An 82,776-nucleotide genomic window follows, 5' to 3' on the forward strand; every position below is an offset into this window, starting at 1 on the left:
GCGTCCAGCCCGTGATCATGTACCACACCGCAATCGTCGGTCAGGCAACCGGAGATACCGATCACCGGTTTGCCGAACTGCTTGGCGCAACGTGCGACACCGATTGGCGTCTTGCCATGGATGGTCTGGCTGTCGATACGACCTTCGCCGGTGATAACCAGATCCGCATCGGCCACTTCCTCGGCCAGTTTCAGCGCTTCGATGACGATCTGAATGCCGGGCTTGAGCTCGGCACCGAGCAGACCGACCAGTGCGGCCCCCATGCCACCGGCAGCGCCCGCCCCCGGAATATCCTTCACCTGCTTGCCAAGGGCCTGCTCAATGCAGTCGGCATAACGGGAGAGGTTGGCATCGAGCTGCGCCACCACCTCGGGGGTCGCCCCCTTTTGCGGGCCAAACACCGCAGAGGCGCCTTTCGGGCCGCAGAGCGGGTTGTTCACATCGCACGCCACCTCGATAATCAGATCGCTCAGGCGCGGATCCAGACCGTTCAGATCGATGGTCGCGAGTTCGGCAAGACCGGCGCCACCCAGCTCGATGGCAGAGCCATCGGCTTTGAGCAGCTTGCCGCCGAGCGCCTGGATCATGCCGGCACCGCCGTCATTGGTGGCGCTGCCGCCGATACCGAGGATCAGATGTTTCACCCCCATCTCCAGCGCAGCCAGGATCAGCTCGCCAGTGCCGAAGCTGGAGGTGAGCAGCGGATTGCGCTGCTCGGGCGCCACCAGATGAATGCCGGAGGCGGCGGCCATCTCGATGACGGCACGCTCGCCATCACCCAGCAGGCCGACGAAGCCCTGCACCTTGTTACCTAGGGGCGCGGTCACTTCGACTGGGAGGATGCGGCCACCGGTGGCATCCACCAGCGATTGCACCGTGCCTTCACCGCCATCGGCCATCGGCAATTTGACGTAGGTGGCGTTCGGCAGCACCTGCTTGAAACCGGCCTCGATGGCATCAGCCACCGCCATGGCGCTCAGACTCTCCTTGAATGAATCGGGGGCAATAACAATTTTCATATCAATTCCTTAGGCGAGGCCAAACACGCCAAACATCAGGGTGGAGACAGTGGCAATGGTCAGACCGACTGCTGTTTCGTAAGGGATAAGTTTCAGGCGCTCACCTACCCCCATGTGGACGCTGCCACCGGTGGCATGGAAAAAAGAGCCGTGGGGCATGTGGTCAAACACGGTGGCACCGGCATGGATCATCGCCGCCCCGGCCAGACTGCTGATCCCCAGTTCAATCAGGGTGGAGCTGAATACGTTGGAGGCCACCACGGTACCGGCGGTAGTCGAGGCGGTTGCCAGCGACATCAGGGCACCGGAGATAGGCGCCAGCAGGTAGGAGGGCAGACCGGAGGCGGTCAGACCACTGATCAGCACATCTTTCAGGCCGGAGTTGGCGATGATGCCCGCCAGGGTACCGGTACCCAGCAGCATGATGGCGACCGGCGCCATGCGGGCGAGACCGGAGACCGCAAACTGGTTCACCTTGCTGAATTTACCCATCATCAGGGCGCCGACCAGACCACCGAGGGGCAGTGCAATCAGCGGATCCACCACGATACCGGCGACCGGCCGCAGGGCCAGCAGCAGGATGGCGACCAGCGGCGCGCTGATGGCGGCGGCAAAGCCCGGCAGTTTGGTGCCCTCGAAGCTCACTACCTCGTCGGCGGCAACCTTGCTGCCCTTGTTGTTCAGCCGCTTGGCCAGCCAGTAGGCCATCACCAGACCGAACAGACCCGGAATGATGCCTGCCGCCATCACAGAGGTGAGGGGCAGATGGAAGGCATCAGCCGCGGCAATGGCGTTGGGGTTGGGGGACATTACGTTACCCGCCTTGCCGCCGCCGATCATCGCCAGCAGGATGGCCGCCTTGGAGAGGTCGGCACGGCGGGCAATGGCCAGCGCGATGGGGGCGACCGTGATAACGGCCACATCCACGAATACGCCGACCGCAGTCAGGATCAAGGTTGCCAGCGCCAGTGCCAGCAGGGCGCGGGTTTCACCCAGCTTCTTGACGATGGTCTCGGCGATAGTGGTGGCCGCACCCGATTCGATCAGCACGCCCGCCAGCACACCGGCCGCCAGGATCCGCATCACCGCCGTGGTGATCCCCTGGGCGCCGCCGATCATCAGGGCGACGGTCTGGGTCAGATCGGCACCGCCAATCAGGCCACCGGCCAGGGCACCCACGATCATGCCGTAAGCGGGCGGCACCTTTTTCAAAATGAGGATGATGGCGATGGAGAGCGCCGCGATGGCGCCAAGGGCTGTAACCGGGATCATGACGGACACCTTCAATGGGAGTGAATGGCCGCCATTATGGAGATCTGCAATCAGAATGCTTTGGCTTAAAAACCAAAAATTGCGTCATGTAAAAGTGGTTTTTTGTCTAACTTCACAATCACAAGTCGAGATTAAGGCCGAGATAGAGCAAAAATTTGTCGTCTAACTTGTTGAAATTCAACCCGGTTATCTGCTCTATCCGCCCCAGACGATAGCGCAGGGTATTGGGGTGAATGAACAGGGATTCGGCACAGCGATGCAGATCACAATCCTGCAAGAAATAGTGGCGCAGGGTCTTCTGCAGCGCCCCCTTGCCATCTTCCCGGGCCAGTTTCTGCAGCGGTGTGCGCAGCTGATCCGCCTGCCAGGAGTCCGCCAGACTGCCGAGCAGCACTGGCAAACGGTAGTCCTCAAAGAAGTAGACCTGTTTGCGCGGCGCCTGCCGCATGCCACGGCGCAGGGTATCTCGCGCCGTCTGGTAGGAGCGCGCCAGCCCGTCGATCCCGGCGAAGTAATCGCCCACCGCGATATGCACCTTGAAGTGGGGAATGCGGGCCAGCAACTGCTTGATCCGGCTGCGCTCCTGCGCCGATTGCCAGACGCCATCACTCAATTGTGCCGGTTTGAGCACCACTATCTCGTCGAGCCCGTTGATGGCGACCAGATTGTCCCGCTCCGGATTTTCCAGCTGATGAACCAGCTCCCGCAGACGCGCCGGATCCGCCTCCTCCAGCGCCAGCACGGCTACCACCCGAGGCTGGGCCAACTCCAGCCCGAGAAAGCGGGCCGCCTGCTGCAATTGATCGACTCGCCCCTCGCCACGAATGAGCTGCAACACCAGCTCCTCCTTGTGGCGCTTGTCCCACTGCAACTGCTCGGTAAGCGCCGCCTGCTCCAGGATCAGCTCGGCGGTCATTCGCACCAGCTCGGCGTAAGCACGCACTTCCTCCGGATCGCCGGAGATGCCGATCACCCCGATCAGCTCCCCCTGATAGGAGATGGGTAAATTGATGCCGGGTCGCACCCCTTTGAGCTGCAAGGCTGTCGCTTCGCTGATCTCCACCACCCTGTTTTCGGTCAGCGCCAGCACGGCCCCTTCGTGGCGCTGATGGATCCGTTCCGGATTGCCGGACGCAATGATGAGACCATGTTCGTCCATCACGTTGACCGAGAACGACAGGATCTTCATCGCCCGCGCGACGATCTGGCGGGCAAGGTTATCGTTTAGCTGCATAACATCTCCGGACAAGGGGCTGATCTGGCGGCGCCACCATGGGTCGATTCAGAGCACATGGGCGCAAAGATGCCACATCATCAAGACAAGCGAGAGGGGGATCGCTAGAATAGGCCACTTTACCCGATGTGTGCCCCGCCATGGAGCAGGAATTGCGTGCTTGCACCCGCCTGCCCGTGATGGCCCATCCCTCCGATCTGGACTGTGCTATGGATTATGAATTTCGCCGCGACCCGTTTGGTGGCTATCGCGCCCGGTTCTCCATGGGCCATGAAGCCATCGGTCAGTGGCTGATCGACGAGGTTGGCAAGGATGAAGAGAAGCTCGACGAGCTCTTCTCCATCATTGATCAGCTCTCCAACCGCACCCGAGTCGAATACCGGCTCAACGGCGGTGACTACTCCCTGCTGCTGACCCATGAAGAGGCGGAGGTGAAAGCCAACGCCCTCAATATCGAGCTGGGTGAGGATCTTGACGATCTCGCCTACTACGATGATGAACAGCTGGCCATGTGTGGGCTGGAAGATTTTGCCCAGGTGCTCGGCTCCTGGCGCGCCTTTATCCGTAACGAGGATATGGGCTGATTGACCCAATGTCGGGCAAACGTGCCCTTTTGCCTAACTCAACAGGATTGACTATGTCTATTTACGATTTTGATGACGAACTGCCGGAAGACGAAGAACAGGAATCAACCAAGAAAGCGGCTGCACCTGCCAAGAAGAAAGGCAAGCAGGTGATGAACACCCAGGTCAACCTGAGCCCGCGCGATGCCAGCCGTCTGAACGGCATGCACGTTGAAGCGATCGCCACGCTGGACGATGTCAGCCTGCCGAAGAACGTCATCTTCAAGGCTGGCCTGATCGCCCTGGGCGAACTGGAAGCCAGCAAGCGCGCCGATATCATCGCCCGCGTGATCGCAGAATCAGGCCGCTAATCGCCCCTGAAGGCATAAAAGAAAGCCGGAGCCACTGCTCCGGCTTTTTGTTTTCCGGCCGTGCACTCTCAACGGCAATCGATCCCCTTTCCGGCTCGGGAGATCAGTTGGTCATAGCGGCCATCGGCACGGGCGGCAGCCAGGGCATGATTGAAGCGCTCAAGCAGGCTGGCGGCCTCCGGGTACTGCCGTGAAATGATCAGATAAAAAGTATCGCTCTGGCGAAAGTGGGGCAATGCCTGCAGATGGCAGGGGTCGCCAAACAGCTGACGGCTGGCATCCCGGGTCACCGTCTCGTTCATCGGCAGCAGATCGATCCGTTTGCGAGCCAGCAGTTGCAGACATTGTGCCAGTGTCTTGGGGCGCTGCAGATCCAGCCCGAAACGCTTGATCACCCCGTCGGCATGGCTGGTGCTCCACCCCAGCGGAATACAGACACGCAACCCTTGCCAGCGGCCAGCCTGAATGGTCTCGCTCCCCCGATAGGTGAACCAGGAGAGGCGATCAATATGAATGGGAGCGCTGTAGTGGAAGAGCTTGGCCCGCTCGGCAGTCCAGGCGTAGGGGAAGGTGGCCGCAACCAACCCATTGCGGGTCAACTGATAGCCGCGGGGCCAGGGCAGGTAGTCGACCTGGAGCTCTCGATACCCGGCCTCTTGCAGCAGGGTCGTCACCAGCCGGGTGCTCTCGCCGCCTTCAGGCAGTGCCTTGCCGGTATAAGGGGTGAACTCACCGGTCACCAGCAGCAAGGGTGCCGCCTGCAGCCAGACACACCAACAACACAACAACCACAGACAGTGCTTCATCAGCTGCTCTCCCTTTACCCTGTTGATGAGTATAGAGAAGGGATCCGACCACCTCCTGCGCGGTTGTCCTGCTGACGCCCTCTTGTTAAGGTTGCCGCCTGCCTCGATCAAGGAGATCCAATGTTACCCCTTCCCGACTCATTTATCTGGGGCGTGCTGGCGCTGGCCGTGCTGCTTGCCCTCTTCCGCCAGCGTCTTCCCGCCTTTGCTCTGCTGGGACTCTCCCTGCTGCTGGCACTGTGGCTTGACCGAATGACGCTACCCGCCCTGCTGGTCTCGGTCGCAGGATTACTGCTGGCGTGGCGTACGCCAACCCTCCCCGCCCGCTGGGCGATGGCGGCCAGAGTGGTGCTGATCCTCTGGGCGATTGCGCTGACCCTGCACCTGATCCCCGGCTTCAACAATCTCAAGGTGCTGGATCAGGCGCTGGCAGGCCCCGCCAGCGTGCCGTTCAACATGTATCTGAACCTCGACAAACCGCTGCTGCTCTTTGGCTTGCTGCTGGCCTGCCCGATGCTGCTGGGCAAGGGGGGCGCCATCCGCTGGCGCCCGCTGGCCCTGTTACTGCTGCCGCTGGGTGCCCTGCTGGTCATCGCCTGGCAGTTGGGGGCACTGAAACCGGAAGTGGGTCTGCCCCACTGGTGGTGGCTGTTTGCACTCAACAATCTGCTGTTCACCTGTGTGGCGGAAGAGGCGCTGTTTCGCGGCGCGATCCAGCAGGGGCTGACCGAGCGTTACCGCCCCTGGATTGGCATCGTCGTGGCTGCGCTACTGTTCGGAGCCATCCACTTGCCCGGTGGCCCACTGCTGGCGCTGTTTGCGACCCTGGCAGGCTGCTGCTACGGCCTGGCATTCCAGCTCAGCGGGCGACTCTCCGTGGCCATCCTGATCCACTTCGCCTTCAACTTCGCCCATCTGGCGCTCTTCACCTACCCGCTGGCCCACCGCTAATTCCTGAAGGCGCCTGACACGGGCGCCTTCCCTCGCTCCTCCCCCTCTCTCTTTAAGCGTGCTGCCTCGCTCGCTTTACACCTCCACAAAGCTCCAAACAAAACCAATTCATTTACTTGTAACCAAAATGTAAACAAACTGACCTCTGCATTCGCCATAACAGTCACTTTCCATTGCCCTGCAACCAAAAGGATCCTGTGATGCAGAAAACCCTCAGTTATGCCGCCCTGCTGCTGGTCAGCCAGTTCCCGCAACTGGCACTGGCCGATACCGATGTCTACCTCACCAACAACAGTCCTGAACCGCTTCAGATCGACATCCGCCAAAGCGGCAGCGGCCAGCTGCAACCCGGCAGTCAGTGGAGCCAGCACCGCACCGAGCTGGGCCCGTGGGAGAGCGCCATGGTACTCAACTTCAATCGCTATGAGGGGGTAAAGGCGGGCAAGAGCTATCTGTTCGAAACCAGCGTGACCACAGCGGGTGGCGACGTCTATCGGCTCAACCAGCTGATGGAGGGAACCTGGTGGAACACCACCTTGCAGCACGGTGGCGAAACGCCAACCGGCGCATCCGGCTGGCAAAACGATCGGGCGATCCACCGCGTTGCGGGGCCACAAGAGCTGGCCTTTGCCGCCAAGTTCACCGGCCGCTACGACGATCTGCACTATATGATCACGCCTCCCCAAAAACGGGAGCAACCGGAACCGGCAGAAAACAGGCTCAAGGTGGCCAGCTACAACGTCTGGGCGCTGCCGGTGATCGCCTCCAGCATCGGTGAGCGGCTGGCTCTGCTGCCAGAGCATCTCAAGGGCTATGACGCACTGCTGCTGCAAGAGGTATTCGATGGCCGCCGCGAGGGCTTTTTGCAGGCGCTGGCGAAAGAGTATCCCTACCAGACCAAGGTGCTCGACAAACCCGGGGTCAACGTCCACGACGGCGGTGTAGTGATTGTCAGCCGCTATCCCATAGTGCGGGAGGCCCAGCTGGTCTATCCCCAATGCACCGGCACCGACTGCTTCGCCGACAAGGGGGTGATGTACGCCGAGGTGATCAAGGGGGGCAAGGCGTGGCACCTGTTCGCCACCCACACCGCCAGCTTCGACACCGACGAGGCGCGCAAACTGCGGCAGATCCAGTTCGGTCAGATCCGCTCTCTGGCTGCCAGCCTCAAGATCCCGACCACGGACACCGTCATCTACGGCGGCGACTTCAACGTCAACAAACGCAAGTTTGCCGATGACTACGCCAATATGCTGGCCAATCTGAACGCCAATGAACCCGCCTATGGCGGCTATACCGAAGCCACCTTCGATCCCAGGATCAACCCCTATGCCGGTGGCCCGCTCTCCGGTGGCGCCAACGTCGAGTATCTGGACTATCTGGTGGTGAGCCGGGAGTACGGCAGCGCCAGCCACAACCTCAACACGGTCTGGATCCCGCGCAGCAGCGATGGCAGCCTCTGGCCCGCCAGCAACCTCTCAGACCACTTCCCGGTCAAGGGAGAGATCAGCCGATGACTCGCCGTTACGGGATACTGACGCTGGCTATCCTGACCCTTTTACTGGTGAATCTGGGCTGGCAGGAAGAGCAGCCCCCGATATCGCCAGAACGGTCGGCGACGCCCTCTCTGGCCGATGTGCAGTTGCCACCAGAACCGGGGAGCCCGCCTCTCCACATGCCAAACGCTGAGGGGATGGATGGCAAAAGCAAAGAAGTGCCCAGCAGCTGGCAGGCGATGCCGGATGAACTGATCAACCAGCTTGCCAGCGAGATCAGCGACAGCGAGTTGCCGCTGGTGCAGCGTGTGAGCAATCTGGAGGCAGCAGAGGCCGGGTGGCTGAGCGAGGGGGAGAGCCTGATCCGGCTACAGGGGCGCTATGCACTGGCGCTGGATCAGTTGGCGCAAGAGAACGAGCAGTTGCCGCTGGCCGAGCGGCTGGACGCCCTCAGCCACTTGCAGGATCAGTGGGCGGCGGATCATCCGGATCTGGCGGTGGATCTGTTCAACCCGGATGCCCGCCTGCAGCAAGCTCGTCAGCTTTGGGGAGATGAGGAGCTGGCCACCCTGGCCCGTCACTTCCTGCCCGCAGAGCAGGCTGAAGCCACGCTGGCGTTTGCCGGGGCGCGCCAGCAGCAGCTGGATCAACGCAACCGCTACCAGCGAGAGCTGGCCGAGCTGGAGCAGCAACTGGCGGCCAGCCAACAACAGATGGATCCTGCCCTGTGGCAACAACACAAGGAGGAGGTGTTGAGCCAGTGGCGTCGTGACTTCTTCGCGCGGGAGCAAGGCAAACCCTGAGGTCAGCGCTTGCCCTTGAACTGCTTGACGCTGCGTTTGGCCTGAGTGCGGCGATTGGCCTGCTTGTCACGAGGGGGGCGCTTGCCCTCCCCGCTGGCAGGCTGGTCGGTGACCGGGAATCCCGCCAGATCGCCCAACGGCAGCTCGCGGCCGGTCAGGGTGCGAATGGCTTGCAGCATGTCACTCTCGCCATGACAAACCAGCGAGATGGCCAGCCCCTCGCGGCCAGCCCGGGCGGTACGACCAATGCGGTGTACATAGACAGGGGCGCTGGCGGGCAGATCCAGATTGATCACCACCGGCAGCGCCTCCACATGGATGCCGCGCGCCATCAGGTCGGTGGCCACCAGCACCCGAATTTTGCCCTCTTTGAAATCGCCGAGTGCCTGCTCGCGCACCGCCTGCTCCTTCTCGCCATGAAGGGCGGCCACCGCAATGCCCGCCTTGGCCAGCTTTCTGGCAACCCCGTCGGCATCATCCCGCGCACTGATAAAGACCAGCACCTGCGGCCACGCCTGCTCCTTGAGCAAGCTGATGAGCGCCGGCACCTTGCTGCTCTTGTTGACCAGATAGAGCCGCTCTTCGATCTCGTTCACCACGCTGTTGAGGGGGGTGGCTTCGATGCGGGTGGGCGCGCGCAGCAGGCCGTTGGCAAGCGCCTCCAGCTCGGCAGGCAAGGTGGCGGAGAAGAGCAGGGTCTGGCGATCCGCAGGAATAAAGCCGAGCAGCGCCTTGATGTCGGGAGCAAAGCCCATCTCCAGCAGGCGATCCGCCTCATCCAGCACCAAGAGTTGCAAACCCTCCAGCCCCAGCACCTGTTGGGTCAGCAGATCCCGCAACCGCCCCGGCGTGGCGACCAGCAGCTGTGGCCCCTGCGCCAGTTCGGCCTGTTGCCGCTCCTGCGCAACGCCCCCACACAACGTCACGATGCGCAGCCCCAGCGCCTCGGCACCCTCTTTTAGCGCGGCAGTGACCTGAATCGCCAGCTCGCGAGTTGGCGCCAGCACCAGACCCTGCACCTGGCTGGAGGCAGGATCCAGCCGTTGCAGCAGCGGCAAGCCAAACGCCAGCGTCTTGCCGCTGCCGGTCTGGGCCAGCGCCAGCAGATCCTGCCCCGCCAGCGCCGCCGGAATGGCCAGCAGCTGGATGCGGGTCGGCGTCTGCAAGGTGACGGGCAAAGAGGCAAGCAAGTCGGGATGAAGGGCAAGTTCGCTAAAGGTCATGGCGCTAAGTCAACAAAGAAGTGGGAGGCGAAGTCTAGTGAGCGGGGGCCGAGAAGTAAAACCCTATCCATGATGGCATGGCCAAGGGGGCTGACGACGGGCTGACTACACTTTAGCTGACCCATCACCAAGAGAGACTCGCCATGACCAGACACATCCCCCTTCTGCTGCTCGTGGTCACCCTGCTCGGCAGCGCCACCCTCGGCCTGTCGCAGACTCCGGAGAACGACGCCGCCCCCGAGCCGCCGAAACCGGTGCGCATCCTCAATGCCCACCTTGGCGAGCTGCCGGGGCTGATCAATGCCGACAAGACAGGCCCCTTTGTCGACCTGGTGCACGCCATCGATGACCTCTACCCCGATGTGACCATCAAGATCACCATCTACCCCATCGCCCGCGCCATGGCAGGGGTGATCTCCGGCAAGGCTGACCTGGGGCTGCCCGCCATCCGCAACCTCAAGGATATCGATATGCTGGCTTATCGCTTCAGTACCCGCAGTTTTGGCAAGGTTGCCCATGTGATTTACAGCAATACCGCCTATCCGGTCACCACGGATATGGCCTATGGCATAGTGCCCACCAAACGGGATCTGCTGATCGAGGCCGTACCCGACTATATGCCCTTCCCGGTGCAGCGCTCGATGAGTATCGAGCAGTCACTGCGCAAGCTCTCACGCGGCCGTATCGACGCCTTTGTCTGGGCGCAAGAGGAGGCCGACCTGATGCTCAAGCAGCTGGGGCTGACCAATATCAGGCGAGAATTTTTCGGTGATTTCGAGGATGTCTTCATTATCCAGAAAGGGGCTGCTGGTGATGAGATGGACGAATTTATCCGCCAAGCCATCGATCAGCTGGCCGCCACCGGCAAACTGGCTGAAATTTACGAGAAGATCCACCGCCCCTATGTAGAGTGGCAACCCTCCCCACCCGCCAAGGCTGAACCGGCGACCACCCCGCCAGCTACGCCCTGAACGGACAATTCCCGCATAAAAAATCCCGCCGAAGCGGGATTTTTTATGGCTTGCAGCCTTACAGCACGGCCAGCGCCGCAGCGTAGTTCGGCTCGTCGGCCACTTCGGCGACCAGCTCGCTGTGCAGCACTTTGTTGTCACCATCCAGCACCACGATGGCGCGAGCGGTCAGACCGACCAGCGGACCGGAAGAGAAGGCAACGCCGTAATCTTCCATGAAGGCCGCACCGCGCAGGGTGGAGAGGGTCACTACCTTGTCCAGCCCTTCGGCGCCGCAGAAGCGGGACTGGGCGAACGGCAGATCGGCGGAGATACACAGCACGACAGTGTTCTCCAGCGCGCTGGCCTGCTCGTTGAACTTGCGCACAGAGGTCGCGCAGGTCGGGGTATCGACGCTCGGGAAGATGTTCAGGATTTTGCGCTGACCGGCAAAGCTTGCCAGGGTCACGTCGGAGAGATCCTTGGCCACCAGGGAGAAGGGCTTGGCTTGCTCACCGGCGACCGGGAAGTGACCAGCGACGGAAACCGGGTTGCCTTGCAGAGTGACTGAGTTGCTCATGTGTTATGTCCTTTATTGGTGTAGTAAAAATCCGGGTGATCAGTATAGGGGCGGCGGGACCAGACAAACACCCGCGAAGACAAGGGATATAAAGGGGTTGACCTTGGACTTAACACCAAGGTTTAGACTCCTTCTCGGTAATCAGGGATCTCGCAGGGGCGGGATCCATCAAGAGGGACTCATCATGAGCAAATCCTGCTGCAATCATCAGCACGCTGCCCCCATCAAGGCCGTCAGCAAGGCGGCCCCCGGCCAGAGTGAACATCACCACGATAGCCACTGCTGCGACAACACCACGCCCGTCAGTTGCGGTTCAACCCCGACGCCTCATGAGCACGCATCCCGTGACGGCAATGAATCCCCCGGGGATGAAGAGCCTCCCCGAGAAAGCTGTCACGATCAAGCGTGCTGCAGCGCCCCCTTATCGCCGGCTCACGATCATGAACATGATCACGAGCACGATATGCCACCTGCAGACCCGTTGGTTGCGCCTGCGCAAGGCAACAGCCGTCACAGCTGGCAGGTGTTGGGGATGGATTGCCCCAGCTGCGCCCGCAAGATCGAGACAGCCGTCAGCCGGGTGAGCGGCGTGCAGCAGGCGCGCGTGCTGTTTGCCACCGAGAAGCTGGTGGTGGATCTGGCCCCCGGCCTCTCCCCCGATCCCGTCACCGCCGCCGTGCTGGCCGCCGGTTTCCAGCTCAAGGGTGCTCAGGCCAATACAGCCCACACAATCACAAAGGAAGCAACACGCCAAAGCCCGCTGCTGACCACCCTGGGCAAATATTGGCAGCCCCTGTCACTGGCCGGCCTGATGCTGGTCGCCGCCCTGCTGCCGAAAGAGCTCGGTCAGCCACTCTTTACCCTGGCGACCCTCTGGGGGCTGTGGCCCATCTCCCGCAAGGCGTGGGCGCTGACCAAAAGCGGCTCCCCCTTCGCCATCGAGACCCTGATGACGGTCGCCGCCGTGGGGGCCCTGTTCCTCGGCGAAACCGCCGAAGCGGCCATGGTGCTGCTGCTCTTTATGCTGGGTGAACATCTGGAGGCCTACGCCGCCGGACGCGCCCGTGCCGGGGTCACAGCCCTGATGGCGCTGGTGCCCGACAAGGCGCTGCGGATCCGTACCACTGCCGAGGGCGAGGTGCGGGAAGATGTAGCTGCCGATGAGCTGCGTCCCGGCGACATTATCGAAATCGCTCCGGGTGCCCGCTTGCCTGCCGATGCTCGTCTGCTCGACGCCCTCGGCGCGTTTGACGAGAGCGCCCTGACCGGTGAATCCATTCCGGTGGAACGTCGCCAGGGGGACAAGGTGCCGGCCGGTAGTCTGGCTGCCGATCGGGTGCTGCGCCTTGAGGTGGTCTCCGAACCCGGCAACAACGCCATCGACCGCATCCTGCACCTCATCGAGGAGGCCGAAAGCCAGCGCGCGCCCATCGAGCGCTTTATCGACCGGTTCAGCCGCTGGTATACCCCGGCCATGATGCTGGTCGCCCTGCTGGTGGTGCTGGTGCCGCCCCTTGCCTTCGGCCAGAGCTGGGACGAGTGGATCTATCGCGGGCTGGCGCTGCTGCTCATCGGATGCCCCTGCGCGCTGGTCATCTCCACCCCGGCAGCGGTTACTTCGGCGCTGGCCGCCGCCACCCGTCAGGGGGCGCTGATCAAGGGGGGGGCCGCACTGGAGCGACTGGCCCATATCGATACAGTCGCCTTTGACAAGACCGGCACCCTGACGCTGGGCAAGCCGCAGCTGACCGAGCTAGTGAGCCTCAATGGCCAGCCGGAGGACGAGTTGCTGGCACTGGCGGCTGCCATCGAGCAGGGCTCCCACCACCCGCTGGCCCGCGCCGTGGTCGCCAACGCGACCGAACAGGGGCTGACGCTGGCTGAGGCCCGCGACCTGCGAGCCCTACCGGGCATGGGAGTTGAGGGACGTATCAACGGCGAACTGTGGCAACTGCTGGCACCGAGCCGGGTGGCGACCCTGAATGTGGAACAGCAGACCCGGATTGCTTCGCTGGAGCGGCAGGGCAAGACTGTCGTGGTGCTCTGCCAAAGCAGCGGCGACCAAGCGCTGCCAGTCGCCTTGCTGGCGCTGCGGGATCAGATCCGGCCGGAAGCGGCAGGGGCGCTGCAAGAGCTCAACCGGCTCGGCCTGCAGAGCATCATGCTGACCGGCGACAACCCCCGCGCCGCCGAGGCCATCGCCGGTGAACTTGGGATGGGCTGGCGTGCCGGTCTGCTGCCGGAGAACAAGGTAGAAGAGATCGCCAAGCTGGCCAGCACCCGGAAGGTTGCCATGATCGGCGATGGCATCAACGATGCCCCCGCCATGAAGCGGGCCAGTATCGGCATCGCCATGGGCGGCGGCACCGATGTGGCGCTGGAGACCGCCGATGCGGCGCTGACCCACAACCAGCTCGGCGGTATTGCCGCGATGATCCGGCTGTCGCGGGCGGCACTGGCCAATATTCACCAGAATATCGCGCTGGCACTGGGACTGAAGGCCATCTTCCTGGTCACCAGCCTGCTCGGCATCACCGGACTGTGGATTGCGGTGCTGGCCGATACCGGCGCCACCGCGCTGGTAACCGCCAACGCCTTGCGGCTGCTGCGCAAGCGTTAAGCCAGCCAATGGTATCCCAGCCAAAAGCCGTCCCCCAACCGGGACGGCTTTTCTTTTTCCTCTCACGGCACCCCGTAAAAGAAAAAGCGCGCCTGCCGGTCGGCAGTCGCGCTTTGCTTACTCTCTCGGAGTTATCCCACCCTTGGCAAGGTGGAATTCAACCCGGGGGCGCCGAGCCATCCCCCGGACTCAATGGCTTGCTTACTTGACGCTGCACTCCTGAATGACGGCAGTACCCGCCTTAACGCCAGCCGGGTCAACCTTCACCAGCACACTCCACAGCCCCTGCGGCAGGGTGATGCTGTTATTGGCACTGCCCCCCTTGGAGAAGGCGAACGAATAGCCGGTTTCAGCGTTCACCGCGCCACCACCGTTGAGCAGGTACTCCTTGCTCCAGTCCTCGTTGGCCACCTTGAACTCGGTGCTGCCAGCGTAGTTGAACGCCGCCTGATAGATGGCGAGATCGCCGTCCATCCCCTTGTAGCTCAGCTGGTACTGGGGCTGGGCATTCCAGCCGGAGAGCTCACCCTTGACGAACAAGTTGTAGCCGAGCGGATTGCCCGCCACCGTCTCCAGCACCTTGCAGCTCTGCACCGGCTCGGTGAAGCTGACGCTCAGGGTCGGTTTGTCCTTGTTCATGGCGGTAAAGACAAACTTGTAGCTGCCTGCCTTGGCCAGATCGACACCGATATTGCCGGTTTCACCCCCCTTGCAAAGGGTCAGCGGAGTGCCGACCACCAGCTTGTCACCGGCGTTGCAGCTGCCGTAGTTGACCGGCCCCCAGCTGGCGTCAGCGATCTTGACGTTGGTGGTACCCAGCTTGTCGGTGCTTACCTCGGTAGTGAACTCGTACATGAAGTTGCCACTGAAGGTCATCTGGTTGGTGTTGCCCCACTCATCGAGGAACCCCTTCAGATAAACATCGGTGTTGCCAAACGGTGGCAGGGTGCTCAAGTCGGTCTTCTTGCTGACCGGCAGGCCCGCGCCCTGGGCGCCAGACTGCGGCTTGACGAACACGGCGGCAGACCAGGCCCCCAGCGTCAGCTGGCCATTATCATAGGCGGCGCCGCTGGCGATGCTGTCGACTGCACGATGCTTGCTGCCAAGCACCATACCGCTCAGATCGATGGGCTGATCGTTGCCGTCACGGAAGTCGCCGATGCTCTGGCTCTGGTTGGTGGCGTTGATCATCACCACCAGACCGTCGATGGCCGGATCCAGATCCGCTCCCGCATTGACGCCATCATCCACCGTCATGACGATAAGGCCGGGCACCTGATCCGGGCCGGTATTGCGGAAGTCGACCCGCTTGATCACCTCGGCGCCGCTGCCCAGACGCAGCAGGCGGGAGGAGTTGCGCAGCTCCGCCAGCTCCTGATAGAAGCTCACCATCTGCGCCATCTCGGCCGAGCCCGGCTTGGCATGCTTGCCGAGCACCTGCTCGATCAGCGGATAGTTGTCGCCATCCTTGTCCTTGCGCGGCAACCCCTTGTCGAAGTTGTTGTCGCCCAGGGTGTAGTCGACCTTGTTGTACCAGTCGCCCGAGTCATAGCTATCCCGCTCCATGGATTTGGATCGCAGCAGCTCGACACCGGCGTGGGTGAAGGGAATGCCCTGCCCCAGCATGGCAGTTGCCAGCGAGACCCCCTGCATCCGCACCAGATGGGCTCCGGCAGGCGCCTTGTAGATCAGGTTGTCGAACAGGGTCTGGTTGTCGTGCTTGTCGACATAGTTCTGCACTTCCACCGGATCCTGGGCATAACCGGCAGGCTGACCGTTGTAGTCGATCTCGGCGCCTTTCTTCGGCATGCCATCCTTGTCGGTCAGCACGAACTCCTTGAGGTTGCCCGCCATGCCGAGCCGCACCAGGTCAGCTTGGTGCAAGGCCGTTGCCAGCTCCACCTTGCTCATTTCGTTAGGATCGACAATGGCGCCGTTGCCAAAACCCTGGGTTTCACGAATGGCATCTTTACTATCAAACGGACTGCCGCCACGCACCGCATCCCGCAAGCGGTCGGAGAAAGATCCGATGCCGGTACCGGCCAGATGTTTCTGGGTCGCCTGCACAAAGCGCTTGTCATCCTGCACCTCGCCGAAGTTCCACCCCTCGCCGTAGAAGTACATCTCGGGATTGACCTTCTTCACTGCGGCCAGCGCCTGCACCATCTGATCTTTCGGGTGGTGGCCCATCAGGTCGAAGCGGAAGGCGTCGATCTTGTAGTCGCGCGCCCAGGTGACCAGAGAGTCATCCATCAGCTTGGCGAACATGGCGTGCTCCGGCGCCGTGTTGGAGCAACAGGTGGAGTTCTCCACCGAGCCGGTCTCCGGATTGAGGCGCTGATAGTACCAGGGCACTATCTTGTCGAGCACCGACTTGGGGCCGAGCCCGGATTCGTTGGTGTGGTTGTAGACCACATCCATCACCACGTTCATGCCGATGTTCTGCTTGATGGCCTTGACCATCTCGCGGAACTCCAGAATACGTTTGGTGCCCTCGGCGTTGGTGGCGTAGGAGCCTTCCGGCGTGGTGTAGTGGTAGGGATCATAACCCCAGTTGAAGGAGTCGACGCCGCGCAGGTAACCGGAAAGCTCCTGCACCTGCGGATTATCCTTGCTGTCGCCCCCTTGCAGGTCGGCCAGCACATCCCCCACGGTCTGACCGCCACCGCAATAGCCACCAAATCTGGATGTTTTCACATCCGAATTGACCTGACAGAGCTTGCTGAAGTCATCGCCAAGATTGGCTACCTTGGCCGGATCCTCGTTGACGGTAGCGATATCGAACACCGGCAGCAGGTGCAGGTGGCTGACGCCGCTTTTTGCCAGCGCTTTCAGATGGTTGACCGGTACAGAGTCGGGCTGGGTCAGACCGACAAACTTGCCGCGCTTCTCTTCATCGGTGGAGGCATCGTTACCGGTCAGGTCACGAACATGGGCCTCATAGATGGTGATATCGGCGGGGTTCTGCTGGCTGTGAGGCGCCTTGAGGTTGTCCCATCCTTCCGGTTTCAAGGCCGGATCGTCGAGATCCACTACCTGACTGAACTCGGAGTTCATCGCCAGACTCAAGGAGTAGGGATCGGTCACCTCGTAGTGCTCGACCTTGCGGCTCAGCGGGTGGTAGACCTCCATGTCGTAGCGGTAGAACTGGCCGATCAGCTCGCTGCCCCCTTCGTAACTCCAGCTGCCGCTGGCGCTGTCGAAGGTCATGGCCACTTCACCACTCTTCTGGTGGCTGGCGTTGTAGAGGGCCAGCTTGACCGACTTGGCGGTCGGCGCCCAGAGGCGGAAGGTCACCCGGTTTCCCTCCACCACGGCCCCATAGCCGAGCTTGGTCGCTTCGGGAGCATAGAGCGCATCGAGGGCGCCGGCGTTCTGCACCAGGGTTGCTCCTTGCAGGATACCGTCGGCATCGGTACCGATAGCCACCAGCTCACCCTTGAGCAGGGGCTTGAGATCTTTACCGGCTGGCAGGGCAAAAGCGGCTGCATCCTTGAGATGCGGATATTTGGCCTGCTGCTCGGCAGTCAGGCTGGTCGCGGTCAGGCTGATATAGGGGAAATCGAACACCCCATCGGCATTGGCCTTGATGGTGCCCGAGTCGGTGTAATAGAGGCGAACGTGGGGCTTGTCCTTGCCCCCTTGCCAGATCAGGGTATTGCCATCGATAAGATGAGCGCTGGCCCCCGCCACACCAAAGGCCGCGGTAAAGGCTTCGGCACGGCTGCCAAACAGCTCCTTCTTGCCCGCGACGATGGCCACGGTGCGATCCGGGTGCTCACTGAAGATCACCTTCATATCGCTGCCGGTCAGGTTGGCCAGATCGCCGTTGCGGGCGATAAAGTTGATGCACCCTTCCACATTTTTGAGCGGAACAACCCAGGCCGGACCAAAGCTGTCGGCAGTGGCAGGTGTCTTGCTCTTGTCATCCCACCCGGTATTCAGGCCACTATCAGCCGTTGCCTGGCAGGCGTCGTTGTTCCAAAGGTGCAGGCTGTGGCTGTCAAATGGTGCCTTGGCCCCTTTGGCTGCCGACTGGGTATCCACCAGCGCAATGACCACCTGATTATCGCCGGCAACCAGCAACTCTTTCGGGGGATCCATCTTGGGCAGACGAGCGATAGGCCCATCGGTGACTTCAGGTGTAGGCGGTGTAGGGGGGACGGGGTTCACACCGGAGGCATCAGAGCTGTTGTCATTACAGCCAGACAAAAGCGCGAGCAGTGAGGCTGTTACCAGCGCCACTTTGGTCTTTTTCATATCCATATTTTTATAATTCCCGCTGTAGTTAGTCTCGATAGTCGAGCACCCGGTCATTGCCAGGCGGTGCCATATTAATCAGCGGCAATCGATTCAAATGTGAGCGGAAAGGCAAAAAAACCATCCAGTTTCAACAAGATAACGTTTTCAGACTGAAACTTCGATCCGGCTCACAGACCTCGTGGCCATTTGGCCTCATATCTGGAAAACGGCAGTCACGGGGTCAGAAAAGCAATGTCTGATCAAGTGGATAGACAAGGAGTAAACAATGAAACGGATTGAAGAACAGGCAAGACGACTCGATCAGGAGTATCAGGCGATCGGGCAGCTGTTCGACCAGTTTTGCCAGCAGGCTGGCACCCTGGCCGAGCAGTATCACTTCTTCAACTGGCCCGACTATGAAGACTCTCCCCCGCTGAGCCGCGCCTTCACCCTGCTGGGGGAACCCCGCGAGCTGCGGCTGCGCTGTCAGCCCGGCGAGCGATCCGCCCTCAATGGCCTGATCCAGGTGGTCTCGGAGGATGGCACCATAGATGCCAGCCTCGGGTTTCGCGCCGATGGTCAGCTGCTGCTGGAGTCCGGCAAGCTACTGGACAACCCGCCCGGACTGCTGCTCAAGCTGCTGCTCGGCGCTGTGTGGCAACACAAGCCCCAGGATGAGATCACCGGGCAGCCGCACTGACATCAGGGAACCAACGGCACTGAAACCAAGGGGGCCAAGGGCCCCCGTTATTTATCCTGTTCGCTGGCGATCTCGATGGTCACATGCACCAGCTCTTCATGGATCGCCAGCCGCTCGCGGATCTGCTGCGCCGGTAGCGGATTGACCATCAGCAAAGAGAGCACGCAGGCATACTGCTGCTGGCCCACCCGCCAGACGTGCAGATCGCGGATCTCGGCATCCGGCAGGTCGGCAATCACCTCACGGATCTCACCCACCAACGGGGTATCCATCTCGGCATCCAGCAGCACCCGACCGGAGTCGCGCAGCAGACCCCAGGCCCACACCGCCACCAGTACGGCCCCCACTATGCCCATCAGGGGATCCAGCCAGTCGGCCCCCCACAGCATGCCCCCCACCAGTGCCAGGATCGCCAGCACGGAAGTGGCCGCATCCGCCAGCACGTGGATATAGGCGGCACGCAGGTTGAGATCCTGATGGCCGTGGTGATCGTCATGGTCATGATGATCGTGGTCGTGATGCCCATGATGGTGGTCATGCCCATGATGGTGGTCATGCCCATGGCCGTGGTGATGATGGCCGTGATCATCCTTGAGCAGCCAGGCACAGGCCAGATTCACCAGCAGCCCCACCAGCGCGATGGCGATCGCCTGTTGATAGTGGATCGGGCTGGGATCGAGCAGCCTGAACACCGACTCGAACAGCATCAGCCCGGCCACCCCCACCAGCAGGAGAGCGCTGGTGAAGCCACCCAGCACCTCGATCTTCCAGGTGCCGAAGCTGAATCTGTGGTCGCGGGCAAAGTGGCGGGCGGCGCGGTAGGCCAGCACCGAGAGGCCGAGCGCCAGCGCGTGGGAACTCATGTGCCAGCCATCGGCCAGCAGCGCCATGGAGTTGTAGAACCAGCCGCCGCCGATCTCCGCCACCATCATGATGACGGTCAGCAGCACGGCCCAGCGAGTCTTCTGTTCGGCCAGCGGATTCCCTTCGTGGACGACGGGTTGGTGGCAGTGGGATGAGGCAAGGGATGACATGGATTTCTCCTGAGGACGACAATGCAATATACTATACCCCAGTATAGTTTTATTGATCGAGAGGATCCTGCATGTCACACACCATTCACGGTAAAAAGAAGCTGCTGGCACGGGTACGTCGCATCAAGGGACAGGCCGGTGCGCTGGAGCACGCGCTGGAGCTGGAGAGCGACTGCGCCGCCATTTTGCAGCAGATCGCGGCCATTCGCGGTGCCGTCAACGGCCTGATGCTGGAGGTGCTGGAAGGGCACATGCGTGAGCATCTCGGCGCCCCCGATGCCACCCCGGCCGAGCGGCTGGAAGATCTGGATCAAGTAGTGCGGGTATTGCGATCCTATCTGAAGTAGGACCGGTGAATGAGGCTGCGGGCGACCCCGCATCATTCCGTTTACGGCTGTGTGGCGTCTGCCCGCCAGCCCCCGTCCCTTTCGGGCTTGAGCCACCGCCAGCTTTGCGCCATGATGTCCAGCCCGGCTGACCGCCGGTTTTACTGGACAGTCAATTTCAAGGATCCCCCATGTTTGAACACGTCGATGCCTATGCTGGCGACCCTATCCTGACCCTGGTCGAGACCTTCCACAAAGACACCCGCGAGCAGAAGGTGAACCTGGGGATCGGCCTCTATTACGACGAGCAGGGCCGCATTCCGCTGCTGGCCTCGGTACAGCAGGCCGAAGCCCAGCGCGCCGCCGCCCCTGCCCCGCGCCCCTACCAGCCGATGGAAGGCGCCGCCAACTACCGCACCGCAGTGCAACACCTGCTGTTTGGTGCCGACCATGAAGCGGTCAAGGCGGGACGTATCGCCACCATCCAGACCATCGGCGGCTCCGGCGCGCTGAAGATCGGCGCCGATCTGCTCAAGCGCTACTTCCCGACCTCCGAGGTGTGGGTCAGCAATCCCACTTGGGACAACCACAAGGCGATGTTCGAGGGAGCTGGCATCAAGGTGCACGACTACCCCTACTACGATGCGGCCACCGGCGGCGTGCAGTTCGATGCGATGGTCGACTGCCTGAGCACTCTGCCGGCCAAGAGCATCGTGCTGCTGCACCCCTGCTGCCACAACCCGACCGGGGTGGATCTCTCCCGCGCCCAGTGGGATCGGGTGATCGCGCTGGTGGTCGAGAAGAACCTGATCCCCTTTATGGATATCGCCTATCAGGGTTTCGGTGACGGACTGGAAGAGGATGCCTACGCCATTCGCGCCATGGTGGCCGCAGGGGTCAGCTTCTTCGTCAGCAACTCGTTTTCCAAGAACCTCTCCTTCTACGGCGAGCGGTGCGGCGGCCTGTCGGTCATCTGCAAGGATGCCGAAGAAGCCAGCCGCGTACTGGGTCAGATGAAGGCCACCGTGCGTCGCAACTACTCCAGCCCGCCCACCCACGGTGGCCAGATCACCGCGGCTGTGATGAGCCAGCCCGAGCTGCACGCCATGTGGGTCGACGAAGTGACCGAGATGCGCACCCGCATCAAGGCCATGCGCCAGAAGCTGTTCGAGGTGCTGAGCGCCAAGGTGCCGGGCCGCGACTTCAGCTACTTCATCAACCAGCGCGGCATGTTCAGCTACACCGGCTTCACCCCGGAGCAGGTGGACAGGCTGCGCGAGGAGTTCGCCGTCTATCTGGTGCGATCCGGTCGCATGTGCGTGGCGGGCCTCAACAGTCGCAACGTCGACTACGTAGCCGACGCCATGGCCGCGGTGCTCAAGGGCTAATCCGCACTAGCCCCGCTTTGGCGGGGCTTTTTGTCTGTTGCGTTCGCGGTCACCTCTTGATGGGTCTGCTCACCCTCCCCCTGCTGTGAGAGAATGCCAGCAGGTCATGCTGAATCTCCCTGATTCCAAGCCTGTTTATCTTCATCAATTTCAGGAGCCACTATGGATCTGATCGCTCTCTCTAGGCTGGGAGGTCGCCATCTGGTCACCCTGCACCTGCTGCTCGACAACCAGAGCGTCACCCGCACCGCCGAGCGGCTCTGCACCACGCCTTCCACCGTCAGCAAAACCCTCAACCAGCTGCGGGATCTGCTGGGGGATCAACTGCTCTACCGCCAGGGCAACCAGCTGCTGCTCACCCCCATGGCCGAGCGACTGGCTCCCACCCTGCACCGGCTGTTGGGGGAACTGAACGGCCTCACTCGCCAGAACGCCTTCAACCCGCAGCAGTGGCAGGGCACATTGCGGCTGGGATTGCGCGAGAGCGTGATGACCTGGCCGGTGGGCCCCATTCTGGGTCAGCTGATGAAAGAGGTGCCGGGCATGGTGCCGGAGATCTGGAACAAAGATGAGCAGGGGCTGGAGGCGCTGGCAGCGGGCAAACTCGACTTCGTGATCCTGCCCCATGACCAGAGCCAGCCGTTGCCGCGCCAGCCCGGGCTGGTGTGGGAGACCCTGCGGGAAGAAAAACTGGTCTGCCTGCTGCGCAAAGACCACCCCGCGCTGGCCAAGCCCTGGGATCTCGATGCCTACCTGAACTGGCGCCATATCGCCATCCGGGATCAGGAGCTGGCCAACCCCTTCTTCGAGCAGAGCCTGGCCCAGCAGCAGGTGCGTCGCCAGATTGGCGCCACCCTGCCCGATTTTGCCAGCGCGGCGGCCCTGCTGCCCCAGACCGACCTGATCCTCACCGCCATCGGTGGCTGGGCGGCCTGCATGGCCAATCAACCGGATCTGGTGATGCGTCCGGCACCGTTCGATTACGGCAAGGTGAGTCACAGCCTGGTCTGGTATGGCCCGGCCGGTGATGGCTCGGCCCGTCATTGGTTCCGCCAGCGGATCCTGCAACTGGGTCGCGAATTGATTGAGCCCTGAGCCGGACGACAAGGAGAAGAGATTGATGTTTCACCGCGGTGAAACATCAACGGCAAGCAGGGACTAGGGACGTTTGGTATAGATGGGGCTGGGGAAGGAGGCGACGTTGCTGCCCAGATCCGTGATGCGGGCAGCCCCCTGCTTTTTCACCTGATCGATGCGCAGCACCTGATGCATGGGAATAAGGGTCTGGCGCACATCGGCAAATTCGCTCTTGAGCTTCTCGTGACTGGGATCGACGATAAGCGCCGTGTGGTTGTCCCAGACAAAGTCGGCAATCTCGATAAAACCGAACAGCTGGCCCTGATTGACTTCGCGCACATAGACTTCGTAGCGCTCGCTGTGGCAAATAAACTGAACCCGATATAACGCCTTGCTTTCACTCATGATTATCTGTCATTGAGGGGTAAGAAGATGGCCATTATTCTAGCCGCCGTTCTCGCCCCATCCAATAGACAGAAATCACAGTTGCGGCCTTTCCATGCCGCACCTCACGCGATGACGGTCACCGGATGACGCAGCCACTCAGCCCATCAAGGCAGGCAGTGAGACCGGCCCCAATCCCGCTGCACGCAAACGGCTGGCCAGCTGTTCCAGCTCGGTTTGATGAGCCTCTGGCCATTGCGCCGCCTCCCCCCGCACCCCGTGATGGCGAAAGCCGTTGAGGCGAATGGGCACAGGCCCCAGCCGCTGCAAGAAGGCGGCAAGATCTGCGCCAAGCTCACCATTCGCATCCAGAAAATCGCTCCTGCCCGGCACATGGAGCAGCCGCAGTTCGGTCAGCTTGCCGTGGCGTGCCAGCAGTTGCAGCGATGCCAGCACCCGCTCGCGACCATAGCCGGTCAGGGAGTGATGCACCGAGTCACGCCACCCCTTGAGATCGAGCATGGCGCCGTCGAGCACCGGCAATAGCCGCTGCCAGCCGGTTTCGGCCAGCGAGCCGTTGCTGTCGAGCAGGCAAGTGAGATGGGCCAGATCTGGCGCAGCCTTGATGGCGGTAAAGAGCGCAACCACGAAGGGAAGCTGGGTGGTCGCCTCGCCGCCGGAGACGGTAATCCCGCTCAGCAGTGGGCCGTAGCGGCGCAGCAGGGCCAACACGTCGGCCACCGTCATGGTGGCAGTCTTGGGATTGGCACTGCGCGGGCAGACATCCAGACAGGCGTCGCAGTCGGTACAGAGCGTTGCCTGCCAATGAACCTTGCCTTCGCTCATGGATAGGGCGCCGCTCGGGCAGACCGCAAGGCAGTCACCGCAATCGTCGCACAGCCCGATAGTGTGGGGATTGTGACAACCGGGGCAGCTGAAGTTGCACCCTTGCAGAAACAGCACCAGCCGGTTGCCCGGCCCGTCGACACAGGAGAACGGCAGCACCCTGCTTACCAGGGCGCTGCGTGTTGGCAAGACATCAGCCATCGGTGCGAACTCAATACTCGCCGATAGTCGATTCGTGGGCGACCACTCGCGGAGCACGCTGACGAATGGCGGTCACTTCACTCGCCTCGGCACCGAGACAGGTGGTCTGCAACCGCGAGCCTTCTTCTGCAAAACGAGCTACGTCGCTCTTGCGGATCATGTAGCCGGTCACCCGCACCAGATCGCTGTCGGCCACGTTGGCGGTGAACTCGCGCATACCGATGGCAAGTGCCCCCTTGCAGAGCTGCAACAGCGCCTGCGGGTTCTGGCGGATGGTGGGATCCAGCGTCAGGATCTCGCTGATCCCCGAATGGTAATAAGTGTGGTGCGGCGCCAGCGCCAGCACATGGCTGGTCGGATCCGGCTCATGCCCGTAGGGAATGCGCACCCCGGGGGTAACAGCCACATCGATGCTGAGGCCACCTTGCGAATGCAACAAAGCGCGACCACCCCAGGCATGGGTTTGCGGCGTCGCAGTAACATATTCCGAGAGTTGGGCCGAGATGCGATAGCCAAGCTGGTTCGCCTCCTCGCCATGGCCGTAGCGATCCGGCAGATTCTCTTTATCCATCAGGATATTGACCGCTTCCGCCATGCCGTAGATGCCAAACATGGGGACGAAACGATCCTCATCCAGCAGCCCCTCCTTGACCAGGAAGCTGTCGAAGAAACCGGACTCATCGTGGAGGAATGCGGCCCGCGCTTCGATCAGCTGGGAGGCCAAACGGCAGTAGTGGGGCAGCAGGCAGCCGAGGAAGTCATCGATCCCCTGACACTGCTCGGCGACCCGCTTGAGGGAGATGCGCACCAGGGTATTGGCGCCACCGGCCTGCGGCAGGGCGTTGTAGCAGCTGACGATGCCAAAACCACGCTGGTCAAAGGTATCGCGATGGATAGGGTAGTTGGCGATGTGCGGCTTGCTGCACTCGGCGATATTCTTCACCGCCTGCAGCAGCAGGCTGTCCGGGGTCTGCTCCGGATCGTGGAAGAAGGTGAGGTTCGGCGCCACCTGCTTGAGCTCGTTGTCGATGCGCAGGATCAGGCGGCAGATACGGTTGTCATCCGGCCCGATGTTGACGTGCATGAAGGCGTCCGGCAGCACCCTGTCCAGATAGACCCAAAACCCCTTCAGCTTGCGATAGAGGGTCTCGTCATCCAGTTCGCCGACAAACGGCAACAGCAGATGGTCGAGCCGCCCCAGCCAGACCGGCATGCCGGTGACTGAGGGGACATGGTGATAGAGGATGCGCAGGGCGTTGAGTGCCTCGTCGAAATCCTGCGGCGCAGCCAGCTCCAGCCAGGCAGAGCCCTGAGTCAGGAATTTTTCATAGTCCGGCAGCACATAACGCGGCTTGTAGGGGGCGTGCCCTTCGAACATGTCGCAGATAAATCCCTGCTCCATCGCCTCGGCGACTGCGGCAGGCAGGTCGGGGTAGGGCAACGCATTCTCGGCGGCCAGCGCCAGCGCGTGGCTCTTCTGGGCGGCGGAGAGATGGGGATCGCGCACGATGCGCTGACAGGTTTCGATCAAAGACATGGGACACTCCTTCACGGATAGAGCCCATATCCTCACCATTTGCAGGCTTTTTTTGAAGTGACATTCATGACATGACGGATGTCGAATAATGACATCCATTACACAAGATCACGGCTCGCGCTTCACCAAGGCAAGAGCTCGGCTATGCCTCCCAGCCAGCGCAGCAGGAAGAAGCCCCCCATTCCACCCACCACCACAACCAGAGTCGGCAGCCGCAACAGGGTCAAGAGCATCACCCACAGGGTGGCGGTCAGGTAGTCAGGATCCCAGTCAAGACCTATCCCCGGCTCGTAGCTAAAGACGATGGGCAACCAGATTGCAGTCAGCACCGACTGGGCCGAGAAGCCGAGAAACGCCCCCATCTCGGCACCCGGCTGATATCGGGTCAACCGAGAAAAGAAAGCGAAGCGGTTGAAAAAGGTGATCAGGGCCAGCAGGCCAATCATCAGCCAGCTCACGCTACCTCCTCATCCGGTGCAGCACATAGCCCACCACCATGCCAGCCAGAGCCGAGACGATGATGTGGATCTCCGCCAGCAGCGGCTTGGTAAGCAACGCTGTGCCGCCGCTCACCAGAGTTGCCGCCACCATGGGCAAGTTTTTCATGGCGGGAATGGTCATGGCGATGAAGGTAGCCGCGATGGCAAAATCCAGCCCCATGTTGTCCAGTCCATCGATGTACTGGCCGGCCGCGATGCCGAGCAGGGTCGCCAGATTCCAGAACAGATAGAAGACGAATCCCGCGATGAGCGCGTAGGCCGGATCAAAGTGGCCGCTGCGCTCCCGGTCTTTCAGCGCCACAGCGAACATCTCATCTGTCAGGAAAAAAGCAAGGCTGGCCCGCCAGCGCAGGGAGAGCGGCAATACGTCACGGCGGAAGGTGAAGCCGTATAGTAGATGCTGGGAAGTGATCACCATGGTGGAGCCCATGATGGGCAGCAGGGGCGTGCCCGCCCCGAACAGGGTCGTGGCCGAGAGCTGGGCGGCTCCGGCGTAGACCAGCAACGACATCAGCTGAGCCTGAAGCGGACTCAGCCCTGCCTGCAACGCCAAAGCGCCACACAGGATCCCCCAGGGGATCACCGAAATGGATAGCGGGAGCATATCCAGTGTGGCACGCCACCAGAGCATCCCCGTTCGCTCGGGCACGCTCGTTACTGACATCATGTGATCTTCCTTGTCACAGCCAAAGCGAGCCGAAAAAACTAGCACGGGACAGCAAGCGCTGTCACGTCATCACTGGCGGGAAATAAAACGCCCGCGGAGTCGCGGGCGTGCACAAGGGGATCAGGGCTCGATGACGATGGGCGTACCCGGATCAATCGCGTCCCACACCTCATCCAGCTCGTGGTTGAGCATGGCGATGCAGCCGTTGGTCCAGTTGGAGGGCTGAACCCTGCGGTTGCCAATACTGTTGCGCTGGCCGTGGATCATGATCATGCCACCCGGACGAACACCCAGCTCATTGGCGCGCTTGATGTCATCCAGGTTCGGATAGTTGATATGGATGGCTTTGTAGTAGCCGGAATTGGTCTTCTTGTAGTCGAGGGTGTAGCGCCCTTCCGGCGTACGCTGATCCCCTTCCTGCTGCTTGTGCCCCTTGGGCGCCGGGCCCAGAGCAATCCAGTAGCGCTTCAGTTCCTTGCCATCCTTCATCAGGGTCAGGCTATAGGTCGACTTCTTGACCACCACCAAATCGGCTTTTTCGGTCAAGGCAAAACTCAATGCGGGCCAAAGCCCCAACAAACACAGTAATACGGCTCTCATTCCATCCCTCGACAAGCCTCTGGTGCGGGCTTTTCTTGTTACCAGATCATCTGAACGATGCCCGCCGAGCGGCGAGCGAGCGCCATGATATTGGATCGCCATCAATACTCAATATGCCCGGCAAAACATATCTTGCCGCAGCCAGGCCATCTTCCTTGAACGCCGTCATTTGGCATTGGTAATTAACAGTTAAAACAACAAGATACCAAAAATTATCGCGCTGGCACCCGGGACAATGATCGGCGAAGATAACACTCCACTCCCCGACAGGATCATGCCATGCGCTCTTCGTACCGCCTCGCCACCCTGCTGTTCTCGCCACTCCTGCTCTGGCTGCCCGCCAGTGTCGCCGCCGATGCGCTCTGGCTACGCGAGCCCGCCCTCTCCCCCGATGGCAAACAGCTTGCTTTCACCTGGCAGGGGCGCATTTTTGTCGCCAGTGCCGAGGGTGGCCCCGCTACAGCGCTCACCGGCAGCGACTACCTGAGCCAGCGGCCAATCTGGTCGCCGGATGGCAAACAGCTCGCCTTTGCCGCCAATCTCTACGGCAACGAAGATGTGTTCGTGGTACCCGCCAACGGCGGCGAGATGGTGCGCCTCACTCGCGATTCACGCACCGACCTGCCGCAAGCCTTCAGCGCCGATGGCAAACGGCTGTTGCTGAGCAGCCAGCGCCTGGGCACGCCCGATGCCGACCATTTTGTCGCGGAAGGCTACCAATGGGGCGAGCTCTACTGGACCCCGATCACCGGCGGCACCTTGCAGGCCGATCTGCCGCTGCCTGCGACCCTGGCCCGTCCCCATGGGGAGCTGCTCGCCTATCAGATGCCCGCGGCGGATCAACCCTTTCGCAAGCATCAGCACTCGTTCGCGGTGCCCCGTCTCTGGTTGTTTGATGGCAAGCAGCACAAGCAGCTGACCGAAGATCGGGTGGCGGCCACCGATCCGGTCTGGAGCGACAAAGGGGACAGCCTATTTTACCTGAGCGAGCGCAGCGGTGATTTCAACGTCTGGCGCCGGGATCTCGCCAGCGGCAAGGAGCAACAGCTGACCCACTATCAGGGCCATCCGGTGCGGGGGCTCAGCGCCTCTCGCAATGGCGATCTGGTCTGGTCATGGCTGGGCGAGCTCTATCGCCTCGATGCCGGTAGCAGCGAGCCACGCAAGCTGACCCTCACCCCGCAAGTGGCGAGCGCGCCGGATGAGGCGAGCGAGGCCCTGACCCTGGCAGACGAAACGCTTGTCAGCGAAGAGGCGGACGAGCTGATCCTGGTGAGCGAAGGCAACCTGTTTGCCGTTGACCCCGAGCGGGAGCGGGTGCGTCAGCTGACCCGAGATCCAAGCGAGCAATCCAGCCCCCTCTTCGCCGAGCAGGGCCGCGCCCTCATCTATCTGTCGGAGCAGCAGGGGCACGCCGCCCTCTATCGCCTGCGCAAGGGGGACCCTGATCTGCTGTTCAGCGATCCCGGCACTCTGACCGAGAGTCTGCTGCTGGCGATTCCCGACAAGGGGATCAGCCGTCCGGTGCTCTCCCCCGATGGCAAACAGCTCGCATTCGTGGTGGATGGCCAGGCCATCCACCTGCTGGATCTGGCGAGCAACAAGCAGCGGGAGCTGGTGCCTGCCAGCTTCAACCCGTCGCGCCACGAGGTACATCTCGCCTTTGCCCCCGACTCACGCCATCTGGCGCTCACCTTCCGCCCCGATGCGGCAGAGCAGGAGATCGCGGTGATCGATACGGCCAATCCCAAGGCCAAACCGGTCAATGTCAGCCTCAACGGCTATCAGGATGGGCAACCGGGCTGGAGTCAGGATGGCGCCATCCTCTACTGGCAATCGACCCGGTTTGGTGCACTGGGGCCCGATGGCGAGCCCCTCGTCACCAACCTGCTCGGCATTTACAGCAGCCGCGCCGCCAGAGCCGATGCCATTGCCGAGCTGGAGCCGCCGAAAGGGGGATACGGCTTTGAGATCGATCGTCTCAACCATCGAGAAGCGCTGCTGCTGCAACCCACCGGTACCCTGCTCGCCAGCCGCATCATCGGCGACCAAGTGATCTATCTGGTGGAGGAGATGGGGGTCAACAGCGAGAGCGAGATCAAGGGCTACAGCCAGGATCTGCGCAAGGGCAAAACCAGCGAACTGTTTGGCGAGCAGCCCGGCCCAGCGCTGGCAAGCCTCAACCAGCAGGGCACCTTGGCTACCCTGGTGCGGGATGGGGAGATAACCCGGATCCACCTCGACTCTGGCGAAGCCACCAGCGCCCCCTTCGCCTTGCAGCCCACCAGCCGCTGGCAGGCACGCATGACCGCCGCCTTCGATCAGATCGCCCGGCTCACCCGGGACGAGTTCTATCTGGACGACATGAACGGGGTGAACTGGGATAGCTATGTCGCCGCTTACCGCCGCCTGCTGCCGGGCATCGGCAACCCGCGGGACTTTGGCAACCTGCTGGCGGAGCTGGCTGGCGAGCTCAATGTCTCCCACACCTGGGGCAGCGGCCCCGCCCCCTTCCCGCGCATGGCGGACGAGACCGCCAGCCTGGGCGGCTACTGGCAGGATGGCGAGCAAGGGGTGATGCTCACCGCCCTGCTCTCTGGCGGCCCGCTGGATCAGGAGAGCGATATCGCCCCGGGCGCCCGCCTGCTCGCCATCAACGGCGTCCCGATTGCCAATCTGGCCGAGCTGGATCGGGCCCTCAACCATCAGGCTGGCGCCCGGCTCGCCCTCACCTTCCAGCAGGAGGGCAACAAGCAAACTGATGAGGTGGTGCTCACCGCCATCGACAAGCAGCAAGAGTACCAGTTGCAACAGGATCGCTGGATTGAGAAACGGCGGGAGCTGGTGGCCAGACTGAGCGGAGGACGTGTCGGCTACGTCTATCTGCCGGCGATGAATAGCGAGGTCTACGATGCGGTGGTGGCGGATGCCCTCGGCAGACAGCGCAATCGCGATGCGCTGATCGTCGATGTCCGCTTTAACAGCGGCGGCTATCTCGCCAATACCCTGGTGGAGTTTCTGACCGGCAGCGGCAGCACCAAGGGGATGGCCAGCAGCTGGCCCCGTCAGGGCAAGGGGGAAACCGACGCCGCCACTCGCCAGTGGACCAAGCCTTCGGTGGTGCTGGTGAACGCTGGCAGCTACTCGGAAGGCTCCGCCTTCCCCGAGTACTACCGTGCCCTCAAGGTCGGCCCCATCGTCGGCGATCCGGTGCCCGGCACCGGCACCATGGTCTACAGCCACGACTCCCGGCTGATCCCGGGACTCTCCTACGGCATTCCGACCTTGGGGCTGCGCAAACCGGACGGCACCTTCTACGAGAATCAGGAGCTGATCCCGGATCTACAGGTGCCCCTCACTCCCGCCGACATGGTTGCCGGGCGCGATCCGCAACTGGAGGCGGCAGTACAAGCCGCCCTCAAGCAGTTGCCAGCCAGCACCAAATAACGGCGCCCGTCGAGCTCAACGAAAGCGAAACAGCTCGCGATGCAGATGCCCGTCCGGCAACAGCCGGGTCAGGGCATCTGCCATCCCCTCCGGCCCGCAAAACCACACTTGCTCGGGCGCATCCTGCGCGATGCGGGCCAGATCCAGCCGCCCGGCTGTCTTGTCCAGATGCAGCTGATAACGCACACCGGTGCGATGACAGAGCTCGACCAACCGCTGGTGGTAGACGGCGCCCGCCAGATCCGGCGCGCACTGGATCAGGGTGATCCCCTCGCAGCGCTCTCCACGGGCAGCCAGCCCCTCCAGCCAGGCAACAAACGGCGTGATACCGATCCCGGCCCCCAGCCAGAGGGCTCGGCCTCCCCTCTGCGGGGCGACAAAGGCGCCATAGGGGCCGGTCACCACCACTCCATCCCCGACGCGCGCCTCTGCCACCAGCTGACGGGTATGATCCCCAAGCGCCCGCACCGCGATCACCAGCTGGCGCCGATCCGCCGACACCCGCACCAGAGTAAAGGGGTGCGGCCCCTCCTTGGCGTCAAATTCGAAAAAGGCAAACTGACCCGGGCGGTAATGGGCGAGCGGCCGCCCCAACTGCATGGTCAGCTCGCAGGTCTGATCCGCCAGCGTCCGCACCGCAATGACCCGGCCCGGATGGCGATCCCGTGCCCCCACTTGTCCCAACAGAGAGTAGAGGGCCCCGATAGCTCCCAGCCCACCGATCAACCAAATCGATACCCCCACGGGAGTGATGGCTCCAATCTGAGGCAACAGGCAGAGCCCGTGTCCCCACCCCGCCAGATAGATGATCGGCGCCAGCCGGTGGATCAGCCGAAAACGGCCATAACTCACCAGCGCCAGCAAGCTCACCACCACCAGCGCGATCAGCAGATAGAAGCTCCACTCACCAAGGGTATTGCCAAGGGCATGGAGCGAGATGCCATTGCCTGTGCCAGCCCCAGCACCGCTGGCCCCACGCCGAACGGGACGGCTCAGCCAACCCGCCGAGACCGCCCACTTGGGCGCCTCCACCAGCAGCCAGTGGGCGGTCAGCGCCATTGCGCCGCCGATGGCCGTCTGGCGGTGCAATCGCAACATCCGGTCCAGACCGCCACACCACACCTCCAACTGCGGCAGACGCAAGGCCAGCAGCAGCGAAATGGCCATATAGGCCATCCCCAGCAGGCCGGTCAGTAACAACATCTCATGGCGCCAGGGCCACACCCCGTTGGCATCCCCCGCATAACCGAGCCACCAGACCCCGACCGCCAGCAGCGGCAACAGCCACCACATCCATTTGTTCGTCATAACATGCTCCCTGGTTCCATCGCGGCAGGGCCTCATCTCCCTGCTGATGGCACCATTGCACACCCGTCCGGTCACAAGACTTTGCCAGAGGGGGAAGCTTGTGTGGCAATGTGTGACAAACGGAAACAAAAGAGGGCCAAGTGGCCCCTCGCGATCTCGCTTGTTGGCTTGCCTCTCTTCATAGGAGATGGCGCACAATCAACCTCCGCTGTGATTGACGACCCACCTGCAAAAGGAATCAAATGGGGACGTTACATATCTGCGGCGGAAAACCTGCTGCCCACTCTTCCGGACAAGGAGATCCCCTTGCTTTCATCCACCGAACAACGCGTCTGCCCGAGTTGTCAGCGCGAGACTAACCATGTCGTAGTGCTGGTCGACAAATCCTATGGAAAAGAGGTGAAACCAGAGCAAAAACGCACTGCATTTATCAAAGACTTCATTACCGGCTGGGCCGCCGGCCCCTTTCTGGCCAACATGGACCGCTTTGAACGCCACGCCATCTGTGAATATTGCGGAAATAAAGTCATTGATGAATGAAAAATTAGGGGCAAAACGACTGGTTTTGGGAGTGTCGGCGACATCGCTATGGCAAACCGGCCCGAAAAAAACGCTCCGGGTACCCCGCCCGCTTCGCAGCCCGTGACCGGTGATAAAAAGTGAGGGGCCGACCGGCCCCTCATGATTACGGCGCTTTTGAGGCCGTTCGCTTGCCCACCAAGCGGTGCAGCAGCCTGTTGTATTTTGCCCAGGAGTGGATCAGCAGGAAGATGCCGAACAGCAGGGCCAGAAACAGTTGTCCCACTTCGATGGCATCCAGCGAGCCGATAAAGCTCTCATCCTCCTCCGCCTCCAGATAGTTGAGCCAGGGTTGCAGGGCCAGAAAAATCCAGCCGACCCAGGTCACCAGCAGGATCAGCAGATCCCGCAGCCGATACTTCCAGCTGCGCCGGGTACCGTTGCTGATGATCATCTCCTTCGCCAGCTTATGTTTTGTCACGGAACGACTCCCCCCTGTCAGGACTCTCCCACACCGCCAGCTGGCCACGACGACGCAGGATCGCCTTGGGCACCGCCACCACCACGGTCACCAGATTGAGCAGCCAGTAGATGAGCGGATACCAGACGCACCAGATAAAGCTGCGGGCCATGCTCTTGTCGTAGTGGTTGTCGATAAAGATGCTGACCCCGAACTGCACCAGACAAATCGCGGTCATCATCACCCCGGTCCACTGGAACAGATGACCCACCGCCAGTCCGCTCACGTCAGGCTCAATCAGCCAGATCAGTGCCAGCAGCAACATGCTGTAGCACCAGGCCACGCTGGAGAGATACTCCAGCAGCAGCAACCAGAAGCGGCGGTTGCGCCACCGCATCGCCTGCAACCCGTAGCGCAGAAACACCTCGGCGCCCCCCTGCGCCCAGCGCAGCCGCTGCTTGTAGAGACCGCGTACCGTCTCCGGCATCAGCACCCAGCAGAGCGCCTGGGGCTGATAGTGGATGAGCCAGCCGGCCAGCTGCAGCTTCCAGCTGATGTCGATATCCTCGGTCACCATGTCATTGCTCCAGCCGCCAACCGCCTCGACCGCCAACTTGCGAAAGGCCACCACCACCCCGGAGACGGTGAAGACGGTACCGTAGATCCGCTGGGCCCGCTTGATGAGGCCGATGATGGAGCTGAACTCGCCGGTCTGGATCTTGCCGATGATGGTGGAGCGGGTGCGCACCCGCGGGTTGCCGGTGACCGCCCCGACCCTCGGGCTCTCGATGAAGTGCTTCACCATCCAGCGCACCGCGTCATAGTCGAGCACCGCATCCCCGTCGATGCCGACCAGGATCTCCCCGCTGGCCACCGCCAGCCCGTTGTTGAGCGCCATCGCCTTGCCCTGATTGTGCTGGTGGAGCACGGTCAGGCGCGGATCCTGCTGCGCCAGCCGATCCAGCCTCGCGCCTGTGTCATCCTTGCTGCCGTCGTTGATGGCCAGCACCTCGAAATCGGGATAGCGCTGGCGCAGCAGGTGGCCGATGGTCTCCTCGACGTTGGCCCCCTCGTTGTAGCAGGGCACCATCAAGGTCACTCTGGGGTAATAGGGGAGCTCCAGCCCCCGCTTGGCCAGCGCGATATCCCTTCGCTCCCACTGGAAGTAGTAATAGAGACCACCACAAACCCACACCATGGCCATCAGACTGGGATAGGCCAACGTAAAGATGGCTATCCCTTCCAGAAGATCCTTCACCGCATCGCCTCCCCTTGGGTGGCTTTAGCGGCACTGACTGCGACCGGTGTCACCGGCAGCTGGGTCGGCTGAGGCTGGGTCTGCACCGAGAAGACCGGCTTGAGCACGGCCGGATCCGGCTGGTTGTTGTGAAAATCATCCGGGTAGTAGCCAAAGTTGGTCACCCCCTTGCGCTGGATGATCTGCATCCAGCGCACCAGCTCGGCATCGGGGATAGGCTGGTCGGTGCGCCAGTTGCGGCTCTGCAGTTCGAACACCAGCCGATTGGCCGGCACCTGTGCCAGTGAATCCTCCGCCAGCCTGGCCAGCCACTCATCGGGGTTTTCTGCCTGCTCCATATAGGGCATCGCCATCACGGCGGTGTAGTCATAGGCCTTGGCAAACGCCGCCATGCTCTGGGCAAACCACTGCTGGGATTGCGGCTCTGTCACCAACGCCGCATAGATGTTGCGGGCAGTCTTGAGACCGTCGGCGCCCCCTTGGCGGTAGCGGGCGGCGGCATCGCGCAGCGCCATGGTGAAGTCGATCAGCAAATCGGTCTTCTGCTCCCCCTGCGCCTGCAGCGCATTCGGGGTGCGAGCCAGCGACATCGGCCCCTCGTAGTCGCTGAGGAACGCATCGTCATGGAACAGCAGGCCATCGAACTTGGTGTAAAAACCGAGATCCTCATAGATATCCAGCAGCAGCTGACGGCTGGCAGGATCCCAGGGCGAAAGGCGTAGATACTGCCCCCTGGCGGGGGCGCCGGTACGACTGTCGGTGACATAGGCGTGGTTCGGCCCCATGTCGTAGGCCATCACCGGCATCCAGGCGAACACCTTGACCCCGGCACGGGTCTTGAGCTGCCAGGACACCCGGTTGAAGAGATCCGCCTTGACCGGCATATGACGGTTGGGGAAATAGAGCGCCTCCGCCACCCCGTCGCCGTTGTCATCGGCATAGGCCTGCAGATAGACGGTGGTGATGCCGTAACCCTTGATCCGATCCAGCAGCATGTCGATGTTCTTGTTCATCTGCTGCGGATCCTTGTCGTAGACATAGTCCAGATCCACGTGCACCAAGCGCTCCACCTGCCGCTCCCAGGTATTGCCCCCCATGATCTCGTCCAGAGTTTCGAGGCTGGTGTCCTCCTCCAGCAGATAGCGGCGCACCGTGCTGCCCGAGTCACTCAGCTTGTTGAGCCCTTCCGCTAGGGTGAAGGTGTAGGGCATCCCCGCCGCACTGGCCAGCTCCAGCGCCGTCTGGTTGAAGGCGCCGTAGGGCCAGACCAGGATCCGTGGTGCCCGACCGGTCTGCTCCCTGAGCTGGCTGGCCGATGCGTCGAAGTCCGCTTTTATACGGGCCCGATAGTCGGCCATGCTCTCGTAGCCATTCTGGCTCCAGCCTGCGGTGGTGACCGCCGGCTGCACGTTGCCCTGCGGATTGGCGAGCAGCCCGTAGTGGGAGGTGAAAGTGTGGGAAGCCAGCTCCACCAGTCCGGAGTCCTGCATCTCGCGGATCTGCGGCCAGCCGACGAAGTAGCTGCGCGGCAGTTTGTCATTGCCGTAGGGGACCATCTTGTCATTGGCCACATCCAGCCAGCTGCCCACCAGCGCAAAGACCGCCGGATAGTTGTAGAGCTTGAGCAGCGGATAGACCAGCCGGTAGAAGCTCTCGTAGCCGTCATCGAAGCTGAGCAGGATCGCCTTCTCCGGCAGCGGTGCCTTGCCCGCTTTGGCATCCAGGATCTGCTGGAAGCTGACCGGGTGATAGCCCTGCTGTTTGATCCAGTTGAAGTGGCGGATCAGGGTGTCGCGCCGGATGGTCTGGGGATAGAGCTTGAGGTTGGGGGTCAATTTCAGATCAACGATATCGTGGTAGCAGAGCACCACGTAGTCATCGGGTTGCCGGGCCGCCTGCGTCAGCGAAGGCAGCAGTGCAAGCAGCAAAACGAAAGGAGCAAGCCAGCGTTTCATCACATGAAACTCCATTGCAGATTGGCGAAGATGAAATTTCCGAACTCGGGGTTACCGTCATAGATGGCCTGACGGCGGCCCAAGCCATAGCCCAGGCTGAGAGCGGGAGAGAGGATCCAGTCATGGCGATAGCTGAGCTGCCACCCCTGATCGCTGCCATAGCCCTGCTGCCAGTAGTGGTTACCACTCATGGTCAGGCTCTGTAGCAAAGAGCGGCGCCCATCCAGCGGCAGCCGATAGCGCCCCGCCAGCTCCAGCTCCAGATTGCGATCCTGCAGGGGATTGAAGTAGTCGACCTCCACCGCCTCGTTGCGGGAGGTGGCACCACGCAAGGTGGTATCGAACCACCAGCGATCCCGGCGCCAGAGATCCTGACGCAGCCAGCCGGAGGCCGTCAGCCGCCGGTTGCCATCGCTGATATCCATCTGCTCCAGTCGCAGTGCCCCCTCGCGGGTCTCATCCTGACGCCAGCCCAGATCGAGCTGGTATTGATCGGCGTAGTTGCCGCGCGCCAATGCCCGCAGCGGGGTGTCGGCACTGTTGAGGTTGATGGCCGTGCCCAACGTCCAGTGATCATTCAACCGCCAGTCGAGGCGACTCCACAGATAGCCTTTGTGGTTGAGCTCGCTGCCCACGCCCCCCTCCAGCGTCAGTTGCAGCGGGTAGAAAAAGATCTCGGCCCCCAGCCCGGTATAGGCGGCGCGCTCGGGCTGCTGGTCGAACTCGCCAAAGCTGCCCTGACGGCGGACAAACAGCCGATCGCCGCCATCAGTGCGAGCGCTGTAGAGGCGGCTGTCGTAGCTCCAGTCACGACTGGCCTGCACCGAGCCCCCTTCGTTGCGGCCATGGGTCAGGTCAGTGACAAATTGCGGCGCCTGCTCCAGAGTCAGCCGCTGCTGTAACTCCTGACGATCCCGGGTCAGGTTGCCGAGGGTGCGCACAGCCTGCGGCGTGCCCTGCCAGTCGCCCTTGTCGAGCCGGGCATTGAGGCGGCCGGGCTCGGCCAGCACGGTGCGTCCTGCAGGCAGCCAGCGCACAGCCTGCTGATAGGCCTGCTCGGCTTCATCGGGATGACCCCGCCAGCGGCGGATATCCCCCAGTTGCAGCCAGAGCCAGGGATTGGCAGGCGCGGTTTTCAGCCATCCTTCCAGCTGCCGCTCTGCCGTGCCCGCCTCACCACGCCAGGCCTGCAGCAACGTTTTAAGCTGCAACACCTTCTCGTAGTCGTCGTTGGCCATCCGCATGTTGCCGGTGAAATCCCAGCGAGTCGGTGGCTCCTGCCAACCAGCCAGCAGACCCTGTGCCGCACCATAGCGCTCGCCATCCGAATAGGCGTAGAAGCGCTTCTCCAGCAGGCGCTTGTCTTTGGCCCGTGCAGGGGTCGCCAGTTGCTGGTAAATCACGGAGGCCTCATCCACCCGCCCCAGCCCGGCCAGTGCATCGGCGCGCGCCTCCAGCACATAGTCAGGCAATGGCCCCTCGGCCTGCAGCGTAGCGGACTCCCGTTCGGCTCGGGCAAACTCGCCGAGGGCTACCAGCGTCACCACTACATCTCGGCGGGCACTGATATAGAGCACATGATCGTGGGGCGCGCGGGCCAGGATCCGTTCTTGCAGCGCAAGAGTGCGGGTCAGGGAGCGGCGGGCCAGCACCGGATCCTCGGTCTGGGCCGAGATCCGCAGCAGATTGACCGCCTGGTAGTAGTCGAGCCAAAGCCGGTCGACCGGTTTGAACAGCTTGGGGTAACGGCCCATCAGGTCCGCTGCCGCAGGCCCCGCCCCCAGGCTCACGGCTACACGATAGAGTGCCAGCACCTGTTCGTGGTTATCTGGCTCCAGCTCCAGCCACTGCTGGCGGGCCAGCAGCTCGCCCATGGGATCCTCACCCTGACGGGCTGCATAGATGCGGGCTTCGAGGATCGCCTGATCGCGGCCAAAGTTGGCCTCATATTCACCCGCAGCGTGGCGGGCCAGCTCGCGGTTGCCCTGATCACTGGCAGTGAGAAACAACCCGAGCCAGCCATTGCGGTTGGCCGGATCGCGTCCCTGCAGGATGCGGTAATAGCTGATCGCTTCGGAGTAGCGCTTCTCGTCGCGGGCGGCACGGGCCACCCCTTCCAGCGTACTGTTGCTGATGGGGCTGAGCTCGCACGGCTCACAGGCGGCCAGCGCCCCCTTGCGATCACCCCGCCACAGCTGCACGGCAATCAGGTCATCGAGCACCTTGCCATCACCACTTTGTCGATAGAAAGCATCCAGCCCGTGCACTGCCGCATCCAGCTCTCCCGCCCGGGCCTTGATCACCCAGGCTTCACGCACTCTGTCCACCTCACTGGCACACACCAGCAGGGGCAACAGCGCCAACATCAAAAAGATGCGATTCATTCGCAACATACCACCCATAACAAACGCTGGTCATATCGTCCCTGCACGACCATACGGATATACACACCCGTCCGCTCCTGCCTGATGAGCAAGAGGGCTTCCTGACTTGTGTGCTGATTTCGAGGGTGAAAGGCGGGCAACGGCCACACCTTTCCTATGTGCGGCCCAGCCATCTCCGGGCGGAGATCTGAGGCTTTCCGAACCCGATTCACATCGGGAGTGGCAAGGTGGGCGATTTTGCAGCTGTGGACAATTTAGTCAATCCAGCAAGATTGGAATGGTTCTCAAAAAGATGAATAGATCAATCTTTATGCACAAAGGTGAGTGCAAAAAACACTATTAACAAAACAGACATAACAGCGTGAATCACCGAATCTATTACCTTGCCGCTCACTGTTCACGCTCATCTTCATATGAATACATATTTGATGGGAAAATCGCGGACACTATTGCCAAAGCGACACCTGGTGTCGTACCCATCCCTAGTGAGGTATCCCCCACTACAGCTGTAACAAGGGATAGCCATAAGGCGCCGTGCTCCCGGCATGCTCACCGGGAGCACTGTGGTTTACGCGGCTGACGCTCGTCGGTAATGATCAACGATCCACGCCTCGAAGTCGGCCAGCATGCGGGTTTCCGACTCGCTGTTGTCGGCGATAAGCTCGGCGCCATGTACCACCCGGATATGAGCATCGAGCGGGCTTCCCTCACCCGCCGCGGGGCGCTGCTGGGCGGCGCCCATACAGGCCTGCGCCTGTTGCCACGCTTCGGCGGCGCTCAGGTTGCATGCCTCGGCCAGCGGCACCGCGCTGAATCCCTCGCCGGTCAGGCTGCGCAGGGTCTCATCGTGACTCATGCCGTTGCCCGGCCCCCAGTAGTGGGCGGCCAGATCCGGCCCGATACGCGGGTTGTCGGTGAGGTAGCCATCGCGCTTGAGGAAGTAGGCGCGGGTCTGCTCCACCGCCATCAGCGCCAGCAGGTAGCCGTGATAGGCGCAGGCCGACTCCTGATTAAGGAGGTGCGGAATGGCCAGCAACGGGCGCGGGCTCTCGACCCCGACAATCTTACGCTCCCACTGGCGGGCCAGCGCCAACACAGCCTCGGGGGTGCGCTCGGCCTCACCCATGGCGTAGAGATCCCGCTCGAAGTAGGCCACCAACGCGATCTGGCGCTCGTTAAAAGCGCGAAACGGCTGACGCGCTTCAATCATCTCCTTGATGAGGGCGTCGGGAACAGCCTCTCCTGCCGCATTTCTAGCGTAACGTTTGAGCCAGTCGGCATCGTCCAGCAGGCTGTCGCAGAACATCGACTGGGTCTCGGCATAAGCCATGGAAGTTGGCGGGAACTCCTGGGAGAAGCAGGGGGCGTTGCCGGTGACATTGGCAAAATGCGCGGCGTGCCCCCCCTCGTGGAACAGGGTGTTGAGGCCACTCCAGCCGCTGCCCACCTGCGCCGGATCGGCCAGGCTGGTGAAATTAACCACCGCAGGCACCCAATCCCCTTGCTGGAAGAAGCTCGGAACCGGGCCGTGGCAGAAGCCGTTCTCATACTTCCCCTCCCGTGTCAGCAAATCCAGGGTCAGGGTCGCCCCGCGATACTGGATGCCGAGCCGGCGGAAGCTCTCGACCCAATCTCGCAGCGCCCGCGAGAAGGGCACGTAAGGATCGAGCTGACGGGTCACGTCACCGCTCACGCTGTAACGCAGGTTGTGAGGCAGCAGGGCTGCTTCCCCCTTGGCCGCTTTCAGCTCCGCCAGACTCTGGTGCAAGCGGGCGTCGGTGCGGGCAATAAAGTCGTCGAGGATGGCGAACAGCTGCTCCGGGCTCATCTGCTCGTTCTTGCGCACCTTGTAGTCGAAGTAGTCGCGATAGCCCATGGCGCGGGCAAAGCGGTTGCGGATCGCCACCACCTCGAGAAAACCGTTGCCGACCACCCACTGCTCCAGGGTGTGGAACATGGCGAGCGCGCTCTGGCGCACCGCCTCGCTCGGGCTGGCGGCAAGGGAGGTGCTGGCGGCGGGCAGGCTGCCTGCGACCTGCTGGCCCTGCTCATCCAGCAGGGTCAGTTTCAGCCCCTTGCGGCGGGCGAACAGCTCCGCCTCGGCGGCTACCAGCTCATCCATCAGGGCGGCAGCGGCGGGATCTTCAATCACATTGCACTCGAAGAAGGCGATCCAGCCTTGCAGACCGCGCTTGAGGTCATCCTCGTCGGCCTGCACCAGCATCTCCCGTAATTCGGGCAGACGGGCCGGATTGGCACAAAAGGCCTTGTAGGCCTGCTCGGCCGTGGTGAAACCGGCCTGATCATCGCTGGTGCCCATATAGGTGGACCAGAAGAGATCCTCCTTGCGCCTGTGTACCTGCAGGTAGTCGGCGTTGAGCTGGTTGAAGTAATTCCTGGCAATGGAACTCATAAATTCCCTCTTGTTATGGGGTCACCCGCAGCGGGGCCCACTCCTTTTTTGAAGAAATGCCAAACCATTCACACTCTTTGGCAAAAATTGCGCAGGGATGCGCATCAACACGCTAGCAAAAAGTGGGGGTTGCTGTCTGCTGACTATACTGATGTTAAAACGCTCATTTGAGAAAGCTCGGCAAGAGACTGAAAGTAAATGAGTTGTTAACTTTTACAAACTGGCTGCCGCGGTACAGAGCCACATAAAATCAACAGGGAAATGAGGGTTTAGTCATGTTCAAGCTCGGTGATATCACCGTGAGCCGCAAATTGATCTTGCTGCTCGCACTGGCGTTTGTCGGTTTTGTCTCGCTGCTGCTTATCTCGGCCAACGCGCTCCAGCGCAATCTGATGAGCGAGCGAGAGGCGCGGCTCAATGCGATTCTGGAGCAGGCCATGAGCCAGATCCAGTTTCTGGCCAGCACCCTGCCAGCAGAGCAGGCTCAGCAGGAGGCACGCAAGCTGCTGACCAACACCCGCTTTGATGGCAACAACTATTTATTCGTCATCGACGAGAACCGCACCATGGTGGTTCACCCCATCCGCCCCGAACTGGTCGGCCAGAAGATGGGTGAAGGGGGCGCCGCCACCGCCGGGCAGTTCTGGTATCAGATGGTGGATATCGCCAAAGGGGGCAAACAGGGCACTCTGCAATATGTGTGGGTCGGCCCGTCGGGTGAAACCGCCGACAAGCTCTCCATGGTATCCGGCTATCAGCCCTGGGGCTGGATCCTCGGTTCCGGCATGCTGCTGCAAGATATTCAGCAGACCATCTGGGCCCAGTACATGAAGATGGGTACCGCCACCGCCATCGTGATCCTGCTGATGGGGCTGCTGGGCTGGCGCATTACGTACTCTATCGTCTCCCCTCTCAGCCAGATCAACCACGCCATGCAACGGGTCGCCAAGGGGGATCTGGTGGTGAGCATCCCGGTACAGGGCAAGGATGAGCTGGGAGTGGTCGCCCACTGTACCAACCAGAGTCTCGATGCCATCCGTCACGCCCTGCTGGAAGCCAGTCAGGGGGCTCGCAACGTGGCGGATGCCGCCCTGCGCATCGCCGCCTCTGCCGAGCAGACCAATCAGGCGGTGACCAGCCAGCGGGATCAGCTGGCCCAGCTCGCTACCGCCATGAACGAGATGAGCGCCACCATCTCCGATGTGGCCGGACACGCCGAAAATACCGCGCGGGATACCCAGGAAGCGACCGGAGAAGCCGGGCTCGGCAACCGCGACGTTCACGCCAGCGTGCACGGCATCAAGGCGCTGGCCACCGAGGTGGAGCAGGCCACCCAGCAGGTCAACCAGCTCAAGGAGGGGGTGATGCAGATCAGCGAAGTGACCGCTGTCATCAGCGCCATTTCGGAGCAGACCAACCTGCTGGCCCTCAACGCCGCCATCGAGGCAGCCCGCGCCGGCGAGCAGGGCCGCGGCTTTGCCGTGGTGGCCGACGAGGTGCGCCAGCTGGCCAGCCGCACTCGCCAATCCACCGAAGAGATCCAGAGCACCATTGCCCAGCTGCAGCAACGGGCCGTCACCGCCGCCAACGCCATGGATACCAGCCGCAAACTGGCAGAGAGCAGCGTCAACCAGTCCCAGCAGGCGGGGCAGGATCTCACCCTGATCGTCAACCACATCCAGCATGTAAGCGACATGGCGACCCAGATCGCGACCGCCGCCGAGCAGCAGAGCATGGTGGCCGAGGATATGAACCGCAACGTCAGCGGCATCAACGACTCGGCGCTGGAGATGTCCCAGTCCGCCTCGCAACTGGCGCAGGAGAGCGAGCTGCTGGCCGGTCTCTCCCGCAGCCTGGATGAGCGGCTTGCGGTGTTCAAACTGGGCAAGGAGTCCTCCACTGCGCCAATGATGGCTCCCGTATCTCCCCCCTCCGGAGAACAGCGCGCCCGTCATTGATGGCGTCAACCCGTGTCGCCTTGTCACCCGACCTGCCAGCCAAGCTGGCAGGTTTTTTTACGCCGACAACACGCAATCAGCATGCACCTTATCGGCATATTCAACGGCATTCGACGCCATTCACAGATAAGAGAACAATTTAAAAACAGTCAGTTAGAATGATCCATGTGCCGTTGAACGGTGCATTTAAACATTTAACTTCAAATAATTAATCAATGCGGTGCACAATGGTGATGGCCGAACATTTGGCCCATCACTAACCATCTAGTCATTTGGCAAACTGACCGAAAGGTCGGGACGCAAAGCCTCCGGTCTACAGACGTTTTGTCCAGGATAGCGGGGTTGCCACACGCAAGTGTGCATCGGGGAACTCCCCGGCCAACTGACTGCCCACATCTATCGAACAGAGGAATGTATGGCAGCAAAAATCCAACTCAATCACATCGCAGCGGTGCTGGCTCTGCTAGCCAGCGGCAGCGCCCTGGCTCATGGCTACATCAACCAGCCAGAGAGTCGCAACTACCTGTGCAAAACCGGTGGCAACAGCCAGTGTGGCGGCGTGCAGTGGGAACCCCAGAGCGTGGAGGGCCCATCAGGCTTCCCGCAGAGCGGCCCACAGGATGGCCAAATCGCCTCGGCGGGCAGCCCGCGCTGGAGCGAGCTGAACATCCAGACCAGCGACCGCTGGACCAAGCGTGAAGTACAGCCCGGCCCCTTCGCCATCAGCTGGACCTTCACTGCCAACCACGTCACCCGCAACTGGCGCTACTACCTCACCAAGCAGGACTGGAACCCCAACCAGCCGCTCACCCGCGCCTCGTTCGACCTGACCCCCTTCTGCGTCATCGACGGCAACATGGTGCAGCCGCCCAAGCAGGTGACCCACAACTGTGTCCTGCCGGATCGCACCGGTTATCAGGTGATCCTCGGCGTGTGGGAAGTGGGCGACACCAGCAACAGCTTCTACAACATCATCGATGCCAAGTTCAAAGATGGTAGCCAGCCGCCGCTGGAGTGGAGCCAGGCAGGCACCATCTACCCCTCCATCGACCTTGCGGTGGGTGACAAGGCGATGACCCGGGTATTCGATGCCAACGGCGAGCGCCCCGATCTGCAGACCGTGCTGACCATCACCACCGCCGAGCAGGGCCAGAAGAACAGCTGGGCTCATGCCCTCGCCAGCAAGATCAACGCCGAGCAGAGCCTGATCCGCGCCGGTCAGCAAGGAGCCGATGGCCAGTTCAATCCGGTCTACGGTATGAACCCCGTCTATCTGCATCGAGACAGCAAACTGGATCGAGTCGAGATTGATCTGCAACAGCTGCAACCGCCAGTGGTGGACAGCATCAGCGTCAGCGGTCTGGCCAGCGACTATGTGCTGGACAACGGCAAGGCCACCCTCGATTTCACCGTCACCGCACAGGGCGATCTGGCCGTCACCAACACCCTCTATGACCACGGCGGCGTCGCCAAGGGTGAAAGCAGTGCCGACATCAAGGACAGCAGCCACACCTTTACCATGGCGCTGGAAGGGCTCAAGGCAGGTCACCACCAGCTGGTGATCAAGGCCACCCCGAAAGCGGGCGGCGAGACCATTCAGCAGACCATGGATCTGATGTTCAAGGAGCAGAGCAGCGGCGAATACGACTTCGTCTTCCCGAACTCGCTCAAATCCTATGCCGCCGGCACCAAGGTGCAGCAGCCGAAAAATGGCAAGGTCTATCAGTGCAAGCCCTTCCCCTACAGCGGCTACTGCCAGCAGTGGACCACCACAGCCACCCAGTACGAGCCGGGCATCGGCTCCCACTGGCAGATGGCGTGGGATGAAGTGAAGTAACTCGCCACCGGATAGCAGAAGGGGAGCCATTGGCTCCCCTTTTGTCATCTCTTCCTATTCAAATCTGGAAGTCGAGGGCGGGTTCGCTGCCCATGGCGCGGGCCTGAATATCCGCCAGCGCCAGCTCAGGGTTGCAGAGCTGGATAAACTGCCAGGCAAAGTTGTGCTGGAACTGCCCCTGCTTGAGGCCAATCCAGGCGGTATGGGGGGCAAACAGACGGCTGCCATCAAGCTGTACCAGCCCCTGATCCCGCTGGGTGTCGAACGCCATATCGGCCAGTATGCCGACCCCCATCTCCAGCTCGACATAGGTCTTGATGACATCGGAGTCCTGCGCCGTCAGCAGGATCTGCGGTTCAATGCCAGCCGCAGCAAAGGCTTCATCCACCCGCACCCGCCCGGTCAACCCGGCTTGATAGGTGACGATGGGCCAGTTGGCCAGCGCCGCCAGCGTCAGCTCCCGCTCGCCAGTAAGCGGATGTTGCTCGGGCACTACGATATTGTGGTGCCAGCGGTAGTAGGGGAATGCCACCACCCCTTCGCTCTTGTCGAGCTGCTCGCTGCTGATGCCGATATCCACCTCGCCGGTCTGCACCAGCCGCACAATCTCCTCCGGGCTGCCCTGACGCAGCTCCAGCTGTACCAGCGGAAACTGCTCGCGAAACGCCTTCACCACCCGCGGCAGGGCATAGCGCGCCTGGGTATGGGTGGTCGCCACCAGCAAGCGGCCCGAGTCGCGGTTGGCGAAGGTGCTGGCCAGTTTGCGGATGTTGTTGGCGTCATTAAGGATTCGCTCGGCAATCACCAGCAGCTCCTTGCCAGGCTCGGTCATACCGAGCAGCCGCTTGCCGTAGCGGATAAAGAGCTCGATACCGAGCTCCTCTTCCAGCTCGCGGATATGGCGACTCACCCCGGATTGCGAGGTAAAAAGGGCGTTGGCCACCTCGGTCAGGTTGTAATCCCGCCGCGCTGCCTCCCGGATAATTCGTAACTGCTGAAAATTCACCTTGTCGCCTCCTGCGAAGAGTGGGCGACACAATCTGGTCACCCCCTCATTTTTGTTATTTGGCCGGATCATGCCCCGGCAAAGCGCCTGAACCCGGGCAGCCATGCCACCCGCAACACAACATCAAATCTGGTAATCGGGATAGAACTGCGCCTGTCTGGCCACCAGCCGCACCCCCTGTCCCGGGGCAAACTGCTTGGCCGCCTCCTTGCTCAGCTCCGCCTCATAGTGGGCCCCTTTGGTTTCGCCATCGCCACGCAGCTCCACCCGAATGCGTGGCCCCATGGGCAATAGACGGGTGATGGTGGCACGGATCCCGCCCGGCGCATCGGCTGGCAGTATCTCCAGTTCATGGGGACGAACATAGGCGATGGCGGCACTGCCGTGGGCCAGATGAGAAGCCGACGGCCCGCCGAGCAGCTGCTCGCCGACACCGAATCCCTGCTCCGCCACCCGACCGCGGAACTGGTTCACGCTGCCAAGGAAGCTGTGGACGAAGGAGCTGGCGGGCTGGTCATAGACCTCGGCCGGGGTGCCAATCTGCTCGACCCGTCCGGCGTTCATCAGCACCACCCGATCTGCTACCTCCAGCGCCTCCTCCTGATCGTGGGTGACGAACAGGCTGGTGACGTGCAGCTCGTCGTGCAGCTCGCGCAGCCAGCGGCGCAGCTCCTTGCGCACCTGCGCATCGAGGGCGCCGAAGGGCTCGTCCAAGAGCAACACCTTGGGCTGCACCGCCAGCGCGCGGGCCAACGCAACCCGCTGACGCTGACCACCGGAGAGCTGGGTCGGATAGCGCTCGGCCACGTGGCTGAGTTGCACCAGATCCAGCAGCTCCTTGACCCGGGCGCGAATGGCCGCCTCGGCCGGGCGCTCGCTGCGCGGTTTGACCCTAAGGCCAAACGCTACGTTTTCGAACACCGTCATGTGGCGAAACAGGGCGTAGTGCTGGAACACGAAGCCGACGTTGCGCTCACGCACATGGAGATCCGAGGCGTCCTCACCGCGGATGATGACGTGGCCACTGTCGGCCTGCTCCAGCCCGGCGATAATCCGCAGCAGGGTGGTCTTGCCGCAACCGGAGGGGCCGAGCAGAGCCACCAGCTCACCGTCGTGAAAGTCGAGGTTGATGTCTGCCAGCGCCGCGTATTGATTGAAATGCTTGTTGAGTTGTTGAACCTGAATGCTCATGGCTGCCTCTTTAAAACGGTGATCAGTGAGATTTGGTGGGCTGGGCACGCAGCCGGGCCAACAGGGTTTCCCCCAGCAGGGTGAAGATCCCGAACAGAGCCAAGAGGCTTGCCACTGCAAATGCGGCGCCGGTCTGGTACTCGTTGTAGAGGATCTCGATATGCAGCGGCAGGGTATTGGTCTGGCCGCGAATATGACCGGAAACCACCGACACCGCGCCAAACTCCCCGACCGCGCGGGCGGTACAGAGCAGCAGGCCGTACATCAGGCTCCAGCGAATGCCGGGCAGGGTGACGCGCCAGAACATCTGCAGGCCGCTCGCCCCCAGCATGATGGCCGCCTCCTCCTCTTCCGGGCCGCGCGCCTCCATCTGGGGCAGCAGCTCGCGCACCACGAAGGGCACGGTAATAAAGGTGGTGGCCAGGATGATCCCCGGAGTGGCGAAGATGATCTTGATGTCATGTTCGCTCAGCCAGTCACCGAACCAGCCGCGGCTGCCGAACATCAACACCAGCATCAGACCGGCGATCACCGGCGACACCGAGAAGGGCAGATCGATGATGGTGATGAGCAGCTGCCGACCGGGGAAGCGGAAACGGGCGATGGCCCAGGCCGCCGCGATCCCGAACAGCAGATTGAGGGGAACGGCGCAGAGCGTCACCAGTGCGGTCAGACCGAGGGCGCTCAGGGCATCCGGCTCGCTGATGGCGTGCCAGAAGAAGGCGAGCCCCGGCGTCAGCGCCTGAATAAAGACGGTAGCCAACGGCAGCAGCAACAGGGCGGCAAACCAGCCCAAACCAACGGTGATGAGCAGCCACTTGACCCACTGGGGTTCACGGATCACGACCGGCGCCTTGCGAGCGGGGGTCACCTCCACAGAGGCCGCCTCAATGGCGATAGCAGATGAACTCATATCCGGCTCCCTCCGATGCGAGACCAGCTCCAGGCCTGCAACTTGTTGATTAGCAGTAACAAAATGAACGAAATCAGCAGCATCACCACGGCAATGGCAGAGGCACCGGCGTAGTCATACTCCTCCAGGTGGCTCATGATCATCAGCGGCGCGATTTCCGAGACCATAGGCAGGTTGCCGGCGATAAAGATGACGGAGCCGTACTCCCCCACCCCGCGGGCAAACGCCAGCGCAAAGCCGGTGAGCAGGGCCGGGATCAGGGTCGGCCAGAGCACCCGGATAAAGGTCTGCCAGCGATCAGCGCCGAGGCTGGCGGCGGCCTCCTCTTGCTCGGTTTCAGCCTCCCGCAGCACCGGCTGCAGGGTACGCACCACAAACGGCAATCCGATAAAGGTGAGTGCGATGACCACCCCGATAGGGTTGTAGGCGAGCTGGATGCCGAGCGGCGCCAGCAACTGGCCGATCCAGCCGTTGGGAGCGAAGATGGCGCACAGGGCGATGCCGGACACGGCGGTCGGCATGGCAAACGGCAGGTCGATCAGCGCATCCACCAGACGACGACCGGGGAAGGTGTAACGCACCAGGATCCAGGCCAGGATCAGGCCAAACAGGCTGTTGAGCAGCGCCGCGACAAAGGCCGCACCGAAGCTCAGGCGAAAGGAGGCGAGCACCCGGGGTGAACCGATCACCAGCCAGAACTCGGCGGCGGTCAGGTTGTTGATCGCAAACAGCACCAGGGCCGAGAGCGGCAACAGCACCAGCAGGCCCAGATAGAGCAGGCTGAACCCCAAGGTGGGGCCAAAACCGGGCAGGACAGAATAAGAACCAAATCGCATAACACATCCATCTGTTATGAAGAATTTTCGATATGGTGATTCTGCGCACTCCCCTCATCGGCAACAAACATCAATTGCGACTTTGCTAATCACTTTTTTGTCTAACCGCAGAGTCACAAGGCTCTTGGCGCACTCCAAATAAAAAAAGGTCTTTTATATAAATAAAAGACCTAAGAAATGGAGCAATACGGAGCGGAGCATTCAAAGAACGGGGGCATGGAGTAGCCAGCGAACAGCGCGCTCGCCAACCCTCCAACCACTTCACAGATACCTAGCGAAAGCCCAATACGACCGGCCGGGGCGATGCGATCTTGACCGGTGCCACCACCAGCTCACCACGGCGATAGAGAGCCCCCAGCAAATGCAGCCCTTGATGCCAATCCCCATGACCGGACTGGGCATTGATATGGCCCGCCTCACCGGCATCGAACAGCGGTACCTGCCACTGGCGGCTCCAGTATTCGGCCCGTTCAAAGCTCATCCAGGGATCATTGCGGCTGGCCACCAGCTGGGCCGACACCTGCAGCGGCCCGGCCAAGGCCTCATCCGCAATGCCAAAACGGGTGGGATCGGCGGGCGCCACCAGAAAGATCGAGGCCACCTTCTCCGGCTGCAAGCGGGCCGCCGCGATGGCGGTCAGGGCGCCGAAAGAGTGGGCCACCAGATGGACCCGGCTGCGGCGACGTTTCAACTTGCTCGCCAGCTTGGCACTCCAGACCCTGAGGTCCGGCTTGTCCCACGGCAGCCCGGTCATCCGCTGCCATTGGGGAAAATGATCGTGCCAGCGGCTCTGCCAGTGATCCGGCCCACTGTTGTGCAGACCGGGAACCAGGAGGATCTTGTTCATCTTGGTGCTCCTATCGGCTGGCACAGGGGCCAGTTCAAAGGGGTTAAACGGAGTTACCTGCCTCAGCCACCGGGTTGGTAGATCTGGTCAAACAGACCGCCCTGTGCGAAGTGCTTCTTCTGGGCTTTATCCCAGTTCCCCTCGATATCCTTGACCGTAAAGAGTGCCAGCTTGGGGAACTGATCTGCGGTCTCTTTCAGGATCGCCGGATTGCTGGGGCGGTAGTGATACTTGGCGACTATGTGCTGCCCCTCGTCGGAGTAGAGGTAGTCGAGGTAGGCCTTGGCCACCGTTTCGGTGCCGTGCTTCTTGGCGACCTTGTCCACCACCGCGACCGGCGGCTCAGCCAGTATGGAGACCGATGGCACCACCAGCTCGAACTTGTCGCTGGCACCGGGCTGACCAAGTACCAGCAGGGCTTCGTTCTCCCATGCCAGCAGCACATCGCCAAGACCACGCTCGATAAAGCTGGTGGTGGCACCGCGGGCGCCGGAGTCCAGCACCTTCACGTTCTTGTAGAGATCGCCGACAAACTGTTTGGCCCCCTCTTCATTGCCACTCTTCTTCAGGGCATAACCCCAGGCGGCCAGATAGTTCCAGCGGGCACCGCCGGAGGTCTTGGGATTGGGGGTCACGATGGCCACATCCTTGCGCACCAGGTCGCCCCAATCCTTGATCTGCTTGGGATTACCCTTGCGTACCAGGAAGACGATGGTGGAAGTGTAGGGCGCTGCATTATTGGCCAGACGGTTCTGCCAATCCGCTGCGATAAGACCTTGCTTGGCAACGGCGTTGACGTCGTAGGCAAGTGCCAGCGAGACCACGTCAGCTTCCAGCCCGTCCACAACGGCGCGAGCCTGCTTGCCGGAGCCACCGTGGGACTGGCTCACAACTACATCGTCACCGGTTTTGGCCTTCCACTCCTTGGCAAAGGCGGAGTTGTACTCCTGAAACAGCTCGCGGGTCGGATCGTAGGAGACGTTGAGCAGGTGCACTTCTGCGGCGTAGGCCTGGCCAAAGGCCAGCACGGAGAAGAGGGAGAGAGCGGTCATTCGCAGTTTCATGGTGATACTCCATATCGTTGGGTTGAGAGCAGCATGCCGTGGAGTTGTTATACCGAGAAGAAAGAAATAACTATTTGCTTATCTCTTTTGCTCATATCAAGCGGCCACACGCCACAAGGAGCCAGACGCAGACTCTGTGAGCCATGCCCCTCTGTGACCTCAAGCGCTGTGCCATCATGGGAACAAGGCAGGCAGATGACGAAAAGGAAGTCGTTATGTGGATCAATGCAGAACCCGTCAACGGTGCCCTGGTCTCATTGGCCATCGGCCTCATCATCGGACTGGAGCGCGGCTGGCAGGTGCGCCAGCTGGGGGATAACCAGCGCATCGCCGGGATGCGTACCTACGGCCTCATCGGCCTGCTCGGCGGGGTCTGCGGTTTGCTGCTGCCGACCCTGGGCCCCTGGCTGCCGCTGCTCGGCTTGCTGGCGGTGGTGATCGGCTGCGGCCTCTCGGTCTGGCTGGCCCAGCGCTGGCAGGGAGAGTTCGGTCTCACCAGCTCGGTAGCCATGCTGCTCACCTATCTGCTGGGGCTGATGTCGGTGCTGCTGAGCCCGAGCGAGGCGGTGGCCTGCGCCGTGCTGGCGGCCCTGCTGATGGGGCTCAAGGGCAAGATCCAGCAGGGGATGCTGTTTCTCAGCGAAACCGAATTCCACGCCACCCTGCGCTTTTTGCTCATCTCGCTGGTACTGCTGCCGGTACTGCCCAACGAGGAGATGGGCCCCCTCGATGCCTTCAACCCCTTCAAGATCTGGCTGATGGTGGTGGTGATCGCCGGCATCTCGTTTTGTGGCCACTTCGCGGTTCGTCTGCTCGGCACCCGCGCCGGGCTGGTGCTCACCAGCATACTGGCGGGATTGGCCTCCTCCACCGCCCTTACCCTGCAGTTCGCCCGTCTCAACAAGGAGCAGGGGGGGCTGGAGCGGCTGCTGGCCACCGGTATCCTGCTGGCGGGGGCCACCATGTGGCTGCGGCTGCTGGTACTGGTACTGCTGATTCACAGCGAACTGGCGATGCGCCTCGCCGCCCCGCTCGTGTTGCTGGCGACCACAGTGTACGGCTTTGCCTTCTGGTTCTGGCGCCAGCGCGAGGAGCTGACAGACGGCCCGGTGCAGCCGGAAACCAGCAACCCGCTCGATCTGGCCACCGCTATCAAGTTCGGCCTGCTGCTGGCGCTGATCGGCTTTATGGCCACCCTGCTGCAAGACAAGGTGGGCAACTCCGGGGTCTACCTGCTGGCGCTGGTGTCGGGGATCACCGACGTGGATGCCATCACCTTGTCGCTCTCCCAGCTCTCCCACAAGGAGCTGGCGCTGGAGGTGGCCGCCCGCGGCATCCTGCTCGCCGGGCTGGTCAACTCGCTGGTGAAGGGGTTGCTGGCCCTTGGCATCGGCGGTCGCAGTCTGGGGCTGCGGGTGCTGCTGCCCTACTTCGTCTCGGCCCTGCTGATCCTGCCCCTCGTCTGGCCCGCAGGTTGACCGGGATCACCTGCAACAAGTGACAGACTGACGGCGCCCCTGACAGTCACGTATACTGCCTGTTCTTGCAGCATGGGGAGGTAGCAATGGCGAGCGACTGGGACAAGGTACTGGCTGGCGGGGCACTGGACAGCCAGAGCGAGGAGATAGCCAACGACCGGATCCGCGGTCAGGCGCTGCTGGCCCGGCTCAATAGTTCATCGGCGGGCGATGGCCCTCTGCGCCAGCAGATCTGCCGCGAGCTCTTTGGCCACTGCCCCGACTCCTGCTGGATCAGCACGCCGTTTACCTGCGAGTTTGGCCGCAACATTCATATCGGCGAGAAGACCTTCTTCAACTTCAACGTCACCATTCTCGACGTGGGTGAAGTGCACATCGGCAGCCATGTGCTGCTGGCCCCCAACGTGCAGATCTACACCGCCACCCACACCATGAACTATCTGGAACGCCGCAACTGGACCGCCTACAACAAGCCGGTGCGGATCGGTGACGACTGCTGGATTGGCGGCGGCGCCATCATCTGCCCCGGCGTCACCATAGGGCCGCGATCCATCATTGGCGCGGGTGCAGTGGTGACCCGCGACATCCCGGCCGACTCGGTGGCGGTGGGCAATCCGGCCAGGGTGATCCGCACCCTCAAGCAGGATGAGGAGCGCTGCTGGGAGCTGGCCCAATGATGGCGCTGGCGCTGCTGCCACTGGGCGCCGCCCTCTGGCTCGGCCTCGGCGAACAGCAGTGGTGGCCGCTGGCCGTGTTGCTCTCCATGAGCCTGCTCACGGTAGCCGCCTACGCCTGGGACAAGCGGCAGGCGGTGCGCGGTGAGTGGCGCATTCCCGAATCCCGTCTGCATCTGCTGGAGCTGTGCGGTGGTTGGCCGGGGGCGCTGGTTGCCCGCCAGTGGCTGCGTCACAAGACCCAGAAGCGCAGCTACCGGCTGGTCTTCTGGTTTATCGTGCTGCTGCACCTCACCCTGTGGGCCCTCTGGCTTGGCCGCCCCCTCTGGCAACAATAGCCACCCGAGTAACAAAATTGTGGCTTGACCGCCCGCTCTGGCAGCAATAGCCAACTGCATCACAAAGGCGAAACGGGCCCCATTGCGGCCAATTGGCGGCTATGAGAAAACAGAACGGATCCATCAGCGTTTTCGCCGTTTATAGACGACAAGGAGTCGTGACATGACCATGTGGACAGGCATAGTCCTGATCGTATTTATCAGCGTATTGTTCGGATATCTCGGCAAGCGGGCCCGCTATCAGATGGGGGATGCCCGCATCACCGACCGCCTCGGCAAACAGGATATGATCATCAGAGAATTGCAGGAGCGGATCGCCAATCTGGAGGCGATCGTCATCGAAGAGGAGAAACGGCGCCCGTTTCGGGAGCTGTGATTTTTTCACCGCCAGGTTTCAGATACTGAGAGGGCTGCACGATGCAGCCCTCTCTCGTTTCAGCAGACTCAGATTGCCAGCGGCAGCAACTCGGCATAGTCGCGGATCGCCGGAAAAGCGGTGATGCTCTGCTCCGGCTTGCAGCTGTCCGGATTCTGGATCGCCAGCTGGTAGCCGATGCCATAGTCGGCGGCAGCCTGCAGGATCCGCTCGCTGTCATCCACAAACAGGGTGCGGGCCGGATCGAACGCCAGCCGCTCGGCCAGCGCCTGCCAGCAGTGCTGACTCTCCTTCGACCAGCCCAGCTCGTGGGTACTCACCATCAAATCCAGATGCTCGCTTAGTCCCAACTGCGCATCCTTCACCGACAGGCTGGCGGGGTGGGCATTGGTGAAAAGCACCAGCTGCTTGCCCGCTGCGCGTAGCGCGACCAGAAAGGGGATGGCGTGGGGTCGCCACTGGATCTTCGCCAACAGCTCCTGCTTGAGGGCGCGAATGTCGAGCCCCAGGGCCTCGCTCCAGTAATCCACGCAGTACCAGTTGAGGGTGCCGTTGACCGCCTGATAGTGCACCTCGATCTGCGCCTTTGCCTCATCCAGCGGCAGACTGCGCCGCTCGGCGTAACGCTCCGGCACCAGCTGTTGCCAGAGGTGGTTGTCAAAATGCAGATCGATCAGGGTGCCATCCATATCGAGCAAGACGGTATCTATCTGGTGCCAGGGCAAGGTGGTGGAGCGGGAGTGTGGCATCGGGCCTCTTGATCGCGGATCTCGGAAAACGGGGCGGCAGTATAACGGATTTTTCCTCCCCCTTTGCCATCCCTGGCCCGTGGTGTTCGGTGTGAGAGTCGTTTACTCTTGAAGCACTATTTTTTAACGAGCAGCCAGCGTCCGATGAGCGCCCCCCACAAGAGCAAACCCGAGCACATCTCAGCCGACCAACTGGATCACCCCAAGTGCAAGCCGGAGATCCTCAAGGCCGATATCGTGGCCGAGAGCCGACTGTTCAAGGTGGAATCGCTACACCTCAAATTCTCCAACGGCGAAGAGCGGGTCTACGAGCGGATGCGCGGCGGTAATCGTGGCGCCGTCATGGTGGTGCCGCTGTTCGATGCCCACACCCTGCTGCTGGTGCGCGAATATGCCGCAGGCACCCACTCCTACGAGCTGGGCTTCCCCAAGGGGCTGATCGACCCGGGCGAAGATGCCTTCGAAGCGGGCAACCGGGAGCTGATGGAGGAGGCGGGCTTTGGCGCCAACAGCCTGACCCTGCTCAAGCAGGTGTCGCTGGCGCCCGGTTACTTCTCCAGCCGGATGGACATTTTGCTGGCGCGGGATCTCTTCCCCGAGCAGCGGATCGGCGACGAGCCCGAACCGCTGGAAGTGATCCCCTGGCCGCTGAACCGGATCGACGAATTGCTGGCGCGACCCGACTTCACCGAGTCGCGCAGCATCAGTGCCCTGCTCTTGGCCCAAAAGTGGCTGGCGGAGCAGGCAGAGTAGCCCGCAGACGGGCAGTTAACAGACAGAGGATAACGAGATGCAGGAGTTGTTGGCCTGGGTGCCGGGGGTCAAGGAGATTGCCCGCGAAGCCGGAAGGATCCTTCACGACATCTATCATGGCGGTCAGTTCGAGCGTCAGCTGAAGGAGGATGCGACCCCGGTCACCAGTGCCGATCTTGCTGCCGATGCCTACCTCAAACAGGCGCTCTCGGCGCTCACTCCCCACGTTCCCGTGCTGACCGAAGAGGCGGCCGACATCCCCTTCAGCCAGCGATCCAACTGGCGGCAGTACTGGCTGGTGGATCCCCTCGACGGTACCGGCGAATTTATCGCGGGCAGCGGCGACTTTGCCACCCTGATCGCCCTGGTGCGGGACAATGTGCCGGTGCTCGGGGTCATCTATGCTCCCGAGTCCAACGTGCTCTACTGGGCGGTGCGCGGCTACGGCGCCTTCAAGGAGGTGAATGGCGAGGTACTGCCCATCAGCGCTATGCATCACGAGCATGACCAGCCCGACTCGCTGGTGGTCGCCATCAGCCGCCGCCAGAAGCTGGAGAACCTCACCCGCCGCCTCAATCCGGCCATCAACTACGAGCTGATCCCGCTTGGTTCCAGCTCCCTCAAATCCTGTCTGGTGGCGGAAGGAGCGGCCGATTGCTACGTGCGACTCGGCCCCACCGGCGAGTGGGACACCGCCGCCGCCCAGTGCATCGTCGAGGCGGCCGGTGGCCGTATCCTCAGCCTGGCGTTGCAGCCACTCAGCTACAACGAAACCGAGTCGCTGGAGAACCCGGACTTTATCGTGATGGGGGATCCGGATCTCGCCTGGGGTAGCATTCTGGCCCACTAGGCGGATAGCGATGTCATCACACCAGACAAGCAGGCGGCCCGATGGCCGCCTGCTTTTTCAGGGAAGTTGCCCAGGGTGATGGCCGGTGTGATCCGCTGGTCAAGGCGCTCTTGAACAGCGTGATACGCTGGCAAAGCGGCAAAATGATAGTGAAACATCACAATCGGTCGGCGAGAAATGGTGCGATTTTTCACGTAATCCTGAAAACACCTGATTAGCCAAAATAAAAAAATGATAGTAGATCAAATTTTGGTTTTATATTTCACAAAAATCACCAATATCAGTTTTGTTCCATTCTGTGAACCAGATTCCATTCCCAATCTCGCTGGCTAAACCCCGCAATGGCAGTGATATGTTTCAGTCTCGCTTTTTGAGAATTAAATCCCGATAAACCACAATGAACTCAGATTAAAACACTAACAAAAAGTGAATTAGTAATGAGTTTATCTGTAGAGGCTACCAAGGAGCTATCCGGTTCCTGCTCCACCACGGCCAGCATCACCCGCTGGCGCCGTCACGACACCCACTGGGTTATCAGCTTGTTTGGCACCGCCGTTGGCGCCGGCATCCTGTTCCTGCCTATCAATCTGGGTCTGGGCGGCATCTGGCCTCTCGTCATCGTCGCGGTACTGGCAGGCCCCATGACCTTCCTGGCCCACCGCGGACTGGCGCGCTTCGTGCTCTCCTCTTCACGCCCCCACGCCGACTTCACCGAAGTGGCGGAGGAGCATTTCGGCAAGATGGCCGGTCGCCTCATCTCGGCGCTCTATTTCCTCTCCATCTTCCCGATCCTGCTCATCTACGGGGTCGGACTGACCAACACGGTGGAGAGCTTTATGGTCAACCAGCTCGGCATGGCGGCTCCGGATCGGGTGATGCTCTCCGGCGTGCTGGTATTTGCCATGATCGCCGTGATGCTGGCGGGTGAGAAAGCGATGCTGCGCGCCTTCGCCTTTATGGTTTATCCGCTGGCGGCCATTCTGGCGGCCCTCTCCTGCTACCTGATCCCTCAGTGGCAATGGCCGGAAGTGACGGCGTTTGAAGGGGTCAGCTTCCTCAACACCGTCTGGCTGGCGCTGCCGGTCACCGTGTTCGCCTTCAGCCATGCCGCCGCCATCTCCGGCTTTGCCAACGTGCAGCGCCGTGAATATGGCGAGCAGGCGGAAGCCAAGAGCGGCCTGATCCTGCGCAACACCACAGTAATGCTGGTGGGCTTCGTGCTCTTCTTCGTCTTCTCCTGCGTGCTGAGCCTCTCGCCAGCCCAGCTGGCCGAAGCCAAGGCCCAGAACGTCTCTGTGCTCTCCTATCTCGCCAACATCACCGACAACCCGGTGATCGTGACTCTGGGACCGCTCATCGCCTTTATCGCCATCAGCTCCTCCTTCCTCGGCCACTTCCTCGGTGCCCGCGAAAGCCTCAAAAGCCTGATCGCCAAGCCCACCGGCCTGCCGCTGGCCAAGGCGGACAAAGTCGGCATCGCCCTGATGTTCTTCTCTATCTGGGGGGCCGCCGTCATCAACCCGGGGATTCTGGGGCTGATGGAGACCCTCTCCGGCCCGGTCATCGCCATGATCCTGTTCATCATGCCGGTGATTGCCATCTACAAGGTGGAGGCGCTGGCCCGCTTCCGTCACGGCTGGACCAACGGCTTTATCCTGCTGACCGGTTCGCTGGCGGTATCGGCGCTGATCTTCAGCCTGTTGAAGTAACCGCAGCAGAAAACAAAAAAGAGAGGCGACCTTGGGTCGCCTCTCTTGTCTCTGTTCGGGTGTGAACTCAGCCCAGCCTGGCGCCGTTCTCCACCGCCCGCTCGGGAATGGCCATCACTACGGCGCCATCCGGCCGATAGAAACCGGTCAGCAGAAATTCAGACTGAAACGGCCCTATCTGTTTGGTCGGGAAGTTGACTACGGCGATGATCTGGCGGCCCACCAGCTGCTCTGGCTGGTAGAGTGCGGTGATCTGGGCGCTGCTCTTGCGAATCCCCAGTTCAGGGCCAAAATCCGCCCACACCTTGTAGGCCGGTTTGCGCGCCTCGGGGAACGGCTCGACCCGCACCAGGGTGCCCACCCGGAGCTCCACCATCTCGAAATCCTGCCAGCTAATCGTCTCCATTTCGGCTCCTGTTTATCGTGCACCTTGCATGACCCGCAGCATGGCCCAAAGAGAGCATCCCGTCTTCGGCGATCAGCCGTTTCGTTACGGCAGGCGGCCGTTTTGTTGGCGCCAGAGGGATGGAGTGAGCCCGATCTCGGCCAGGAAGCGCTCGCTGAAGGCCCCCTGATTCTGGTAACCACAACGGCTGGCAATCTCGCCGACGGGCAGCTGCGTGCTGGCAAGCAGGGTACACGCCAGCGCCATGCGCCGACTGCGAATGTAGTGGGAGACGCTCACCCCCAACTGCTGGCGAAAGGCGAGCTTGAACTGGCTCTGGCCAAGGCAGGCGATGGCGGCGAGTTGCTGATTGGTCAGCGGGGCGGCGAGGTTGGCATCGATATGGCGTTGCACCTTGAGGATGCGGGCGGCAAGGCGTGGAATGGCTGCGCTCTGCATCCCCTGCCCTTCCGCCAGCAGGGAGAGCCACACCTGCTCCATGCCCGCCACCTGCCGCCCCTCGGCCACCATGCGGTGCAGAAAAGCGAGGTAGTGACGCTGGGGTTCATCCAGCTCGATAAAGGGGCGGGCCGCCAGATCGCCGGGCAGCCAGTCGCTCTCCTGCACCAGAAACGAAAGCGCCGGATCGGCGGCATAATCGTGCCGCTCGCTGGGAGCGATGATGCAGGCAGAACCGGGGACAAGCCTGTGCCCTCGGCCCTGCACCTCGATCTCGAGGGGGCCGTCGAGGGGGATCACCAGCTGGGCAAAGTCGTGGCTATGGCTGCAGACGTGGTGGTGATAGTGGCGCAGGCTGAAGCGGGACATGGCAGATAGCAATGACGCGGCCAGGGCCGCGTCATTGGGGGTTATTCCTTGTCGAAATCTTCGATCTCTTTGCCCAGCGCTTCCATGATGGCGCGCGCTTCGGCCGGGACACTGTCCGGTTGATCCTTGCGCAAGTCTTCGTCGCAAGGGAGCGGCTGGCCGGTGAAAGCGTGCAGGAAGGCTTCACAGAGCAGCTCGCTGTTGGTCGCATGACGCAGGTTGTTCACCTGACGGCGGGTGCGCTCATCGGTCAACACTTTCAACACCTTGAGCGGGATCGAGACGGTAATCTTCTTGACCTGTTCGCTCTTCTTACCGTGTTCCGCGTAGGGGCTGACGTAGTCGCCGTTCCACTCTGTTCCCATGACTCACCTGTTCTCATTTAGCCGTGAGCGCGGATTTTAACCCTTAAGGAAATTAATGGCAATCCAACAGCAAAGCCATTTAGACGTCTGGAAGTGTTGACGGCTTTTTTAAGCTGGCGTAGTGTGGTTGTCCATGAGCCCGCAATGGCGGGATGGCGCGTGGCAGCAAGATGCCGGCGTGTAAAGAGACATCAAGGAGAGAAACATGACCCACAAGGCCACCCTGGCGGTTCGCACCGGGATTGAGACAGACCAGCAGCACGGTGCCGTGGTGCCCCCCATCTACCTCTCCAGCAACTACACCTTTGCCGACTTTGGCGAGCCCCGTCAATACGATTATGCCCGCTCCGGCAATCCGACCCGTACCAATCTGGCGGACGCGCTGGCGTCGCTGGAAGGGGGCGCAGGCGCCGTGGTCACCGGCACCGGCATGGGCGCTATCCATCTGGTCACCACTGCCCTGCTCAAGTCGGGGGATCTGCTGATCGCCCCTCACGACTGCTACGGCGGCACCTGGCGTCTGTTTGAGTATCTGGCGGCCAAGGGCCACTACCGGGTGCAGTTTGTCGATCAGGGTGACGAGGCCGCTCTGGCCGCCGCGCTGGCGCAAAAGCCTGCGCTGGTATGGGTGGAGACCCCCTCCAACCCGTTGCTGCGGGTGGTGGATATCCGCGCCATTGCCAGCGCCGCCCACGAGGTGGGTGCGCAGGTGGTGGTGGACAACACCTTCCTCTCCCCCCTGCTGCAACAGCCGCTGGCCCTTGGTGCCGACGTGGCGGTGCACTCCACCACCAAGTACATCAACGGTCACTCCGACGTGGTGGGCGGAGTGGCGATTGCCAAGGAGGCCGCACTGGCCGAGTCGCTGGTGTGGTGGGCCAACTGTCTGGGGCTCACTTCCGGGGCGTTCGACTCCTACCTCACCCTGCGCGGCCTGCGCACTCTGGCCCCCAGATTGCGCACCCATCAGGAGAATACCGATCGCATCCTCACCTTCCTGCAACAGCAGCCGCTGGTGAAACGCATCTATCACCCCAGCCTGCCGAGCCATCCGGGCCACGATATTGCGCGCCGTCAACAGTCCGGCTTCGGCGCCATGCTAAGTTTTGAACTCGATTGCAGCGAGGCGGGCATTCGCGCCTTCCTCGCGGCCCTCACCCTCTTCTCGGTAGCCGAGTCCCTCGGCGGAGTGGAGAGTCTGGTGGCCCATCCGGCCAGCATGACTCATAGGGCTATGACCCCGGTCGCGCAGCAGGCAGCAGGTATCAGCGCCCAGCTGCTGCGGTTGTCGGTCGGTATTGAACACGGTGAAGATCTGGTGGCCGATCTGGCACAGGCTTTTGCACAGGCGCAGCAGGCAGAACAGGTAGCGAAGTAATGGAACAGCAGCAACAAGGAGAGATCTCGGTGGCAACAGAAGCAGGCTTGAAGCGACGTCACGTCCACAAATTCGGTGGCAGCAGTCTGGCGGATCCGGTCTGTTATCGCCGGGTCGCCAGCATCGTTGAACAACAGGTGGGTGGGGATGAACTGATCGTAGTCTCCGCCGCCGGCAAGACCACCAATCGGCTGATCCAGCTGGTGGAGCTGGCCGAAGCGGGGGACGAAGCTGCTGGCGAAGCCATCTCCGCCCTCCACGCCTATCAGCAGGCGCTGATCGACGGCCTGCTGGAAGGTGAACTGCAGCTCGATCTGAGCAAGCAGCTGGCCGACGACATGCAGCTCATCGCCAAGACGCTTGAGGGGCAGTTTGACCGCTTCGCCCGCAACGGCCTGCTCGCCTTTGGCGAATTGTGGTCGGCGCGCCTGCTGGCTGCCCTGCTCACCAGCCGCGGCGACAAGGCCATCTGGCTCGATGCCCGCAGCTTCCTGCGTGCCGAGGATGGCGCTCTGGTCAAGGTGGATACCGCCCTCTCCAGCGAACTGCTCAAGGCGCGACTGGCGGAGCATGCCGGTCGCATCGTGGTAACCGGCTTTATAGCCGCCGACATGGAGGGGCGCTCCCTGCTGCTCGGTCGCAATGGATCCGACTACAGCGCCAGCCTGTTGGCCCTGCTGGCGGACGGCGAATCCACCACCATCTGGAGCGACGTGGCCGGTGTCTACAGCGCCGACCCGCGCCGGGTGAAGGAGGCTCGCCTGCTGGAGCGCCTGAGCCTCGCCGAAGCCAACGAGCTGGCCCGTCTTGGCTCCTCGGTGCTGCACTCGCGCACCCTGCAACCTGTGGCCGACAGCCGCCAGCGCCTCACTTTGCGCTGCAGCTACAACCCGGACGAGGGCTGTACCCACATCCTGCGCCGCGCTCCCCGCTCCGGCGGTGCACGCATCGTCTCCTCGGTGGATCAGATCGCCCTCATCGAGCTGAAGGTGCTGCCGCAGACCAACTATGAACAGACGGTGGCCACCATCGAGGCCCATCTGGCCCGTCACCGTCTCAACCCGCTCACCCTGCAGCGCCAGCCGGATCGCCGGATCCTGCGTCTCGCCTACACCCTCGAAGTCGCACAAGGCGCCTTCGAGCTGCTGCGCGACTTCCAGCTGCAAGGGAGCTTCACCGGCCTAATCCAGAAAGAGGGGTTCAGTCTGGTAGCGCTGGTCGGCGCCGGTGTCACCGACAACGCAGAGCAGTGTCATCGCTTCTATCAGCTGCTGGCAGATCAACCGCTGGAATTCGTACAGGTGGCCCGAGATGGCCTGAGTCTGGTGGCCGTGCTGCGTCAGGTAGTGCTGGAGCCGCTGCTCATCGCCCTCCACAGCGCCCTCTTCAGCCGCCCGACCCGGGTCGGACTGGTGGTGTTCGGCAAGGGCAATATCGGCGGCCACTGGCTGAGCCTCTACGCCCGCGAAAAGGCACGGCTGGAACATGAACTCAATCTGGCGCTCACCCTCTACGGTGTGTTCAGCTCGGAAGGGGGCCTGCTGGATGAAGAGGGACTCAACCCCCTCAAGGTACAGGACAACTTCAATCCCAAACCGCTGATCTGGCCGGAGTTGCTCTCCCAGCTTGAGCAGCACTGCTTCGACGCGCTGATTGCGCTGGACATGACCGCCAGCGAAACGGTGAGCCGCTACTATCCGGATTTTGCCCAGCTCGGCATTCACATCATCGCCGCCAACAAGTTTGCCGGCGCCGCCGACAGCGAGTTCTACCAGCGCATCAAGCAAACCTGCCGTGACCATCAGGTACAGTGGCGCTACAACGCCACCGTGGGTGCCGGGTTGCCAATCCAGTCCAGCATCCAGATGCTGCGCCAGAGCGGCGACCGCATTCAGGGGGTCTCCGGCATCTTCTCCGGCACCCTCTCCTGGCTGTTCCAGCAGTATGACGGCACTCGCCCCTTCTCCGAGCTGGTGGACGAGGCGTGGCAGCACGGCCTGACCGAACCGGATCCCCGCGAGGATCTCTCCGGTCAGGATGTGCGGCGCAAGCTGCTCATTCTGGCGCGGGAGGCGGGCTTCGAACTCGACTCCGCCGATATCGAGCTGGAGAATCTGGTGCCCGTCACGCTGCGCAAGGTGACCGCCGATCAGTTTATGGATCGCCTGAAAGAGCTGGATGGCCCGATCCAGACCGCCTTCGAGGGAGCCAAGCGCCTCGGCAAGGTGCTGCGCTACGTGGCCCGCTTCGAGCATGACGGCAAAGCACGGGTCGGGCTGGAGGCGCTGGAGCCGCACCACCCGTTTGCCAACCTCTTGCCGTGCGACAACATCTTCGCCATCGAGAGCGACAGCTACCGTACCAACCCGCTGGTGATCCAGGGGCCAGGGGCGGGTCGGGAAGTGACCGCCGCCGCTATCCAGTACGATCTGTGGCAGATCTGCGCCAGCCTCTAAGGCTGATATGCAAAGGGAGCAGCACCTCAGCTCCCGCGCACAATAAAAAAGCCCGAGTCGATGACTCGGGCTTTTTGCTGAATGCTGCTTCGATTAGGAGAAGCAGGCCTGCAGCACGTAGAAGATCGCGATAGCCAGGATGGCACCGGCAGGCAGAGTGATGATCCAGGAGACCACGATGTTGCGCAGTACCCCCAGGTTCAGCGCCGCAATGCCGCGCGCCAGACCGACACCCATCACAGCACCGACCAGGGTTTGGGTGGTAGAGATGGGCAGACCGGTACCGGAGGCAATCACCACGGTCGCGGCAGTGGCCAGCTGGGCAGCAAAACCACGGCTCGGGGTCAGGTGAGTGATGCCGGTACCGACCGTCGCCATCACCTTCTCGCCCATGGTCGCCAGACCGATCACGATACCGATACCGCCCAGCGGCAGGATCCACCAGGCAATGGCAGCCTGACTGGAAATCTCGCCACCAGAAGCCACGATAGAGGCCACCGCAGAGAGCGGGCCGATGGCGTTGGCCACGTCGTTGGAGCCGTGGGCAAAGGCCATGGCACAGGCGGTGATCACCATCAGGATGCCGAACACCTTCTCCACGTTGGCGAAGTGCATCTTGCTGTCATCCTGCGGGTTGTACTTCTGGCCGCGAATGTAGATCCAGCCAGCAAACGCCACTGCGATGGAGATGGCGATGGAGAGCAGAATGCCCTCACCATCGCTCAGGTGCAGACCGACGTGGGTCAGCCCCTTCTTGATGGTCACCAGACAGATCACCAGCGCAGTCAGGAACATGTAGAACGGCACATAGCGCTTGGCGTTGTTCAGGGGATCATCAGTGTTGAAGATAAGCTTCTGCACGCTGATGAACATGAAGTAGGCGATGACACCTGAGATGGCCGGGGTGATGACCCAGGAGCCGACGATGCCGCCAAACTTGCTCCACTGCACCGCTTCCGGGCCAATGCTCACCACCGCAAAACCGACGATGGCGCCGATGATGGAGTGAGTGGTGGAAACAGGCCAGCCGAAGTAGGAGGCGAGGATCAACCAGGCGCCTGCCGCCAGCAGGGAGGCGATCATGCCGAGCACCAACAGATCCGGGCTATCGACAAACGCATTGCTGTCGATGATACCGTTACGGATGGTGGCCGTCACTTCGCCACCGGCCAGATAGGCACCGGCAAATTCGAAGATCATGGCAATGATGATCGCCTGACGGATGGTCAGGGATTTGGTGCCGACCGATGTTCCCATGGCGTTGGCCACGTCATTCGCGCCAATGCCCCAAGCCATCAAAAAGCCGAACAAGGCCGCCACGAGCACCAGAGTAGTGCCGTAATTCGCGATAATGTCCATTAGTAGTGTTTACCCAGTCAGTCGATTACGAACGAGCCAGCATCAGTTCCAGACGGGCGCCTACGCGCTCGGCCTGATCTGCCAGGTCACCTACCCATTCGAGGATCTTGTAAAGGAACATCACATCGATCGGATTGTAATTGTGCTCAACCGCTTGCAGCTGTTGGCGCAGTCCGATCTGCATGGTGTCTGTATCGTCCTCGATCAGATCCAGCTGGTGGATCATCTCGGCAACCATTTCCACTTCCCGTCCTTTGAAGCCGGTCTCGAGCAGCTCGTCGAGCTCCCCGATCGCTTTCTCGGCCTGAGCGGTCGCATCAATACAACGTTTGAGGTAAGCCATGAAATCCGTCCGCATTTCGGCGGGGAACTCCATGCGACGACCAAGCATGCGGCCGGAGATATCCTTGGCACGGTTGGCAATCTTGTCTTGCTGGGTCAACAGCTCCAGCAGGTCGGTACGTGCAACCGGCAGGAACAGGCCGCGAGGCAGTTTCAGACGGATTTCACGCTTGAGGGTATCTGCCTCTTTTTCCAGTTGGGCGATCTGCTGCCGGATCTTCTCGGCATCTTCCCAACGGTCTTCGGCAACTGCGTCAAAGAAGGGAACCAACTGCTGGGAGCACTGGTGAACCTTGACGATATGCTTCTGCAGCGGCTTGATGGGGGACTTGGCAAAAAGCCCCAAAATAGTATTTACTGGCATGGCCAAACCTGTGTCGGTGAAAAAACACTCGATACGATTTTATGAGGCGCGCATGGTAACCGAACTGCGCCCTCAATTAAACCGCGAATTAATCTAGTCGTCTCGCGGGCATTATATCCCCGCGACCCGAATCCTGCCCCCCAAAGTTGCCTGCCAGCCCGGAATGACTATGCAAACTGAGATCGAGATAAAGTTTTTTGTCGCCCGCGACATTCAACCCGAGTTATCCAACCTGCTGAATTCTCTTGAGATTAAAGAATCATCACAACAGCAGCTCGGCAACGTCTATTTCGATACGCCGACCCTGGCTCTGCGCCAACTGGATATGGGGTTACGCATTCGCCGCTGCGACACCTTCGCCGAACAGACCATCAAATGCCGCGGCCAGGTGGTGGGCGGCCTGCACGCCAGGCCCGAGTACAACGCTCCCGTCAGCGGCGATCTGCCGACCCTCTCGGCCTTTCCTGATGAGATTTGGCCGACCCTGAGCGAGCGCGACCACATTCAACAGCAGCTGGTCGCTCAGTTTCGTACCGACTTCCTGCGCCGCCATTGGCTGATCGCCTTCGAGGGGGCCGAGATTGAGCTGGCCTGGGATCAGGGAGAGATAGTCGGCAGTCAGGGCAGCACCACCATCAACGAACTGGAACTGGAGCTCAAATCAGGCGCGACCGCGGCGCTGTTTGCACTGGCCCAACGCCTCGCCAAGCTTGGTGGATTGCGTCTCGGCGCCCAATCCAAGGCCCAGCGCGGCTATCGACTGGCTGGTCTTGGCAAACCGCTGGCCCTGCAGGCGCTGGTCGAACATGAAGGTATGGATGGCATAACGGGGGTAAGCGAGGGGCTGCGTCACTGGCAGCATCACGAGCAGCTCTGGCTGGAGCATCCGCAGGATAAAGGCATTCAACAGCAGGCACTCGCGGCCCTGTACCTAGGGATCGATCTGGTCGCCCGCACTGCGGCCACGCTGCCACAACCCGCGCTCTGGCTGCCAGCATTGACCAACCTGCACGCACATCTGCAAGCCCAATCGGACGAGCATGACGAGTGGCCTGCCGAGCTTGCCGAGCTCTTCCTCTATCCGGCATATGTCGAGTTGCAGCTGGCCATCGCCGCCTGGCTGCATCACGCAACCTGAGTAGGGCGATGTCGTAAATACAAAGGCCAGAAACAAAAGCGGAAAACAAAACGGGTGAGCCTTGGCTCACCCGTTTTGCATTACAGCAGGTTGAGCTGCTGCATGGCGCTGCGAATGCGCTCGCGAGTCGCCTCCGACAGCGGCATCACCGGCAGGCGGCACTCCTCGCTACAGAAACCGAGCAGGGAAGCGGCATATTTGGCACCGGCCGGGCTCGGCTCGGCAAACATCGCCTGATGGAGCGGAATCAGCTTCTCTTGCAGTTCGCGTGCTTCTTGCCACTTGCCAGCCAGCGTGAGGTTCTGCACCTCGGCCACCAGCTTGGGGGCCACGTTGGCGGTCACAGAGATACAGCCCTGACCACCGCCGATGTTGTAGGCCACAGCAGTGGCATCTTCACCGGATAGCCAGGCGAAGGGCTTTTTGATCAGCTGGCGCTCGGTCCAGGGGCGCGCCAGATCGCCGGTGGCATCTTTCACCCCGGCAATACGCGGCAGCTCGGCCAGACGGGCCAGGGTCGCGGGTTGCACGTCGACGATGGCGCGCGGCGGGATGTTGTAGACGATGATCGGCTTGGCGGTGGCATCGTGTACCGCCTTGAAGTGGTGGTAGAGCCCCTCCTGATTGGGACGGTTGTAGTAACCGGCTACATGCAGAGTGGCATCAGCCCCCACCCGCTCGGCATGGAGGGTGTACTCGATGGCTTCGACCGGATTGTTGGAGCCCGCTCCGGCAATCACCGGAATACGGCCAGCGACCTGTTTGACCACCAGCTCCACCACTCGGCAATGCTCGTCGTGGGTCAGGGTCGGACTTTCCCCCGTGGTACCCACCGGCACAATGCCGTGAGTGCCCTGTTCGATATGCCACTCCACCAGACGCAGCAGCGCCTCTTCATCCAGCTTTCCCTGTCGAAACGGGGTGATCAACGCAACGATTGAACCTTGAAACATGGGATCTCCTTCTCCTAAATGACGCGCATATGGCAATAAAAAACCCCGGTACGATGTGCGCAACCGGGGTTTGAAGCTTCTCAGGGATGAGAGGTTACGCGCGAACGTCGGCAGGCCCGAATTTCAGGCTTTTTTTGTGCTTTCGTTTCAACCCGTTGAACCGCATTTCGTCATCTCTGGTCAAAAAATGGTGTCTGGGCATATTTCGGGAACACGGCATAAATGTCAAGGCGAAAGGGGCTATGTATAATGGCCGCCCAAAATTGCGTGGAGAGACCCGATGAGCAGCCCAATCAGTGCCGTCAGCCAGATGCTGGAACGAAACCAAGCCCTCTTTGTCGGCAAGCGGCTACTTGTCTGTGGCGCGCTGGAGGATGACTACCCCCGCCAGCTGGTGAGCCTGGCCCGGACCCTGACCGTCTTTACCACCGATTACTGCTACTACCGCAGCCAGCAGGCCGCCCTCGGCGAGGCTATCCTGTTCGACCACCAGCTCGGCGGCGCCCCCCGCTTCGATGCCCTGTTGCTGCTGATGCCCAAAGCCAAGGCCGAGGCACAATACCTGCTGGCCATGATGACCCCCTTGCTGGAAGCGGGTGCCGATCTGTTCCTCGCCGGTGAAAACCGCGGCGGCATCAATGGCGCCGACAAGCTGCTGGCCCCCTATGGCGAAAAGCCGGTCAAGCGCGATTCGGCCCGCCGCTGCTCGCTCTATCATGGTGAGCTGAGCAAACCGGTCGCCCCGTTCGATCTGGATAGCTGGTTTGGCCGCTATCAGTGCAAGGCCGGTGATACCGAGCTGACCGTGCTGGCACTGCCCGGCGTCTTCAGCGCCGCCGAGCTGGATCTCGGCACCCAGATGCTGCTGGCTGCAGTGCCACCGATGAAGGGCGAGCTGCTCGATTTCGGTTGTGGCGCCGGGGTGATTGGGTCTGTGCTGGCCAAGCGCAATCCGGCTCTGCGGGTCAACATGGTGGATATCAGCGCACTGGCACTCGAATCAAGCCGCCGCACCCTGGCGATCAACGGTCTGCAGGGCAAGGTCACCGCTTCCGATGTCTATTCGGATGTCTCCACCCGTTTCCAGCACATCGTCTCCAACCCGCCATTCCATGCGGGTCTCAAAACCTTCTATGCGGCGACCGAGCAGTTCCTGGCCAAGGCACCTGAATTTTTGCTGCCAAATGGTTCGCTGACCATTGTTGCCAACGCCTTCTTGCGCTACCAGCCTATACTGGAGACACACTTCAAACGGACTGAAGTGATCAGCAGTGATGCCAAATTCAAGGTCTATCTGAGCAAAATGTAAATAAGTGTAAGCAGCACAATAAAACAGCTAGAGAGCGCCATCCGGCATCTGATAAGGTATTAAGCACACGATAAAAACCACCCCTTTAGGGGTGTTTTTATACCGAACATTGAAAACCTTTTCATGTTGTTAATTCAGGGAGAGAAATACGATGGCAGGCATTTTGACCATGATCCTGGCTGGTGGCGAAGGTACTCGCCTGCAGCCTCTGACCACCACCCGCAGCAAGCCTTCCGTCCCCTTCGGTGGCAGCTACCGGCTAATCGACTTTGTCCTCAACAACTTCGTCAACGCCGACTTTCTGCGCATCTATGTACTGACCCAATTCAAATCTCAGTCCCTCTACCTGCACATGAAGAAGGGGTGGAATATCGTCGGCATCACCGACCGCTTTATCGATCCCATCCCGGCCCAGATGCGGATGGGCAAACGCTGGTATGACGGCACCGCCGACGCCATTTACCAGAACCTCGGCTTTATCGAGCGGGCCGAACCGGATCATGTCTGCATCTTCGGCTCCGACCACATCTACAAGATGGATGTAAGCCAGATGGTCACCTTCCACAAGCAGAAGAACGCCGCCATGACGGTCGCGGCACTTCGCATGCCCATCGAAGAGGCCAGCGCATTCGGGGTGATCGAGGTGGATACCGAAGGGCGGATGATCGGCTTTCAGGAAAAGCCGAAGCAGCCCAAGCACATTCCCGGCGATCCGACCCAGGCGCTGGTCTCCATGGGCAACTACATCTTCGAGACCGATGCCCTCTGCCGCGAGTTGAAGCGGGATGCCGCCGAGGAGAACTCCAGCCACGACTTTGGCAAGGATGTGATCCCGAGCCTCTACCCACGTGCCCCCGTCTATGTCTATGACTACAGCACCAACGTCATCCCCGGCGAGAAACCGCACGTCTACTGGCGGGATGTGGGCACCCTCGACTCTTATTGGCAAGCACACATGGACTTGGTGGCCGACAATCCCCCCTTCTCCCTCTATAACCGCAAGTGGCCCCTGCACACCCACTATCCGGCGCTGCCGCCTGCTACCTTCATCGACAGCGACGAGTGCAAGGTGAAGATCGCCAACTCGCTGATCTCCGCCGGTTGCTTCATTCAGGGCAGCCAGATCCAGCGCTCCATCCTCGGTTTCCGCTGCAATATCGGCGCGTGCAGCCATATCAGTGAGTCCGTGCTGCTGGGGGATGTGAAGATTGGTGAAGGGTGCTCCATCCGGCGCGCGATCATTGATAAAAATGTTGAAATTGCGCCCGGCACCGTTATCGGTGAAAATCTGGACCACGATAGAGAGCGATTTACCGTATCCGAAGGCGGTATCGTGGTGGTACCTAAGGGAGCAAGAGTTGGCTATTAACCCACTGAAAATCCTGTTTGTTGCCTCGGAGGTTGAGGGGCTGGTCAAGACCGGGGGCCTGGCCGATGTCGCCAGAGCCCTGCCGATGTACCTGGCCCAGAAGGGGCATGATGTCAGGATCATGTTGCCCTTCTACAAGACGATAAAGCGACGGGATGAGGCCAGATTAGTGGCGTCACGCTGGTTGCCAACCCACCCTGGGCTGCCGGATATCGGTTATCGCATATACCAGATGGAGCTGGATGGCGTCTGCGTCTATCTGCTTGACTGCCCGCAATATTTCGATCGTCCCCAGCTCTACGCCGAGAACAATCAGGCCTATCCGGATAATGGCGAGCGCTTTGCCTTCTTCTCGGCCGCGGCCCTCCATGCCTGCGAGCAGCTCGGCTTTGCTCCGGATATCGCCCACTGCAATGACTGGCACACAGGCCTGCTGCCACTGCTGCTGAAAACCCGTCACGCCCACAACCCCTTCTTCCAGCAAACCCGCAGCGTGATCAGCATTCACAACGCGGCGTTTCAGGGGGTGTTTGGCCGCGAGCAGTTCTGGGCCATGCCCGAGATCGCCGACTACGAACGCCGCATCAACTACGACTACGGCCACGTCAATCTGCTCAAATGCGGGGTGCTCTACGCCGACAAGATCAACGCAGTCAGCCCCAACTATGCCCAGGAGCTGCTGACTCACCTCGGTGCCCACGGCATGGCGCATATCTTCCAGCAACGGGCGGCAGATCTCTGCGGCATCCTCAACGGTTGCGACTACAAGGACTGGGATCCGGAGTTCGACGAATTCCTGCCCGCGACCTACAGCATCGACAACATGGCTGGCAAACAGACCTGCAAAGAGAGCCTGCAACAGGAGGCGGGGCTGGCCGTGGCGGACTTGCCCATCTACGGCATGGTTTGCCGCCTGACCGAGCAGAAGGGCGTTCCCCTGCTGCTCCCTGCGTTGGAGAAATTCCTCCACCATCAGGTACAAGTGGTGATCGTCGGCTCTGGCGATCCTGCGCTCGCCACGCAACTGCAAACCATGGCCCGGGATTATCCGGGCAAGCTCGCCTTCATCAACACCTATGACGATCGGCTGGCCCATCTGGTCGAAGCCGGTGCCGACTTCTTCCTGATGCCCTCGCTGTTCGAGCCTTGCGGCCTCAACCAGATGTACAGCCTCGCCTATGGCACTCTGCCCCTGGTGCGGGCCGTGGGTGGTCTGAAAGATACCGTGGTGGATTGGGATGCCGATCCCGAGCATGCCACCGGCTTCTGTTTTAACGATCCGACTGCCGCCATCCTGCTCGATACCATGCGCCGCAGCCTGCTCTATTTCCTGCAGGACAAGGAACGCTTTGCCAAGGTGCAGCGCAATGCCATGAGCACCCGCTTCAACTGGCCTGACTCGGTCACCCAGTATGAACGGATGTATCAGAGCGCATTGGGCCGTTACTGAATGCCAAACGTCAGCTAATTGCTGAAGTTTTGTACCCTTGGCTTCACTTTGAGCGTCAACAGCGAAAAAAGTCCCCTTTGGCTGTTGACGCTCCCCCAAAACTCTATAGAATCCCCCTCCGCAGTGATGCGAAGGTGGCGGAATTGGTAGACGCGCTAGCTTCAGGTGTTAGTGTCCCACGGATGTGAGGGTTCGAGTCCCTCTCTTCGCACCAATACTGCCATGCTGATTCAGCAGCATGTAAATCCAACTAGAAAACCCGAATGTGCGAAGGTGGCGGAATTGGTAGACGCGCTAGCTTCAGGTGTTAGTGCCCCCCGGGTGTGAGGGTTCGAGTCCCTCTCTTCGCACCATGCTTCTCCAGACAGCATGTAAATCAAAACTGGTAACACAATGTGCGAAGGTGGCGGAATTGGTAGACGCGCTAGCTTCAGGTGTTAGTGTCCCACGGATGTGAGGGTTCGAGTCCCTCTCTTCGCACCATGCTTTATCCAGACAGCATGTAAATCCAGACTGGAAACCCGAATGTGCGAAGGTGGCGGAATTGGTAGACGCGCTAGCTTCAGGTGTTAGTGCCCCCCGGGTGTGAGGGTTCGAGTCCCTCTCTTCGCACCATGATTCTGACATGTAAAAACAGAGCAATGCGCTCCAACCGCATTTAAAAACCAGCTGGAGAAAATCAGTGTGCGAAGGTGGCGGAATTGGTAGACGCGCTAGCTTCAGGTGTTAGTGTCCCACGGATGTGAGGGTTCGAGTCCCTCTCTTCGCACCATTCATTACGCAAAAGGCCCATCACGAAAGTGATGGGCCTTTTGTTTTTAATCCTTGTTATGGCTATGCTTTTGACGACTCCCCGCTCATCGTCATGCCAAGGAACGCATATGATACTGGATACCGACATTCACAACTTTTACGAACATCTGGTGCTCAAGGAGATTGAGAAACAGGGGCTGCAGCAAAAGCTCAACAGCGATCAGATGGCCGACCTCTGCTGCCTCACCCTCAACCAGCTTCCGGCCCACTATATTCGCCACAATGTCGACATGATCTACTTCCTGACCGACGCCAAGCGTACCGAAATGGAGAAACTGGTGGTCGAATCGCTCAAGGTGGCACAGCAGAAGATCAAGCAGGCTCCCGTCAAAAGCTCATAACCAGGGCTGCTGCCAGAGCAGGGTGACGATACCGGTCAACCCGGCCACTGGCAGCAAGATCAAGGCGGGCCGCAATCCGGGCTCCAGCATCACCCAGGCAGCCAGCAGAAAACCGGCACTCCAGGTGCCGTACTCTTTATTCTGACCCCATGCGAGCACGGCCACCGCCACCAGCAACATCATCCCCCGCAATATCCAGCGCATTGTTTTCTCCCCAACCAACAATTGATAATAATTATCATCTTCATCTACTGGGAATGCAAGTGGCGTCACAGACAAGCTTCGTATGTGACCCTTTGTGTCAACAGGCCGCTCAAAAACGGGTTATGAGATCAACTAATTTGTGATTTTTTCAATCAAATGTGCATTTTTGCCAATTTGATGGGGCTTTAACCCGCCGGGTTTGTGGTAGATTGCGGCCTCTTTTTGGGTTGCCTCCTCGGGATCGATGTATCCACAGGACGAGAGGGAGTGACCTTGGCGAGCAAGAGTTTAGGACGTATCTATGCAAAACCAACAAAACCACATCCGACTACCGGGCATGGCACAGGTGTTTGCCTGTCTGGCCATTTTCCTGGCCCTGGCATTCTCGTTCACCAGCGTGCTCGATCTGCCGATCCAGCTGGCGTTGTTCATCGCCTGGTTCGTCATCATGGGGCTTGGCATCAAACTCGGCCACGATTACAAATCCCTGGAACAGGCAGCCGTTGACGGCGTTGCCAAGGGAATGGGGGCCATCCTGATCCTGGTCTCCGTCGGTGCTCTGGTCGGCACCTGGATTGCCGGTGGCATAGTCCCCAGCATCATCTACTTCGGCCTCAAGGTGATTCACCCGTCCATCTTCCTGCTGGCAACCTTGATCATCTGCTCCCTGACCTCGCTGGCCACCGGCACTTCCTGGGGCTCTGCTGCCACGGCCGGCATCGCCATGATGGGGATCGGCCACAGCCTCGGCGTGCCTGCGCCGCTGGTAGCCGGTGCCGTGCTCTCCGGCGTCTACTTCGGTGACAAGCTCTCTCCGCTCTCCGACTCAGTAGTGCTGGCTTCGACCATGTCCAACGTCGACGTGGTGGAACATATCAAGGGGATGCTGCCCATCAGCCTGCTCTCCTATGTCATCACTGCCGTGCTGTTCACCGTAGTGGGCATGCAGTATTCGGGCAACGTCAGCCTGGAGCAGGTCAATCTGGTGATGGAGGCGCTCGACAACCAGTTCAACATTACCCCACTGGCCATAGTACCGGTGGTGCTGGTACTGGGCCTGTTGGCCAATCGCAAGCCCGCCTTCCCGGTGATCAGCTTCGGCGCCCTGCTTGGCCTGATCTGGGCCATCGCCTTCCAGGGCATGGATCCGGTCAAGGCAATGCACTCGGCTTATAGTCCGTTTGCCATCACCTCCGGCATCGATTTTATCGACAACATTCTCGGGCGCGGCGGCATGGAGTCCATGCTGGGCTCGGTCGCGGTCATCATCTTCGGTCTCGGGTTTGGCGGCCTGCTGGAGAAGGTCGGCATTCTGGAAGTGATCGCCAGCGCCTTCGAGAAGCGCATCAACAGCGTCGGCAGCCTGACCAGCCACACCATCGGTACTGCGTTTCTGGCCAACGTGTTTGGCTCGGCCATGTATGTGTCGCTGATCCTGACCCCCAAGATCATGGCCAAAAACTACGACCGACTGGGACTGGCGCGCAAGAACCTCTCTCGCAACGCCGAGTTTGGCGGCACCCTCACCTGCGGCATGGTGCCCTGGAGCGACAACGGCATCTTCATGGCCGGGGTTCTGGGGGTAGCAACCCTCGACTACCTGCCCTACATGTGGCTGAGCTTCACCTGCATCATTGTGACCATCACCCTCGCCTACATGGGCAAGGCAGTGAACCGGATCCCGCTGGTCGCGGCGGCAAGCTCCCGCTAAGCCATCCTGCAAACAACAAAGGCGCCATCGAGGCGCCTTTGTTGTTTCAGAGAAATGCTGTTTGATGGCGTTCACTGATCACCACAAACAAAAACAGCCCTCGTTGCCGAGAGCCGTTTCATCAGACCGATAATGCCGATCAGATGGAGAAGCTGGAGCCACAGCCACAGGTCGTGGTGGCATTGGGGTTGGTCACGGTGAAGCGTGAACCTTCCAGACCCTCGGTGTAATCCACACTGCCGCCTACCAGATATTGCAGGCTCATGGGATCGATCACCATGGTGACGCCATTCTTCTCGACTACGGTGTCCCCGTCGTTGATCTTCTCATCAAAGGTAAAGCCATACTGGAAACCGGAGCAGCCCCCACCCGTGATGTATACCCGCAGCTTCAGCTCGGGATTCTCTTCCTCGGTGATCAGGTTCTTCACCTTGTTGGCCGCCGCATCCGTCATCTGGATGGGCAGCGGGGCTTCTGCTACTGCACTCATTACTGACCTCACAACCATTAGATCCACAAACATGGAAACCGCGAAATTATCCAATACCCGACCATTCAGTTCAAGTATTCACCACGTTTAACCGGCCGCGGGAACCGGAGCAGGCGGTGCGGCGACCAGCGGCTTGATCACCTCGCCCCACTCAACCAGCAACTCTTGCGCCGGTTGCCTGCCATCCTTGTTGATGGTGACACGGATCCGATCCGGCACAAAGCCTTCCGGCAACTGCCAATTCCCTTCCAGCAGCTGGAAATAACGCAGGGCATAACGCCACTCGCTCACCTTCATTCCGAGATCGCGGCCGGTTAGCGTCTTCGGCTTGTCAGCCAGACTCCCCTCGACCCGGATCTGCACCTGACCACGGAACAGCTCCCGCTTTTTGGCGGGCTGGGTCAGGGCGAGACGATAGTGGTAGCGACCGGGAATGCTGGTCTCCTGCAAGGTCAGGTTGTCGATCACTACCCCCACCTGTTCGCCGGTAGGACGCATGATCCGCTCGAAAAAGGCCAGCTGGCGCTTGAGCTCCTGCACCTGCGCCTCCTGACTCTTCAGGGTGGTCTGCAACTGCTCGAATGCCGCTTTCTGGGTCGCCAGCCGGGTATCTTTCACTCCCAGCTCGGTCTTGAGCTGGCCGATGGCCTTGCCCTGACGATCCAGCGTCTCCTGTTGCACCACCAACAGACTGCTCTGGGCCAGCTCCTGACGGTTACCGACAAAGTAACCGATGAGCCCGCCAACGGCTAACACGACCAATAACTTCAATAGATTGGACATAGCCCCTCATCCCGTTATCACGCCATTTACGGCAGCGCCTCTCCCTTCACTATACCGCCCGGACCTGGGTCAAACGCGATAAAGGGAAAAATTAACTGGCCGTGGCGCTGCCATCACCCCGCTTTTGACGCGCGGCGAGCCGTAAAGTTCGCTCCAGGATCTGGGAATAGATGGGTCGGCCACCCAGCCACTGGGCAACCAGAGTCGCACCGACCGTGGTGATCATCATCGGCAGGATCAGCTGATAGTTGTCGGTCATCTCGGTGACCAGCACGATGCCGGTGATGGGGGCTCGCACGGTGGCAGCAAACAGCGCCCCCATCCCTGCGATGGCAAAAGCGCCGGGCTCAATACCCAGCTCGGGAAATGCCGCATGAAACAGATGGCCGAACACCACGCCAAACAGGGTGCCCAGCGCCAGGGTCGGCGCAAACACCCCGCCCGGCGCACCGGAGCAGAAGCAGATAAGGGTCGCGACCAGCCGCACCGAGAAGATGAGGAACAGGGTCGCCATCGCGTACTCATTCCCCATCAGATGGGGAATGAGCTCGGTGCCGCCGCCCGTCACCGAGGGGGCAAACAGCGACAACACACCAAAGGTCCCGGCGACCAGCATGCCGATGGCCACGAAACGGTGGCGCTTGTTCTGATGCAGCGCCAGATAGCCATCCTGACAGGCCAGCACCAGCTTGTTGAAGACAAAACCCAGTACCCCGAAGGTGGCCCCCATAAAGAGGAACAGCCAGAGCGCCTTGAGGGCGGGCGCATCGTAGTGGGGCAGAGTGATCACCGCCCCCTGCCCTTTCATGTTCTGCAACATCAGGGTCGCCATGATGGCGGAGATCCCCACCGCCTTGATGGCCAGAAAGGAGTAGCGGAATTGCGGCCGCATCTCCTCCATCACAAACAGAATGCCCGCCAGCGGCGCATTGAAGGCTGCCGCCAGACCGCCCGCCGCACCAGCCGCCAACAGGGCATGACCATGCTCCTTGGGCAGCCGGAAGATATCAGCCACCATCTTGCCGAGGTTGCCGCCGATCTGTACCGAGGGCCCCTCCCGCCCCAGCACCATGCCGGAACTCAGGGTGCAGATGCCACCGAAGAACTTGACCGGTAACACTCGCCACCACCGTACCGGGCGCAGATCGTCCATCGCCCCCTCGATCTCGGGAATGCCGGACCCCCCCGCTTCCGGGGCAAAGGTATGAGTGAGGAAGTAGCCGACAAATCCCAGCAAGGCGCTGAAGCCAAAGCCAAGCAGACCGAGCTGCCACCAGGGACGGTCGGCCAGCAAGGCGATGCGTTGTTCTGCCAGCCAGTGGACACCAGATTCGAACAGACCGCACACCAGTCCGGCCAGGGTGCCGACCAGCGCCGCCAGCAGCAGCACCAGCAAGGGCATCTTGTCTTGCCGGATAATGCGGGAAAGCGGCCCCCGCGCAGAGGTATCGGCTTCAGAGGAGAGAGCTTGTTGCGCCATCTTGTTACACCAACTTGGAAAAACCATATCGTCAGCTAGCTGAGATCAGGATCACCCGGCGCGTTGCTCGGCTGCCCAGGGCTGGGGCTTTCTGCTATAGTCGGCCCGTTAAATTTTTGTCACGGGAGCAGACCGAGAGTCCGGGTGGCGAGAGCGCAAAGCATACTCCTGATGCTCCGGCCTGCCGAGTCTCAATCGGCTGCAATCCCTTGTGTGACGACCAAAATCCCATTAAGGATGATCCATGTCAAAATCAGATCAGCTGTTTGAACAGGCCCGCCAGACCATTCCGGGTGGCGTCAACTCACCGGTCCGCGCCTTCAATGGGGTCGGCGGCACGCCCCGCTTCATCGATCACGCCGATGGCGCCTATCTCTATGATGTGGATGGTCAGGCCTACGTGGATTACATCGGCTCCTGGGGCCCCATGCTGCTGGGTCACAACCACCCGGCCATCAAAGCCGCCGTCATCAAGGCCGTTGAGAAGGGGCTGAGCTACGGTGCTCCGACCGAGATCGAAGTGCTGATGGCCGAGAAAGTCCGCCAGATCGTCCCCTCCATGGAGCAGGTGCGGATGGTCAACTCCGGCACCGAAGCCACCATGAGCGCCATCCGTCTGGCCCGTGGCTACACCGGCCGCGACAAGATCGTCAAATTCGAGGGCTGCTACCACGGCCACGCCGACTCCCTGCTGGTCAAGGCAGGTTCCGGCGCCCTGACCCTGGGTCAGCCCAACAGCCCGGGCGTTCCGGCCGATTTCGCCAAACACACCCTGACCTGCGTCTTCAACGATCTGGATTCGGTGCGTGAAGCCTTCACCCAGTACGGCAGCGAGATCGCCTGTATCATCGTCGAGCCGGTCGCAGGCAACATGAACTGCATCCCGCCGGTCCCCGGCTTCCTGGAAGGGCTGCGCGCCATATGTGACGAGTTCGGTGCCCTGCTGATCTTGGACGAGGTGATGACCGGCTTCCGCGTCTCCCTGCGCGGTGCTCAGGGTCACTACAACATCGACCCGGATCTCACCACCCTCGGCAAGATCATCGGTGCCGGCATGCCTGTCGGCGCCTTCGGCGGCAAGAAGAAGGTGATGCAGCACATTGCCCCGACCGGCCCTGTCTATCAGGCGGGGACTCTCTCCGGCAACCCGGTGGCCATGGCGGCCGGTCTGACCATGCTGGATCTGCTGCTGGAGCCGGGTCTCTATGAGCAGCTGAGCGCCAAGACAGCTCGTGTTGCCGAGGGACTGAAAGCTGCCGCCGCCAAACACGGTATCCCGCTCGCCATCAACTATGTGGGCGGCATGTTCGGCTTCTTCTTCACCGAAGAGAGCGAAATCACCCGCTACGAGCAGGTCACTCGCTGCGATATGGAACGCTTCAAGCGCTTCTATCACCTGATGCTCGAAGAGGGCGTCTATCTGGCGCCGAGCGCCTACGAGGCAGGCTTCCTGTCGCTGGCTCACGGCGACAAGGAGATTGAACACACTCTGGCCGCCGCCGAACGCAGCTTCGCCAAGCTGGCTGGCTAAATCGCCGCTGGTTGTCGCAAAGGGCCCGTCATGGGCCCTTTTCTATTACAGAGACTCCATCACCACACAGGGCGGCAATACGCCCATTTCTGGTGCATTACCCCCTCGTCATCCACCGATTTGTCATTCTCTGGTGCAACTTACCCCGCCATCCCTGTCATAAAGCAGGCCCACTATTTGCAAATTCACCACAAGAGCCCACGTCACCGAGGTCCATATGGCAGAGATGAGCCCCATCGATGTGCTGCGGCGCTATCAGGAGTATCAGGAGGAGCTGACCCCGCTACTGCAGGGGCTACTCAGTGCCCCCCTTGCCTCGCTCAAGGGGTATCCCTTTGTCGTCAGCATTGACCACTATCTGGGGCCGATGTGCATCCAGCCTGCGGCACCGGCGGCCCATAACCGGCTGCACCTTATCGTGCAGGGGCAAGGACGGGAGATCACCGTCTGTCTGAATCAGCTGATTGGTTGGTTGATGGGAGACAGGGAGCGCCGCCGCGCCATGCCCTGGTTCAAGGCGGTCTATGTGGTGCTCAGCATGGCGCTGTTTTTGATCGTCGCCACCCTGATCTGGCACGGGCTGGAACAGCTCTACCAGCTATTGTGCGGCGAGCAGCAGAACCAGCTCGGCGCCTTTAGCGCCATCATCTTCCTGACGCTGGCACTGGCGGTGTTCGATCTGGGCAAGACCATTCTGGAAGAGGAGGTACTGCTGCATAAGGATATCTTCCGCCACAGCGCCATTCGCCGCACCATCACCCGCTTTATCGCCGCCATTCTGATCGCGGTCTCCATCGAGGGGCTGTTGCTGCTGTTCAAAGGCTCGCTCGGCCAGAGCGAGCTGCTCTGGCCAGCGGTCGGAGTGATGGGGTGTGCGGTGGGTTTGCTGCTGGCGCTTGGCCTCTATGTCTTTCTGGGAGCCAAGGCCGAAGCGGCACTGGTACAGGCTAGCCTGCGCTCTCCACCGTCAGTTGCACAGGGGAGCGACGCGCCGCCCGCCAGGAGGCGTACATGGTCCAGGAGGTATAGATGACGATAAAGGCAACCAACCACTTCAGCATCTCCATATCCATGGATTTGACCAGCATGGCGGCCAGCACCACACCGATGGGGCCAAAGATGGCCACCGCCAGCACCGCCTTGGCATCGAACGCCCCTTTGCGGATAAAGGTGCCTGCGGAGAAGACGCTGAGCACTGCGGTGGAGCCCATCATGATCGGAAACGCCGCCAGCGGATTCATCCCCAGCAGATAAACCAGCGTCATGCAGGGAGCAAACAGGCCGATACCGACATTCATCAGCACCCCGAAGATGAAATTGCCAAGCAGGGCGATCGCCAGCTTGTAGCCGCTGAGCCCCATCGCATCGCCGCCTACAGGGAAAAGCCCCAGCAGACCGGCAAAGATAAGCCCTGCAACGACCAGTAAGGAGATAGCCATCACCAACCGGATGGTTTGCCGATCAAACGAGGCCACATGACGAGCGCCCCAGGCCGCGCCCGCTGCGGCGGCCATCATCATGCTGATCAGCGTCAGCGGCTCCACCGCGACTGCGCCGACGAAGATCAGCGACTGAGTCACGGTCGGCAGCACGCACTGCCCATTGAGGGTACCCGGCAGCACCCGGTCATCGATCAGCTTGAACTGCTTGTAGCAGGCGGTCTTTACCGCAAAGCTGCCCACCCCCAGGGTATCGAGGAAGTTGGCAACCCCACCGATCAACGCCACCGGCCAGAAGGGGGTCGCCTCAAAGGATCCACTCTGCTTCTTCCGCCAGCAGGCTTGCACCAGCATAAAGATGAATACGAGGCCTCCGGCTATAAAAACCAGCCGTAAAATATCAACTAACATAGGGGTTTCTCCTGCAACGGGCGGCGATTCTAAGGCAAGCAGCAGAAAAAATCTTGACCGGAATTAAGCAATGCTCACGACACGCCTCTGCAAGGTAAAATATTTATCAATAGACTCCGAACGACTCTGCTAATACTTGTTACTGAGGCCAACAGGCCGGGTCCTGAGCACGTTGTTATGGTCCTTTCGCGACGACCACTTGTGCCAAAGGACATAATAAAAAAGAGGGCCGGTAGTGATACCGACCCTCTTTCTGTATCTGGCCGGGGCGCTGGGCCCTCGACCATGACAACTGCTTATTGAATGCTCTTGCCGGCACGCACGTCCTTGATAAACCCCTTCAGGCTGGCCAGATCACGGGGGGCACCGCGCAGGATCTGATCACCGATGATGAAGGCCGGGGTACCGGAGATACCGAGCGCTTCAGCCAGCGCACGGTTGGTACCGAGGTTCTGGTCAATGCTGCCATCCTTGATCTTGGCTTCCACCTTGCTCCAGTCAACACCAGCCGCCACAGCCAACTGCTTGACCTGTGCTTCATCAGCGAGCGGGCCCTGATGGGTATAGAGCTTCTCGTGGAACGCCTGGTACTTGTCAGGCTGACCCAGCTGGACCGCCAGCGCAGCACGGGCGGCGAAGTAGGAGGACTCGCTCAGAATGGGGAACTGCTTGTAGATGTAACGGATATCTTTATCTTCCGCCATCAGCTGCTTGACCAGCGGATGGGCCCGTTTGCAGTAACCGCAGTTGTAATCGAAAAACTCTACAATGGTCAGCGACGCCTTCGGATTCCCCATCTCGGGATCCTGATTGGCATAAAGCTGCTTGGAGTGAGCCTTGATCAGCGCCTTGTCACTCTCGGCCTGCTGGCTCTCCTGCTTGGCACGCAGGGCATTGGACATCTCGACCAGGATCTCGGGATTCTTGACCAGATAGTCGCGAACGATTTGCTCGACATCGCTTTTGGTCAGCTCGCTTGCATGTACCGGCGTCGCCAGCAGGGTCACGCCAGCCAGCGCGCAAAACAGGGCATTTTTAATAGTCATAACGTTATCTTGCAGAGGATATGATAGAGGCCACTATAGTGGTTGAGTCTGTTTTCAAGTCAAGTTATCTGGCCAAAAAAGCGCTTGAGACGCCCTGATTGCCACTTTTTCATGTCGTTTCGCGCAATTAACCAGCAATCGAACCGGACGGGGATTTACAAGCCGGATCAGCATGGTAATATTCGCCGCACTGCTGCGGAGGGGTGGCAGAGCGGCTGAATGCACCGGTCTTGAAAACCGGCGATGGGCGACCATCCGTGGGTTCAAATCCCACCTCCTCCGCCATTTATACCGAGCCCATGCAACCATGTTGCGTGGGCTTTTTACTTGCCTGCGATTTGTCATTCCTCATAGCTCTCAACACATTAGTCTTCTTCAACATCCTCCTAATCTTCCCGCCTGCGGGCTCAATAATCACCAGAAAATCACCAATCAACCTCAGAAGATCTGAGTTACTGCGCACATCCCAGCCCCAAACCACAACGACAACGACAACACGCAGCGACCACAACTCCTGCATGTTGGTACCGCCAATAACCCCTCTTCGGAATAAAGTCAGGGCCGATTAACACAGTCATAGAAAGCAGGGACGATGGGGTTGCGGCTTAAACAGAAGGGGCGGCTAACTCAGGAAGCAGAGATCCCAAGCAAGAGATCATGACGTATAGGCGATCATGGGATGCACAGGATATGACGACGCCAGAGCCACCGGAAAAAGCGACAGCGGTTCAGCGAAGAAAGAGTACCAAGCGGAACATCAGGCTATTTGTGGAAGCAGAAAACAGCGACGAGTAACAATAAGAACAGAGGAGAAGAGATAAGATGGGTCAATTATCAGGCGACTTACTGAATTGCAGGCAATAAAAAACCCCGCTCGATGAGCGGGGTTTCTTGTATTGGGTACCTGGCAGTGTCCTACTCTCGCATGGCGAATGCCACACTACCATCGGCGCTACCGCGTTTCACTTCTGAGTTCGGCATGGGATCAGGTGGTTCCACGGCGCTATGGCCGCCAGGCAAATTCTTCAATCTTGGAAAGCTGACGTGAATAACAACTTAGCTAGTTTGCCTTGTCACTATCACTGAATTTGAGTAGTTCGTTCATTCGCTACAAGGCC

Annotated in this window: 72 protein-coding genes, 6 tRNA genes, 1 rRNA gene and 1 riboswitch (1 of these 80 running past the window's edge); of the genes, 38 read left to right on the forward strand and 41 right to left on the reverse strand. The window is 61.0% G+C overall.

The annotated features are described in order from the left end of the window. From AB5Z02_RS17115 to AB5Z02_RS17125, 3 genes are all read right to left on the reverse strand, one after another. On the reverse strand, positions 1 to 1,019 hold the 5' portion of the coding sequence (locus AB5Z02_RS17115; RefSeq protein ID WP_368216521.1) for a glycerate kinase. It extends 115 nt beyond the left edge of the window; 1,019 of the gene's 1,134 nt are visible here — the first part of the coding sequence; the start codon lies at positions 1,017 to 1,019; its stop codon lies beyond the left edge, outside the window. 9 nt (positions 1,020 to 1,028) lie between these two features. Beyond that, a complete protein-coding gene (locus tag AB5Z02_RS17120; RefSeq protein ID WP_058059709.1) occupies positions 1,029 to 2,291 on the reverse strand; it encodes a GntP family permease in 1,263 nt (420 codons plus the stop codon). Between the two features lie 118 nt (positions 2,292 to 2,409). Then, on the reverse strand, positions 2,410 to 3,525 hold the full coding sequence (locus tag AB5Z02_RS17125) for a sugar diacid recognition domain-containing protein (RefSeq protein WP_368216522.1): 1,116 nt from the start codon (positions 3,523 to 3,525) through the stop codon (positions 2,410 to 2,412). A 209-nt stretch (positions 3,526 to 3,734) separates the two neighbouring features. On the opposite strand from AB5Z02_RS17125, the gene AB5Z02_RS17130 reads away from it, so the two are divergent. Then, positions 3,735 to 4,109: a YacL family protein gene (locus AB5Z02_RS17130; RefSeq protein ID WP_031227767.1), complete on the forward strand. Its 375-nt coding sequence runs from the start codon at positions 3,735 to 3,737 to the stop codon at positions 4,107 to 4,109. A gap of 53 nt (positions 4,110 to 4,162) precedes the next feature. Beyond that, complete coding sequence (locus AB5Z02_RS17135; RefSeq protein ID WP_005340323.1) at positions 4,163 to 4,459, forward strand: hypothetical protein; 297 nt, start codon at positions 4,163 to 4,165, stop codon at positions 4,457 to 4,459. Positions 4,460 to 4,527: 68 nt separating this feature from the next. Here the strand turns inward: AB5Z02_RS17135 and AB5Z02_RS17140 are convergent, their stop codons facing one another. Next, positions 4,528 to 5,265: a substrate-binding periplasmic protein gene (locus tag AB5Z02_RS17140; protein ID WP_368216523.1), complete on the reverse strand. Its 738-nt coding sequence runs from the start codon at positions 5,263 to 5,265 to the stop codon at positions 4,528 to 4,530. Positions 5,266 to 5,385: 120 nt separating this feature from the next. Here AB5Z02_RS17140 and AB5Z02_RS17145 point away from each other — a divergent pair, with 120 nt between their 5' ends. The 3 genes from AB5Z02_RS17145 to AB5Z02_RS17155 all read left to right on the forward strand — a co-directional run bounded on the left by AB5Z02_RS17145 (position 5,386) and on the right by AB5Z02_RS17155 (position 8,515). Further along, complete coding sequence (locus AB5Z02_RS17145; protein ID WP_368216524.1) at positions 5,386 to 6,216, forward strand: lysostaphin resistance A-like protein; 831 nt, start codon at positions 5,386 to 5,388, stop codon at positions 6,214 to 6,216. 200 nt (positions 6,217 to 6,416) lie between these two features. Then, positions 6,417 to 7,733, forward strand: coding sequence for a sphingomyelin phosphodiesterase (locus AB5Z02_RS17150; protein ID WP_368216525.1), 1,317 nt, complete (start codon positions 6,417 to 6,419; stop codon positions 7,731 to 7,733). Beyond that, positions 7,730 to 8,515: a hypothetical protein gene (locus AB5Z02_RS17155; protein ID WP_368216526.1), complete on the forward strand. Its 786-nt coding sequence runs from the start codon at positions 7,730 to 7,732 to the stop codon at positions 8,513 to 8,515. Before AB5Z02_RS17150 ends, AB5Z02_RS17155 begins: the two co-directional genes overlap by 4 nt. Positions 8,516 to 8,517: 2 nt before the next feature. Here the strand turns inward: AB5Z02_RS17155 and AB5Z02_RS17160 are convergent, their stop codons facing one another. Further along, positions 8,518 to 9,738: a DEAD/DEAH box helicase gene (locus tag AB5Z02_RS17160; protein WP_368216527.1), complete on the reverse strand. Its 1,221-nt coding sequence runs from the start codon at positions 9,736 to 9,738 to the stop codon at positions 8,518 to 8,520. A gap of 143 nt (positions 9,739 to 9,881) precedes the next feature. Here AB5Z02_RS17160 and AB5Z02_RS17165 point away from each other — a divergent pair, with 143 nt between their 5' ends. Beyond that, positions 9,882 to 10,709 (forward strand): transporter substrate-binding domain-containing protein, encoded by an 828-nt coding sequence (locus AB5Z02_RS17165; protein WP_368216528.1) that lies wholly within the window; start codon positions 9,882 to 9,884, stop codon positions 10,707 to 10,709. 58 nt (positions 10,710 to 10,767) lie between these two features. Here AB5Z02_RS17165 and tpx read toward each other — a convergent pair whose 3' ends face one another. Beyond that, complete coding sequence (tpx, locus tag AB5Z02_RS17170) at positions 10,768 to 11,268, reverse strand: thiol peroxidase (protein ID WP_005341463.1); 501 nt, start codon at positions 11,266 to 11,268, stop codon at positions 10,768 to 10,770. Between the two features lie 184 nt (positions 11,269 to 11,452). On the opposite strand from tpx, the gene AB5Z02_RS17175 reads away from it, so the two are divergent. Beyond that, complete coding sequence (locus AB5Z02_RS17175; protein WP_368216529.1) at positions 11,453 to 13,888, forward strand: zinc/cadmium/mercury/lead-transporting ATPase; 2,436 nt, start codon at positions 11,453 to 11,455, stop codon at positions 13,886 to 13,888. A gap of 201 nt (positions 13,889 to 14,089) precedes the next feature. Here the strand turns inward: AB5Z02_RS17175 and pulA are convergent, their stop codons facing one another. Next, complete coding sequence (gene pulA / locus AB5Z02_RS17180; protein ID WP_368216530.1) at positions 14,090 to 18,154, reverse strand: pullulanase-type alpha-1,6-glucosidase; 4,065 nt, start codon at positions 18,152 to 18,154, stop codon at positions 14,090 to 14,092. 262 nt (positions 18,155 to 18,416) lie between these two features. On the opposite strand from pulA, the gene AB5Z02_RS17185 reads away from it, so the two are divergent. Further along, positions 18,417 to 18,830 carry a hypothetical protein gene (locus AB5Z02_RS17185; RefSeq protein ID WP_005348835.1) on the forward strand — a complete coding sequence of 138 codons (414 nt, stop codon included), beginning with the start codon at positions 18,417 to 18,419 and terminating at the stop codon, positions 18,828 to 18,830. Between the two features lie 47 nt (positions 18,831 to 18,877). Here the strand turns inward: AB5Z02_RS17185 and dmeF are convergent, their stop codons facing one another. Then, on the reverse strand, positions 18,878 to 19,864 hold the full coding sequence (dmeF, locus tag AB5Z02_RS17190; RefSeq protein ID WP_304520273.1) for a CDF family Co(II)/Ni(II) efflux transporter DmeF: 987 nt from the start codon (positions 19,862 to 19,864) through the stop codon (positions 18,878 to 18,880). Positions 19,865 to 19,935: 71 nt separating this feature from the next. Here dmeF and AB5Z02_RS17195 point away from each other — a divergent pair, with 71 nt between their 5' ends. The 3 genes from AB5Z02_RS17195 (at position 19,936) to AB5Z02_RS17205 (ending at position 22,673) form a co-directional block, all read left to right on the forward strand. Further along, positions 19,936 to 20,211 carry a metal/formaldehyde-sensitive transcriptional repressor gene (locus AB5Z02_RS17195; protein WP_304520274.1) on the forward strand — a complete coding sequence of 92 codons (276 nt, stop codon included), beginning with the start codon at positions 19,936 to 19,938 and terminating at the stop codon, positions 20,209 to 20,211. A 170-nt stretch (positions 20,212 to 20,381) separates the two neighbouring features. Beyond that, complete coding sequence (locus tag AB5Z02_RS17200; protein WP_304520275.1) at positions 20,382 to 21,578, forward strand: amino acid aminotransferase; 1,197 nt, start codon at positions 20,382 to 20,384, stop codon at positions 21,576 to 21,578. 162 nt (positions 21,579 to 21,740) lie between these two features. Beyond that, positions 21,741 to 22,673, forward strand: a complete 933-nt coding sequence (locus tag AB5Z02_RS17205; RefSeq protein WP_304520276.1) for a LysR family transcriptional regulator — start codon at positions 21,741 to 21,743, stop codon at positions 22,671 to 22,673. Positions 22,674 to 22,736: 63 nt separating this feature from the next. On the opposite strand, the gene AB5Z02_RS17210 is transcribed toward AB5Z02_RS17205, so the two are convergent. The 6 genes from AB5Z02_RS17210 to AB5Z02_RS17235 all read right to left on the reverse strand — a co-directional run bounded on the left by AB5Z02_RS17210 (position 22,737) and on the right by AB5Z02_RS17235 (position 27,390). Next, entirely contained in the window at positions 22,737 to 23,060 is a 324-nt protein-coding gene (locus AB5Z02_RS17210; protein WP_005340296.1) for a DUF1820 family protein, read from the reverse strand. A 138-nt stretch (positions 23,061 to 23,198) separates the two neighbouring features. After that, positions 23,199 to 24,086, reverse strand: a complete 888-nt coding sequence (locus tag AB5Z02_RS17215) for a YjjW family glycine radical enzyme activase (RefSeq protein WP_368216531.1) — start codon at positions 24,084 to 24,086, stop codon at positions 23,199 to 23,201. Between the two features lie 10 nt (positions 24,087 to 24,096). Continuing rightward, positions 24,097 to 25,623, reverse strand: coding sequence for a YjjI family glycine radical enzyme (locus tag AB5Z02_RS17220; RefSeq protein ID WP_139403007.1), 1,527 nt, complete (start codon positions 25,621 to 25,623; stop codon positions 24,097 to 24,099). A 122-nt stretch (positions 25,624 to 25,745) separates the two neighbouring features. Continuing rightward, entirely contained in the window at positions 25,746 to 26,081 is a 336-nt protein-coding gene (locus AB5Z02_RS17225; protein WP_005340292.1) for an AzlD domain-containing protein, read from the reverse strand. Position 26,082: 1 nt separating this feature from the next. After that, complete coding sequence (locus AB5Z02_RS17230; RefSeq protein WP_368216532.1) at positions 26,083 to 26,790, reverse strand: AzlC family ABC transporter permease; 708 nt, start codon at positions 26,788 to 26,790, stop codon at positions 26,083 to 26,085. A gap of 120 nt (positions 26,791 to 26,910) precedes the next feature. Continuing rightward, positions 26,911 to 27,390 (reverse strand): murein L,D-transpeptidase family protein, encoded by a 480-nt coding sequence (locus AB5Z02_RS17235; RefSeq protein ID WP_005340284.1) that lies wholly within the window; start codon positions 27,388 to 27,390, stop codon positions 26,911 to 26,913. A gap of 279 nt (positions 27,391 to 27,669) precedes the next feature. Here AB5Z02_RS17235 and AB5Z02_RS17240 point away from each other — a divergent pair, with 279 nt between their 5' ends. Further along, the gene (locus tag AB5Z02_RS17240) at positions 27,670 to 30,837 is read left to right on the forward strand and encodes a S41 family peptidase (RefSeq protein ID WP_368216533.1); all 3,168 of its coding nucleotides are present in this window, start codon (positions 27,670 to 27,672) and stop codon (positions 30,835 to 30,837) included. Between the two features lie 15 nt (positions 30,838 to 30,852). On the opposite strand, the gene AB5Z02_RS17245 is transcribed toward AB5Z02_RS17240, so the two are convergent. Further along, positions 30,853 to 32,145, reverse strand: coding sequence for a ferric reductase-like transmembrane domain-containing protein (locus tag AB5Z02_RS17245; protein ID WP_368216534.1), 1,293 nt, complete (start codon positions 32,143 to 32,145; stop codon positions 30,853 to 30,855). A gap of 102 nt (positions 32,146 to 32,247) precedes the next feature. Between AB5Z02_RS17245 and AB5Z02_RS17250 the strand changes: the two genes are divergently transcribed. Next, positions 32,248 to 32,685: a hypothetical protein gene (locus AB5Z02_RS17250; protein ID WP_368216535.1), complete on the forward strand. Its 438-nt coding sequence runs from the start codon at positions 32,248 to 32,250 to the stop codon at positions 32,683 to 32,685. Positions 32,686 to 32,830: 145 nt separating this feature from the next. Here AB5Z02_RS17250 and AB5Z02_RS17255 read toward each other — a convergent pair whose 3' ends face one another. The 5 genes from AB5Z02_RS17255 to AB5Z02_RS17275 all read right to left on the reverse strand — a co-directional run bounded on the left by AB5Z02_RS17255 (position 32,831) and on the right by AB5Z02_RS17275 (position 41,134). Beyond that, positions 32,831 to 33,145, reverse strand: a complete 315-nt coding sequence (locus AB5Z02_RS17255) for a hypothetical protein (protein ID WP_128834913.1) — start codon at positions 33,143 to 33,145, stop codon at positions 32,831 to 32,833. Beyond that, positions 33,132 to 34,382, reverse strand: a complete 1,251-nt coding sequence (gene pgaC, locus AB5Z02_RS17260; RefSeq protein WP_100654609.1) for a poly-beta-1,6-N-acetyl-D-glucosamine synthase — start codon at positions 34,380 to 34,382, stop codon at positions 33,132 to 33,134. The genes AB5Z02_RS17255 and pgaC overlap by 14 nt, the downstream gene beginning before the upstream one ends. After that, positions 34,379 to 36,337: a poly-beta-1,6-N-acetyl-D-glucosamine N-deacetylase PgaB gene (pgaB, locus tag AB5Z02_RS17265; protein ID WP_368216536.1), complete on the reverse strand. Its 1,959-nt coding sequence runs from the start codon at positions 36,335 to 36,337 to the stop codon at positions 34,379 to 34,381. Before pgaB ends, pgaC begins: the two co-directional genes overlap by 4 nt. Beyond that, positions 36,337 to 38,721 carry a poly-beta-1,6 N-acetyl-D-glucosamine export porin PgaA gene (gene pgaA, locus AB5Z02_RS17270; protein WP_368216537.1) on the reverse strand — a complete coding sequence of 795 codons (2,385 nt, stop codon included), beginning with the start codon at positions 38,719 to 38,721 and terminating at the stop codon, positions 36,337 to 36,339. Before pgaA ends, pgaB begins: the two co-directional genes overlap by 1 nt. Before the next feature lie 568 nt (positions 38,722 to 39,289). After that, the gene (locus AB5Z02_RS17275) at positions 39,290 to 41,134 is read right to left on the reverse strand and encodes a M3 family metallopeptidase (protein ID WP_368216538.1); all 1,845 of its coding nucleotides are present in this window, start codon (positions 41,132 to 41,134) and stop codon (positions 39,290 to 39,292) included. Positions 41,135 to 41,409: 275 nt separating this feature from the next. Between AB5Z02_RS17275 and AB5Z02_RS17280 the strand changes: the two genes are divergently transcribed. Both AB5Z02_RS17280 and gbpA read left to right on the forward strand, forming a co-directional pair. Next, a complete protein-coding gene (locus AB5Z02_RS17280) occupies positions 41,410 to 43,092 on the forward strand; it encodes a methyl-accepting chemotaxis protein (RefSeq protein ID WP_368216539.1) in 1,683 nt (560 codons plus the stop codon). Positions 43,093 to 43,356: 264 nt separating this feature from the next. After that, positions 43,357 to 43,442, forward strand: a riboswitch (cyclic di-GMP riboswitch). A 65-nt stretch (positions 43,443 to 43,507) separates the two neighbouring features. Then, positions 43,508 to 44,929 (forward strand): N-acetylglucosamine-binding protein GbpA, encoded by a 1,422-nt coding sequence (gene gbpA / locus AB5Z02_RS17285; protein ID WP_368216540.1) that lies wholly within the window; start codon positions 43,508 to 43,510, stop codon positions 44,927 to 44,929. A 58-nt stretch (positions 44,930 to 44,987) separates the two neighbouring features. Here the strand turns inward: gbpA and cbl are convergent, their stop codons facing one another. The 6 genes from cbl to AB5Z02_RS17315 form a co-directional block, all read right to left on the reverse strand. Then, positions 44,988 to 45,935, reverse strand: coding sequence for an HTH-type transcriptional regulator Cbl (gene cbl / locus AB5Z02_RS17290; RefSeq protein WP_368216541.1), 948 nt, complete (start codon positions 45,933 to 45,935; stop codon positions 44,988 to 44,990). A gap of 123 nt (positions 45,936 to 46,058) precedes the next feature. Beyond that, entirely contained in the window at positions 46,059 to 47,126 is a 1,068-nt protein-coding gene (locus AB5Z02_RS17295) for a sulfate/molybdate ABC transporter ATP-binding protein (RefSeq protein WP_184236101.1), read from the reverse strand. A 22-nt stretch (positions 47,127 to 47,148) separates the two neighbouring features. Continuing rightward, on the reverse strand, positions 47,149 to 48,039 hold the full coding sequence (gene cysW / locus AB5Z02_RS17300) for a sulfate ABC transporter permease subunit CysW (RefSeq protein WP_184236104.1): 891 nt from the start codon (positions 48,037 to 48,039) through the stop codon (positions 47,149 to 47,151). Further along, the gene (cysT, locus tag AB5Z02_RS17305) at positions 48,036 to 48,875 is read right to left on the reverse strand and encodes a sulfate ABC transporter permease subunit CysT (protein ID WP_368216542.1); all 840 of its coding nucleotides are present in this window, start codon (positions 48,873 to 48,875) and stop codon (positions 48,036 to 48,038) included. Before cysT ends, cysW begins: the two co-directional genes overlap by 4 nt. A 271-nt stretch (positions 48,876 to 49,146) precedes the next feature. Then, positions 49,147 to 49,722: an RBBP9/YdeN family alpha/beta hydrolase gene (locus AB5Z02_RS17310; protein ID WP_368216543.1), complete on the reverse strand. Its 576-nt coding sequence runs from the start codon at positions 49,720 to 49,722 to the stop codon at positions 49,147 to 49,149. A 62-nt stretch (positions 49,723 to 49,784) separates the two neighbouring features. Next, positions 49,785 to 50,786: a sulfate ABC transporter substrate-binding protein gene (locus AB5Z02_RS17315; RefSeq protein ID WP_042030331.1), complete on the reverse strand. Its 1,002-nt coding sequence runs from the start codon at positions 50,784 to 50,786 to the stop codon at positions 49,785 to 49,787. A gap of 215 nt (positions 50,787 to 51,001) precedes the next feature. On the opposite strand from AB5Z02_RS17315, the gene AB5Z02_RS17320 reads away from it, so the two are divergent. From AB5Z02_RS17320 to AB5Z02_RS17335, 4 genes are all read left to right on the forward strand, one after another. Then, positions 51,002 to 52,264, forward strand: a complete 1,263-nt coding sequence (locus AB5Z02_RS17320; protein WP_075115967.1) for a DUF4010 domain-containing protein — start codon at positions 51,002 to 51,004, stop codon at positions 52,262 to 52,264. 86 nt (positions 52,265 to 52,350) lie between these two features. Then, entirely contained in the window at positions 52,351 to 52,941 is a 591-nt protein-coding gene (locus tag AB5Z02_RS17325; RefSeq protein ID WP_259584887.1) for a sugar O-acetyltransferase, read from the forward strand. After that, positions 52,938 to 53,276 carry a DUF1294 domain-containing protein gene (locus tag AB5Z02_RS17330; protein ID WP_159157701.1) on the forward strand — a complete coding sequence of 113 codons (339 nt, stop codon included), beginning with the start codon at positions 52,938 to 52,940 and terminating at the stop codon, positions 53,274 to 53,276. The genes AB5Z02_RS17325 and AB5Z02_RS17330 overlap by 4 nt, the downstream gene beginning before the upstream one ends. A gap of 163 nt (positions 53,277 to 53,439) precedes the next feature. Further along, complete coding sequence (locus AB5Z02_RS17335) at positions 53,440 to 53,652, forward strand: hypothetical protein (protein ID WP_005340264.1); 213 nt, start codon at positions 53,440 to 53,442, stop codon at positions 53,650 to 53,652. Between the two features lie 68 nt (positions 53,653 to 53,720). Here the strand turns inward: AB5Z02_RS17335 and yrfG are convergent, their stop codons facing one another. Next, positions 53,721 to 54,401, reverse strand: a complete 681-nt coding sequence (yrfG, locus tag AB5Z02_RS17340; RefSeq protein WP_368216544.1) for a GMP/IMP nucleotidase — start codon at positions 54,399 to 54,401, stop codon at positions 53,721 to 53,723. A 144-nt stretch (positions 54,402 to 54,545) separates the two neighbouring features. Here yrfG and nudE point away from each other — a divergent pair, with 144 nt between their 5' ends. Further along, the gene (gene nudE / locus AB5Z02_RS17345; RefSeq protein WP_368216545.1) at positions 54,546 to 55,154 is read left to right on the forward strand and encodes an ADP compounds hydrolase NudE; all 609 of its coding nucleotides are present in this window, start codon (positions 54,546 to 54,548) and stop codon (positions 55,152 to 55,154) included. Between the two features lie 37 nt (positions 55,155 to 55,191). Further along, the gene (gene cysQ / locus AB5Z02_RS17350) at positions 55,192 to 56,004 is read left to right on the forward strand and encodes a 3'(2'),5'-bisphosphate nucleotidase CysQ (protein WP_042053272.1); all 813 of its coding nucleotides are present in this window, start codon (positions 55,192 to 55,194) and stop codon (positions 56,002 to 56,004) included. On the opposite strand, the gene AB5Z02_RS17355 is transcribed toward cysQ, so the two are convergent. Then, on the reverse strand, positions 56,001 to 56,198 hold the full coding sequence (locus AB5Z02_RS17355) for a hypothetical protein (protein WP_231720285.1): 198 nt from the start codon (positions 56,196 to 56,198) through the stop codon (positions 56,001 to 56,003). The genes cysQ and AB5Z02_RS17355 overlap by 4 nt on opposite strands. Positions 56,199 to 56,441: 243 nt before the next feature. On the opposite strand from AB5Z02_RS17355, the gene AB5Z02_RS17360 reads away from it, so the two are divergent. Then, positions 56,442 to 57,713: an aromatic amino acid transport family protein gene (locus AB5Z02_RS17360; protein ID WP_231720286.1), complete on the forward strand. Its 1,272-nt coding sequence runs from the start codon at positions 56,442 to 56,444 to the stop codon at positions 57,711 to 57,713. 67 nt (positions 57,714 to 57,780) lie between these two features. Here AB5Z02_RS17360 and AB5Z02_RS17365 read toward each other — a convergent pair whose 3' ends face one another. The 3 genes from AB5Z02_RS17365 to metJ form a co-directional block, all read right to left on the reverse strand. Next, the gene (locus AB5Z02_RS17365; protein WP_069530010.1) at positions 57,781 to 58,119 is read right to left on the reverse strand and encodes a tRNA-binding protein; all 339 of its coding nucleotides are present in this window, start codon (positions 58,117 to 58,119) and stop codon (positions 57,781 to 57,783) included. An 84-nt stretch (positions 58,120 to 58,203) separates the two neighbouring features. After that, the gene (locus tag AB5Z02_RS17370) at positions 58,204 to 58,926 is read right to left on the reverse strand and encodes an AraC family transcriptional regulator (RefSeq protein ID WP_231720287.1); all 723 of its coding nucleotides are present in this window, start codon (positions 58,924 to 58,926) and stop codon (positions 58,204 to 58,206) included. 41 nt (positions 58,927 to 58,967) lie between these two features. Further along, positions 58,968 to 59,291 carry a met regulon transcriptional regulator MetJ gene (gene metJ / locus AB5Z02_RS17375; protein ID WP_005340251.1) on the reverse strand — a complete coding sequence of 108 codons (324 nt, stop codon included), beginning with the start codon at positions 59,289 to 59,291 and terminating at the stop codon, positions 58,968 to 58,970. Positions 59,292 to 59,496: 205 nt separating this feature from the next. Here metJ and metB point away from each other — a divergent pair, with 205 nt between their 5' ends. Both metB and AB5Z02_RS17385 read left to right on the forward strand, forming a co-directional pair. Further along, complete coding sequence (metB, locus tag AB5Z02_RS17380; RefSeq protein ID WP_368216546.1) at positions 59,497 to 60,669, forward strand: cystathionine gamma-synthase; 1,173 nt, start codon at positions 59,497 to 59,499, stop codon at positions 60,667 to 60,669. Further along, a complete protein-coding gene (locus AB5Z02_RS17385; protein ID WP_368216547.1) occupies positions 60,669 to 63,125 on the forward strand; it encodes a bifunctional aspartate kinase/homoserine dehydrogenase II in 2,457 nt (818 codons plus the stop codon). Before metB ends, AB5Z02_RS17385 begins: the two co-directional genes overlap by 1 nt. Positions 63,126 to 63,218: 93 nt before the next feature. Here AB5Z02_RS17385 and AB5Z02_RS17390 read toward each other — a convergent pair whose 3' ends face one another. Both AB5Z02_RS17390 and AB5Z02_RS17395 read right to left on the reverse strand, forming a co-directional pair. After that, positions 63,219 to 64,484, reverse strand: coding sequence for an inorganic phosphate transporter (locus AB5Z02_RS17390; protein ID WP_005343043.1), 1,266 nt, complete (start codon positions 64,482 to 64,484; stop codon positions 63,219 to 63,221). Positions 64,485 to 64,509: 25 nt separating this feature from the next. Next, positions 64,510 to 65,190 carry a TIGR00153 family protein gene (locus AB5Z02_RS17395; protein WP_005340244.1) on the reverse strand — a complete coding sequence of 227 codons (681 nt, stop codon included), beginning with the start codon at positions 65,188 to 65,190 and terminating at the stop codon, positions 64,510 to 64,512. 169 nt (positions 65,191 to 65,359) lie between these two features. On the opposite strand from AB5Z02_RS17395, the gene AB5Z02_RS17400 reads away from it, so the two are divergent. After that, on the forward strand, positions 65,360 to 66,328 hold the full coding sequence (locus AB5Z02_RS17400; RefSeq protein ID WP_368216548.1) for an inorganic triphosphatase: 969 nt from the start codon (positions 65,360 to 65,362) through the stop codon (positions 66,326 to 66,328). A gap of 80 nt (positions 66,329 to 66,408) precedes the next feature. On the opposite strand, the gene dapA is transcribed toward AB5Z02_RS17400, so the two are convergent. Continuing rightward, positions 66,409 to 67,281 carry a 4-hydroxy-tetrahydrodipicolinate synthase gene (gene dapA, locus AB5Z02_RS17405; RefSeq protein WP_368216549.1) on the reverse strand — a complete coding sequence of 291 codons (873 nt, stop codon included), beginning with the start codon at positions 67,279 to 67,281 and terminating at the stop codon, positions 66,409 to 66,411. A gap of 280 nt (positions 67,282 to 67,561) precedes the next feature. Between dapA and rsmC the strand changes: the two genes are divergently transcribed. From rsmC to AB5Z02_RS17450, 9 genes are all read left to right on the forward strand, one after another. Continuing rightward, positions 67,562 to 68,590 (forward strand): 16S rRNA (guanine(1207)-N(2))-methyltransferase RsmC, encoded by a 1,029-nt coding sequence (gene rsmC, locus AB5Z02_RS17410; RefSeq protein ID WP_368216550.1) that lies wholly within the window; start codon positions 67,562 to 67,564, stop codon positions 68,588 to 68,590. Between the two features lie 151 nt (positions 68,591 to 68,741). Beyond that, positions 68,742 to 69,959, forward strand: coding sequence for a glucose-1-phosphate adenylyltransferase (gene glgC / locus AB5Z02_RS17415; protein WP_005340236.1), 1,218 nt, complete (start codon positions 68,742 to 68,744; stop codon positions 69,957 to 69,959). Beyond that, positions 69,949 to 71,409, forward strand: coding sequence for a glycogen synthase GlgA (glgA, locus tag AB5Z02_RS17420; RefSeq protein WP_100646942.1), 1,461 nt, complete (start codon positions 69,949 to 69,951; stop codon positions 71,407 to 71,409). Before glgC ends, glgA begins: the two co-directional genes overlap by 11 nt. A 128-nt stretch (positions 71,410 to 71,537) precedes the next feature. After that, a tRNA-Leu gene (locus AB5Z02_RS17425) sits at positions 71,538 to 71,623 on the forward strand. Positions 71,624 to 71,676: 53 nt separating this feature from the next. Next, positions 71,677 to 71,762: transfer RNA gene (locus tag AB5Z02_RS17430), tRNA-Leu, on the forward strand. 44 nt (positions 71,763 to 71,806) lie between these two features. Continuing rightward, positions 71,807 to 71,892: transfer RNA gene (locus tag AB5Z02_RS17435), tRNA-Leu, on the forward strand. A gap of 46 nt (positions 71,893 to 71,938) precedes the next feature. Further along, positions 71,939 to 72,024, forward strand: a tRNA-Leu gene (locus AB5Z02_RS17440). A gap of 71 nt (positions 72,025 to 72,095) precedes the next feature. Further along, positions 72,096 to 72,181, forward strand: a tRNA-Leu gene (locus tag AB5Z02_RS17445). A gap of 109 nt (positions 72,182 to 72,290) precedes the next feature. Further along, positions 72,291 to 72,563 carry a late competence development ComFB family protein gene (locus AB5Z02_RS17450; protein WP_005343036.1) on the forward strand — a complete coding sequence of 91 codons (273 nt, stop codon included), beginning with the start codon at positions 72,291 to 72,293 and terminating at the stop codon, positions 72,561 to 72,563. On the opposite strand, the gene AB5Z02_RS17455 is transcribed toward AB5Z02_RS17450, so the two are convergent. After that, a complete protein-coding gene (locus tag AB5Z02_RS17455) occupies positions 72,558 to 72,767 on the reverse strand; it encodes a hypothetical protein (RefSeq protein WP_150998521.1) in 210 nt (69 codons plus the stop codon). The two genes, AB5Z02_RS17450 and AB5Z02_RS17455, sit on opposite strands and share 6 nt — an antisense overlap. A 301-nt stretch (positions 72,768 to 73,068) precedes the next feature. On the opposite strand from AB5Z02_RS17455, the gene nhaC reads away from it, so the two are divergent. After that, positions 73,069 to 74,478: a Na+/H+ antiporter NhaC gene (gene nhaC / locus AB5Z02_RS17460; RefSeq protein WP_005357819.1), complete on the forward strand. Its 1,410-nt coding sequence runs from the start codon at positions 73,069 to 73,071 to the stop codon at positions 74,476 to 74,478. A gap of 139 nt (positions 74,479 to 74,617) precedes the next feature. On the opposite strand, the gene erpA is transcribed toward nhaC, so the two are convergent. The 3 genes from erpA to clcA form a co-directional block, all read right to left on the reverse strand. Continuing rightward, positions 74,618 to 74,968, reverse strand: a complete 351-nt coding sequence (gene erpA / locus AB5Z02_RS17465; RefSeq protein ID WP_005340225.1) for an iron-sulfur cluster insertion protein ErpA — start codon at positions 74,966 to 74,968, stop codon at positions 74,618 to 74,620. Positions 74,969 to 75,055: 87 nt separating this feature from the next. After that, on the reverse strand, positions 75,056 to 75,751 hold the full coding sequence (locus tag AB5Z02_RS17470) for a DUF6776 family protein (protein WP_005340216.1): 696 nt from the start codon (positions 75,749 to 75,751) through the stop codon (positions 75,056 to 75,058). A gap of 91 nt (positions 75,752 to 75,842) precedes the next feature. Beyond that, positions 75,843 to 77,231: a H(+)/Cl(-) exchange transporter ClcA gene (clcA, locus tag AB5Z02_RS17475; RefSeq protein ID WP_368216551.1), complete on the reverse strand. Its 1,389-nt coding sequence runs from the start codon at positions 77,229 to 77,231 to the stop codon at positions 75,843 to 75,845. Between the two features lie 244 nt (positions 77,232 to 77,475). Here clcA and hemL point away from each other — a divergent pair, with 244 nt between their 5' ends. After that, complete coding sequence (hemL, locus tag AB5Z02_RS17480) at positions 77,476 to 78,762, forward strand: glutamate-1-semialdehyde 2,1-aminomutase (protein ID WP_064341840.1); 1,287 nt, start codon at positions 77,476 to 77,478, stop codon at positions 78,760 to 78,762. A gap of 217 nt (positions 78,763 to 78,979) precedes the next feature. Continuing rightward, positions 78,980 to 79,795, forward strand: a complete 816-nt coding sequence (locus tag AB5Z02_RS17485; RefSeq protein ID WP_368216552.1) for a hypothetical protein — start codon at positions 78,980 to 78,982, stop codon at positions 79,793 to 79,795. Here the strand turns inward: AB5Z02_RS17485 and AB5Z02_RS17490 are convergent. After that, on the reverse strand, positions 79,710 to 80,612 hold the full coding sequence (locus AB5Z02_RS17490) for a sulfite exporter TauE/SafE family protein (RefSeq protein ID WP_064338862.1): 903 nt from the start codon (positions 80,610 to 80,612) through the stop codon (positions 79,710 to 79,712). The genes AB5Z02_RS17485 and AB5Z02_RS17490 overlap by 86 nt on opposite strands. Before the next feature lie 296 nt (positions 80,613 to 80,908). Next, the gene (locus AB5Z02_RS17495) at positions 80,909 to 81,658 is read right to left on the reverse strand and encodes a DsbA family protein (protein ID WP_042084194.1); all 750 of its coding nucleotides are present in this window, start codon (positions 81,656 to 81,658) and stop codon (positions 80,909 to 80,911) included. A 197-nt stretch (positions 81,659 to 81,855) separates the two neighbouring features. Here AB5Z02_RS17495 and AB5Z02_RS17500 point away from each other — a divergent pair. After that, positions 81,856 to 81,943: transfer RNA gene (locus tag AB5Z02_RS17500), tRNA-Ser, on the forward strand. Positions 81,944 to 82,560: 617 nt separating this feature from the next. Here AB5Z02_RS17500 and rrf read toward each other — a convergent pair. Beyond that, a 5S ribosomal RNA gene (gene rrf / locus AB5Z02_RS17505) occupies positions 82,561 to 82,675 on the reverse strand. Positions 82,676 to 82,776: the final 101 nt, after the last annotated feature.

The sequence above is a fragment of the Aeromonas sp. R2-3 genome, from assembly GCF_040908375.1.
GTDB classification, from domain to species: domain Bacteria; phylum Pseudomonadota; class Gammaproteobacteria; order Enterobacterales; family Aeromonadaceae; genus Aeromonas; species Aeromonas veronii.

What these genes read in the sequence shown, in the direction of transcription:
- AB5Z02_RS17175 (WP_368216529.1), top strand. Translation starts at nt 11,453, where the DNA reads ATGAGCAAATCCTGCTGCAATCATCAGCACGCTGCCCCCATCAAGGCC.
- cysW (WP_184236104.1), bottom strand. Translation starts at nt 48,039, where the DNA reads ATGAGTTCATCTGCTATCGCCATTGAGGCGGCCTCTGTGGAGGTGACC.
- AB5Z02_RS17245 (WP_368216534.1), bottom strand. Translation starts at nt 32,145, where the DNA reads ATGACGAACAAATGGATGTGGTGGCTGTTGCCGCTGCTGGCGGTCGGG.
- AB5Z02_RS17155 (WP_368216526.1), top strand. Translation starts at nt 7,730, where the DNA reads ATGACTCGCCGTTACGGGATACTGACGCTGGCTATCCTGACCCTTTTA.
- AB5Z02_RS17365 (WP_069530010.1), bottom strand. Translation starts at nt 58,119, where the DNA reads ATGGAGACGATTAGCTGGCAGGATTTCGAGATGGTGGAGCTCCGGGTG.
- AB5Z02_RS17400 (WP_368216548.1), top strand. Translation starts at nt 65,360, where the DNA reads ATGCAAACTGAGATCGAGATAAAGTTTTTTGTCGCCCGCGACATTCAA.
- AB5Z02_RS17275 (WP_368216538.1), bottom strand. Translation starts at nt 41,134, where the DNA reads ATGAGTTCCATTGCCAGGAATTACTTCAACCAGCTCAACGCCGACTAC.
- gbpA (WP_368216540.1), top strand. Translation starts at nt 43,508, where the DNA reads ATGGCAGCAAAAATCCAACTCAATCACATCGCAGCGGTGCTGGCTCTG.
- dapA (WP_368216549.1), bottom strand. Translation starts at nt 67,281, where the DNA reads ATGTTTCAAGGTTCAATCGTTGCGTTGATCACCCCGTTTCGACAGGGA.
- dmeF (WP_304520273.1), bottom strand. Translation starts at nt 19,864, where the DNA reads ATGTCATCCCTTGCCTCATCCCACTGCCACCAACCCGTCGTCCACGAA.
- AB5Z02_RS17145 (WP_368216524.1), top strand. Translation starts at nt 5,386, where the DNA reads ATGTTACCCCTTCCCGACTCATTTATCTGGGGCGTGCTGGCGCTGGCC.
- AB5Z02_RS17315 (WP_042030331.1), bottom strand. Translation starts at nt 50,786, where the DNA reads ATGAAACTGCGAATGACCGCTCTCTCCCTCTTCTCCGTGCTGGCCTTT.
- pgaA (WP_368216537.1), bottom strand. Translation starts at nt 38,721, where the DNA reads ATGAATCGCATCTTTTTGATGTTGGCGCTGTTGCCCCTGCTGGTGTGT.
- AB5Z02_RS17450 (WP_005343036.1), top strand. Translation starts at nt 72,291, where the DNA reads ATGATACTGGATACCGACATTCACAACTTTTACGAACATCTGGTGCTC.
- AB5Z02_RS17215 (WP_368216531.1), bottom strand. Translation starts at nt 24,086, where the DNA reads ATGGCTGATGTCTTGCCAACACGCAGCGCCCTGGTAAGCAGGGTGCTG.
- erpA (WP_005340225.1), bottom strand. Translation starts at nt 74,968, where the DNA reads ATGAGTGCAGTAGCAGAAGCCCCGCTGCCCATCCAGATGACGGATGCG.
- AB5Z02_RS17205 (WP_304520276.1), top strand. Translation starts at nt 21,741, where the DNA reads ATGGATCTGATCGCTCTCTCTAGGCTGGGAGGTCGCCATCTGGTCACC.
- AB5Z02_RS17385 (WP_368216547.1), top strand. Translation starts at nt 60,669, where the DNA reads ATGGAACAGCAGCAACAAGGAGAGATCTCGGTGGCAACAGAAGCAGGC.
- AB5Z02_RS17150 (WP_368216525.1), top strand. Translation starts at nt 6,417, where the DNA reads ATGCAGAAAACCCTCAGTTATGCCGCCCTGCTGCTGGTCAGCCAGTTC.
- AB5Z02_RS17470 (WP_005340216.1), bottom strand. Translation starts at nt 75,751, where the DNA reads ATGTCCAATCTATTGAAGTTATTGGTCGTGTTAGCCGTTGGCGGGCTC.
- AB5Z02_RS17160 (WP_368216527.1), bottom strand. Translation starts at nt 9,738, where the DNA reads ATGACCTTTAGCGAACTTGCCCTTCATCCCGACTTGCTTGCCTCTTTG.
- AB5Z02_RS17185 (WP_005348835.1), top strand. Translation starts at nt 18,417, where the DNA reads ATGAAACGGATTGAAGAACAGGCAAGACGACTCGATCAGGAGTATCAG.
- AB5Z02_RS17395 (WP_005340244.1), bottom strand. Translation starts at nt 65,190, where the DNA reads ATGCCAGTAAATACTATTTTGGGGCTTTTTGCCAAGTCCCCCATCAAG.
- AB5Z02_RS17390 (WP_005343043.1), bottom strand. Translation starts at nt 64,484, where the DNA reads ATGGACATTATCGCGAATTACGGCACTACTCTGGTGCTCGTGGCGGCC.
- clcA (WP_368216551.1), bottom strand. Translation starts at nt 77,231, where the DNA reads ATGGCGCAACAAGCTCTCTCCTCTGAAGCCGATACCTCTGCGCGGGGG.
- AB5Z02_RS17320 (WP_075115967.1), top strand. Translation starts at nt 51,002, where the DNA reads ATGTGGATCAATGCAGAACCCGTCAACGGTGCCCTGGTCTCATTGGCC.
- nudE (WP_368216545.1), top strand. Translation starts at nt 54,546, where the DNA reads ATGAGCGCCCCCCACAAGAGCAAACCCGAGCACATCTCAGCCGACCAA.
- AB5Z02_RS17335 (WP_005340264.1), top strand. Translation starts at nt 53,440, where the DNA reads ATGACCATGTGGACAGGCATAGTCCTGATCGTATTTATCAGCGTATTG.
- AB5Z02_RS17485 (WP_368216552.1), top strand. Translation starts at nt 78,980, where the DNA reads ATGGCAGAGATGAGCCCCATCGATGTGCTGCGGCGCTATCAGGAGTAT.
- AB5Z02_RS17280 (WP_368216539.1), top strand. Translation starts at nt 41,410, where the DNA reads ATGTTCAAGCTCGGTGATATCACCGTGAGCCGCAAATTGATCTTGCTG.
- AB5Z02_RS17140 (WP_368216523.1), bottom strand. Translation starts at nt 5,265, where the DNA reads ATGAAGCACTGTCTGTGGTTGTTGTGTTGTTGGTGTGTCTGGCTGCAG.
- metB (WP_368216546.1), top strand. Translation starts at nt 59,497, where the DNA reads ATGACCCACAAGGCCACCCTGGCGGTTCGCACCGGGATTGAGACAGAC.
- rsmC (WP_368216550.1), top strand. Translation starts at nt 67,562, where the DNA reads ATGAGCAGCCCAATCAGTGCCGTCAGCCAGATGCTGGAACGAAACCAA.
- AB5Z02_RS17310 (WP_368216543.1), bottom strand. Translation starts at nt 49,722, where the DNA reads ATGAACAAGATCCTCCTGGTTCCCGGTCTGCACAACAGTGGGCCGGAT.
- AB5Z02_RS17125 (WP_368216522.1), bottom strand. Translation starts at nt 3,525, where the DNA reads ATGCAGCTAAACGATAACCTTGCCCGCCAGATCGTCGCGCGGGCGATG.
- AB5Z02_RS17120 (WP_058059709.1), bottom strand. Translation starts at nt 2,291, where the DNA reads ATGATCCCGGTTACAGCCCTTGGCGCCATCGCGGCGCTCTCCATCGCC.
- AB5Z02_RS17295 (WP_184236101.1), bottom strand. Translation starts at nt 47,126, where the DNA reads ATGAGCATTCAGGTTCAACAACTCAACAAGCATTTCAATCAATACGCG.
- AB5Z02_RS17330 (WP_159157701.1), top strand. Translation starts at nt 52,938, where the DNA reads ATGATGGCGCTGGCGCTGCTGCCACTGGGCGCCGCCCTCTGGCTCGGC.
- AB5Z02_RS17360 (WP_231720286.1), top strand. Translation starts at nt 56,442, where the DNA reads ATGAGTTTATCTGTAGAGGCTACCAAGGAGCTATCCGGTTCCTGCTCC.
- AB5Z02_RS17210 (WP_005340296.1), bottom strand. Translation starts at nt 23,060, where the DNA reads ATGAGTGAAAGCAAGGCGTTATATCGGGTTCAGTTTATTTGCCACAGC.
- pulA (WP_368216530.1), bottom strand. Translation starts at nt 18,154, where the DNA reads ATGGATATGAAAAAGACCAAAGTGGCGCTGGTAACAGCCTCACTGCTC.
- AB5Z02_RS17195 (WP_304520274.1), top strand. Translation starts at nt 19,936, where the DNA reads ATGTCACACACCATTCACGGTAAAAAGAAGCTGCTGGCACGGGTACGT.
- cysQ (WP_042053272.1), top strand. Translation starts at nt 55,192, where the DNA reads ATGCAGGAGTTGTTGGCCTGGGTGCCGGGGGTCAAGGAGATTGCCCGC.
- AB5Z02_RS17455 (WP_150998521.1), bottom strand. Translation starts at nt 72,767, where the DNA reads ATGCGCTGGATATTGCGGGGGATGATGTTGCTGGTGGCGGTGGCCGTG.
- AB5Z02_RS17495 (WP_042084194.1), bottom strand. Translation starts at nt 81,658, where the DNA reads ATGACTATTAAAAATGCCCTGTTTTGCGCGCTGGCTGGCGTGACCCTG.
- AB5Z02_RS17220 (WP_139403007.1), bottom strand. Translation starts at nt 25,623, where the DNA reads ATGTCTTTGATCGAAACCTGTCAGCGCATCGTGCGCGATCCCCATCTC.
- AB5Z02_RS17240 (WP_368216533.1), top strand. Translation starts at nt 27,670, where the DNA reads ATGCGCTCTTCGTACCGCCTCGCCACCCTGCTGTTCTCGCCACTCCTG.
- glgC (WP_005340236.1), top strand. Translation starts at nt 68,742, where the DNA reads ATGGCAGGCATTTTGACCATGATCCTGGCTGGTGGCGAAGGTACTCGC.
- AB5Z02_RS17230 (WP_368216532.1), bottom strand. Translation starts at nt 26,790, where the DNA reads ATGATGTCAGTAACGAGCGTGCCCGAGCGAACGGGGATGCTCTGGTGG.
- yrfG (WP_368216544.1), bottom strand. Translation starts at nt 54,401, where the DNA reads ATGCCACACTCCCGCTCCACCACCTTGCCCTGGCACCAGATAGATACC.
- metJ (WP_005340251.1), bottom strand. Translation starts at nt 59,291, where the DNA reads ATGGGAACAGAGTGGAACGGCGACTACGTCAGCCCCTACGCGGAACAC.
- nhaC (WP_005357819.1), top strand. Translation starts at nt 73,069, where the DNA reads ATGCAAAACCAACAAAACCACATCCGACTACCGGGCATGGCACAGGTG.
- AB5Z02_RS17200 (WP_304520275.1), top strand. Translation starts at nt 20,382, where the DNA reads ATGTTTGAACACGTCGATGCCTATGCTGGCGACCCTATCCTGACCCTG.
- cysT (WP_368216542.1), bottom strand. Translation starts at nt 48,875, where the DNA reads ATGCGATTTGGTTCTTATTCTGTCCTGCCCGGTTTTGGCCCCACCTTG.
- AB5Z02_RS17370 (WP_231720287.1), bottom strand. Translation starts at nt 58,926, where the DNA reads ATGTCCCGCTTCAGCCTGCGCCACTATCACCACCACGTCTGCAGCCAT.
- AB5Z02_RS17235 (WP_005340284.1), bottom strand. Translation starts at nt 27,390, where the DNA reads ATGAGAGCCGTATTACTGTGTTTGTTGGGGCTTTGGCCCGCATTGAGT.
- tpx (WP_005341463.1), bottom strand. Translation starts at nt 11,268, where the DNA reads ATGAGCAACTCAGTCACTCTGCAAGGCAACCCGGTTTCCGTCGCTGGT.
- AB5Z02_RS17490 (WP_064338862.1), bottom strand. Translation starts at nt 80,612, where the DNA reads ATGTTAGTTGATATTTTACGGCTGGTTTTTATAGCCGGAGGCCTCGTA.
- AB5Z02_RS17130 (WP_031227767.1), top strand. Translation starts at nt 3,735, where the DNA reads ATGGATTATGAATTTCGCCGCGACCCGTTTGGTGGCTATCGCGCCCGG.
- hemL (WP_064341840.1), top strand. Translation starts at nt 77,476, where the DNA reads ATGTCAAAATCAGATCAGCTGTTTGAACAGGCCCGCCAGACCATTCCG.
- AB5Z02_RS17165 (WP_368216528.1), top strand. Translation starts at nt 9,882, where the DNA reads ATGACCAGACACATCCCCCTTCTGCTGCTCGTGGTCACCCTGCTCGGC.
- pgaB (WP_368216536.1), bottom strand. Translation starts at nt 36,337, where the DNA reads ATGAAACGCTGGCTTGCTCCTTTCGTTTTGCTGCTTGCACTGCTGCCT.
- AB5Z02_RS17325 (WP_259584887.1), top strand. Translation starts at nt 52,351, where the DNA reads ATGGCGAGCGACTGGGACAAGGTACTGGCTGGCGGGGCACTGGACAGC.
- AB5Z02_RS17135 (WP_005340323.1), top strand. Translation starts at nt 4,163, where the DNA reads ATGTCTATTTACGATTTTGATGACGAACTGCCGGAAGACGAAGAACAG.